109 protein-coding genes, 1 tRNA gene, 1 pseudogene, 4 riboswitches and 1 other annotated feature (1 of these 116 running past the window's edge) are annotated in these 115343 nt (G+C 37.5%); of the genes and pseudogenes, 75 read left to right on the top strand and 36 right to left on the bottom strand.

Translation table 11 applies throughout. The annotated features are described in order from the left end of the window. The 3 genes from EPL02_RS19820 to EPL02_RS19810 form a co-directional block, all read left to right on the top strand. Positions 1-84, top strand: partial view of a GerAB/ArcD/ProY family transporter gene (locus EPL02_RS19820; RefSeq protein ID WP_131888557.1) — the 3' end only. Its footprint begins 1008 nt before the window's first position; only the last 84 of its 1092 coding nucleotides appear in the window; its start codon lies off the left edge, out of view; it ends in the stop codon at positions 82-84. Continuing rightward, positions 81-1193: a Ger(x)C family spore germination protein gene (locus EPL02_RS19815; RefSeq protein ID WP_131888556.1), complete on the top strand. Its 1113-nt coding sequence runs from the start codon at positions 81-83 to the stop codon at positions 1191-1193. The genes EPL02_RS19820 and EPL02_RS19815 overlap by 4 nt, the downstream gene beginning before the upstream one ends. A 355-nt stretch (positions 1194-1548) precedes the next feature. Then, positions 1549-1992 carry a VanZ family protein gene (locus tag EPL02_RS19810; RefSeq protein WP_025908466.1) on the top strand — a complete coding sequence of 148 codons (444 nt, stop codon included), beginning with the start codon at positions 1549-1551 and terminating at the stop codon, positions 1990-1992. A gap of 38 nt (positions 1993-2030) precedes the next feature. Here EPL02_RS19810 and thiC read toward each other — a convergent pair whose 3' ends face one another. Next, positions 2031-3797, bottom strand: a complete 1767-nt coding sequence (gene thiC / locus EPL02_RS19805; protein ID WP_131888555.1) for a phosphomethylpyrimidine synthase ThiC — start codon at positions 3795-3797, stop codon at positions 2031-2033. Between the two features lie 117 nt (positions 3798-3914). Continuing rightward, a riboswitch (TPP riboswitch) is annotated at positions 3915-4027 on the bottom strand. Between the two features lie 54 nt (positions 4028-4081). After that, on the bottom strand, positions 4082-4369 hold the full coding sequence (locus EPL02_RS19800; protein ID WP_025908468.1) for a hypothetical protein: 288 nt from the start codon (positions 4367-4369) through the stop codon (positions 4082-4084). 173 nt (positions 4370-4542) lie between these two features. Then, positions 4543-4785 (top strand) — a binding site (T-box leader). Between the two features lie 105 nt (positions 4786-4890). On the opposite strand from EPL02_RS19800, the gene brnQ reads away from it, so the two are divergent. The 6 genes from brnQ (at position 4891) to EPL02_RS19770 (ending at position 11983) form a co-directional block, all read left to right on the top strand. After that, positions 4891-6231: a branched-chain amino acid transport system II carrier protein gene (gene brnQ, locus EPL02_RS19795; protein ID WP_131888554.1), complete on the top strand. Its 1341-nt coding sequence runs from the start codon at positions 4891-4893 to the stop codon at positions 6229-6231. A 150-nt stretch (positions 6232-6381) separates the two neighbouring features. After that, entirely contained in the window at positions 6382-7206 is an 825-nt protein-coding gene (locus EPL02_RS19790; protein WP_094912638.1) for an undecaprenyl-diphosphate phosphatase, read from the top strand. 333 nt (positions 7207-7539) lie between these two features. After that, a riboswitch (cyclic di-AMP (ydaO/yuaA leader) is annotated at positions 7540-7686 on the top strand. 97 nt (positions 7687-7783) lie between these two features. Next, positions 7784-9064: a glutamate/proton symporter GltT gene (locus EPL02_RS19785; RefSeq protein ID WP_131888553.1), complete on the top strand. Its 1281-nt coding sequence runs from the start codon at positions 7784-7786 to the stop codon at positions 9062-9064. 236 nt (positions 9065-9300) lie between these two features. Further along, positions 9301-10332 carry a sporulation integral membrane protein YtvI gene (ytvI, locus tag EPL02_RS19780; protein ID WP_094912640.1) on the top strand — a complete coding sequence of 344 codons (1032 nt, stop codon included), beginning with the start codon at positions 9301-9303 and terminating at the stop codon, positions 10330-10332. Between the two features lie 188 nt (positions 10333-10520). Beyond that, on the top strand, positions 10521-11120 hold the full coding sequence (locus EPL02_RS19775; protein ID WP_094912641.1) for a DedA family protein: 600 nt from the start codon (positions 10521-10523) through the stop codon (positions 11118-11120). Between the two features lie 62 nt (positions 11121-11182). Further along, entirely contained in the window at positions 11183-11983 is an 801-nt protein-coding gene (locus EPL02_RS19770) for an EcsC family protein (RefSeq protein WP_131888552.1), read from the top strand. An 88-nt stretch (positions 11984-12071) separates the two neighbouring features. Here the strand turns inward: EPL02_RS19770 and EPL02_RS19765 are convergent, their stop codons facing one another. Then, positions 12072-13520, bottom strand: a complete 1449-nt coding sequence (locus EPL02_RS19765) for a GntP family permease (RefSeq protein WP_131888551.1) — start codon at positions 13518-13520, stop codon at positions 12072-12074. A gap of 315 nt (positions 13521-13835) precedes the next feature. On the opposite strand from EPL02_RS19765, the gene EPL02_RS19760 reads away from it, so the two are divergent. The 12 genes and pseudogenes from EPL02_RS19760 (at position 13836) to EPL02_RS21400 (ending at position 27438) form a co-directional block, all read left to right on the top strand. Then, entirely contained in the window at positions 13836-15248 is a 1413-nt protein-coding gene (locus EPL02_RS19760; protein ID WP_131888550.1) for a sigma-54 interaction domain-containing protein, read from the top strand. A gap of 164 nt (positions 15249-15412) precedes the next feature. Then, positions 15413-16963 carry a hypothetical protein gene (locus EPL02_RS19755; protein WP_094912645.1) on the top strand — a complete coding sequence of 517 codons (1551 nt, stop codon included), beginning with the start codon at positions 15413-15415 and terminating at the stop codon, positions 16961-16963. 153 nt (positions 16964-17116) lie between these two features. Then, entirely contained in the window at positions 17117-18115 is a 999-nt protein-coding gene (gene bioB / locus EPL02_RS19750; protein ID WP_094912646.1) for a biotin synthase BioB, read from the top strand. 288 nt (positions 18116-18403) lie between these two features. Continuing rightward, on the top strand, positions 18404-18946 hold the full coding sequence (locus tag EPL02_RS19745; RefSeq protein WP_434223160.1) for a glycerol-3-phosphate responsive antiterminator: 543 nt from the start codon (positions 18404-18406) through the stop codon (positions 18944-18946). 37 nt (positions 18947-18983) lie between these two features. After that, entirely contained in the window at positions 18984-20105 is a 1122-nt protein-coding gene (locus EPL02_RS19740) for an ABC transporter ATP-binding protein (protein WP_094912648.1), read from the top strand. After that, positions 20102-21031, top strand: coding sequence for a carbohydrate ABC transporter permease (locus EPL02_RS19735; protein WP_131888548.1), 930 nt, complete (start codon positions 20102-20104; stop codon positions 21029-21031). The genes EPL02_RS19740 and EPL02_RS19735 overlap by 4 nt, the downstream gene beginning before the upstream one ends. Then, complete coding sequence (locus tag EPL02_RS19730) at positions 21028-21840, top strand: carbohydrate ABC transporter permease (RefSeq protein WP_094912650.1); 813 nt, start codon at positions 21028-21030, stop codon at positions 21838-21840. The genes EPL02_RS19735 and EPL02_RS19730 overlap by 4 nt, the downstream gene beginning before the upstream one ends. A gap of 13 nt (positions 21841-21853) precedes the next feature. Beyond that, positions 21854-23194 carry an ABC transporter substrate-binding protein gene (locus tag EPL02_RS19725; RefSeq protein WP_094912651.1) on the top strand — a complete coding sequence of 447 codons (1341 nt, stop codon included), beginning with the start codon at positions 21854-21856 and terminating at the stop codon, positions 23192-23194. A 68-nt stretch (positions 23195-23262) separates the two neighbouring features. Continuing rightward, complete coding sequence (locus tag EPL02_RS19720; protein WP_094912652.1) at positions 23263-23991, top strand: glycerophosphodiester phosphodiesterase; 729 nt, start codon at positions 23263-23265, stop codon at positions 23989-23991. Positions 23992-24386: 395 nt separating this feature from the next. Beyond that, a complete protein-coding gene (locus EPL02_RS19715; protein ID WP_094912653.1) occupies positions 24387-25262 on the top strand; it encodes a cation diffusion facilitator family transporter in 876 nt (291 codons plus the stop codon). A 154-nt stretch (positions 25263-25416) separates the two neighbouring features. Further along, positions 25417-26475, top strand: a pseudogene (locus EPL02_RS21405) (cache domain-containing protein); the annotation flags it as partial. Beyond that, a complete protein-coding gene (locus EPL02_RS21400) occupies positions 26470-27438 on the top strand; it encodes a methyl-accepting chemotaxis protein (RefSeq protein WP_483295842.1) in 969 nt (322 codons plus the stop codon). The pseudogene EPL02_RS21405 and the gene EPL02_RS21400, both read left to right, overlap by 6 nt. Positions 27439-27483: 45 nt before the next feature. On the opposite strand, the gene EPL02_RS19705 is transcribed toward EPL02_RS21400, so the two are convergent. After that, positions 27484-28674, bottom strand: a complete 1191-nt coding sequence (locus tag EPL02_RS19705) for a dicarboxylate/amino acid:cation symporter (protein ID WP_094912655.1) — start codon at positions 28672-28674, stop codon at positions 27484-27486. A gap of 143 nt (positions 28675-28817) precedes the next feature. Then, a complete protein-coding gene (locus EPL02_RS19700; protein ID WP_131888546.1) occupies positions 28818-29723 on the bottom strand; it encodes an RluA family pseudouridine synthase in 906 nt (301 codons plus the stop codon). A gap of 151 nt (positions 29724-29874) precedes the next feature. Here EPL02_RS19700 and EPL02_RS19695 point away from each other — a divergent pair, with 151 nt between their 5' ends. From EPL02_RS19695 to EPL02_RS19665, 7 genes are all read left to right on the top strand, one after another. Further along, the gene (locus EPL02_RS19695) at positions 29875-30276 is read left to right on the top strand and encodes a DUF5365 family protein (protein ID WP_094912657.1); all 402 of its coding nucleotides are present in this window, start codon (positions 29875-29877) and stop codon (positions 30274-30276) included. Positions 30277-30402: 126 nt separating this feature from the next. Then, positions 30403-31941 (top strand): bifunctional GNAT family N-acetyltransferase/carbon-nitrogen hydrolase family protein, encoded by a 1539-nt coding sequence (locus EPL02_RS19690; protein ID WP_025907832.1) that lies wholly within the window; start codon positions 30403-30405, stop codon positions 31939-31941. 89 nt (positions 31942-32030) lie between these two features. Further along, positions 32031-32585 carry a glycerol-3-phosphate responsive antiterminator gene (locus EPL02_RS19685; RefSeq protein WP_025907831.1) on the top strand — a complete coding sequence of 185 codons (555 nt, stop codon included), beginning with the start codon at positions 32031-32033 and terminating at the stop codon, positions 32583-32585. A gap of 217 nt (positions 32586-32802) precedes the next feature. Continuing rightward, complete coding sequence (locus EPL02_RS19680) at positions 32803-33630, top strand: MIP/aquaporin family protein (protein ID WP_131888545.1); 828 nt, start codon at positions 32803-32805, stop codon at positions 33628-33630. A 65-nt stretch (positions 33631-33695) separates the two neighbouring features. After that, positions 33696-35186, top strand: a complete 1491-nt coding sequence (gene glpK, locus EPL02_RS19675; protein ID WP_131888544.1) for a glycerol kinase GlpK — start codon at positions 33696-33698, stop codon at positions 35184-35186. A gap of 221 nt (positions 35187-35407) precedes the next feature. Further along, the gene (locus tag EPL02_RS19670; protein WP_131888543.1) at positions 35408-37087 is read left to right on the top strand and encodes a glycerol-3-phosphate dehydrogenase/oxidase; all 1680 of its coding nucleotides are present in this window, start codon (positions 35408-35410) and stop codon (positions 37085-37087) included. A 192-nt stretch (positions 37088-37279) separates the two neighbouring features. Beyond that, entirely contained in the window at positions 37280-39031 is a 1752-nt protein-coding gene (locus tag EPL02_RS19665; RefSeq protein ID WP_094912662.1) for a phospho-sugar mutase, read from the top strand. A gap of 31 nt (positions 39032-39062) precedes the next feature. Here EPL02_RS19665 and EPL02_RS19660 read toward each other — a convergent pair whose 3' ends face one another. Next, positions 39063-39626, bottom strand: coding sequence for a biotin transporter BioY (locus tag EPL02_RS19660; RefSeq protein WP_286175494.1), 564 nt, complete (start codon positions 39624-39626; stop codon positions 39063-39065). A 188-nt stretch (positions 39627-39814) separates the two neighbouring features. Further along, positions 39815-40072, bottom strand: coding sequence for a YhdB family protein (locus EPL02_RS19655; protein WP_078990274.1), 258 nt, complete (start codon positions 40070-40072; stop codon positions 39815-39817). 247 nt (positions 40073-40319) lie between these two features. Between EPL02_RS19655 and EPL02_RS19650 the strand changes: the two genes are divergently transcribed. After that, the gene (locus tag EPL02_RS19650; RefSeq protein ID WP_094912664.1) at positions 40320-41729 is read left to right on the top strand and encodes a SpoVR family protein; all 1410 of its coding nucleotides are present in this window, start codon (positions 40320-40322) and stop codon (positions 41727-41729) included. 36 nt (positions 41730-41765) lie between these two features. Here the strand turns inward: EPL02_RS19650 and EPL02_RS19645 are convergent, their stop codons facing one another. The 4 genes from EPL02_RS19645 to EPL02_RS19630 all read right to left on the bottom strand — a co-directional run bounded on the left by EPL02_RS19645 (position 41766) and on the right by EPL02_RS19630 (position 45126). Then, the gene (locus tag EPL02_RS19645; RefSeq protein ID WP_131888541.1) at positions 41766-42755 is read right to left on the bottom strand and encodes an acrylyl-CoA reductase family protein; all 990 of its coding nucleotides are present in this window, start codon (positions 42753-42755) and stop codon (positions 41766-41768) included. A 109-nt stretch (positions 42756-42864) separates the two neighbouring features. Next, positions 42865-43599: an amino acid ABC transporter ATP-binding protein gene (locus EPL02_RS19640; protein ID WP_094912666.1), complete on the bottom strand. Its 735-nt coding sequence runs from the start codon at positions 43597-43599 to the stop codon at positions 42865-42867. Between the two features lie 26 nt (positions 43600-43625). Beyond that, positions 43626-44330 (bottom strand): amino acid ABC transporter permease, encoded by a 705-nt coding sequence (locus tag EPL02_RS19635; RefSeq protein ID WP_094912667.1) that lies wholly within the window; start codon positions 44328-44330, stop codon positions 43626-43628. Further along, positions 44314-45126, bottom strand: coding sequence for an amino acid ABC transporter substrate-binding protein (locus EPL02_RS19630; RefSeq protein WP_131888540.1), 813 nt, complete (start codon positions 45124-45126; stop codon positions 44314-44316). Before EPL02_RS19630 ends, EPL02_RS19635 begins: the two co-directional genes overlap by 17 nt. Positions 45127-45499: 373 nt before the next feature. Here EPL02_RS19630 and EPL02_RS19625 point away from each other — a divergent pair, with 373 nt between their 5' ends. The 7 genes from EPL02_RS19625 (at position 45500) to thiD (ending at position 50515) form a co-directional block, all read left to right on the top strand. Further along, entirely contained in the window at positions 45500-45700 is a 201-nt protein-coding gene (locus EPL02_RS19625; RefSeq protein WP_094912669.1) for a hypothetical protein, read from the top strand. 84 nt (positions 45701-45784) lie between these two features. Further along, a riboswitch (TPP riboswitch) is annotated at positions 45785-45884 on the top strand. Positions 45885-45964: 80 nt separating this feature from the next. Then, entirely contained in the window at positions 45965-46591 is a 627-nt protein-coding gene (tenI, locus tag EPL02_RS19620) for a thiazole tautomerase TenI (protein WP_131888539.1), read from the top strand. Continuing rightward, the gene (gene thiO / locus EPL02_RS19615; protein WP_131888538.1) at positions 46575-47702 is read left to right on the top strand and encodes a glycine oxidase ThiO; all 1128 of its coding nucleotides are present in this window, start codon (positions 46575-46577) and stop codon (positions 47700-47702) included. Before tenI ends, thiO begins: the two co-directional genes overlap by 17 nt. After that, the gene (gene thiS, locus EPL02_RS19610; RefSeq protein ID WP_094912672.1) at positions 47699-47902 is read left to right on the top strand and encodes a sulfur carrier protein ThiS; all 204 of its coding nucleotides are present in this window, start codon (positions 47699-47701) and stop codon (positions 47900-47902) included. Before thiO ends, thiS begins: the two co-directional genes overlap by 4 nt. A 5-nt stretch (positions 47903-47907) precedes the next feature. Next, positions 47908-48675 (top strand): thiazole synthase, encoded by a 768-nt coding sequence (locus EPL02_RS19605; RefSeq protein ID WP_094912734.1) that lies wholly within the window; start codon positions 47908-47910, stop codon positions 48673-48675. Further along, positions 48672-49694 carry a thiazole biosynthesis adenylyltransferase ThiF gene (locus EPL02_RS19600; RefSeq protein ID WP_131888537.1) on the top strand — a complete coding sequence of 341 codons (1023 nt, stop codon included), beginning with the start codon at positions 48672-48674 and terminating at the stop codon, positions 49692-49694. The genes EPL02_RS19605 and EPL02_RS19600 overlap by 4 nt, the downstream gene beginning before the upstream one ends. A gap of 20 nt (positions 49695-49714) precedes the next feature. Next, complete coding sequence (thiD, locus tag EPL02_RS19595; RefSeq protein ID WP_131888536.1) at positions 49715-50515, top strand: bifunctional hydroxymethylpyrimidine kinase/phosphomethylpyrimidine kinase; 801 nt, start codon at positions 49715-49717, stop codon at positions 50513-50515. Between the two features lie 45 nt (positions 50516-50560). Here the strand turns inward: thiD and EPL02_RS19590 are convergent, their stop codons facing one another. After that, complete coding sequence (locus tag EPL02_RS19590) at positions 50561-51181, bottom strand: NAD(P)-dependent oxidoreductase (protein ID WP_131888535.1); 621 nt, start codon at positions 51179-51181, stop codon at positions 50561-50563. A 231-nt stretch (positions 51182-51412) separates the two neighbouring features. Between EPL02_RS19590 and EPL02_RS19585 the strand changes: the two genes are divergently transcribed. Next, the gene (locus EPL02_RS19585; protein WP_131888534.1) at positions 51413-52690 is read left to right on the top strand and encodes a hemolysin family protein; all 1278 of its coding nucleotides are present in this window, start codon (positions 51413-51415) and stop codon (positions 52688-52690) included. An 85-nt stretch (positions 52691-52775) separates the two neighbouring features. On the opposite strand, the gene EPL02_RS19580 is transcribed toward EPL02_RS19585, so the two are convergent. Both EPL02_RS19580 and EPL02_RS19575 read right to left on the bottom strand, forming a co-directional pair. After that, positions 52776-52997, bottom strand: coding sequence for an alpha/beta-type small acid-soluble spore protein (locus tag EPL02_RS19580; RefSeq protein WP_025907811.1), 222 nt, complete (start codon positions 52995-52997; stop codon positions 52776-52778). A 38-nt stretch (positions 52998-53035) separates the two neighbouring features. Next, positions 53036-53111 (bottom strand) — tRNA-OTHER (locus EPL02_RS19575). 172 nt (positions 53112-53283) lie between these two features. Here EPL02_RS19575 and EPL02_RS19570 point away from each other — a divergent pair. Next, positions 53284-53526 (top strand): hypothetical protein, encoded by a 243-nt coding sequence (locus tag EPL02_RS19570; RefSeq protein WP_094912735.1) that lies wholly within the window; start codon positions 53284-53286, stop codon positions 53524-53526. Positions 53527-53561: 35 nt separating this feature from the next. On the opposite strand, the gene EPL02_RS19565 is transcribed toward EPL02_RS19570, so the two are convergent. The 7 genes from EPL02_RS19565 to EPL02_RS19535 form a co-directional block, all read right to left on the bottom strand. Beyond that, positions 53562-54671: an ABC transporter ATP-binding protein gene (locus EPL02_RS19565; protein ID WP_094912677.1), complete on the bottom strand. Its 1110-nt coding sequence runs from the start codon at positions 54669-54671 to the stop codon at positions 53562-53564. A gap of 153 nt (positions 54672-54824) precedes the next feature. Beyond that, on the bottom strand, positions 54825-55721 hold the full coding sequence (locus EPL02_RS19560; RefSeq protein WP_094912678.1) for a PucR family transcriptional regulator: 897 nt from the start codon (positions 55719-55721) through the stop codon (positions 54825-54827). A gap of 31 nt (positions 55722-55752) precedes the next feature. Then, a complete protein-coding gene (locus tag EPL02_RS19555) occupies positions 55753-55965 on the bottom strand; it encodes a DUF5342 family protein (protein WP_131888533.1) in 213 nt (70 codons plus the stop codon). A 74-nt stretch (positions 55966-56039) separates the two neighbouring features. Continuing rightward, complete coding sequence (locus EPL02_RS19550) at positions 56040-57197, bottom strand: YheC/YheD family endospore coat-associated protein (protein ID WP_131888532.1); 1158 nt, start codon at positions 57195-57197, stop codon at positions 56040-56042. Further along, positions 57194-58552 (bottom strand): YheC/YheD family endospore coat-associated protein, encoded by a 1359-nt coding sequence (locus EPL02_RS19545; RefSeq protein WP_131888531.1) that lies wholly within the window; start codon positions 58550-58552, stop codon positions 57194-57196. Before EPL02_RS19545 ends, EPL02_RS19550 begins: the two co-directional genes overlap by 4 nt. A 4-nt stretch (positions 58553-58556) precedes the next feature. Further along, positions 58557-59639 (bottom strand): YheC/YheD family endospore coat-associated protein, encoded by a 1083-nt coding sequence (locus EPL02_RS19540; RefSeq protein ID WP_131888530.1) that lies wholly within the window; start codon positions 59637-59639, stop codon positions 58557-58559. Positions 59640-59657: 18 nt separating this feature from the next. Continuing rightward, complete coding sequence (locus EPL02_RS19535) at positions 59658-60992, bottom strand: YheC/YheD family endospore coat-associated protein (protein WP_131888529.1); 1335 nt, start codon at positions 60990-60992, stop codon at positions 59658-59660. 103 nt (positions 60993-61095) lie between these two features. Here EPL02_RS19535 and EPL02_RS19530 point away from each other — a divergent pair, with 103 nt between their 5' ends. From EPL02_RS19530 to EPL02_RS19485, 10 genes are all read left to right on the top strand, one after another. Then, on the top strand, positions 61096-62229 hold the full coding sequence (locus EPL02_RS19530) for a DUF445 domain-containing protein (RefSeq protein WP_131888528.1): 1134 nt from the start codon (positions 61096-61098) through the stop codon (positions 62227-62229). 162 nt (positions 62230-62391) lie between these two features. Then, the gene (locus EPL02_RS19525; RefSeq protein WP_094912685.1) at positions 62392-62736 is read left to right on the top strand and encodes a YlbF/YmcA family competence regulator; all 345 of its coding nucleotides are present in this window, start codon (positions 62392-62394) and stop codon (positions 62734-62736) included. 364 nt (positions 62737-63100) lie between these two features. Further along, a complete protein-coding gene (locus EPL02_RS19520; RefSeq protein ID WP_094912686.1) occupies positions 63101-63463 on the top strand; it encodes a GntR family transcriptional regulator in 363 nt (120 codons plus the stop codon). A gap of 2 nt (positions 63464-63465) precedes the next feature. After that, positions 63466-64344: an ABC transporter ATP-binding protein gene (locus EPL02_RS19515; protein ID WP_131888527.1), complete on the top strand. Its 879-nt coding sequence runs from the start codon at positions 63466-63468 to the stop codon at positions 64342-64344. After that, complete coding sequence (locus EPL02_RS19510) at positions 64337-65041, top strand: hypothetical protein (protein WP_131888526.1); 705 nt, start codon at positions 64337-64339, stop codon at positions 65039-65041. The genes EPL02_RS19515 and EPL02_RS19510 overlap by 8 nt, the downstream gene beginning before the upstream one ends. Positions 65042-65172: 131 nt before the next feature. Beyond that, positions 65173-66051, top strand: coding sequence for a Cof-type HAD-IIB family hydrolase (locus EPL02_RS19505; protein ID WP_131888525.1), 879 nt, complete (start codon positions 65173-65175; stop codon positions 66049-66051). A 271-nt stretch (positions 66052-66322) separates the two neighbouring features. Then, a complete protein-coding gene (locus tag EPL02_RS19500; RefSeq protein WP_131888524.1) occupies positions 66323-67819 on the top strand; it encodes a coproporphyrinogen III oxidase in 1497 nt (498 codons plus the stop codon). 134 nt (positions 67820-67953) lie between these two features. Beyond that, positions 67954-69573, top strand: a complete 1620-nt coding sequence (locus tag EPL02_RS19495; RefSeq protein WP_131888523.1) for a long-chain fatty acid--CoA ligase — start codon at positions 67954-67956, stop codon at positions 69571-69573. A 6-nt stretch (positions 69574-69579) separates the two neighbouring features. Continuing rightward, entirely contained in the window at positions 69580-70383 is an 804-nt protein-coding gene (locus EPL02_RS19490) for an enoyl-CoA hydratase (RefSeq protein WP_131888522.1), read from the top strand. A 114-nt stretch (positions 70384-70497) separates the two neighbouring features. After that, positions 70498-70770 (top strand): HU family DNA-binding protein, encoded by a 273-nt coding sequence (locus EPL02_RS19485; protein WP_025907794.1) that lies wholly within the window; start codon positions 70498-70500, stop codon positions 70768-70770. 43 nt (positions 70771-70813) lie between these two features. Here the strand turns inward: EPL02_RS19485 and EPL02_RS19480 are convergent, their stop codons facing one another. After that, the gene (locus EPL02_RS19480; RefSeq protein WP_131888521.1) at positions 70814-70999 is read right to left on the bottom strand and encodes a YhzD family protein; all 186 of its coding nucleotides are present in this window, start codon (positions 70997-70999) and stop codon (positions 70814-70816) included. 298 nt (positions 71000-71297) lie between these two features. Here EPL02_RS19480 and EPL02_RS19475 point away from each other — a divergent pair, with 298 nt between their 5' ends. The 4 genes from EPL02_RS19475 (at position 71298) to EPL02_RS19460 (ending at position 74779) form a co-directional block, all read left to right on the top strand. Further along, on the top strand, positions 71298-72197 hold the full coding sequence (locus EPL02_RS19475) for an ABC transporter ATP-binding protein (protein WP_094912694.1): 900 nt from the start codon (positions 71298-71300) through the stop codon (positions 72195-72197). Further along, positions 72190-73437, top strand: coding sequence for an ABC transporter permease (locus tag EPL02_RS19470; protein WP_094912695.1), 1248 nt, complete (start codon positions 72190-72192; stop codon positions 73435-73437). The genes EPL02_RS19475 and EPL02_RS19470 overlap by 8 nt, the downstream gene beginning before the upstream one ends. Before the next feature lie 147 nt (positions 73438-73584). Further along, entirely contained in the window at positions 73585-74526 is a 942-nt protein-coding gene (gene yhaM / locus EPL02_RS19465) for a 3'-5' exoribonuclease YhaM (protein WP_094912696.1), read from the top strand. Positions 74527-74596: 70 nt separating this feature from the next. Then, on the top strand, positions 74597-74779 hold the full coding sequence (locus EPL02_RS19460) for a sporulation YhaL family protein (RefSeq protein ID WP_094912697.1): 183 nt from the start codon (positions 74597-74599) through the stop codon (positions 74777-74779). Positions 74780-74837: 58 nt separating this feature from the next. Here the strand turns inward: EPL02_RS19460 and EPL02_RS19455 are convergent, their stop codons facing one another. Then, on the bottom strand, positions 74838-75731 hold the full coding sequence (locus EPL02_RS19455; RefSeq protein ID WP_094912698.1) for a peptidylprolyl isomerase: 894 nt from the start codon (positions 75729-75731) through the stop codon (positions 74838-74840). A 266-nt stretch (positions 75732-75997) separates the two neighbouring features. Between EPL02_RS19455 and EPL02_RS19450 the strand changes: the two genes are divergently transcribed. Next, positions 75998-76090: a YjcZ family sporulation protein gene (locus tag EPL02_RS19450; RefSeq protein ID WP_094912699.1), complete on the top strand. Its 93-nt coding sequence runs from the start codon at positions 75998-76000 to the stop codon at positions 76088-76090. A gap of 40 nt (positions 76091-76130) precedes the next feature. After that, positions 76131-76220 (top strand): YjcZ family sporulation protein, encoded by a 90-nt coding sequence (locus EPL02_RS19445; RefSeq protein WP_094912700.1) that lies wholly within the window; start codon positions 76131-76133, stop codon positions 76218-76220. A gap of 38 nt (positions 76221-76258) precedes the next feature. Here EPL02_RS19445 and EPL02_RS21245 read toward each other — a convergent pair whose 3' ends face one another. Continuing rightward, positions 76259-76438, bottom strand: a complete 180-nt coding sequence (locus EPL02_RS21245; RefSeq protein ID WP_094912701.1) for a hypothetical protein — start codon at positions 76436-76438, stop codon at positions 76259-76261. A gap of 311 nt (positions 76439-76749) precedes the next feature. Here EPL02_RS21245 and EPL02_RS19435 point away from each other — a divergent pair, with 311 nt between their 5' ends. Next, positions 76750-77094: a DUF1878 family protein gene (locus EPL02_RS19435; RefSeq protein ID WP_094912702.1), complete on the top strand. Its 345-nt coding sequence runs from the start codon at positions 76750-76752 to the stop codon at positions 77092-77094. Between the two features lie 3 nt (positions 77095-77097). Here the strand turns inward: EPL02_RS19435 and EPL02_RS19430 are convergent, their stop codons facing one another. The 4 genes from EPL02_RS19430 to serC form a co-directional block, all read right to left on the bottom strand. Continuing rightward, on the bottom strand, positions 77098-77697 hold the full coding sequence (locus EPL02_RS19430; RefSeq protein WP_131888520.1) for an HTH-type transcriptional regulator Hpr: 600 nt from the start codon (positions 77695-77697) through the stop codon (positions 77098-77100). 131 nt (positions 77698-77828) lie between these two features. Further along, on the bottom strand, positions 77829-78203 hold the full coding sequence (locus EPL02_RS19425; protein WP_131888519.1) for a YtxH domain-containing protein: 375 nt from the start codon (positions 78201-78203) through the stop codon (positions 77829-77831). A 159-nt stretch (positions 78204-78362) separates the two neighbouring features. Further along, on the bottom strand, positions 78363-78887 hold the full coding sequence (locus EPL02_RS19420; RefSeq protein ID WP_094912705.1) for a tryptophan transporter: 525 nt from the start codon (positions 78885-78887) through the stop codon (positions 78363-78365). Positions 78888-79003: 116 nt separating this feature from the next. Beyond that, positions 79004-80095 (bottom strand): 3-phosphoserine/phosphohydroxythreonine transaminase, encoded by a 1092-nt coding sequence (gene serC / locus EPL02_RS19415; RefSeq protein ID WP_179289282.1) that lies wholly within the window; start codon positions 80093-80095, stop codon positions 79004-79006. 221 nt (positions 80096-80316) lie between these two features. On the opposite strand from serC, the gene EPL02_RS19410 reads away from it, so the two are divergent. Next, positions 80317-80769, top strand: coding sequence for a GNAT family N-acetyltransferase (locus EPL02_RS19410; RefSeq protein ID WP_094912707.1), 453 nt, complete (start codon positions 80317-80319; stop codon positions 80767-80769). 284 nt (positions 80770-81053) lie between these two features. Here the strand turns inward: EPL02_RS19410 and EPL02_RS19405 are convergent, their stop codons facing one another. After that, a complete protein-coding gene (locus EPL02_RS19405) occupies positions 81054-81485 on the bottom strand; it encodes an HIT family protein (protein ID WP_094912708.1) in 432 nt (143 codons plus the stop codon). A 748-nt stretch (positions 81486-82233) separates the two neighbouring features. Between EPL02_RS19405 and EPL02_RS19400 the strand changes: the two genes are divergently transcribed. After that, positions 82234-82974, top strand: a complete 741-nt coding sequence (locus EPL02_RS19400) for an ABC transporter ATP-binding protein (protein WP_094912709.1) — start codon at positions 82234-82236, stop codon at positions 82972-82974. Continuing rightward, positions 82967-84175 carry an ABC transporter permease gene (locus EPL02_RS19395; protein ID WP_131888518.1) on the top strand — a complete coding sequence of 403 codons (1209 nt, stop codon included), beginning with the start codon at positions 82967-82969 and terminating at the stop codon, positions 84173-84175. Before EPL02_RS19400 ends, EPL02_RS19395 begins: the two co-directional genes overlap by 8 nt. Before the next feature lie 14 nt (positions 84176-84189). Here the strand turns inward: EPL02_RS19395 and EPL02_RS19390 are convergent, their stop codons facing one another. Next, positions 84190-84912 carry an EcsC family protein gene (locus EPL02_RS19390; protein WP_131888517.1) on the bottom strand — a complete coding sequence of 241 codons (723 nt, stop codon included), beginning with the start codon at positions 84910-84912 and terminating at the stop codon, positions 84190-84192. A gap of 108 nt (positions 84913-85020) precedes the next feature. Then, positions 85021-86223 (bottom strand): M20 family metallopeptidase, encoded by a 1203-nt coding sequence (locus EPL02_RS19385; RefSeq protein WP_131888516.1) that lies wholly within the window; start codon positions 86221-86223, stop codon positions 85021-85023. 192 nt (positions 86224-86415) lie between these two features. On the opposite strand from EPL02_RS19385, the gene EPL02_RS19380 reads away from it, so the two are divergent. Then, positions 86416-87081 carry a phosphatase PAP2 family protein gene (locus tag EPL02_RS19380; protein WP_165932604.1) on the top strand — a complete coding sequence of 222 codons (666 nt, stop codon included), beginning with the start codon at positions 86416-86418 and terminating at the stop codon, positions 87079-87081. A 134-nt stretch (positions 87082-87215) separates the two neighbouring features. On the opposite strand, the gene EPL02_RS19375 is transcribed toward EPL02_RS19380, so the two are convergent. Next, positions 87216-88607 carry a hypothetical protein gene (locus EPL02_RS19375; RefSeq protein ID WP_131888514.1) on the bottom strand — a complete coding sequence of 464 codons (1392 nt, stop codon included), beginning with the start codon at positions 88605-88607 and terminating at the stop codon, positions 87216-87218. 86 nt (positions 88608-88693) lie between these two features. After that, the gene (locus EPL02_RS19370) at positions 88694-89200 is read right to left on the bottom strand and encodes an antibiotic biosynthesis monooxygenase family protein (protein WP_131888513.1); all 507 of its coding nucleotides are present in this window, start codon (positions 89198-89200) and stop codon (positions 88694-88696) included. 196 nt (positions 89201-89396) lie between these two features. Here EPL02_RS19370 and EPL02_RS19365 point away from each other — a divergent pair, with 196 nt between their 5' ends. The 5 genes from EPL02_RS19365 to EPL02_RS19345 all read left to right on the top strand — a co-directional run bounded on the left by EPL02_RS19365 (position 89397) and on the right by EPL02_RS19345 (position 96015). Then, positions 89397-91532, top strand: coding sequence for a transglycosylase domain-containing protein (locus EPL02_RS19365; RefSeq protein ID WP_094912715.1), 2136 nt, complete (start codon positions 89397-89399; stop codon positions 91530-91532). A gap of 192 nt (positions 91533-91724) precedes the next feature. Further along, positions 91725-92768 (top strand): uroporphyrinogen decarboxylase, encoded by a 1044-nt coding sequence (gene hemE / locus EPL02_RS19360; RefSeq protein WP_094912716.1) that lies wholly within the window; start codon positions 91725-91727, stop codon positions 92766-92768. A gap of 95 nt (positions 92769-92863) precedes the next feature. Next, positions 92864-93811, top strand: a complete 948-nt coding sequence (gene hemH / locus EPL02_RS19355; RefSeq protein WP_094912717.1) for a ferrochelatase — start codon at positions 92864-92866, stop codon at positions 93809-93811. 72 nt (positions 93812-93883) lie between these two features. Continuing rightward, positions 93884-95320 (top strand): protoporphyrinogen oxidase, encoded by a 1437-nt coding sequence (gene hemY, locus EPL02_RS19350; RefSeq protein WP_094912718.1) that lies wholly within the window; start codon positions 93884-93886, stop codon positions 95318-95320. A gap of 122 nt (positions 95321-95442) precedes the next feature. Continuing rightward, on the top strand, positions 95443-96015 hold the full coding sequence (locus tag EPL02_RS19345; RefSeq protein ID WP_094912719.1) for a TetR/AcrR family transcriptional regulator: 573 nt from the start codon (positions 95443-95445) through the stop codon (positions 96013-96015). Positions 96016-96051: 36 nt separating this feature from the next. Here EPL02_RS19345 and EPL02_RS19340 read toward each other — a convergent pair whose 3' ends face one another. After that, a complete protein-coding gene (locus EPL02_RS19340) occupies positions 96052-98196 on the bottom strand; it encodes a peptidoglycan D,D-transpeptidase FtsI family protein (protein ID WP_131888512.1) in 2145 nt (714 codons plus the stop codon). A gap of 587 nt (positions 98197-98783) precedes the next feature. On the opposite strand from EPL02_RS19340, the gene EPL02_RS19335 reads away from it, so the two are divergent. The 3 genes from EPL02_RS19335 to EPL02_RS19325 all read left to right on the top strand — a co-directional run bounded on the left by EPL02_RS19335 (position 98784) and on the right by EPL02_RS19325 (position 103617). After that, the gene (locus tag EPL02_RS19335; protein WP_131888511.1) at positions 98784-100073 is read left to right on the top strand and encodes an ABC transporter substrate-binding protein; all 1290 of its coding nucleotides are present in this window, start codon (positions 98784-98786) and stop codon (positions 100071-100073) included. Between the two features lie 153 nt (positions 100074-100226). Next, positions 100227-102050: a sensor histidine kinase gene (locus EPL02_RS19330; RefSeq protein WP_094912722.1), complete on the top strand. Its 1824-nt coding sequence runs from the start codon at positions 100227-100229 to the stop codon at positions 102048-102050. Continuing rightward, positions 102031-103617 carry a response regulator gene (locus tag EPL02_RS19325; RefSeq protein WP_094912723.1) on the top strand — a complete coding sequence of 529 codons (1587 nt, stop codon included), beginning with the start codon at positions 102031-102033 and terminating at the stop codon, positions 103615-103617. The genes EPL02_RS19330 and EPL02_RS19325 overlap by 20 nt, the downstream gene beginning before the upstream one ends. Positions 103618-103679: 62 nt before the next feature. Here the strand turns inward: EPL02_RS19325 and EPL02_RS19320 are convergent, their stop codons facing one another. Beyond that, positions 103680-104870 (bottom strand): NupC/NupG family nucleoside CNT transporter, encoded by a 1191-nt coding sequence (locus EPL02_RS19320; protein WP_094912724.1) that lies wholly within the window; start codon positions 104868-104870, stop codon positions 103680-103682. Between the two features lie 69 nt (positions 104871-104939). Then, positions 104940-105041: riboswitch (purine riboswitch) on the bottom strand. A 244-nt stretch (positions 105042-105285) separates the two neighbouring features. On the opposite strand from EPL02_RS19320, the gene EPL02_RS19315 reads away from it, so the two are divergent. After that, positions 105286-106467, top strand: coding sequence for a M14 family zinc carboxypeptidase (locus tag EPL02_RS19315; RefSeq protein ID WP_094912725.1), 1182 nt, complete (start codon positions 105286-105288; stop codon positions 106465-106467). A 166-nt stretch (positions 106468-106633) separates the two neighbouring features. Beyond that, a complete protein-coding gene (locus EPL02_RS19310; protein WP_131888510.1) occupies positions 106634-106798 on the top strand; it encodes a Spo0E family sporulation regulatory protein-aspartic acid phosphatase in 165 nt (54 codons plus the stop codon). A gap of 178 nt (positions 106799-106976) precedes the next feature. Here the strand turns inward: EPL02_RS19310 and yhfH are convergent, their stop codons facing one another. Next, positions 106977-107108 (bottom strand): protein YhfH, encoded by a 132-nt coding sequence (yhfH, locus tag EPL02_RS19305; RefSeq protein ID WP_064484053.1) that lies wholly within the window; start codon positions 107106-107108, stop codon positions 106977-106979. 222 nt (positions 107109-107330) lie between these two features. On the opposite strand from yhfH, the gene EPL02_RS19300 reads away from it, so the two are divergent. From EPL02_RS19300 to aceA, 6 genes are all read left to right on the top strand, one after another. Then, the gene (locus tag EPL02_RS19300; protein WP_094912726.1) at positions 107331-108065 is read left to right on the top strand and encodes an MBL fold metallo-hydrolase; all 735 of its coding nucleotides are present in this window, start codon (positions 107331-107333) and stop codon (positions 108063-108065) included. Positions 108066-108080: 15 nt separating this feature from the next. Continuing rightward, complete coding sequence (gene lplA / locus EPL02_RS19295) at positions 108081-109070, top strand: lipoate--protein ligase (RefSeq protein WP_094912727.1); 990 nt, start codon at positions 108081-108083, stop codon at positions 109068-109070. Between the two features lie 423 nt (positions 109071-109493). Beyond that, entirely contained in the window at positions 109494-111032 is a 1539-nt protein-coding gene (locus EPL02_RS19290; RefSeq protein WP_094912728.1) for a fatty acid--CoA ligase family protein, read from the top strand. A 39-nt stretch (positions 111033-111071) separates the two neighbouring features. Continuing rightward, entirely contained in the window at positions 111072-111848 is a 777-nt protein-coding gene (locus tag EPL02_RS19285) for an enoyl-CoA hydratase-related protein (RefSeq protein WP_131888509.1), read from the top strand. 183 nt (positions 111849-112031) lie between these two features. Then, on the top strand, positions 112032-113291 hold the full coding sequence (locus tag EPL02_RS19280) for a M48 family metallopeptidase (RefSeq protein ID WP_131888508.1): 1260 nt from the start codon (positions 112032-112034) through the stop codon (positions 113289-113291). 399 nt (positions 113292-113690) lie between these two features. Then, a complete protein-coding gene (gene aceA / locus EPL02_RS19275; RefSeq protein ID WP_222582609.1) occupies positions 113691-114971 on the top strand; it encodes an isocitrate lyase in 1281 nt (426 codons plus the stop codon). Positions 114972-115343: the final 372 nt, after the last annotated feature.

Raw genomic sequence — 115343 nt, 5'->3', positions numbered from 1 at the left:
TACTTGGTGTATATCTTTATTTTTATCATTCCAACTTTGCTTTTTATTCTTTCATTATTTAAAAAGAGGAAGAGGACAACATGAAGAAACAGTGGAAAATGTGGGTGTTACTTAGCAGTACGCTAGCTTTATTAACTGGATGTTGGGATCAAAAGATGCTTAAGGATACGATCTTTATGTCTGCAGCGTCGTATCAGATAGCGCCGGATGGAAGAATTGATGGAGCAATAGCGGTACATTCCTATATTTCAAACCAAGAAGCGCCTGTTAGTAAAATATATCACGCAACGGCTAGTTCGCCTCGAAGCGGTCGAGTTCAGCTAAACGAACAGCTTTCTGGAACGTTAATGACGGCTAAAAATCGTGTGTTTTTAATTGAGGACGATTTAGCAAAAAAAGGGATCATCCAGCTAAGTGATGTATTGTACCGAACACCTGAAAGCCCTCTTATCGCTCGATATGTAATAATCGACGGAAAACCAAACGAAATTATTAATATGAAGCAAGTGGGGGAAGAGCTGATTGGAGAATATTTATCTGGCGTTATTTTAACGGCTGAAAAGCAATCACTCGTACCAGTAGAGACTCTTCAAACGATTTGTACATTGTTATTTGATGAAGGAAAAGGATTAGCTCTACCTTATGCAAAATTTAATAAGGAAAACATGTCTGTAGAAATAAAGGGAATTGCGTTATTTAATGGGGAAAAATTTTCGGGAATAACGTTAAAAGATGAGGAAGCAAAAGCATTATTATTACTATCAAATAAAAAAAACAAATATATGACGATGACAGATAAGGTAAAGATGAATGGAAAAGAATATATTGTTTCTTATGACGTGGCAAAAGCAAAATCAAAACTGAAGATAAAAGTACGTTCTAATCACCAGTTAGAAGTAAAAGTCCCTGTTTCACTAAAAGTTAGTATTACTGAGTTTACGTATGGAGAAGTTGGATCAGATGATCTTATTAAAAAAATTGAAAATACGATTAACAAAAATGTTCAAAATAAAGCTGAGAAAGTTGTCGAAAAGCTTCAAAAAGCAAACTGTGATTTCTTAGAGGTAGGAAGAGAACTAATGGCTTACCACCCCGATGTATGGAAAGAATTAGAATGGAAAAAAGATTATGCTCAAATCGATATTAAACCAGACGTAACTGTTGAAGTGATTCATCGAGGAATCATTAATTAATTAATTACAAGAGGTTGAGACATAAGTGCTTCAAACAATGATATACCCCAACTATCACGAGTTAACTGCTTTTGATAGCTTGGGTATTTTTTTGTTGGTTCAAAAACAAATTCAAAAAACTAGCGTAAGGGAACGAACTTGTGCTTACAATCTAGCTATTATAACAAAGTAATGATTCGCCTTTGAGAAGGAATCATTTCATTGTGTCCCAGTCTCTTTTATTTTTAAAGTTTGGTATCCAGAAAAAGAGGTAACGTGATAGGATAAGGTAAGCTGAATGTTTCATAAATACATAGCATGTACAATATGATAGAAGTAAAAGCAGACGGTAAGGACAGAGAAGGTGTGGAAAAACATGACGGATAATACAAAGAAAAAAGTAAAACAAGGATTGCTTTTCTTGTTTATTATATATGGTGTGACACTTATTTACGTCACGCTCATTAAAGAAAACGAGCAAGTATATGGGCAAGCCATGAACTTAAGCTTATTTAGTACAATTAAGCTCATGTGGGCCAGTGGAAATCTTGAGCTAGCATTCGTGAACGTAATAGGGAATATTGTAATGTTTGCTCCAATTGGAATGTTTATACCGCTTTTTATGAAATCATTTGACGGATTTATTCAAGTGGTTGTCACAGGGTTCTTAATCAGTTTCACTGTTGAGATTTTACAATATGAGTTAACAGAGCGAGTTTTTGATATTGATGATATTCTGCTAAATTCAATTGGAACACTGGTCGGATGGATTTTAGTTAAGCTGCTCTTTTTCTTCAAAAGACTTATTTTAAAACGATAGACACCGAGATAAGTAGTTGCTTACCTCGGTGCTTTTTATTAAGAATAAAGTTTAGATCCTTTTTCAATAAATTCCTGTGATTTTTCTTTCATGCCTTGTTTAGCGAAATCAACGAGCTGTTTTTCATCCGCTAGTTGTCTAATATCATGAGAAATTCTCATTGAACAGAACTTAGGTCCACACATGGAACAAAAGTGAGCGGTTTTAGCACCTTCTGCTGGTAATGTTTCATCATGGTATTCTCGAGCTCGGTCAGGATCTAACGATAAATTAAATTGGTCATGCCATCTAAACTCAAATCGAGCTTTTGAAAGTGCGTTATCACGAATTTGGGCACCTGGGTGACCTTTTGCAAGATCAGCAGCATGAGCAGCAATTTTATAGGTAATTACACCTTCGCGAACATCTTCTTTATTCGGGAGGCCTAAATGTTCTTTTGGGGTTACATAACAAAGCATTGCTGTACCAAACCACCCAATCATTGCAGCTCCAATACCAGACGTAATGTGGTCATAGCCCGGTGCTATATCAGTTGTTAGTGGTCCCAGGGTATAGAATGGTGCTTCGTGGCAAACTTCCATTTGTCGGTCAACGTTCTCTTTAATCAGATGCATTGGCACATGTCCAGGACCCTCAATCATTACTTGAACATCATGCTTCCACGCCACTGTTGTTAATTCACCAAGCGTATCAAGCTCTGCAAACTGTGCTTCATCATTGGCATCAGCAATTGAACCAGGGCGCAGTCCGTCTCCCAATGAGATGGAGATATCGTATTGCTTACAAATTTCGCAAATCTCTTCAAAGTGCGTATACAAAAAGTTTTCTTGGTGATGTGCTAAACACCATTGAGCTAAAATAGATCCGCCGCGTGAGACAATACCTGTTGTTCGCGTAGCAGTAAGTGGAATATAGCGCAATAGTACGCCCGCATGAATCGTAAAGTAATCAACACCTTGTTCGGCTTGTTCGATAAGCGTATCACGATAAACATCCCAAGATAGGTCTTCTGCTATCCCATTAACTTTCTCTAAAGCTTGATAAATAGGGACAGTGCCAACAGGAACGGGTGAATTTCGAATAATCCATTCACGTGTCTTATGAATGTCTTTACCAGTTGAAAGATCCATAATTGTATCTGCTCCCCACCTTGTAGCCCACGTCATCTTTTCAACTTCATCTTCAATTGATGAATGAACAGCAGAGTTTCCGATATTTGCATTAATTTTCACGTGAAACTTTGTTCCAATAATCATTGGTTCAACTTCTGGGTGGTTAATATTGCAGGGAATAATTGCACGCCCTGCTGCAACTTCTTCACGAATCGTTTCTGCACTCATTTGCTCACGAATTGCGATAAATTCCATTTCAGGAGTGATAATTCCTTTTTTTGCATAATGCATTTGGGTGACGTTTCTGTCATCCTTTGCTTTTTGTGGTGAATAATTAATAAGGGGAAAGCTTTTCGTTTCGTTCCGTTGATCGCCTTCTTTATAGCCGTTATCTCTTGCTTGAACGGTACGGCCAGCATAGGAAAAAGTATCGTTTCGTTCTGCAATCCATGGTTTGCGTAAAGGTGGCAGTCCTTTTTCTAAATCTACACTATAGGCTGGATCGGTGTATACGCCGCTTGTATCGTAAACGCGAACGGGGGTGTTTTGCTCTTCACCGCGGTCGTTTATAGTGGGGGAAAGGTGGATTTCGCGCATCGGTACTTGAATATCACTTCGAGTCCCTTGCACGTATACTTTTTTACTGTTTGGAAACGGCTGTTGCATTGAAATGATTACTTGTTCTTTAGACATACTTATTCCTCCATTATGCTAGTAGATTTTGAGAAAATAAGCTATACCGAACAAAAAAATCGGGCTCTATGTAAGAGCCCGATGGAATAGACAAAAAAGAAAACAGCATAAAACACCGTTCTTTCAAGACTACTTCCCTACGTTGGTATAACCCAAATCAGGTTCAAAGGGTTAAAGAGCACAATAACTCTTCTCTCAGTCTGTGTAATCAGACACCCCTAGTAGAAAATCATTTAATTGACGACTTCATTCTACCATCATTAGGAAAAAATGCAAGCGGTTATTTATCTTTTTGCTGCTTCAAATGCAATAACAATAGCGGTAATAATATGCATAACCATTCCCACAACTGGGATTACGCCGACAAATGATGTCACCATACCCAAAATATTTCCGTAAGCTGAACGACCTTCTTTATGAGATAAAAATAGAGCAATTGCATGTAGGAAAAAAGCAAATACTAAAGGTCCCCATGAAAAGCTTATGATGAATGCACCACCAATTAGAGGAATACCTAAAAATGCTTCATACCCAGCCGTTAGCCATTTCATAACACGTACATTTCCGCTCATGTATAAGAGCCTCCTATTAAGTAATGTAGTAGTATATACGAACGAATTAGCTAGAAGTTTCATTTTATAGACTGACTATTAATGGGAAAAAATATAATTGATAAAATATTTAAATTTTTGTATACAAATCTGAAAAGTTTTGTTAGAATATTTTTATTCAATTAAAACACCTTATAAATTCGTTGAAGAGAACGAGTAGGTTATGAAAACTGTTCCCCAGAGAGCTAACGTTTGCTGAAAGTTAGCGTACAGTTCCTAGCTGAAAATCATCTCTGAGAAAATATGCTGAAGCTTTATAGTAAGTATATTCGGGCGTCCACCGTTAGAAGGAACACGTATGAACACGTACGTTGGCGAGTGCTGCTGTTTTTAGCAGAACGAGGGTGGTAACGCGAGAATTATATCTCGTCCCTTTTTAGGGACGGGATTTTTTTGTGTATAAAAAGGAGTGATTCGAGTGGAAAGTGATATTGACATTAGACAGAAAAATCAGCAGTACAAACAATCTAGGAGGAATTCACATGAATGCTTTATCAAGAAAAGATACACTGTTTATTAGTTTAATGCTATTCTCATTATTTTTTGGAGCAGGAAACTTAATTTTCCCTCCATTTTTAGGACAGTCTGCTGGAAGTGAATTGTGGCCAGCTGTTACAGGCTTCATTTTATCGGCTGTGGGGCTACCAATCCTGGGTGTCATTGCTGTAGCAAAATCAAATGGTCTTCAATCATTAGCAAACCGAGTCCACCCAGTTTTTGCGGTTGTATTTACGGTCATGATTTACTTAGCAATTGGCCCTTTTTTAGGAATTCCACGAGCAGGAAGCTTAGCATTTGAAATGGGTGTACAGCCTTTTTTACCTGAAGGAGTAAATGTAAAAGTCGCTCTATTTGGCTATACGTTTTGCTATTTTGCGCTTGGGTATTGGTTAGCCTTAAAGCCTTCAAAGCTTGTTGATCGCTTTGGGAAAGTATTAACACCTGTTTTATTAGTTCTTATTTCACTGATTTTTATTCGTGCCCTTTCTTATCCTTTTGAACCAGCTGGTCACCCTGCAGGTAACTATGCGACAAAAGCATTTGCTACTGGATTTACCAATGGTTATGCGACAATGGATACAATTGCTGCGTTAAACTTTGGAATTGTCATTGCAATGGCTTTGAAGCAAAAAGGAATGACTGATACCAAAAGTATTATGTCGTCATCCATTCGTGCTGGGGTAATTGCAGGAACATTACTAGCTATTATTTATCTGATGTTCGCATATTTAGGATCTGTTAGTCATGCCGATGCAGCAAATGGAGCAGGAACGTTAACGAACATTGTCTTTACGCTGTTTGGTCCGTTTGGAGCTGTTTTATTAGGAATTGTTTTTACGTTAGCTTGTTTAACAACTTCCGTTGGACTTTTAACATCATGTAGTCAATATTTTGAGCAATTAATACCGAAAGTGTCGTATAAGGTTTGGGTTAGTACAATTGCTTTATTTAGTTTACTTGTTGCAAACTTAGGATTAACTATGATTCTAAAGCTTTCAGTTCCAGTTTTAACAGCTATTTATCCTGTTGCTATTATGCTAATTGTCTTATCGTTAACAAATTCTCTATTTAAAGGGAAACAAGGTATTTATGCTTTATCTGTTTTATTTGTTGGAGCGGCAAGCATAACAGACGCTTGTTTACAGTCAGGGTTAAACTTAGGTGCTTGGGGAGAATTTGTAAGAAGTTTTCCGTTTTATAACACAGGCTTTGGTTGGTTAATACCAGCGCTTGTTGGAACAATGGGTGGTTATCTACTTAGCTTCTATAGTCTAAGGAATAAACTAGTTCGTTCGCAGGAAGCTAAATCATATAGTAAATAAAATCATCAATAGAAAAAGCCCAATTGGGGCTTTTTTTTGTTCTTTAAATAAAGATTGTATTTTTATCAGCAAACAATTATGATAAAGAGCGAATATTTACGTTTGCTATGAAGATGAAAAAATTATGTAATCTTGAAAGGTAGAGTAAAAATGTGGGAAATTATTGTTGCAATTATTTTGGGAATTGTAGAGGGGTTAACTGAATTCGCTCCTGTATCATCGACCGGACACATGATTATTGTAGATGACTTATGGTTGAACTCAAAAGAATTGTTTTCACCAGAAGTTGCCAATACGTTTAAAATTGTTATTCAATTAGGTTCAATTTTAGCTGTCGTTGTTTTATTCAGAGAGCGTTTTATTAATTTACTTGGACTAAATCGTAAAAGCGAGCAATATGCACAGATAACAAATCGTTTAAAGCTTTCTCAAGTTATCGTTGGTTTGCTTCCAGCTGCTGTACTAGGTTTTTTATTTGAAGATTTTATTGATGAGTATTTATTTTCATTAAAAACTGTATTAGTAAGCTTAATTGCAGGAGCCATCTTAATGATTATTGCGGACCGCTTTGCTTCAAGAATTCCAAAAACTGAAACAGTAGATCAAATGACTTATCGTCAAGCAATTGGTGTTGGATTATTTCAATGTATCGCTCTATGGCCAGGGTTTTCACGCTCTGGTGCTACGATTTCAGGTGGGGTACTTTTGGGTATGAGCCACCGAGCAGCTTCTGACTTTACTTTTATTATGGCTGTTCCTATTATGGCAGGAGCTAGTGGGTTATCATTAATCAAAAATTGGCAGTATTTCACAATTGATGCATTGCCTTTTTTCATTGCTGGTTTTATTAGTGCTTTCATCGTAGCACTTGTTTCAATTCGCTTTTTCTTAAAATTAATTAATCGAATAAAATTGGTACCTTTTGCTATTTATCGTATTGTATTAGCAGTTGCTATTTATCTTGTATTCTTTTAAGTATCATGAGAAGAGGCTATGATACCAAAGAGTATGACAAATCCGAGGCATTGAGAGTTAACTCTCAATGCCTCGGATTTTTTGTTAATCAGGAAAATAAGTTTAAAAAAGTAGTGGCACCAACATGTCCTTTCAACGTAACTTATTTAGAATAGTCATGATTCTCCCTTGAGAAGGAATTATTTCGTAATGTCCTAGCTCTTGTTTATATTTTGGTATTTATATAGTTAAAAAGTTTTGAGTCATAAAAATAAATTGACAAGCTTTCGAAAAACAGATAAATTATTCTTATTGAATAAAACATTAATTCTGTATAATATTTTAGAAAAATAATTTAATAAGAAGCTTAATCTAAATTAGAGCGGGGGAACCACAAATTTGGTATATCATATGCCTTGGGGTGAATCTTTCCTAAGTGAAAGTAGGGTACTCTCAAACCCGAATCCGACAGTTAACCTCGTCTGCTTATTGAGAGAAAGAACATCGTCTTTTTGTTGACCATTCTTTCTTTAAGAATGGTCTTTTTTTGTAGTTTTCAGAAAAATACAATCGCTTTACAACAGAGAGGAGAGCATATATGAAAAAATTGCGGTTTGGCATGGCAACACAAATTTTTGTTGGTTTAATTTTAGGTATTTTAGTTGGTGTTATTTGGTTTAATGATCCAAGAGTAGCAACGTATTTACAACCTCTGGGCGACTTATTCTTACGCCTGATTAAAATGATTGTTATTCCAATTGTTATCTCAAGCTTAATTGTTGGTATTGCAGGCGCTGGTAACGGCAAGCAAGTAGGTCGATTAGGCGCTAAGACTATCATCTACTTTGAAGTCATCACAACGTTTGCAATCATTATAGGCGTTTTATTGGCTAATGCTTTTCAACCAGGTGTAGGAGTTGATATTGAATCTGCACAAAAGACTGATATTAACCAGTACGTAGAGACAAGTGAAGAACAAAGTGAGAAATCTGTTGCAGAAACGTTCCTTCATATTGTTCCTACGAACTTCTTCCAATCACTAGTAGAAGGTGACATGTTAGCAATTATTTTCTTCTCCGTGCTGTTTGGATTAGGAGTGGCAGCAATAGGAGAACGTGGAAAGCCGGTTTTAAATTTCTTTGATGGTGTTTCACATGCGATGTTCCATGTTGTTAATATGGTGATGAAAGTTGCTCCTATCGGGGTCTTTGCTCTGATTGGTGTAACTGTTTCTAAGTTTGGTTTAGAATCATTAATGTCTCTAGCGAAACTTGTTATTCTAGTTCACGCTGGTTTACTATTCTTCTTAATTGTGGTTTTAGGAGCGGTTGCGAAATGGGCTGGCGTAAATATCTTTACATTAATGCGTTATTTAAAAGATGAATTACTGTTAGCATATAGTACATCAAGTTCAGAAACGGTATTACCTCGTATTATGGGCAAATTAGAAAAAATGGGATGTCCAAAAGCTATTGTATCGTTTGTCATCCCAATTGGTTATACGTTTAACTTAGATGGATCTGTGCTGTATCAAGCAATTGCCGCTATTTTCTTGGCACAGGTTTATGGAATTGACTTAACAATTGTGGAACAGCTAACGCTAATCTTAGTGCTTATGGTTACTTCAAAAGGGATGGCAGCCGTTCCAGGAACATCATTTGTTGTATTATTAGCAACGTTAGGTACGATTGGAATTCCGGCAGAAGGTCTGGCATTCATTGCTGGTGTGGATCGAATTATGGATATGGCTCGTACCGTTGTAAACTTAATGGGTAACACAATTGCAGGAATTGTTATGTCTAAGTCTGAAGGCAAGTACAACCCTATAAAAGCTAATGAAGTGATGAAAGAGGCGAAAGCGGCTAAAGTAGCTAGCTAATGCAGCTTGTAATCTCGTAATAATGCTTAATGCATAAGGCTACTTACTGGTTCTATTTTTATGAACAGGTAAGTAGCTTTTTTGATAATTTTTTGATTAGTTCTTTATTAATAAAGAAATTAAACCTATAATTATAATATGTAACAACAGGTATGTTTTTAAATAAACAAGCTGAGCCTGCTCTAGTATAGGGCATGTGAGTGAATTTAGGAAGAAAGCGTGGGAGGCATTTACATATGTGGAAGAAGCGCATAGCAATTATTGTATCAATTATTGCAGCTTGTTTTTTAATTCCTTATAGCTTACCAATTGTCTTTGCTTTGTTAACGGCAATTGTTCTAGAAGGCCTTATTCAAAAGTTGCAGCACTCTTTGAAGTTTAATCGAATCTATGCTGTATTAGTAGCGTTTTTATTATATGTTGTATCCATAACATTGATTGGTTTCTTTATTATTCGTACAATTGTAACGCAAGTAGTAGCTCTCTCAAAAGTCACGCCTTCTTTTGTAAAAGAGCTTTACGAAACGACAATTTATCCTAATATTATTAAGTGGAAATATTATTCAAATGCTCTTCCTACAGAAGTCATTTCATCTATTGAAAATGCAATTGAAAGCACTATTAATTCGTTGGATACACTATTAAAGGGAACCGTTGAGTTAATTATTAGCTTTGCTGCAACAGTTCCAGGCTTCTTGTTGGAATTTCTAATTTATTTAGTTGCTTTAGTGTTCATTAGTTTAGAGTTACCAAATATTAAAGAGAAAATAAAATCGTTCTTAACAGATGAAACGAAATATAAAACAAAAATTGTTATTACGCAGCTGATGCAAGCTGGTGTTGGATTTATTAAAGCTCAGATTGTATTGAGTCTTTTAACATTTGTGATGGCTTATGTTGGGCTATGGTTATTAAATGTACCATACACAGCTTTATTGAGCCTGTTAATTGTTATTGTTGATATTCTACCAATCTTAGGAACAGGTTCTGTTCTAGTCCCATGGGGAATATTTGCTTTAACTCAAGGTCAAGATTCACTGGCAATCGGCCTATTTATTTTATTTGGAGTCATTACGGTTGTTCGACGAGTTGTAGAGCCGAAAGTATTCTCAACAAATATGGGGATTTCTCCTTTAGCTGCGTTAATCAGCTTATATATAGGATTTAAACTATTAGGGTTTATTGGACTATTCCTAGGTCCAGCTCTTGTCATCTTATATGATGCGCTTCGGAAAGTTGGAGTCATCCAAATTAACTTTAAAATTTAGGCACTAGCTATCTAGTGTCTATTTTTATTGAAACTTTTTAGAGAAGAAATCGTAAATTACTTAGATTGACAGCATTCGTTCTTTTTTTACTTTTCAATTACAGGGGATTAATATACAATTATGACTTGTGAAGCTTTAAAATATCATGTTTTGTCATAGAGTAATCAGTTAACTGAGGAGGAAGTCGTTTGTTAGAAACAGTTGTTTTGTCATTAGTAGAAGCGCTTAAGCAGCTTTCATATTTCGGGGTTATCTTAGCGCTAACGTTTGAGTTTGTCCCAGCAGAGCTTGTTTTGCCACTTGTGGGATATTGGGTATATCAAGGTGATATGAACCTTTATTTAGCTATTTTAGCAGGAACAATTGGAGGAGTGTTTGGACCATTAACGCTTTACGCTCTTGGTCGCTATGGCGGACGTCCTCTTGTTTTAAAATATGGAAAGTACTTTCTAGTGAAAGAGAAGGAAATCGATGCAGCTGATCGGTTCTTTGATAAATATGGAGCAGGAGTAGCTTTCTTTGGACGCTTTATTCCTGGCGTACGTACAGCTATCTCGCTTCCTTGTGGAATGGCAAAAATGAACGTTTGGCAGTTCTCAATTTATACGTTTGTAGCGATGCTGCCAATTACGGCTCTTTATGTGTATCTTGGTTATAAGTTAGGTCCAAAATGGGAAGATGTTGGACCGATTGTTTCTCAATATATGCAACCGATTGGAATTGGTCTGTTAATTATCATCGTTGTGTTTTTTATATTTAAATATGTGAAAAAGAAGCAAAAGGCATAAGAAGAACGAAAGCGTCCAGTACATTATTTGTCTGGGCGCTTTATATAGAAAGGGGAATGTGTGTGGAGACACGGGAACAGCTAGCAAAGGAGCTAAAAAAGATTGAAAAGTGGGAAAAAGGTCAAAAAGGCTTGTTTTTTTGGGAGAAGCTGCTTCGCTTACCCTTTGCGGCTCTTGATAAAGTAACGCCTAAATTTATTCATGCAAAAATAGAAAAGCTCCTTGATGAAGTTGCTAAATACATTGATAATGGTGGACAATATTTAGCAAATACGTCCGCTACGTTAGAAAAGGCATCTAAGCGCTTAGAAGAAAAAGAGTTAACATTAACAGACATTCAGCAGCTATCTATTCAAGAGATGGATGAATTAGCAAATGCTTTTGTAGAAACACGTCAAAAAAATGCTCAAATCCAAGGCGCCACAACAGGCATCGGTGGTATTTTCACTTTGGCTATTGATGTTCCATTTGTCTTAGGTTTAACACTTAAAACTCTGCAAGAGGTTGCTGTTGCTTATGGTTATGATCCAACAAAGCAAGAAGAACGCGTCTTTATGGTAAAGTGTATGCAATTCTCATCTTCTGATATTGTTGGTAAACAAGCAATTTTAGAAGAATTGGCAGAAGGTAAACGCGCACAAAGCTTATCGCAGCTTCAAGGTTGGAGAGAGGTATTTACAACTTATCGAGACAACTGGGGATGGAAAAAGCTTTTTCAAATGATTCCTATAGCAGGTATGATTTTCGGTGCTTATGTGAATAAGCAGGCGATTGGAGACATTGGAGAAATAGGGACTATGCTTTATCGTAAACGCCGCATCTTAGAACGATTAGAGCAAGAAAAGAATTTACAAGAGTCATAATAAGACATTTCCTGCGAAATAACATTATTTCTAGGGAAATATGTCGACAAAGAAGCACCCTTGCTTTATAGAAAGGATGCTTCTTTGTTTATACAATACCGAAGAATGTGTAAAGTGCAATGATTACAAAAACTGCTAACGTCTTAATAATTGTAATAGCGAAAATATCTCGATACGCTTGACGATGCGTTAAGCCAGTTACTGCAAGAAGCGTAATAACAGCACCGTTATGTGGAAGTGTATCCATACCACCTGATGCCATTGAAATAACGCGGTGCATTACTTCAGGTGGTATATTGAATTGATTGATTGCTGCTAAGTATTTTTCAGACATAGCGCTTAAAGCAATGCCCATTCCTCCTGATGCAGATCCTGTTATACCAGCCAATGTTGTTGTTGTTACAGCACCGTTAACAAGTGGGTTTGTAAATGTCTCGGAAATTCCTTTACTAATAACACCGAACCCTGGAAGAGCAGCAATAACGCCTCCAAAACCATATTCAGCACCTGTGTTCATGGAAGCTAACAACGCGCCGCTGATACTTGTATTAAGACCTGCTTGAAAGTTTACTTTTACTTTTTTCCAATCATATAGCAGTGTTGCAATAATTCCTACTACTAGAGCCATTTGAACCGACCAAATAGCAAGTACAGATGAAAGCTCAACTTTTCCAAAGGATTCAAGACCAATGGCAGCAAAATCAAAACCATTTGGATACCAAACAGGCAGAGCCATTGTAAATACTTTATTCATAACTCCTACTAGAATTAGAGGTACAAACGCTAGGATTTGACGAGACATGGTTGGTTTTTCATTTTTCGTACTTGTTTCTTCTTCTCCTATTGTTATATCATTTTCTAACTTCTCAGCCGCAGCCGCGGTTTCGTGGCCAAAGCCATAATAACCTTCACCAGCAGCTTCTGCTTTTTTACGGCGACCTTCTAAATATTTTAGCCCAACAAAAAAAACAAAGATAGCGCCAATGATACCTAGCATTGGTGCAGCATAAATATCTGTTTTAAAGAAAGTAGTTGGAATAACGTTTTGAATTTGTGGAGTACCTGGCAAAGCATCCATTGTAAAAGTGAAAGCACCTAATGCAATCGTTCCTGGAATAAGTCTTTTAGGAATGTTTGCTTCGCGAAATAGATTAGCTGCAAATGGATAAATAGCAAACACAACAACAAATAAGCTAACTCCACTATAGGTTAAAATTGCTCCCATAATGACAATGGCTAAAATTGCTCGTTTTGCACCAACAACTTGTACAATTGTTTTAGCAATGGTTTCAGCCAATCCTGACATTTCAACGACTTTACCAAAAATCGCACCTAATAAGAAAACTGGAAAATACAGCTTAATAAACCCTACCATTTTTTCCATGAAAATATTTGAGAAAAAAGGCAACACGTAACTTGGCTCAGTTAGTACAACAGCAAAAAGTGCACAGATTGGCGCAAATAGAATAACTGAAAATCCACGATATGCGACAAACATTAAAAGACTAAGTGATAAAAGGATAATAACTAGTTCCATTTCAAATCCCCCCTATAGCGTTCTTTACTTTATCGAACCAATATAATCCTCCTTTTTACACAAAAAATGTAAGCGTTTACTTAAATGAATATAATTGCAAGATTCGTGCCAACTTCTAAAAATTAGACAAAGATAAACAAAATCGGGATTCTTGAATAGAAATATGGAGAAATGTAATTGGCATTTCCGTAAAAACGGAATAAAAAAGAGTGTTACTTCCAAAATTCCGGAAAAATCCGTTTTTCCGGAATAAAAGCAATTGCATAAGGAGAGTTTGGTATAATAGGTAATAGAAGTGTGTACATAGGAGGAAAGATGGTGGCTCATAAAAATCGAATTCCTGATAAATGGTTTGAAGAGATTTTAAATGTAGCAACAGAATGGATTGTTGTAGTAAATGTTCAGGGGGAAATCCTTTATATAAATAAAGCTTACTGTGAGTTTTTACATACGACAGTTGAACAAGCAATTGGAAGCTCTGTTCAAGAAGTAATTGAAAACTCGAGAATGCATATTGTTACTCAAACAGGTCAATCAGAAGTAGCTAGCATTCATTTTATTAGAGGGAATGAAATGATTGCAAACAGATATCCTTTATATGTAGACAATGAATTGGTTGGAGCTGTAGGAACGGTAATGTTTCGGAATGCTAAAGATTGGCTAGCTTATTCTGAAAAAGTACAGCCTCTATTAGAAGAACTTAATTATTATAAGAAAAAGCTTGAACACGAGTCAGAGAGTAAATATAGTTTTCAAGATCTTATCGGAGATAATAAACAATTTCTTTTTGCTAAACAATTAGCCGAGCGAGTAGCCAACAGTAAGTCAGTGGTACTACTATTAGGAGAATCTGGGACTGGAAAAGAGTTATTTGCTCACGCGATTCATCAAGCGAGCTCCAGGTGCTTTTTTCCATTTGTTCGAGTAAATTGTGCATCCATTCCAGAGCAGCTCTTAGAATCTGAACTATTTGGATATGAAGAAGGTGCATTTACAGGTGCGCGTAGAGGAGGAAAAAAAGGAAAATTTGAGTTGGCTCATAGAGGTACGCTTTTTTTAGATGAAGTAGGTGATATGCCCCTACAAATGCAAAGTAAGCTGCTGCGTGTTGTGCAAGAAAAAGAGCTTGAAAGAGTTGGCGGACAAAAAACCATTGATATTGATGTACGAATTATTGCCGCTACCCATCGTAACTTAGAAGAAATGGTCGAAAAGGGTGAGTTTCGAGAAGATTTATATTATCGCTTAAATGTTATTAAAGTAGATATCCCACCTCTTCGTGAGCGAAAAGAAGATCTATCTCAAATTGCTTACGTACTGTTAAAAAAGCTAGAACAGCATTTTCATCGCCATAATCTTGAATTATCAAATGAGGTGTTAAAGCAATTACAAAAACATTCGTGGCCTGGCAATATACGCGAGTTAGAAAATGTTTTGGAAAGAGCTGTTAATATCTTAGATGGTCAAACGATTCTCTTATCTCACTTACCTTTATATCTTCAAGATCTAGAAGGACACAACCAAGATATAAAACACGAAATCAATAGCTTGGTGACAGTAGAAAACGCTAATGTGCAACCATTAAAAGATGTGGTGGCGCGAGCGGAAAAAGAAGCAATAGAGAAAGCTTTAAAAAGTACGGATGGAAATAAACAGCAAGCGGCTAAGCTTTTAGAAATTGGTAAAACAAGCTTTTACGATAAATGTAAGCGATATGGAATTGATTAAAAGCATGATGCGCATAAGTATCATGCTTGTTTTGTTTAAAGCAAAAAAGTACTTTTATTTCGTTAGTTATTTACCATTGAGGGAAAGTAATTTTACACATAAAATAAAACTAATAAAAAAGTAATGGAATAGATTGTATACGCTTACAAAAAGGTGGTAAGAAAATGGCTGTAAAACAATATTTGGACTTTCAAGTTATTAAATCACCAACCATGCATGTTCTATTAGATGAAACAAATGAAAACGGTATTCATTTGGTAAAAGTAAAGGTAAAAAATAATCATGCGGCTACAGGGGCAAAATTATCGTTAGAATGGACAAATCCATGTACGGATATTCATGGCTGTTGGTTATTTAATCAGTCTCGTATACGTTTTGATGACCAGAGTATGAGGAAACTACCACACCTTAATAGCTTTTATAATGATCGAGGTGAAAATCGTTATAGTGTAACCTGTTCAGATACATCAAGACATGTTGCTCTTTTTATGACTTTTAATCAAGAGAAAATGGAAATGAACTTCAGCTTTCAGGTGGAAATACCTTTTAATAATGAAGAATATGAGTGCGAAATTCGCATCGACACGCGAGATATTCCATATGAACAGTCTCTAGTAGAGCTAAAAGAATGGCATGAAACTAAAGGAAATGTGTTTGCTCACTTTTTAAAAAAACATGTATCTTCACCCACCTATGTATGTACAGATTCCTTTCCTTCAGAAATCCAAGAAATTGAAGAAAATGTATATATAGCTAGACAGCTTGGTTTTGAACGAATTGTTGCTGAGGTCTCGTATGAACTAGTAAAAGGTCTGTTAGAAGACAGAGAACAAGATACGGCCATTCAAAAGCATATTGCGTACATTCATCAAATGGAGTTAGACTACACATTGTCTGTTTATCTCACCAATGAACAGTTTAGTACGAGGAGACGACATATTTTAGCTCATATGCAACAACTCTTAGATAAGTGGAAGTTTGATCGAATAGAGATTCGAGTACAAGCGAGTTCTGATTGTGACGACACGGAACATATGGTTTATCGTTTACTACAGCATATTACAAGCCTTCAAAAAGGAAGGCAAGTTTTAGAGGTTGGCTGCTTTGTGGTTAATAATCAATCGCCTCATTATAGTTTTCCCTCTTCTTTCATGATGAGTGATCGAGCAACAGAACGACTACATATAAAAAACTTGCGGCATTTGTATCCCAATCAGTCCATTCAATCACCGATTATTCAATGGCATGAAAACGAAAGCGTAGAAAATGCCTCGCTCTATTTTATTAACACATTATTTGCGGTGCCGCATGTTAGTATTAGCTTAAAACATTTAAGCTATGAACACTCACAGCTACTATCCTATTGGATTACATTTTGGAAGGATCACTGCAACCTTCTAAACGTTAAAAAGATAAGAGCTACCTCAGCTCAGATGAATGCGGCCATGAGCGTAGAACATGAGCATGAAAGCTTAGTAGTGCGCTATGACTCTACTGCTATTCAGTTAAAGAAAGATAATCACTTATGTACGATTGTGAACGGGTCGGAAGAAGAGACGATAATTGTAAAGTTAACAGCTGGAACATGGCAAGTAAGGATAGTTAACTGCTTAGGGAAAGTGGTTCATAATGAAAATCAAGCTCTAAGTTCAGGATTTCATACATTCAGATGCCCAAAGTCTGGCGTTATTCAACTAGTTAGAAGGGATTTATAAATAAGGTAGTTTTGCAGGTAACTTTTAAAGGTACCTGCTTTTTTTATAATCACCTAAGTGTAAACTTATTATAATATTTTGTTGACATTTATCTATGGAAAATGTTAACTTTTATTTCATATAGATTAACATATTTAGAGGGAGGGAATTGCCGTGAAAGCAACCTATATAAAAGATTGGGGCAAGCTGGCTACTCAGATTATTGAAGAGGGATATGTATTAACAAAAGAAGAAGCCCAACAAATATTAGCTATTCCAGATGAACAAATTTTAAGCATTATGAATGCTGCTTATCAAATTAGACACCACTACTATGGACGGAAAGTAAAGTTAAATATGATTATTAATACAAAGTCGGGACTTTGTCCGGAAGATTGTGGTTACTGTTCACAGTCTATTATTTCAGAGGCTCCGATTGATAAGTATGCTTGGTTAACGCAAGAAAAAATTGTTGAAGGTGCGTTTGAAGCAAAGCGCCGGAAAGCGGGTACATACTGTATTGTGGCGTCAGGGCGTCGTCCAACCGATAGAGAAGTAGAACACGTTATTGGTGCTGTGAAACAGATTCGTGAAGAAACGAACTTGAAAATTTGTGCCTGTCTAGGCTTTTTGAATGATGATCAGGCTTCCAGACTAGTAGATGCAGGCGTACATCGTTACAACCATAACTTGAATACACATGCTGATCATTATGATGAAATTTGTTCTACACATGGTTATGAAGATCGGGTTGATACGGTGCAAAAGTCAAAACAAGCGGGATTATCTCCTTGTTCCGGTGCTATTTTTGGAATGGGTGAAACGGACGAGCAGCGAGTAGATATAGCTTTTGAGATAAATAGATTAGATGCAGATTCTATTCCTTGTAACTTCTTAGTTGCAGTACCAGGCACACCATTAGAGAACCAAAAATCTCTTACACCGATGCAGTGTTTAAAGATTTTAGCCATGATGCGATTTGTCAATCCGACAAAGGAAATTCGCATTTCGGGTGGACGAGAAATCAACCTTCGTTCATTACAGCCACTAGGATTATTTGCTGCTAATTCTATCTTTGTTGGAGACTATCTAACAACAGAAGGACAAGAACCGACGTCGGATTGGCAGATTATCGAAGACTTAGGGTTTGAAATTGAAGAGTGTGCACTATAACAAGCGGCGATTACATTTTTGTAATCGCTCTTTTTTTGTTTACAAAACATCTACTCCCTCTTTACAAAACTATACACTTTCTTCACAGTTCCTTTATATGGACGAGCTAAGATAATAACTGTGAAAGACAAGTGAATAGATAATTGGTTATGAATAAGAGAAGCCATAAAAAAACAATAGAATGAAAGATCTATCCGTTTTTTTATGGCTTTTTTGTTTACTCTATCTGAGGTGATTGTAAGCGTGAATATAGTAAGTGAATTTCAATTTTATCTAAATCGAGATCGAATGATTGCATCTGTTAAAACACCCAAGAGTCTAGAACTCTTTTTAGAATCAGATGTAAAAGTAGCTTTTCTTCTTACTGGTAACATTAGCGTCATTAAAAAGTACGTGGAGCTACTTAAGAAACATGACCGCTTTGTATTTTTGCACCTTGAGAAAATCAAGGGAATTAGCTATGACAAGGAAGGGCTAAAATTTATTGCGAAATTCGTGAAGCCTACGGGGATTGTAACCACAAAGAGTTCCCTAATCCAACTTGCAAAAAAAGAAGGATTGATTGCTATTCAGCGTTTGTTTTTAGTGGACACAGATGCGGTAGCAAACGGATTGAAAGTAGTTGAAGAAATTCAGCCAGATGCTCTTGAAGTTATGCCAGCTTTAATACCCGAAATGATTGAAAAGTTAAAATTGAAAACATCTTGTCCCCTTATTACAGGGGGATTAATTCAAAACCAACAACATATTGATCAAGCATTACAGAGTGGAGCAGTAGCTGTATCTACAGGTAAAAATTGGTTGTGGAAGGCACAAAATAGTCATGAATAATTATCTTTGTCCGTAAAGTAAAAAAGGGAGTGATGATATGAAAAGAGTACAGTTACAAAATTTCAAAAAATCGTATGATCAAAAAACAAATGTGATCAGCGACATTAACGTCACGATTGAAGCAGGAGAATTCTTTGTATTAGTTGGCCCGTCTGGATGTGGAAAAAGCACGATGCTTCGAATGATTGCTGGACTTGAAGACATTACAGAAGGCAACTTGTTTATTGGAACAGAAAAAGCAAATCGCTTGTTACCGAGCCAGCGAAACTTATCAATGGTATTTCAAAATTATGCATTATATCCGCACTTAACGGTAGAGCAAAACATTACCTTTGGCTTGCACACAAAGAAAATTTCTAAAATAGAGCAAAGAGAGCGCTGTCATGAAGCTGCTGAGCTTTTGGGTCTTGACCAACTTTTGAATCGTAAGCCAAAACAGCTTTCTGGTGGACAGCGTCAGCGTGTTGCTCTAGCACGAGCAATTGTGACGCAGGCACCCATATGTTTAATGGATGAGCCATTATCAAACCTAGATGCGAAGCTTCGTGCCAAAATGAGGTCAGAAATTCGGCAGCTTCAGCGTAAGTTAGGCATCACAATGATTTATGTAACTCATGATCAAACAGAAGCGATGACAATGGCAGATCGCATGATGATTTTAAACGGTGGGCATATCCAACAGGTAGGGAAGCCCTTAGATATTTATAATTCACCTACCAATACGTTCGTTGCTTCATTTATTGGCGGGCCTCCTATGAATTTAGCAACCGTACAAGTGCATTCACATCAGCTTATTTTTGAACAAGGTCAGTCACTTTCATACCCTATGTCTATCGAATTAATGACGGAACATAAGGATTTAATTGTTGGCGTAAGGCCAGAAAAAGTGAAGTTGGCAAAAGGGGAGGAACCGAGCCTTTTAGTAAAGGTTATAAACGTAGAGATCTTAGGAACAGAAACGCTGATCACTTTTACAGTCGGTTCAAGCGAACAATGGATTGCTAAATGGAATGGTCAATGGAATATTGCTGTTGGTGATGAGATTCCGCTTTATATTGATTCAAAAGATATCTTTTTATTTCATTCTGAAACCGGTGAATGCGTGCATCAAGACACAAAGCATATTACGTCACACACGGTTGAGGAGGAGTTAGCATGAGTGCTATCCCGAAGTTATCGAATGCTGAGGCGATAAAACCGAAGCTTGTGTCTAACAAACGTTCATCAATGCTGGAAGGTTTGACTTACTTATTGCCTTCTATCCTTTTATTTAGCGTGTTCCTCTTTTATCCTATGCTTCGCACGCTGTATTTAAGTCTATTTATCACGGATAGTCAAGGTGTGCCCTTACGATTTGTCGGGGTAGATAATTTTGTGAATTTACTATCGAATCCTAATTTCTTGCAAAGTATGAAAGCTACTTTTTTATTTGTTTTATACACGGTACCTATTGGAATTACTCTCGCTTTATTTTTGGCTTTAATTGCTAATGAAAAGTTAAAAGGAATCGGCTTTTTCCGTACGATGTTTTCATCCACAATGGGTATGAGCGTAGCCGCATCATCAGTTATTTGGATGTTTATGTATAATCCTGCTATCGGTATTATAAATAAAGTCCTCAATACGGTAGGGATCCAAGGAGTTCAATGGCTGCTTGATCCAAAGTTTGCGCTCATTGCGGTATCCATTTCAACAGTTTGGATGAACGTTGGTTTTACTTTTTTAATCTTGCTTGGAGGTTTACAAAATATTGATGAAAAGCTTTATGAAAATGCGCAGATTGCAGGTGTGAGCTATTGGTATCAGCTAAGAAAAATAACGATTCCTATGCTATCTCCAACACTATTTTTTATCATTACTGTTTCGTTTATTAACGCATTTCAGACCTTTGGTCAAATCGACATTTTAACAAAAGGTGGTCCGACAGATTCTACAAATGTAATTGTTTACTCTATCTATAAAGATGCGTTTATTAATTACAATGTGGGCTCTGCCAGTGCACAAGCGGTTATCTTATTTTTCTGTATTCTGATTTTAACCATCCTTCAATTCAAACTAGGCGAGAGGAAGGTTCACTATCAATGAGTAAAACAAGAAAGTTTATCACATACACCCTATTGATTACCTCAACTTTTATTATCGTATTTCCTATTTTATACGCCTTTTCCATCAGCTTTATGACGGGAGCACAGGTGTTAGAAGGAAATCTTTTACCAACTTCGTTTACGTTTGAGAACTATCGAGCGGCTTTTGAGCGAGTACCGCTGTTGCATTATTTGCTTAACAGTTTCGTTGTGTCTATTTCCGTTATGCTTGGACAAATAATTGTTTCTAGCCTTGCAGCTTTTGCTTTTGTATTTATCTCATTTAAAGGAAGAGAGGCACTGTTCTTTCTCTTTATCTCTACAATGATGATTCCTTGGGAAGCAACGATGGTTCCAAACTTTTTAACAATTCAAAAGCTTGGTTGGCTGAACAGTCATCTCAGCTTGACTATCCCGTTCTTTGCTTTAGCATTTGGAACATTTTTGTTACGTCAGCAGTTTAAAACGATTCCTCATGAACTTTATGAAGCTTCTCAGGTTGCAGGAATTAGTCGCTTCCGCTTCTTTTGGAATGTTGTACTACCAGTTTCAAAGACAAGCCTGGTTACATTAGGAGTCTATAGTTTTTTAACGACTTGGAACATGTACTTGTGGCCACTTCTTGTTACCAACACTGAAGAGGCACGAACAGTACAAATTGGTTTGAAACAGATGCAAACTCAAGAAATTTCGACGGATTGGGGGGTGGTGATGGCAGCGGTTGTTGTAGTGATTTTACCGACATTATTACTTCTATTCTTAGGACAAAAACGACTTCAAAAAGGTCTCACACAAGGTGCAATTAAATAAGGGAGTGACAATGATGAAAAAATGGTTAGCGATACTGAGTGCTTGTATGTTAATGCTTGTTGCAGCGTGTTCAAATTCGAGTAGTGGTTCTGAAGTGCAGGAGACAAAGAAAACAGAAGATGGTAAAACAGAAGTCGTCTTTTGGCATGCTATGAGCGGTGATTTAGAAAAAGTGTTAAATACAATGGTAGATGATTACAATAAGTCACAGGATGAAGTAGAAGTAAAGCCGATGTTTCAGGGAACATATGAAGAGGCATTAACAAAATTTAATACGGTAGCAGGCACAAAAGATGCGCCTTCTGTTATGCAAACATTTGAAGTAGGAACAAAATATATGATTGATAGTGGAAAGGTTCAACCTGTTCAAAAGTTTATTGATGAAGAAAACTATGATACCTCTCAGTGGGAACAAAATATTTCAAGTTATTATCAAGTAGACGGTGAACAGTACTCAATGCCTTTTAACTCGTCAACTCCCGTCCTTGTTTATAATAAAGACGCATTTAAAGAAGCTGGGTTAGATCCCGAAAAAGCACCAACGACTTACGATGAGCTACAAAAAGCAGCGGAAAAATTAACAAAGAAAAAAGGAAATCAAACAACGCAGTACGGATTCTCTATTTTAAATTATGGTTGGTTTTTTGAAGAGTTGGTAGCTGCTCAAGGTGGGTTATATGTTGATAATGAAAATGGCCGCAGCGGTAATGCTGAAAAAGCAGTCTTCAATGGAAAAGAAGGATTGAACGCGTTCAATCTTATTTCAGATATGTATAATGATGGTACATTCTACAATGTAGGACAAAATTGGGATGATATTCGAGCAGCGTTTCAATCAAAGAAAGTTGCTATGTTTTTAGATTCATCCGCAGGTGTCAAAACGTTGATTGATAATGCTCCATTTGAAGTAGGAGTGGCCTATTTACCAGTTCCAAAAGAAGAAGATCGCCAAGGGGTTATCATTGGAGGTGCTTCACTTTGGATGTCTAACGGGATTAGTGAAGAAACACAAAAGGCAACATGGGATTTCATGAAATATCTTGCAACACCTGAAGCTCAGGCAAAATGGCATGTAGAAACAGGCTATTTTGCTATTAATCCTAAAGCATATGAGCAAGATATTGTAAAGAAAGAATGGGAGAAATATCCTCAATTGAAAGTAACGGTTGACCAATTGAGCCAGACAAAGCCGTCTCCAGCAACACAAGGTGCGCTAATTTCTGTTTTCCCAGAATCTCGTCAGAAAATTGTATCGGGGATGGAAAGTTTATATCAAGGTGTGAAACCACAAGAAGCCTTAAATCGAGCAGCGGAAGAGACTAATCGTTCTCTTGAAGCAGCGAATCAAAAATAAAAAATGATATAAGGCCCGTTTAGGAAAAGGTAAGCGGGCTTTTATTCTACATAATAAGGGGAGTCGGTATGAGTCAAAAAACAAAGGTTTATGCCCATAGAGGGTTTAGTAGCAAATTTCCAGAAAATACGATGAGAGCATTTGAAGAAGCTAGGAAGAGAAATGTAAGTGGTATTGAACTAGACGTACAGCTAACAAAAGATGGAGAAGTCGTTGTTATTCATGATGAAGAAATAAATCGAACTACTAATGGCATCGGCTATGTTCAAGACTTTTTCTTAAAGCAAATTATTTTATTTGATGCCGGAACTTGGTTTCATAAGGCGTTTCATCAGGAGGCTATCCCTACGCTTCGAGATGTGTTTGAATGGATAGTTAGTACAAAGAGTGTGCTAACCCTTAATATTGAGCTGAAAAATGATGTGATAGCGTATGAAGGTCTGGAAGAAAAGGTGCTAGAGCTTATAGAAGAGTATGAGCTTGGAAACCAAGTCATTATCTCATCTTTTAACTACAAAAGCTTGATAAAAGTTAGGGATATACATCCACATATTTCACTAGGATTTCTCTTTGAAGGAATTGATAACAAAGCAGTTGAAAAAGCTTTGACCATTCAGGCAAGTGGCCTTCACTGTGAAGCTGAATATGCGTTTTCAGCAGAAGCAAAAAGAGCGAAGGCAGCTGGATTAGAGCTTCGCGTATATACGGTTAACGACAAGCACTTGTTTCTTCAACTGATGAATGAAGGCGTAGATGTTATTATGACTGATGACTTGGAAATAAATAAAAGAATGTAAGTGAATGAAAAAGGCCGTAAACTAACTATTTCAGTTAATGAGATGTCCGAATTGTTGAGAGGTAAATCCTTTTGGTGGTTCGGATATTTTTGTTGGCTTGAAAAATAAGTTAAGAAATTAGTGGAATAGGGGACAGTGTCTGTAGCGCGATAGAACCAATGGTTTCTTACAAACTAACTATTTTAAAAACATCATGACTCGTCTTGGAGACAGAATCATTTAGTCATAGCCTAGCCTCTTTTCAAGTTGTACAAATACAACTTCTTTTCCATAAAACTAAATAGTTTAATAGGCTCTATTTACGTGTTAAGAGTCAACAATGTTTCTATAGACCCACACGAAACTCGTTTGGTACACTAGTTTTGCTCATTTTGTTGAGAAAGGTTGCGAACAGTGTGGAAAATTATTATGAACAAGCTCAAAAAGGTGCATGGGTTAGCATTGTCTCATATATTACATTATCAATTTGTAAATTAGTTATTGCATTTATTGCAGGTTCATCGGCTTTAAAAGCGGATGGTTTAAATAACGTAACGGATATTATCGCTTCAATTGCTGTATTAGTTGGATTGAAAATCTCTCAGAAGCCTCGAGACCACGATCATCCATATGGCCATTCGCGTGCAGAGCATATCGCTTCTTTAATCGCATCGTTTATTATGATGGTTATTGGTTTGCAAGTTCTTGCTGATGCAGGACAATCTATCTTTTTAAAAGAAGTAGAAGCTCCTAATCTATTAGCTGCATGGGTAGGGTTGGCTGCCGCAGCTATTATGTTTTTGGTTTATCGTTATAACATTAAGCTTGCTAATAAGCTAAACAGTCAGTCGCTTCGAGCCGTAGCAAAAGATAATCTATCAGATGCATTAGTCAGCATTGGCGCTGTTATTGGAATTGTTGGCTCTCAGTTTGGATTACCTTGGATCGACTTGGTTGCAGCTATTATTGTTGGATTAATCATTTGTAAAACTGCTGTAGAAATCTTTAAGGAAGCGACGCATTCCTTGACGGACGGGTTTGACCAAGAGCAGTTATTGCATTATAAAGAAGTTATTTCTGAAGTTAACGGCGTAAACGAAGTTCACGATGTGAAAGCCAGAATGCTAGGCAATCACGTTGTTTTAGATGTAACGGTAAAGGTTGACCCCTATTTAGACGTCATTAACAGCCATCAAATTGCTGATAAAATAGAACATATGATGAGCGATGAGTATCAAATTAAAGATACGCTGGTACATATTGAGCCGGATGTATCAAGAAAGTTAACGTGAAAAGAGTGTTTTTCTTTAGGGAAAACACTCTTTTTTCTTTTATCAGAAGTAGATTGTTAGAAAAAAGTACTTGAAAACTCTTCACATTTTCAGATAAGTATCCGTTATAAAAGAGGACAGTGAATTAATGAATGTAATGTAGAAAGGTGAGAGTATGAAAAAATTAAGCACCAAAATGATTCTATTCTTCACATCGATTATCATCATCTTATTATTGCTTGTTTCAGGAATTGTTTATCAATTTACGAAAAAGCAAATTGAACACGATGTGCAGGTACAATCACAAACGCTCGTGGGAGAGCTCAAAACAAATATCGATACTTATTTGAAAATGTATAGTCGTAAAGTAGCTGAGTATAGTGAAAACGACGTACTGGTTAACTTTCTAAAAGAAGAAAAAGAGCCACAAAAAGACAGCTACTTTAGCTGGCAAACGGTACAAAGGGAATTTCAGCAAGTAAGCGAAAAATATCCAAATATGGCCCTCCAATATATTGGAACTGAAAATAAAGGAATGTACACGGTTCCGACGTTAGAATATGACGCAGAATATGACCCAACTGCTAGACCTTGGTATAAACAAGCAGTTGAAAGTCCTGGAGAAGTTATTTATACAGAACCGTATGAAGATGCATCTACTGGAAAGACGGTAGTAACTATTGCTAAAACAATCGAAGATCCTCAAACAAATCAACGTCTAGGGGTACTAGCAATCGATTTAGAGTTAGATGCTTTAAATTCTATGGTAGCAAAAGCTCAAGTGAATTATGATGGTTACGCTTTTTTATTTGATCAGCAAGGTCTTGTTCTCGTTCATCCAACCGCAACAGGCAATGAGTTGCAAAAAGAAGCGTTTATGGATGACGTTTATGCAAAAGATAAAGACTTTCTTCATTATAAATACAAAGGAGAGGATCGAGTTCTAGCCTTTGAGACAATTGAAGATACAGGGTGGAAAATAGGAAATGCCTTTATTTACGATAATATGCTTAGTAGCGCTAAGGAAATCTTTCGTATCATTATGACTATCGCAGCCGTTGGGATTTTATTATCAATTCTCCTAATCTTCTTTATTTCAAAAAGCATGACAAAGCCAATTGTTCGATTAAAAGAAGAAGTGGCAAAAGTGGCAGAGGGAGATTTAACGGTTCATATCCAAACCAAATCTAAAGATGAAATTGGTCAACTAACCAACTTGTTTAACGTGATGGTAGGGCGCAATCGCCAATTGATTGCAGCTGTTCAAGAATCTGTGGAAACAGTCAAGGTTTCTGTGGAAAATTTAAGTGCAGTATCAGAAGAAGCAACAGCATCTAGTGAAGAGATTGGAAGAGCCATTCATGAAATTGCAAGCGGCGCAACGCAGCAGGCTTCTGATGCTGATTCAACTAATCATAAAACGATGAGTTTATCAGCCCAAATTGAGCAGGTAATTGATAAAAATACCAAAATTAATACGTTAACGAGTGAAGCGATTCAAGCAAATACGCATGGTTTACATCAAGTGCAGTCACTGCGTGAACAAACGAATCAGTCTGCTAAAACGATTGAATCAGTTCAAGTTGTTATTAATGAGTTGACAGATAAGATGCAAGAGATTGAATATGTTATTCATACAATTAATGATATTTCAGATCAAACAAACTTACTTGCGTTAAATGCCAGCATTGAAGCTGCTAGAGCAGGAGAACACGGAAAAGGGTTTGCAGTAGTAGCAGAAGAAGTACGTAAGTTGGCTGAACAGTCATCTACTGCAACAGAGAAGGTTCGTTTAACAATTGCCAGCATTCAAAAAGAAGTTGCCATGGCTCGTCAAGAATTTGACCATACAAGAGAGCTATCAGTAGCGCAAGAAGGAGCCGTAGCGGATACAGAGCAATCATTTCGTGATATCGCCCAAAATATTGAACAGGTCGTTACATCTATTCAAGATGTGATGAACAATATGCAGGAAATTGATACTCATAAAGATGGTGTAGTAGCATCGATTCAAAGCATTGCAGCCATCGCGCAACAGTCGGCTGCAGGAACAGAAGAAATTACTGCATCGACTGAAGAGCAAATCCGAGCTATTTCGACTGTATCTGAATCTGCTGAACACCTGCAAGAGCTAAGTGAAGAGCTAATGAAAATGATTCATCAGTTTAAGATTGAAGAGGACATAAAAGGAGAATAAATAGTTAAGAAGCACAGCCTCAGGCTGTGCTTCTTAGTATTGAATTTAGCTAGCTTTTTGAATGGATTCAGCTTTGGATTTTTTAGAAGTAAAGCGATCAACTAATTGTGAAATTGCTCCGTCTCCTGTTACGTTACACGCCGTTCCAAAGCTGTCTTGAGCCATATATAGCGCAATCATGAGAGAAGTCATCGTTGCATCAAAACCTAGCATCGTTTGCAGTAAGCCTAAAGAAGCCATAACGCCACCCCCGGGTACACCTGGTGCGGCAATCATAGTAATTCCCAACATCAAAATAAAAGGTAAGACCGTTCCAAATGCTACTTCGGTACCGTTGATGTACAGTACAGCCATTGCACATGAAACAATAGTAATAGTGCTTCCTGATAAATGAATAGTAGCCAGTAATGGAATTGAGAAATCAGCTACTTTATCACGTACCCCATTCTTTTTGGCACGTTCCATTGTAACGGGAATTGTTGAAGCAGATGACTGTGTGCCCAGTGCTGTAAAGTAAGCGGGCATCATATTTTTTAATAAAGCAAGCGGATTTTTCTTAACTAACGTGCCGGAAACGCTGTATTGAACAAGTAAAATAACAAAGTGAAGAATCAAAATCATCACAAATACTTTTGCAAAAACGCTCATAATGGTCTGCACTTGACCACCTTGTGTCATGTTGGCAAAAATCCCTAAAATGTGAATTGGTAGTAAAGGGATAATAACCTTACCAATCAGTAGTTCCACAACCGAACGAAAATCAATCATTACTTTTTTTAATGAATCATTTTTAATAGCTGCCATGCCTAGTCCGAGAGTAAAAGCTAATACAAGTGCTGTCATCACTTCCATTGGAGCAGGAATTTGAAGTTCTAAGAAAGGTTTTAGTAATGCTTTCTCAGGATTTTCAAATGCAGAAGATTGAATAGAGTTATTCAACATAACCGGATATAAATTATGCGCAACAAGATAAGCTAATAATCCAGCTATTGCTGTAGATCCATAAGCTAGAGCAGTTGTTAATCCTAAATATTTTCCTGCTCCCTTTCCAATTTCTCCGATTCCTGGAGCAATGAATGCAATAATAATGAGAGGAATTGCAAATTCTAAAAAGTTTCCAAATATTTCATTGAACGTAGCAAATATGCGAACAAACCATCCTGGCATAAAGCTTCCGATTACAACACCGGCAAAAATAGCCAAGATAATCCGTGGTAAAAGCCCAATTTTCTTCATGATGTCCTCCTGTGAAGTACAAATGTTTTCTAAGAATGTATTATACAGAAAGAGGGACGAAATGTTAAGAGGAAATTTTGTTCAGAGTAAATAAAAAACAGCTTCGCTCCAACACTAAGCGTGGAGAAAGAAGCTGTTTGTCTTTAAAAATACTGATTGTATGGAATTAACGAAACCTGGTCGGTTTTTGCTGTTACGCAAATATCTTCGTGTGTAAATGGATGCCAAAAGGCTAATTTAAAGGCATGTAAAGCTTGTTGTTGACCGCTTTGTTTACGTCCGCCATACAAGGTATCGCCGATTAAAGGATGGCCGATATAGCTTAAATGCACACGAATTTGATGGGTGCGTCCACTTTCAAGCATAAGTGAGACGAGCGCCTCATTTTTTGACTTGTTTTGTCTCAACACTTGAAAGTGAGTAACTGCAGCTTGACCGGATTTTGAGACTCTTCTCCTTGTAGAGTGATGGCGGTCTTTCCCAATCGGTTCTGAAATTGTTCCTTGTTTTTTAGCAAATAGGCCGTGTACAAGAGCAACGTATGAACGCTTAATTTGTCTATGTGCCAGCATCTGATCAAATACAGAACTAGCAACATGGTGTTTGGTAAATAAAATAGCTCCTGACGTATCGCGGTCAAGCCGATGAACGTGTCGAGGTTTTGTGTATAAACCTTGTGTAGAGAAATAATAAGCAACAGCATTTAACAGCGTCTTAGTATCTTCAGGAGATGAAGGATGTGTATCCAAGCCCTGTGGTTTATTTATAATTAACACATGAGGGTCTTCATACAAAATTTCAAGCGGTAGTGGATACGGCTTAATTGTATGCTCTTCCGGGCTGTAAAGGTGAAGGTCAGCTTTATCTCCTTCTTGTAGCACATATTTCCATGGTAAGGTTTCTCCATTTATTTTGATGCTTTTATTCATTCGAAATAAATGCAGCGTTTTTTTAGAAAGATGCCATTTTTCTTTTAAATAGTCTTCAATTGTTAATTGACTGTCTTGTTTAGTAATGGGAATTGTTACCCATTCACTTTTTACATTCACGCTTATCTCATCCTTTTCTTTCATGAATTATGGTAGATTTCAACAAGTGCGGAAGTTCCTTTTTTTAGGAGGAAATAACTACCTTATCTTCTTTGTTTTTATTTATGTTATCCTACGTATATAAACTTGTTTTATAAAAGGAGGGGCAACGTTGAAAATTGCATGTGCAGCTCCAGCTGAGATGGAACATTACATAGAAGAATTAACAGAGCAACTTCTATACGATTTATTACCTCAATATGTATCAGATGAACGACTACAGCATATTCATAGCCATTATTTACTTGGTCATCATGATGAGTCTAACCCATTATATAATGGATTACTTGATGAAGCATTGCAAGTCATTAGTAGTTTGCAAACAGTTATCGCTTTAGTTGAATCCATTCAACATCGTCCAATTAAAAAGAGTGATCGTGATCGATTCGGTAAAAATGTGAGAATACTTAGTAAATTTGGGTTTGTTTTTCCTTTATCTATTGAACTTTTTGAACGAGAGAACTTACTTGTATCTTATTCACAACACTCATCTCAAACTGAATATTATCATTAAAAAGGAGCATCCGCTGGGTGTTCCTTTTTTTAGGTTGTTAAATAGTTAGAATTTTTAATTTTGTTTAATATAATGAAAAAAAGGGAAACTAAATTTTCAGTTATGTGCGAAAGAGGGTTGGTAAATATGTCAACAATAGATTTGTCTAAGTTCGAAAAGAAAATGATTATACGAAACATTAAACACTCTGATATAGATGCAATATTAGCACTTCAAAAACTATCATTCCCAGGAATGGAGCCGTGGAAGCGTGAGCAGTTAGAAAGTCATCTTGAAATCTTTCCAGAAGGTCAAATTTGTGCAGAGTTTGATGGAGAGATTATTGGTTCATGTTCAAGTTTGATTGTCAACTTTGATGAGTATGATGACCAGCATACGTGGGATGATATTACAGATGAAGGATATATCACAAATCATAATCCAGAAGGGTATAACCTATATGGAATTGAAGTGATGGTTCATCCAAATTATCGTGGGATGAAAATTGGGCGACGACTCTATGAAGCGCGCCAAGACTTAGCACGTGAACTGAACTTAAAAAGTATTATCATTGGTGGGCGCATTCCTAATTATCATAAACATTCAGGAGAAATGTCTCCTCGTGAATATGTAGAACAGGTAATTCACCATAAAATTTATGATCCTGTTTTATCATTTCAATTAATGAACGGTTTTACTTTGATGCGAATCAATCCTGGCTACCTCCCAGATGATTTAGCTTCTAATAAATATGCAACGCTCATGGAATGGAATAACGTAGACTATGTGCGACGTTCAAAACGCCATTTCAAAACATCATTCCCAGTGCGAATCTGCGTTGTGCAGTATATGATGAAGCAAATCAATTCATTTGAAGAGTTTGCTACTCAAGTGGAATACTATACGGACGTTGCGTACGATGCGAAAGCAGACTTTTGTGTATTCCCAGAGATATTTACGACGCAGCTTATGTCATTTTTAGATGAGCAAATTCCAAGTAAAGCTATTCAACGCCTTACAGAGTACACAGAAGAATACATTGAGCTCTTCACAGGGTTAGCTGTAAAATATAACGTAAACATTATTGGCGGTTCACACTTTGTGGAAGAAGATGACGGCGATATCTTTAACATTGCGTACTTATTCCGCAGAGATGGAACAATTGAAAAGCAGTATAAAGTGCATATTACACCAAATGAACGCAAATGGTGGGGAATTAGTCCAGGAAATGATGTAGAAGTATTTGATACAGATTGTGGGAAAATTGCCATCCAAATTTGTTATGACATCGAATTTCCTGAACTGGCACGAATTGCAACAGATAAAGGGGCTAACATTATCTTTACACCTTTCTGTACAGAAGATCGTCAAGGTTATTTACGCGTTCGCTATTGCTCTCAGGCACGCGCTGTGGAAAACCAAATTTACACCGTAATTGCAGGAACAGTAGGAAATTTACCAGAAACAGAAAATATGGATATTCAATATGCACAGTCAGCCATTTTTGCCCCTTCCGACTTTGAATTCGCAAGGGATGGTATTGTAGGGGAATGTAATCCAAATATTGAGATGGTTGTGATTGGCGATGTTGACCTTGAGATTTTACGCAGGCAGCGCCAATCGGGAACGGTTCGTCAGTTAAAAGATCGTAGACATGACGTCTATAATATTAAATATAAAAAATAAATTATTTTACACCATGCAAATGCATGGTGTTTTTTTACTCATCTTTTGTCATAATATAAAGAAATAAATAAACAGAGTGAGGGGAAAACATGAGTTTTCATGGACAATCCGTTTTGCCTGCTGTACGTGATATGAAGCAGTTGGAACGTTTTTTAGCAAGTGAATATGAGTATGGTGTTTTGTTAGATAACCAAGTAGGTTTACTGCGAGGCATTATGAAAGAAGTTCATCGACACCAAAAGAAAATGATTATTCATCTCGATTTAATACATGGCCTAAAGCAAGATGAATATGCGGTTGACTTTCTATGTCAAGAATTGAAGCCGGCTGGCATTATCTCCACGCGTACCAACGTGATTTTAAAAGCGAAACAGCGAGGTATTTATGCCATTCAGCGCGTCTTTTTGCTAGATAGTACAGCCCTCAAGAAAAGCTATGAGCTCATTAAAAAGGTAGAGCCAGATTTTATTGAGCTATTACCAGGGATTATTCCATCACTTCTTAAAGAGGTAGCGGAAGAAACCGGGATACCAGTTCTCGCGGGTGGTCTTATTCGAACGGAAGAAGAAGTAAAGAATGCAATCGCTGCAGGTGCAGCTGCAGTCACTACTTCGAATAAACAATTGTGGAATACGTTTAAATAAAGAGTTATGAGGTTTGAATTTTTTGTCGAAAATGTGTTGACAACGCTTTCAACAGCTAGTAAACTTGTAAACAAGTTAATACATGTGACGGAGAATAGGAGATCCACGATATAGCTCTTTAAATTTATATGCATGAATTTAGAGGGAAGTATGGTGGATTTTTTTATTCTCTTCTTGGTGTAAACGGTTTCTTATTAGACCGAAGGAGGTTTTTTATATGAGTCCATTTTTAGGTGAAGTAATTGGCACGATGATTTTAATTATATTAGGTGCTGGAGTTTGTGCCGGCGTTAATTTAAAAAAATCATATGCAGCAAATTCAGGTTGGATAGTTATTACGTTTGGTTGGGGACTAGCTGTTGCAATGGCTGTATACGCAGTTGGTAACATTAGTGGTGCTCACTTAAATCCAGCGGTAACAATCGGATTAGCAATTGTCGGAGATTTTTCGTGGAAGGAAGTCCCACTTTATATACTAGCACAAATGATTGGTGCAATTTTAGGAGCAACATTAACATATTTACATTATCTACCGCACTGGAGAGAAACAGCTGATCAAGGAACAAAATTAGGTGTTTTTGCAACAGGGCCAGCTATTCCTAATCCATTTTCAAACTTATTAAGTGAGACGATTGGTACGTTTATTCTAGTGGTTGGTTTATTAACAATTGGAGCAAACGAGTTTACAGAAGGGTTGAATCCATTAATTGTAGGCTTTCTTATTATAAGCATTGGTTTATCTCTTGGTGGTACAACTGGTTATGCTATTAACCCTGCACGTGACTTAGGTCCGCGTATTGCACATGCAATTTTACCGATTGCAGGAAAAGGATCATCAAACTGGGGTTACGCTTGGGTACCTGTGTTAGGACCTGTACTAGGTGGGTCTTTAGGAGCAGTATTTTACCTTGCAGCATTTAAAAACCAAACAGGCAGTGCATTATGGGTTGTATTAACAATTGCAGTAATAGTATTTGCAGGAGTATATGGTTTATCAAAAGCAAAAAATGCACCAGGAATGGTAAAGAAAAGCGCTATTAAATAAATGAATGCGTTTTAATCAGAGTCAGAGTAAAATAAAAGAAATGATACGAAAAGGGGAAATAAACTATGGAAAAATACATTTTATCATTAGACCAGGGAACAACAAGCTCTCGCGCAATGTTATTTAATAAAAAAGGAGAAATTGTTCACGTCGCTCAAAAAGAGTTTACTCAATACTTCCCTAATCCGGGTTGGGTAGAGCATAACGCTAACGAGATTTGGGGCTCTATTTTATCAGTTATCGCTTCTTGCTTATCAGAATCAGGGGTAACACCTGAACAAATTGAAGCAATTGGAATTACAAATCAGCGTGAAACAGCGGTTGTGTGGGAAAAAGCAACAGGTAAGCCGGTTTATAATGCAATTGTATGGCAATCTCGTCAAACAGCAGGCATTTGTGAAGAGCTGAAAGAAAAAGGGTACAACGATACGTTCCGTTCAAAAACAGGTTTATTAATTGATGCATACTTTTCAGGCACAAAAGTAAAATGGATTTTGGATAATGTTGAAGGTGCACGTGATAAAGCTGAAAACGGTGAGCTTTTGTTCGGTACAATTGATACATGGCTGATTTGGAAGTTATCTGGAGGAAAAGCTCATGTAACCGATTACTCAAATGCGTCTCGTACACTAATGTTTAATATTTACGATTTACAATGGGATGATGAACTATTGGATATCTTATCAGTGCCAAAATCAATGTTACCTGAAGTCAAGCCATCATCAGAAGTGTATGGGCATACGGTTGATTACCATTTCTTTGGTCACCACATTCCAATCGCAGGAGCAGCAGGGGATCAGCAAGCAGCTTTGTTTGGACAAGCATGTTATGAAAAAGGAATGGCGAAAAACACGTATGGAACTGGTTGCTTTATGTTAATGAACACGGGTGAAAAAGCCGTTAAGTCTGATCATGGGCTTTTAACAACGCTAGCTTGGGGTGTAGATGGGAAAGTTGAATATGCACTAGAAGGAAGTATCTTTGTCGCTGGTTCTGCTATTCAGTGGCTTCGCGATGGGCTGCGCATGTTTAAGGATGCAAAAGAAACAGAAAAGTATGCTAATCGCGTAGATTCAACAGATGGTGTATACATGGTTCCAGCTTTTGTAGGCCTTGGCACACCGTATTGGGATAGTGATGTTCGCGGTGCCATGTTTGGCTTAACGCGAGGTACAAAAAAAGAGCATTTTATTCGAGCTACGCTAGAAGCATTAGCATATCAAACAAAAGACGTGCTAAGCGCAATGGAAGCTGATTCGGGCATTACATTAAAAACCCTTCGTGTAGACGGTGGAGCAGTTAAAAACAACTTCTTAATGCAGTTCCAAAGCGACTTGTTAAATGTTCCCGTTGAGCGTCCTGAAATTAATGAAACAACGGCGTTAGGAGCAGCTTATCTTGCAGGTCTAGCTGTAGGCTACTGGAAAGACCGCGAAGAGATTGCGCAGCAGTGGAATATGGAAAAGTCGTTCGAACCTGATATGGAAGAAAGCCGTCGTGAAGACTTATATGCAGGCTGGAAAAAAGCAGTTAACGCAACAATGGCGTTTAAATAAAAATGTAAATATTGGTATTTTGAATGTTGGAATTGAAAAATTCCTGCTGATATAGAGGAAAAACCTTTAAAATGAATCATATTTATGCTATACTAAAGACAAGTTAATAATTTGGTTGGAGAATCGGAGAGACCACGAATCCATATGTTATACATATGCGATTTGTGGTCTCTTTTTTTAGATAACTGTAAAAAATTGAAAAAAGAAAAGGGGAATGACAAATGTTTTCAAGCAAAATGCGTGTAAATAAATTAGAAGAAATGACAACTCAAAAATATGATTTACTTGTTATTGGTGGAGGTATTACAGGCTCAGGAATTGCTTTAGATGCAGCAAATCGCGGAATGAAAACAGCATTAGTTGAGATGCAGGACTTTGCATCTGGAACATCAAGTCGTTCGACAAAGCTTGTCCACGGTGGCCTTCGTTATTTAAAGCAGTTTGAAGTGAAAATGGTTGCAGAAGTTGGAAAAGAGCGTGCCATTGTGTATGAAAATGGTCCACACGTAACAACACCAGAGTGGATGTTATTACCATTTCATACAGGAGGTACGTTTGGAAAGTACTCAACATCAGTGGGACTACGCGTATATGATTATCTAGCAGGAGTCAAACGTTCTGAGCGTCGTAAAATGTTCAGTGCTGAAGAAACATTAAAGCGCGAACCCCTTGTAAAATCACAGGATTTAAAAGGCGGTGGCTATTATGTTGAGTATAAAACAGACGACGCTCGCTTAACAATTGAAGTAGCAAAAGAAGCAGCAAATCGCGGTGCTGATTTAGTAAACTACACAAAAGTAGACGAGTTTATTTATGACAATGGAACGGTTATTGGTGCAGTTGTAGTTGACCAAATTACGAAAAAAGCGTACAAAATTTATGCGAAAAAAGTTGTTAATGCAGCAGGACCTTGGGTTGATTCATTACGCGAGAAAGACAATTCAAAAAAAGGAAAACAGCTACAATTAACAAAAGGGATTCACTTAGTTATCGATCAAAAGCGTTTCCCACTACAACAAGCTATCTACTTTGATACGCCAGATGGCCGTATGGTATTTGCTATTCCACGTGATGGTAAAACATACGTTGGAACAACGGATACAGTCTATAAAGAAGATGCAAGGCACCCACAGATGACTGTAAAAGATCGCGAATACGTAATTGACGCAATCAACTACATGTTCCCAACTGTCAATATCACAGTTGATGATGTTGAATCAAGCTGGGCTGGTGTTCGACCATTAATTCATGAAGAAGGAAAAGATCCATCTGAGATTTCACGCAAAGACGAAGTGTGGACATCACATTCAGGATTAATTACGATTGCTGGAGGAAAACTAACTGGCTATCGTAAAATGGCAGAGCTTGTAGTAAATACGGTTGCAGAGCAGTTGAAAGCAGAAGGAAACGCGTTTAAACCTAGTCAAACAAAATATTTACCGATTTCTGGTGGAGATGTGGGTGGCTCTAAGAATTTCCCGAAATTCGTCGAGGAAAAAGTGAAAGTCGGCGTAGAGCTTGGGCTGTCTCCTGAAGCAGCAACAAAACTTGTTAAGCGCTATGGTTCTAATATTGATTTGTTGTATCGCTACATGACCGACTATAAAGATAAAATGAAAGCAAGTAATTTACCGGCAAGCGTATTTTTACAAGTACAGTATGGAATAGAAGAAGAGATGGTTACAAAGCCAATCGATTTATTTATCCGTCGTACAGGCGCTTTATTCTTTGATATTGCTTGGGTCCGTGAGTGGAAAGAAGCCGTTATTAAATACATGGCGCAAGAGTTAAGCTGGACGCCTCAGCAAACGTCTGAGTATAGCCAAGAGCTTAACAAACATTTACATGATGCAGTTGTGCCAGTTGATGAAAAAGGTAGCCAAATCGCTGATATTTCATGATACAATAGTACTACATTTCAAAAATTGTCAATTGCGTAAGGAGTAATAGCAGGAAATTCGATTCTTTCATCGAATTTTTATCATATTACGTTACAATATTGACAAGGTATGACATGTCATTTTAAAGGGAAAGGCGACATTTGTCGTTTTTCTCTTTTCATACATAAAGGTATTGATGAGGAGGCTTTTTTCATGAACTGGAAGCAAGTATACACATCTTGGATTGAAAATGTACATTTAGATGGAGAGTTAAAGGAAGCGTTAGCAAGCATTAAAGCGGATGAGAAACAGCTGGAAGATTGTTTTTACAAAAACTTAGAGTTTGGTACAGGTGGAATGCGTGGCGAAATTGGTCCGGGTACTAACCGTATGAATTTGTATACCATTCGCAAAGCATCCAAAGGGTTTGCAGATTATATTGCTTCTGCAGGGGAAGAAGCAAAGGCACAAGGAGTTGTTATCGCTTACGATTCAAGACATAAATCGCCAGAATTTGCGATGGAAGCTGCTAAAACCCTTGCAACTGAAGGGATTAAAACATACGTATTTGATGAGCTTCGCCCAACCCCCGAGCTATCTTTCGCAGTTCGTCAATTAGGTGCTTTTGGTGGAATTGTTATTACAGCGAGTCATAATCCCCCTGAGTATAACGGTTACAAAGTATATGGCCCAGATGGTGGGCAGCTGCCTCCAAAAGAAGCCGATGAGCTTGTAGGCTACGTAAATGCTGTTGAAAACGAACTTGAACTGTCAGTAAAAGAAGAGCAAGAGTTGAAGTCAGCTGGATTGATTGAAATGGTTGGTGCTTCTATGGATGAGGCATATAATGAAAAGCTCAAAACTATCTTATTAAATCCTAGCTTAGCACAAGAGGTAGGTCCAGAATTAAAAGTAGTCTTTACACCACTTCACGGTACGGCTAATAAACCGGTTCGAAAAGCGTTAGAAACAATCGGTTATACGAACGTAACGGTTATTGCAGAACAAGAACTACCAGATCCTAATTTCTCAACAGTAAAGTCACCTAACCCTGAAGAGAAAGCAGCGTTTGAATATGCTGTTAATAAAGGCAAAGAAATTGATGCAGATTTATTGATTGCTACAGACCCAGATGCCGATCGATTGGGAATTGCTGTGAAGGATCCAAGCGGTGAATATGCATTGCTTACAGGAAACCAAACGGGAGCAATTTTACTTCACTACTTGCTTTCTCAGAAAAAAGAACAAGGTGTGCTTCCTGAAAACGGTGTTGTATTAAAAACAATCGTAACATCAGAAATAGGAGCTGAGATTGCTCGTTCGTTTGGCTTACATGTTGTCGACACGCTAACAGGGTTCAAGTTTATTGGAGAAAAAATCAAGCAATACGAGCAAACAGGGGAATACGAATTCCAATTTGGGTATGAAGAAAGCTATGGTTATTTAATTGGTAGCTTTGCACGTGATAAAGATGCGGTGCAAGCTGCTGTTTTAGCAGTTGAAGTATGCGCGTATTACAAAAAGCAAGGTATGACGCTTTACGAAGCGCTTCATCAAATTTTCGAAACTTATGGCTTCTATCAAGAAGGATTAAAGTCATTAACGTTAAAAGGAAAAGAAGGATCTGAACAAATTCAACATATTCTTGCGACGTTTAGAAATGAGCCACCAAAAGAGATTGCAGGTCTTAAAGTATCCGTTCTTGAAGACTATACGCTAGGAACTCGTCAGTTTGTTGAAAGTGGAAAAGTAGAAGATATTGAGCTTCCAAAATCAAACGTACTTAAATATGTACTAGAAGATGGTTCATGGTTCTGCTTACGTCCATCTGGTACAGAACCAAAAGTTAAGTTTTATTTTGGTGTCGTAACCAAAGATGAACAAGCGAGCGCTAACCAGTTAGCTGATGTTCAAAAAGCCGTTATGAATCAAGTAGAAGAAGTTATTAATCGCGTGAACGCTTAAAAAAAGGCTGAGCTTATTTGCTCAGCCTTTTCTATACAGCTTTATTTGAATGAATTCCTTTGTAATAAGGAGAAGCTGTTAAAGCTTTATAAATTCGAGGCGCAATTAACGCCGCAATAATTGTAAAGATAATGTCTTTTACACCAAACCAAAGCATAACTTTCCAAGCAGTCGCATAGCTCATTGCCGGAGCTTCTAACCAATAGTTAACAGCCATGTACATATATGTTGTTCCAATAATATAGATAATGGCAATACCTGCAAGTGCAGCACTTATAAATACTGAAAAATGAGGTTTCCCTTTCCATTCAATAACTTTTCCTACTACATAAGCAGCAACAATATATGATAATAAAAAGCCGCCCGTACTGCCAAATAAAACGCTAGCTCCTGATTTAAACTGAGCAAATACAGGTGCTCCTGCAAGCCCCACAAGGAAGTATACAATCATGGAAATAGCCCCTAAGCGACTTCCTAATAAAATCCCGGCTAGTATTACGAAAAATGGTTGCATAGACAGTGGAACGCCAGCTACCTGTAAGAATGGTGCCCAAGATGTAATATTTGCACCAATAGCCATGAGAGCTGCGAACATCCCTGCTAATGTTAAATCAAGTGTACGAAAACGAAGTTTTCCACTCAAAGTAATCTTCTCCTTCATATGTAAGATAGTCAATGATACTCAAATTGTACGTGTAAATGATTATTTATGTCAACTTATTTTTTATTCAGGTTCACAAAAAGAAAGAAGAGGAAAACCTCTTCTTTTATCTATAGGTGATGTTACGTTAAGGGATCCACTGCTACAAAATCATTCAGGTTGTGCTCTGAAAGCTCTGAAGCATGGTCAATATAACGCAATAACGAATACAGTTCTTCTTGAATTACTCGATAGTTTCGTTCAAAGTTGTAGGCGTGTAAAAAATGTTCGATTTTCTTTGAAAGAAAATCATCTTCAGTGCGAACCATTAAAATTAACAAGTTATCCCATTGTGATCGATTCGTGTAATATAAAGCACGGTCATAATCAATTGTGTCCATTAACAGTCCTCCTTTTGAGGAGTTGAAATTAGTGTATGATATTTACGAAATTTGTTCCCCTGTAAATGTTGGTCAAAAGACCAATGTATAAATAACGGTTAGGAAGCAAAAATGACATTAGAATGAATTGTTTTGTGTGAAAATAAAGTACTACCTTCCCAATTTCTTATAAAGAACCTGATTCAAAACACATGATTTGCGTCATTAGGACATAGATTGAATTAAGGGATATAAAGGGGGAGTTGTAGTGAAAGAAGCGGACTATAAACAACTACATCGAGCGATTGACGAAATTACTGAAATTGCAACAGGATTTGGTTTAGATTTTTATCCAATGAGATATGAGATTTGTCCAGCTGATATTATTTATACATTTGGCGCATATGGCATGCCTACAAGGTTTTCTCACTGGAGCTTTGGAAAGCAGTTCTATAAAATGAAGCTTCATTATGACCTTGGTTTAAGCAAAATTTATGAACTAGTTATTAACTCAGATCCTTGCTATGCATTTTTACTTGATTCAAATGCACTGATTCAAAACAAGCTTATTGTAGCTCACGTTTTAGCCCATTGTGACTTCTTTAAAAACAACAGCCGCTTTGCGAATTCTAAACGAGATATGGTTGAAAGCATGGCTGCAACTGCAGATCGTATTAAAGAATATGAAGTACAATATGGCAAGCGAGAAGTAGAGAAGTTCTTAGATGCAATTTTATCGATTCAAGAGCATATTGATCCATCTTTAATGAGGGCAAAACTGTCATGGAGCATGGATGATGTAGAAGAAGAGCAGGAAGAAGTTTCATCACCATACGATGATTTATGGAGCTTAGACTCACGTGGGAAAAAGAAAACTCGTCAAGTGGAGAAGTTTAAGAAATTTCCACCTCAGCCAGAGAAGGATATTCTTTTATTTATTGAACAATACAGCCCATACTTAGAAGAGTGGCAGCGCGACATTTTAACGATGATGAGAGAAGAAATGCTGTATTTTTGGCCGCAGCTTGAAACAAAAATTATGAACGAAGGCTGGGCATCTTATTGGCATCAGCGAATCATTCGTGAAATGGATTTAACAAGCGATGAAGCTATTGAATTTGCAAAGCTAAATGCAGGTGTTGTTCAACCGTCTAGAACAAGCATCAATCCATATTATTTGGGCTTGAAGATTTTTGAAGACATTGAAGAACGATATGATAATCCTACTGCCGAAATGCAGCGACGCGGCATTCAAAAAGGTTCAGGACGGGAAAAAATGTTTGAGGTTAGGGAAGTTGAATCGGATATCTCATTTATTCGAAACTACCTAACAAAAGACCTTGTCATGAGAGAGGATATGTACTTATTTCAAAAGCAAGGGAAAGATTATAAGATTGTAGATAAAGACTGGACAGAAGTGCGAGATCAACTTGTTAACATGCGCGTAAACGGTGGTTTTCCGTATATTACAGTCACGAATGGTGATTACTTGAAAAATGGAGAGCTATACTTAAAACATTGGTATGAAGGAATTGAACTAGACGTCAAGTATTTAGAGAAGGTTGTGCCGTATTTGTATCAATTGTGGGGCAGACCTGTGCATCTAGAAACCGTAATGGAAGAAAAGCCAATCGCCTTTACGTATGACGGGAAAACAGTGCACCGAAAGCATTTATAATAAAAGGAGAAGCATTCGCTTCTCCTTTTTGTATATCTACAGTTTAATGAGTATACGACCTTGAGCTTGTCCTTCAAGCAGCATTGGAAGATAGTTAGGTACATCATTAAGAGAGATTTCTTCTTGGATGAAGTCTTCAAGCTGGTTTGGCTTAAAGTTTGTTGCTAGCAGCTCCCATGTCTCGTTTCGAAGGGACATTGGGCAATAGACAGAATCAATACCAAGTAAGTTCACTCCGCGTAAGATGAACGGGAAAACTGTAGTTGGGACGGCTGTTCCAGCCGTTAAGCCACTAGCTGCAACAGAACCACCGTATTGAATTTGGGATAGCACGCTTGCGAGCGTTTCACCGCCTACGCTATCGACTGCAGCAGCCCACTTTCCTTTTGCTAAGGCTTTGACTTTACCGTTGTAAACATCTTCTCTAGTTAAAAGAGTGGTAGCTCCAAGCTTTGTTAAATAGGTGGCACTAGAAGCTTTTCCAGAGCTAGCAGCAACCTCATAACCCATCTTTGATAAAATAGAAACGGCAAAGCTTCCTACACCACCTGTAGCGCCAGTGACTAGGACAGGGCCATTCTTTGGTTTCAAGCCCGAATCAATGAGCTTTTTTACAGATAAAGCAGCTGTAAAGCCAGCTGTTCCAATTACCATAGCTTCTTTTAAGGTTAGTCCATCGGGAAGAGGAACAATCCAGTCTGCAGGGATGCGAGCGTATTCACTATAGCCACCGTAATGAGAGACTCCAATTTCGTAGCTGGTTGCAATGACTTCATCACCGCTTTTAAAGCGAGGATTATTAGAAGAAACAACCGTACCTGCTAAATCAATTCCTGGTACAAAGGGATAGGCTTTGACAATATTTCCGTTTGGAATACTAGCTAGGCTATCCTTATAGTTAATACCTGAGTAGTGAACTTTGATGAGAACATCGCTTTGCGGTAACTCGTCGAGCGTGAGCGTTTGAATAGTAGATTGAACTTGTTCGTTCTCTTTTGTTAAGACAAGAGCTTTAAAATTTTCCATGCCGTTCTGTCTCCCTTCATATCTTCGAGCTTATATTTATTATAAAAGACAAAAATTCAAAAGTATAATACGATGCAGATAATGCAAAAGGCTGCAGTTCAGCAGCCTTTTATTGAATCATATTTAAAAAGCGACGAGTTCGCTCTTCTTTAGGGTTTTTGAAAATTTCTTCTGGCGTTCCACGCTCCATGATTACGCCTTGATCCATAAAGATTACTTCGTCTGCCACTTCTCGAGCAAAGCGCATTTCATGTGTGACCACAACCATGGTCATGCCTTCTCTTGCTAAATCTTTCATTGCTTTTAGAACATCGCCTACAAGCTCAGGATCCAAAGCAGATGTAGGCTCATCAAATAGCATTACTTTAGGGTCCATAGCCATTGCTCGAGCGATACCCACACGCTGCTGTTGTCCTCCTGATAATTGAAATGGATAAAAATTAACCTTGTCTCCTAGTCCAACTTTTTGTAGCAGGGAAACAGCGCGTTCTTTCGCCTGTTGTTTTGAAATACCCTTTACAATAACAGGCCCTTCCATAACATTTTCAAGCGCTGTTTTATGAGGAAATAAATTATAGTTTTGAAATACCATTCCCGTTAAGCTACGAAAAGATGTTATCCTTTGCTTTGGTAACTTTTTCTCAAAGCTTACTTCTTGATTATCGATGATGATTTTGCCATCAGTAGGAAGTTCCAGCAAGTTTAAACAGCGAAGAAACGTTGTTTTTCCGGAACCTGAAGGACCGATTAGAACCACTACTTTACCCTGCTCGATGTTTAAATCAATTCCTCGCAATACGTGTAAATCATCAAATGATTTATGAAGGTTCGTAATGTTAATCACGCTAATAAACTCCTTTTTTAATACAGTTATCTTGAGACATAACGGTCAAGCTTCGCTTCAATTCGTCCTTGAACAATGGAAAGAATGGTACACATAATCCAGTATAAAAGAGCCGCTTCCGTATAAAGTAATAAAAATTCATAGTTTGTGGCCGCAATTTCTTGTGCACGACGAAACATTTCGGTTACCAAAATAAGAGATGCTAGCGACGTATCTTTAATAAGGCTAATGAATGAATTCGATAAAGGCGGAATGGATACGCGAGCAGCTTGGGGTAAAATAATACGCTTTAAAGCTTGAGTATATGTCATCCCAATTGAATAACCAGCTTCCCATTGCCCTTTAGGAATCGATAAAATCGCAGCACGGATGATTTCAGATGCGTACGCACCTACGTTTAATGAAAACCCAATTACTGCGGCAACAAATGGATCAATTGTAATATCTAGCGTTGGCAACCCGTAGAAAATAATAAATAATTGCACTAGTAAAGGTGTCCCTCGAATCAGTGACACGTATACGCGCGCAATTATATTAAATACTTTTATAGAAGATAAGCGTCCAAGCGCTGTAAGAATAGCTAAAATAAGGCCTAGTATAAATGAAATAAGCGTTAGTGGAATAGTATATTGAATAGCTCCCTCTATCATTGGATAGAGGGAGGATTGAGCAATAGAGATTAAGCGCTCTGCACGCTCAGGGTCAGTAAAGATACTATTTAGGAGAAACATCTTCACCAAACCATTTTTCAGAAATTTTAGCGTATGTGCCGTCTTCTTGCATATCTGCTAAAGCTTTATTTACTTCTTCCACTAACTTACCGCTATCTTTGCGAAACATTAATCCACTTGCTGATGCGTCTTCTGCTTCATCTACAATTTTTACAGGTGCATTTGGACGTTGTTTTTTATAGTCTAAGAATGATAATTTATCATTAATTGTACCGTCTACACGTTTTGAAACGATTAACTCAGCTGATTGCGTGAATCCTTCAACACCTACTAGTTCAGCTTCATATTTTTTTGCTAAATCAGCATAGTTACTTGTAAGTGATTGTGCAGACTTTTTACCTTTCATGTCCTCAAATGATTTCACTTCATTATTGTCTTCACGAACAACAAGCACCGCTGCAGACTCAATGTATGGGTCAGAGAAATCATATTTTTCTTCGCGGTCTGGACGAATTCCAACTTGGTTAGCAATCATGTCAAAACGCTTAGCGTCTAAACCAGCAAACATTCCATCCCACTGTGTTTCTTTAAATTCAGCTTTCACACCAAGGCGCTTTGCAACTTCTTGTGCAATTTCAACGTCAAAGCCTGTTAACTTATTAGAGTCGTCATGGAACGTAAATGGAGGGTATGTACCTTCTGTTCCAATTGTTAGAACGCCTTCTTCTTTTACTTTTTCGTATAAATCTTGATCACTTTTACTTGCGTTATTTGTTTCTTTTTCATTTGACCCACAAGCTGCTAACACAACTGTGAACGCTAATAAAAGAGATAAAAATGCAACTAATTTTTTCATTTTTTGTTAAACCCCCAGTAATTTGATAGGAATTATATTTCTTGATAGCGTAATTGATATTAAACAAGAAGAAGTTAAAAGTCAATAAAAAAAACTTCTAATAGATAGTATGGCTGTTCTCAAAGGGTTTATGTACTTTGTAGAGCATCAGGAAAAGGTTGGGATTATCATATTAAAAATCATTAGTTTATGAATAAAAAGGAAAGGGAATAAGTAGATAGCTGATGATATTTTAACAACATTTACGTTCTTCCCTTATTGTTTTTGGGACAATTGTTTTATTTTGATTAGATATTCCTTACTCATACTCGAAACTTGTTATAATAGAGAAAAGAGCATTGAAATTAGGATTTGAAAAGTGGAGATAAGTTTAATGAGAAAACGTGAAGTATGGAAATATATTTTATTGATTGTAACAATTGCAGGACAAGTCATTAGTTTTATCTTTTTAATGGTTAACAGCATAGCTGCCTTGTTATTCTACGGATTTTATATCCTAACTTTTGCTACCTTACTTGGCTCATTTCTATGGGAAGAGCATAGGGAAAAAGAAAAAGAGCTCGAAGATTATTAGCTCGGTACATGAGAAAAATGGTCCAGTAGGTTGTAATCACTCACAAATATGTTATACTTCTAAATGAAAAGTGAAAATATTAGAAAAAATCACTAGGGGAGCCTTTATGGCTGAGACGAAAAAATTCGGACCCTTTGAACCTGATCTGGTTTGTACCAGCGTAGGGAAGTGGATGAGCCATGTTTACATAATGAATGCATGCCAACCACTCTACGTTGTAGAGTGGTTTTTTTGCGTTTATGTCGAAATAAAGGTGAGGATGCTATGATACCCAAACTACACGCTGTGTCAACAGGGAAACAGTCCTTTGAACAGCTTCTGAAAATTAGCAGAGATATTGACCCGTATGTAGGAGCTATCCATATTCGAGAAAAAGAGCGAACGGCACGAGAGTTAGAAATGCTCATTGAAGAACTCAAAAAAGACGTACATCCTTCAAAGCTAATTGTTAACGATCGAGTAGATGTAGCTTTTGCCTCTCATGTAAAGGGTGTGCACTTGGCTTATCACAGTCTAAGTGTTCAAGGGGTAAAAGCACATTTTCAGCCATTGATTGTTGGTAAATCCGTACACAGTATTAAAGAAGCACAGGAAGCTGAACAAACAGGTGTTGATTATGTCATTTATGGTCATGTATATCCATCAAAATCAAAGCTTGGTCAAACACCTCGAGGGCTTGAACGGTTAAATCAAGTGGTTCGTTCAGTGAAAATACCCGTAATTGCCATCGGGGGAATTATGCCTTGCAATGTGAGCGAAGTATTAAGCACAGGTGCACACGGCATCGCTGTTATGTCGGGTGTATTTCAAGATGAAAACCCGCTACAGGCAGCGAAGGAATATGATGAACAACTAAGGAGGTGGAGTGATACATATGCAAATACATTATGATGCACTCGTTATTGGTGGCGGGGTCATTGGAGCCTCAACCGCGTATCACCTTTCTAAAATGGGATATCAAGTAGCAATTTTAGAAAAAAACCAGATTGGTTGTGAAGCATCGGGAGCAGCTGCTGGAATATTAGGAGCACAAGCTGAAATTGATGAAGAAGGGCCGCTTTTAGAGCTAGCCATTCAAAGTAGGTCGCTTTTTCCGAATCTCGTTGCTGAATTAAAAGAAAAAACGAATATTGATGTTGAGCTCATTCAAAAAGGACTATTAAAAGTAGCAGCAACTGAAGCGGAAGCAGGTTTGCTAAAAGCCAAAGCAGAGCGTCACAGGCGGTGGGATTCGGAAGTGAAGTGGTTATCTCCTGACGCAGCAAGGGAAGCTGAACCGCTGTTAACCCCTGATACATACGGGGCTATTAGCATTCCAAAAGATGGCCAGCTGATGCCAGCTAAGTTAACCCAAGCTTTGGTACACGGAGCTTTGTACCATCAGGCAGCTATTTATGAGAACTGTCATGTTCATGAGCTTATATACGATAACAAAAAGGTAGTTGGCGTACGGACATCAGCGGGCAACTTCTACAGTGACCAAGTGATGGTAAGCGCCGGTGCTTGGACGAAAGAGCTGGTGACGGCTATTCAGCCAAAGCATTTGTTTCCTATTAAAGGTGAGTGTATATCCCTCACGACCAATCAACCAAGCATTCAAAAGACCATATTTTTAGATGAAGGATTTTATGTTGTTCCAAAAGCAGGAGGAAGAATAGTGATTGGAGCTACAAAGCGTCCCCATGATTACACGAAGCACGTATCTGCAGAAGCTATTGAATTTTTAATTAGCAAAGCAATCTCTCTTGTTCCATCACTTGCAGAGGCGTCATTTGAAAAAGCATGGGCAGGGCTTCGTCCACAAACTGTAGATGGTTGGCCATATTTAGGACAGCACCCGGAATTAGATAATGTTTATTTAGCATGTGGACACTACCGAAATGGTATTTTACTAAGTGCAATCACAGGTAAAATCATGGCGGAGCAAATGAAAGGTGAGAATCCAAAACATTCCTTTTTTTCAGCTTTTCGCTTACAAAGAGAAATGGAGGGAACGTATTGAACTTAGTGATTAATGGAAAGAGCGTTGAGATAGATTCCTCAATTCAAACGGTTTCTGAGTTATTAGAATCAAGGGATTTACATGAGAAAGTAGTTATTGTCGAGTTAAATAAAGAGATTTTACAAAAGCAAGATCATGAAAAAGCCTCATTGTCAGAAGGCGATTTACTAGAGATTGTTTCATTTGTAGGAGGAGGATGAAAGTTATGTTGAAAATAGGAAAATATGAATTTGCATCTCGTTTACTTTTAGGTACAGGGAAGTTTCCAGATTATACGACGCAGCGTCAAGCAGTAGAAGAATCAGAAACAGAGATTTTAACATTTGCAGTGAGGAGAATGGATATTTTTGATCAGTCTCAGCCTAACTTGCTTGAAGCTCTTGATGTTAAAAGGTTTACGCTTTTACCAAATACAGCTGGAGCTAAAAATGCCGAAGAAGCGGTTCGAATTGCGAAGCTGGCAAAGGCATCTGGGTTGTGTGATATGGTCAAGGTTGAGGTGATTGGCTGTGATAAAACGTTATTGCCAGACCCTGTTGAAACGTTAAAAGCAAGTGAAGAGTTGTTAAAAGAAGGTTTTACAGTATTAACGTATACGTCTGATGATGTTGTACTTGCTAGAAGGCTTGAGGAACTAGGTGTTCATGCTATTATGCCTGGAGCTTCTCCAATTGGGTCGGGACAAGGGATTATTAATCCGTTGAACCTGCAGTTTATTATTGAACAGTCTAAGGTGCCTGTTATTGTAGATGCGGGCATTGGTACAGCTTCTGATGCTGCCAAGGCAATGGAGCTAGGTGCGGATGCTGTTTTACTAAACACCGCTGTATCAGGTGCAAAAGATCCTGTGAAAATGGCTCGCGCGATGAAGCTTGCAATCGAAGCGGGGCGTGATGCTTATTTAGCTGGTCGTATTCCATTTAAAGAATATGCGGTCGCAAGTAGCCCAACAGAAGGGATGAGTATGGGGTGACAGAGCGCTATTCACGTCAAGAGCTCTTTTCCCCGATTGGTAAAGAAGGACAGAAAAAATTATCACAAAAGCATATCTTATTAATTGGAGCAGGTGCTCTAGGGACAGGAAATGCAGAAGCGCTTGTTCGAGCTGGGGTTGGAAAGTTAACAATCATTGACCGAGATTATGTAGAGTGGAGCAATTTGCAGCGTCAGCAGCTTTATAGTGAGAGAGATGCAGCTAATCGTATTCCAAAAGCAGTAGCTGCTTCAGAAAGGCTCGCTGAGATTAATGGAGATGTTGATATTGAAGCACACGTAGCAGACGGTACGCCTCAATTTATTGAACAGCTGCTGGAAAACGTTGATTTAATAATTGATGCTACGGATAACTTTGATACACGTCTTGTAATAAATGACTTATCACAAAAACACCAAATTCCTTGGATTTATGGAGCGTGTGTGGGGAGCTATGGGATTAGCTATACAATCGTTCCCGGAGAAACTCCATGTTTAGCATGTTTGTTAGAATCAGTACCTTTAGGTGGGGTTACGTGTGACACGGTAGGGATTATTAGCCCTGCTGTACAGATGGTTGTTGCACACCAAGTGACAGAGGCACTAAAGATTCTTGTAGAAGATCAAGGAGCGCTGCGTTCACAGCTAGTATCATTTGATGTTTGGAAAAATGAATACCGTACCATGAACGTTCATGCTTTAAAAACAGATGAATGTACATCGTGTGGTCAGCAGCCAGTTTTTCCTGCACTTCAATTTGAAAATCAGTTGAAAACAGCTGTACTATGCGGACGTGACACTGTACAAATTCGCCCTGCAAAGGCAACGCAAGCACCTAACATAGTAGAGTTAGAACAGCATTTAAAAGGTAAAGGGTACCGAGTGGACCGAAATCCATATCTTTTGTCCGTAGCAATTGATGATTATCGTCTTGTTGTGTTTCAGGATGGAAGAATTTTTGTACACGGCACAAAAGATACAGTAGAAGCAAAAAAACTTTATCACCGTTATATTGGGTAAATGACGAAAGGAAGATTTTTATGAGTGTAGCAAAAGCACTGACAATAGCTGGCTCTGATAGCGGAGGAGGAGCCGGAATTCAAGCAGACTTAAAAACATTTCAAGAGCGTAAAGTATTTGGTATGTCCGCTATCACAGCGGTAACGGCTCAAAACACTCTAGGTGTTCAAGGGGTATATCCGCTCACTGAGGAAGCAATTGCCAAGCAAATTGACTCAGTTGTTACCGATTTACGCCCAGATGCCATTAAGACAGGCATGCTTTTTAGCTCAGATATTATCCGTATTGTGGCGGATAAGCTGCATAAGTACGAACTGAAAAACGTAGTAGTCGACCCGGTTATGATCGCAAAAGGCGGACAATCATTACTTCAGCAAGAAGCTATTGCTGCGTTAAATGATGTACTGCTACCATTATCCGAAGTTGTGACGCCTAATATTCCCGAAGCAGAAATTATGACAGGATATGAAATTACAACGATGGAACAGCGAAAAGAAGCAGCCAAAAATCTTCATAGCCTTGGAGTGAAAAATGTAGTCATAAAAGGAGGCCATGATCAATCACAAGAGGAGATGATTGATTTAGTCTACGACGGCCAGTTCTTTTATGAAATTGTTCATAAGCGCGTAGAGACGAAGCATACGCACGGAACAGGTTGTACGTTTGCTGCATGCGTAGCAGCTGAGTTAGCTAAAGGAGCAACTATTCTAGAAGCCGTTCAGCTTGCTTCGGATTTCGTACATGCTGCGATTAAAGATACGCTAGAAATTGGAAATGGGCATGGACCTACAAATCATTGGGCTTATCAGAAGCTTACGTAAAACAGCATCTCAAAAGCAGCATCTCTACTTTTGAGATGCTGTTTTCTATTCACTTATGCCAACTCGGCAATGAGGAAATTGCGGATCTAACAGTTCCTCATAAATAAAATGAGCGGTGTCACCCGTGGATATCTTTTTCCCATCTAAGGGAAGGACGTTTTTTTCAACGCGGTAGTGCGCTGTAATATTTCCATCAGGTAAGTAAGTAGGGCATACAATCGTCCAAAGAAGATTACTTTCTTTCAAGGTCAAAAACCCTTTTAGGTGATCTTCAGCAGCTCTTGTAAGCTTACGCTTTGATTCACTAGACTGAAATCGATATAGTGAAGGTTCTGTTCGAGATTGTAAGATTCCTGCGGTGCCAACAGTAATAATTCGCTCAATACTATGCCTGGTCATTACTTTTATAATTACAGGCATGCTTTCTGAAATGACGTTAGCTCCATCGGTACTAAGTGTACTAATGACAGCATTCTGTCCCTGAAACAAACAATCCAATACTTTTTCTTCACGAGCGTCGCCTTCAATTACCTTCAAGTTAGTATGTGAAATAGGCATGCGGTGCACATTCCGAACTAAAGCTGTTACCTTGTGATTGTTTTCCAATAATAGTTCAATAAGCTGTTGACCAACGCGTCCCGTTGCACCTAATAAAGCAATATCCAAATTGTATCTCTCCTTTATGTAAACATACGAAGGGCATGAATCTTTCTTTCATAGAATATAATAAAGCAGTTTCTAGAAATAGCCAAATAAAATCGGTTTGTCATAGCAGTTGACATTCATTTTCAAATAGAAAGGTTTCTGATATGATATATTTGTACTATTTTGCACTAAAGGGTAAACGCAATGATGTAGTATAAAATTTTATTATTTTTTTAGGAGAGTGAATGACCTTTGGTAGACCTACCCCTGAGTCAAATTATTTTGTTGGCAGTTCTTATCTTATTATCAGCTTTCTTTTCATCTGCTGAAACAGCTTTTTCAAGTGTAAATAAAATACGCCTGAAAAACTATGCTGATGAAAAAAGAAGAGGAAGCAAAAAAGCGCTGTTGATTACTGAAAACTTTGACCAAGCGTTATCCACCATTTTAATTGGAAATAACATTGTAAACATTGCTGCATCTTCTATTTCAGCGAAGGTAGCAATTGATTTATTCGGCGGTAATTCAGCGCTTGTCATTAGTACAGTAGTTATGACCATCTTAATTTTAATTTTTGGTGAAGTATTACCTAAATCATTAGCAAAAGAGCATGCAGAAAGCTTTACATTGATGATATCCGGTATTTTATACTTTTTAATTAAAGTACTAACACCAATCTCTTATCTTTTTGTTTTGCTGAAGTCTGGTGTGTCAAAGCTATTCACAGGTAAAGAATATAGCCCTTCAGTTACTGAAGAAGAAATTAAAGTAATGGTTGACCTGAGTGAAGAGGAAGGCGTTATTGATAATCAAGAAAAAGAGCTTGTTCATCGTTCGTTAGAGTTTAATGAAATTGTTGTTGGACAAATTCTTAAACCAAGAATCGATATGGTAGCGATAGAGGTCAATCAGCCGATTGATGAAATAAAAGAAATCTTTTTAGAAGAACGATATTCGCGAATTCCAGTTTATGAAGATAATATTGACAATATTATTGGAATTTTATCAGAACGTGATTTTTTAACATATTTAGTTCAAGAAAAAGAAGTAAATCTTCGTGAATTAGTACGTGAGCCAATGTTTGTGGTCGAATCAATGAAAATTTCTGTTTTACTACCTGAATTACAGAAGAACAAAGTACATATGGCAATCGTTGTAGATGAATTTGGTGGTACTTCAGGTCTGGTGACTCTTGAAGATATTTTAGAAGAAATTGTAGGAGAAATTTGGGATGAGCACGATGAAGCTGTTCGCTATGTGGATCAAATTAGTGAAACAGAGTTTGAATTTAATACGGAAATCCCCCTTGATGATTTCTTAAAATATGTTGAGGTGCCGGCACCAGAAAGTTCGTATCATACCCTTGGTGGCTGGATTTTTGAACAATTTGAACGGGTTCCTGTTGCAGGAGATTTCTTTAGTTATGAAGGCGTAACGTTTACAATTAAAGAGGTTGAAAATCGTCGTATTCGTAAAGTCAACGTTCAAGTTCAGTCAGCGTCAAATAATGAAGTGGAAATAGCAGACTAGAAATCGTATCTTGTCTATTGTAAAAATAAAAAGCACCTCAACAGTTGTTGAGGTGCTATAGCCATGTTATAAAATTGTGTAAATATTAGTACTTGCCGCCACCTAATTGTTGCTCAGCTAATTGTACTAAGCGCTTAGTGATTTCTCCACCAACAGATCCGTTTGCGCGAGCTGTTGTGTCTGGCCCTAAGTTTACGCCAAATTCACTTGCGATTTCGAATTTCATTTGATCGATAGCAGCTTGAGCTCCAGGTGCTACTAACTTGTTTGATGAATTGCTGTTTGATGCTTTTTGGTAGTTTGCCATGTTTATTCATCTCCTCGTTAGATAAAATAATAGTAGTATGGTTGGGCTAGCTGGAATTGAACCAGCGTCGATAAGTTTAGCAAGAAACTTATCTGCCTACCTCGGCGTAGCCCAGTAGTAAATGCTTGCTTTGTTGTTACTAGTAGTATGACAAAGCACTTAAAAGTTTATACATCAGAAAATATTAGTAATTATTGGTAATTTAAATGGAGATCAGTAGAGTAGAAATAGTGGAGTTGCACATATTATGTATATCTTATCGAAGTAAAGAAGGGGTAAGGAAATGATGCATATATGTGAGCTTTGCAATGGGCTGTCCACTTTATCTGAATATTGTAAGGTATGTGGCTATGAGTTAAGCGATATGGGAAAGATTAGCGACTATTTCGATGATTACAGCGCGTATATGGAAATTGATGAATTAAAGCTTGAAAACGGCATTTCAAATGATTATGTGCAGCATATTTGCACACACTTTTTCTATTGTCAGAGATGTCAGCACGAAGAGATTAAGTTCATTAAAGAATAAAAAAAGAGAAGAGGGAACTCTTCTCTTTTTTATTCTTATTCTTTTTCTGCACGAATGCGGCTTTCTGTTTCTGCATCAAAGAAGTGAGATTTATTTAAGTCTAATGCTAAAGTAAGCTTTTGTTGAGCTTTTACTTCAGAACGAGCGTCTACGCGAGCGACAAAGTCTTGTCCGCCAATTTTAGCATACACCATTGTTTCAGCTCCCATTAGCTCTGAAACATCCACATTAACGGTTACTTTTGTGCCAGCTGAAGCTTCAATGAAGACAGGCTCATCATGAAAATCTTCAGGACGGATACCTAGAATTACTTCTTTATTTACATAGCCTTGGTCACGTAATACTTTCATTTTCCCTTCTGGAACTGCAAGAACAGAATCACCCACCGTAATCTTACCATCAGACAGGTTTCCTTTTAAGAAGTTCATAGCAGGTGAACCAATAAATCCGCCTACGAATACATTTTCTGGCTTTTCGTATACTTCTTTAGGCGTTCCAACTTGTTGAATGATACCGTCTTTCATAACAACTAAGCGGCTAGCCATTGTCATTGCTTCCGTTTGGTCATGCGTAACGTAAATTGTTGTTGTACCTAATCGTTGGTGCAACTTAGCAATTTCGGAGCGCATTTGCACACGAAGCTTTGCATCTAAGTTTGATAGTGGCTCATCCATTAGGAATACTTTTGCGTCACGAACGATTGCACGTCCTAATGCTACACGCTGACGCTGCCCCCCTGATAAAGCTTTTGGTTTGCGGTCTAGATATTGCTCTAACCCAAGAATGCGCGCAGCATCTTTTACACGACGATCAATTTCATCTTTTGGAAGCTTACGAAGCTTTAATCCAAACGCCATGTTGTCATATACAGTCATATGAGGATATAACGCATAGTTTTGGAATACCATCGCAATATCACGGTCTTTTGGCGCAACGTCATTCACGCGCTTATCGTCGATATAGAAATCACCTTGTGAAATTTCTTCTAAGCCTGCTACCATTCGTAGAGTTGTTGATTTACCGCAACCAGATGGTCCAACGAAGACGATAAACTCTTTGTCTTCAATGTGAAGGTTAAAATCTTTTACAGCCGTTACGTTTTTATCATAAATTTTATAAATATGCTCTAATTTTAATTCAGCCATTTTTTATTCTCCCCCTTGAGTATGTACCTTTGTTATTTTGAAACCGCTTTCTGTATAAACAGTGTACGATGAATAAGAAAACCGGTAAATGGCAGATGTGCACAAAAAAATGAAAAGGTTTTCGTGCATGTTTACGAAAACCTTTTCATTTTATTAATTCAGCGACTCGGCTGCTAATATGGCAAGGTAGGCTGAAACAGCTCCTTGAAAGTTTTTAATATCTAGATCGGTTCGGTCAATAAACTTATCGATGCGATACTGCAGACTGTTGCGATGCATATATAGTTTCTTTGCCGCAAGCGATACGTTAAGATTGCATTCTAAATAACATTTAACAGTGTTAAGTAAAGTCTCGTCATCTTTTATTAACGATAAAATAGTATTCATTTGTTCCTTGGCAGCGGGAGACATCTCTTTAATCAACCAATATGGGAGCGTTGTTGAAAGCTTAATCACTTTTTCTTTTTCAAACACTTTTTGAACTTGTTCAAACCAGCTTTTTTCCATGTGAAAAGCATGAGAGGGTGAAAAAGGAAAAGAGTGAAGTTGGCCTTCAAAAAATTGCATATCACTTTCAAAATCATGTGATAAAATCGTTACGCTATCCTGTAAATCTCTTGTTAACTCTGATGAATCCACTACTTTTTCAATAATTACACCGCTTTGTAAGTTGTCCCATAAGATTGTAATGGGAGTCGCATACATGGATGAAAGAGCATCTTCAAACTCTGTGCGCTGTTCAAACAAACGTTTAATTGAAAAATAAGTAAAACGAATCAGCTTGAATTTATCCAATTTATTTATTACTGTAGGCTTATCTTCGAATAGTAGCTGATACCAATACGATTGTTCCGCTGAGAGCGTGGCGGTCATTGGTTCGTAAGGAATAAGAAATGCTGAGAGTAGAGCAAGTTCTTTCTCAGAAAGCGCGTCTTGCTCGATTCCAATAAAATGATATTCATCGCTTCGAAACCATTTGTATCGGTGGAATTGGTAGGGAACATCTGAATATAGTAGTTTATTGCCAAAGATGTTTTTTAGCTGCTCCATCATGAAACTCCTTTCTACTCTTTACTTTTAACTAGTCTTGATAGACGTGAAATAACATTAGTTCATGAATAAGAGAAATGACTTCTTCCCGATTAATGTTTGGAGATAGTGGGTGTTTAAACTGAATTTCACCGGTTTTTAAATAGTCTGCTTCGTAATAAGTACCACTCACATAAAAGGAGATGAACCATCCCGGCATTTCTTTTTGTTGATACAAAGGCTTGATTCGGAAATGTGTAACCATAAAAAATCCCCTTTCTCATTTTCACCGCTTTTTAATAAGCTTATCATGAGAAGAGGAAATGGAAAGCAATTATTTTAAAAATTCGTTAATTTATAAAATAACCTTATTAGATGCTTGATACCAACGGATCGGATGTGAGGTTCATCAAAGACCATTGGCTTGGCGTTGATTTCAAAGATGTAATAATCACCGGCTTTTGTTCTTCCAATATCAAGTGAAAATTCTCCAACAAATTGAAAGTGCTGATGAAGTTGCTGACCACATGCATCTACTAGAGATGTTAAAAAAGAATGGTCTATATCATAAGAGAGCTCTTCAATAGATTTAATAATTCCCCCATTTAATGTGTGAGTGGTTACGGTTTGACGCTCGCTTTGTCTCACTCCAATTCCACTGATAATGTATCGTTTTTTTAAGCGATTAGCCAATATGCGGAGGTCATAGCGCATGTCTTGAAGAGTATCGGTGTCAATCGTTTCTTGAACAAGATAAGAGCGGGTAGGGATAGGCACATGTTCAAGAGAAGGGTAGGTCTTTTTTTGATGAGAACTTTCATATTGAATGCTTCCATCCTGATGAGATGTTAAGGTGAAAATTCCTTTCCCTTTGCTACCGTGAATTGGTTTTAAGTACACTTTTTGATGGTTTTTAAGCATCGTACGTACATCTTCAAGCGATAAAAGTAGTCGAGTATCAGGAAGGTGCTTTTGTATAGTGGGGTTTTTTGATAATAGCTCATATGTCTCCCACTTGGAAAAAAAGCTGGTGTTAAAGAGTGGAATACGAAGCAGCTTGCTTTGAAACATTAACGTTTTAAGTTTTTTATGCTCAGTAAAGCGGTTTGGAAAGCGATTATAGATAAAATCTGGAAGAGGAAACGTAGCGTGGCACCACTGATCGCTTATTTCCTCAAAATAACTTCCATATACGTAATGTTTGTGAAACTGTTCAGGAGAAAATAAAACAAGTATGCCTCCAGTTTGTTGTAAAGCTTGATGAATTTCTTTAAAGAGAAGGTGTTGCTTCTGGTTCAGGGTGTTTAAAACAGCGTTGCTCGTAATAATTCCAATTATAGGACCTGCTTTACTTCCTCTAGTTCGCAAGCGAAAGGAAGCTTTAGTAGGATCAAGCTTAACCGGAAGCTCAACATCTTGTGTACCCCATACATAGGAGGAATGTAATTCTTGGTGGTACCAAGTATCGTCTGTTTCACTATAATAAACGGTAATCATGGAAGTGAAGCCTCAAGAGATAAAATAGCTTGCTTTGACAAGAAAATGGCGTATTCTAACGCAAGCTTTCTTGTATATTGATCTTCTTTTCGTAGAGATGGATGTGAAAAAATAGATCGACCTGGCTTGGAGTTGGCTTCAAACATCCATATGTTTCCTCTCGTATCAACCCCGAAGTCGAATCCAATTTCACCAATAAGTCCGTCCACCTGATGATCTAATGATAAGCTGATGAGCAGAGCCGTACTTTCCAATAGATTTTGTATTTTCTTTCTTGTTTCTGGATTCGTAAAAACGCGCTGTAAGGGTTCGATTTCCCCTCCATTTGTCATGTGTGTCGTGACCGTTTCTCCACCACTTATTTTTGCTGCAACAGCAGATAGTTCCCATTGATTGTTTAAGTTTTTATTCGTATGAACTCGGAAATCGACAATTCGGTTATCTTTTTTTAACAGTGGAATGGCTTGCTGTGCAATATAGTGCTCTCTCTCATTTGTTTTAAATACCTCATCAACTAAGATGGCTAGCGAAGCATGTGTTTTTTTTATTAAGCTTTCTTCTTTAAAGCAAAGCTGATAAACGTTCTGACCAGAACAATAGGAAAGCGTATAAATACCACGGCCTAAACTTCCATTTTTGGGCTTCAAATAGATTGAACCGTAGTTTTCTACCATTCGAGACAACTGATCTAAGCTTGGCGCATCAATGGTGTACGGTAAGAACCCTTTAACTGCTTCATCCTTTTGTAGAAGGGTATGAACCGTCCACTTGTTAAAGAAGTTAGGGTTAAAGAGCGGAATTTGATATTCATCAGCTAATTTTTCTTTAATCATTTTAAAGGCATCAAGGCTTTCTGTTTTTCGATTGGGTAATCGATTATAAATGACATTTGGAAGAGGAACTTCTCGTTGCTCCCAGCCGCTTGATGTATAAAAATAACCTAAGATTGTGCCAGAATCCCACTTAATATGATGAATGCCAAATAAAAAAGGAATGCCTCCAGTCATTGAAGCTGTAGACAAAAGCTTAGCAAACAGTAAAGAGCGTTTTCCAATTGGACGTAGCAAAGAGCCTGTAAACCCTGCGGATAATACGCCGATTAATGGACCGATATAGATGCTATGCTCATCGGTATAGATATGAACATCATGATGAGTCGAAAGATGTAATAAATCCAGCAGGTTTTGTGAAATTTTGATTTCATTCACAGCTTCAGGGGCTTCATAAATCTGACAAGTAGAAGAAAACGTACCGAAATAAATAGTATCTAATTTATGATGATAAAGAGAGGATGGTACATACAGTACATCCTCTTGTTCCGGTAACACCTTTAATTGAAAAAGTAAGTTAGTCATTCTTCTACTCCTTATGCTGAGATGAAGGTAAAGTAGCCAAATATGAGCAATAGGCCATCACATTTTCATACATCTCTTCAGTGGATTCTGGAGTGGTTTCAATAATTGTTTTTCTTCCAGGTTTTGAATTTAAATCAAGCAGCCAAATGCTATAGTCTCTAGAAATACAAATATCTAAGCCAAGTTCAAAAAGAGAGGGAAGCTGAGCTTCTAGTGCAAGCGGTATTCGGTTACATAAGCTGCTTATTTCATCTGCGATAAATGTAGCTTTATGAGGAGGAAGTCGCTTCATCAACTCCTCAAATGGTGAAATAGAAGCACCGTAGCTAATATTTGTAATAAATGAGTCTTCTTTTCCTTTTCGAACGCCTCTTCCAATTTCGTGCCAATTTCCTCTCTTATCTTTTTGTAATAAAACGCGCACATCAAGAGGAGAGTATTGAAGCGATAAGAGCGGAATGAAAGGCTGAGCAAGATACGTTCCATTTTGCATAATGTTAAACAGCCAAGCATGAAAATCTGCTAGCTGTGTGAACTGCTTTGTTTGAAGACCTTTTTTGGAATAAAAGGATGCTTCAATAATTCGAAAGCGTTGAACAAGCTTAACAATTCCTTTTCCTTGTGCACCCGCAATAGGTTTTAGAATAATGGCATCGTGTAAGCGTAACAGCTGCGTTACTTGCTCTTCAGCCGTAATTTTCGTTGTTGAAGGAAGATAAGGAGAAATATTATCATCTTTTATGAGCTCTGTATAAACATCCCATTTATTCGGTAGCCCGTATCCAAGGAACGTAATCGTTGGATTTTGTTTCAGCCAGTTGACAATGGGTATAGCTTTTTTAGAGAGGGAATCTCCGCGATAAAAGCAGCGATCATAAATAAACATAGGAAGAGAGAATGTATCATATTGCCATTCGTTTGTTTCTGAATTATATTTATAGCCCGTAATTTTCTGTGATACCGGCTGAAGTTGAAAGGGCGTAAATCGATAAAAATCAATATTGTACGCAGCCGCATACTTTGCAAGGTTGGTTGCATATTCTACTTCCTGCTCGGGATGAATGGTAATAAAACCTAATGAAATCATAAGAAAGACCTCCTCATCTTAATGAAAACGTGTAATAAAAAGGCAATAATTCATAAGTGCTTTAGTGGATGGACGAATCGTTTGAGAGGCTTCGTCACTTTGTTTAGAAGGCTTTGTATTTACTTCGATAATCCAAGGCTGCCCGTTAGCATCGATAGCTAAGTCAATGCCAAACTCGGCATAAGTTTCATCTTGGAATGGTAAGTTAACACAAATTTCAAGCGCAATCTCTTTTAATAAAGCGATGATATGTTTAGCGGTATGTTCATCATATAATGAAGTGAGTATATGTTTTGGTGAATAAATTTCCCCTCCTCGTGCAACGTTTGAGACAAAGAATCCTTTTTGTGAAACTCGTGTTACAATCGATGTTACGTTCCATTTTGCATGAGACTGTTTGTGACAAAGAATACGAAAGTCAAAGGGGCACCCCTTATACGTTTGAAGGTTAATTCCTTCTTGGATGATAAACCCTTGTTTTTTTAACGTGTGAAAGAGAGTTTCAAATATGTCATGCGGGGAATCGTATTCTTTTTTAAACTCATGGCCAACCGTAGTATAATCAAGTTGATATTGAGCGTCGACTTGTGCGATTTTAAAAATGTGTTTACCTTGGCTACCGTGTATAGGTTTTAGAAAAATGGTTTGGTAGGATGACAGTGCATCTAATAGATCTTGCTTAGACCGCAGTTGATACGTATCCGGTAAATAGGTGTTTAAGTGGACTGTTTGCGACAAGCGTTCAAACACCTTCCACTTGTTTAAGTAATGAGCGTTAAAAAAGGGAATTTCATTGTCCATTGCTTGAATAGTAAGTTCTTGAAACTTAACCGTATTCTCCGTTTTTCGATTGTGGATTCGGTTATGAATGACATTTGGCAGAGGTACATCTTGAAGTATCCAAGAATTACGTTGGAACGTATAACCTTTTTTCGTTCCTTTCAGTAAGTCATCCAGTGTACTCACATAAAAGAAGCAGTTTTCCGAATCGCTAAGAGAGGCAAACTCTTCACAGAAAGTTGTTATACTGCCAAAAAGATCTAGCGAAGACTTAATTTCCGTGACGACACAAATAACTGGACCAATTAATAGTTCATCCTTAGATGGAGAAGAAAATCGCAAAACGATTTCATCTTCAAATAGTCCCCATTCTTGTAAAAGAGTTTTACAACACATAATACAGTAATCAGAGCTTTTAAATGGTATAATACTCACTTCTTTGTGCATACGACCGAATGTGATGGTAATATGAGTATCACAGCTAAGTTTTTGGCAAAGTCCATGACTCATGTAAACCTGATTTTTACCCAGCTTTGACTGAGATGCTTTAATCGTTACGCATGGAGGGTTCATAAATACGTCCTCATTTTTGATTTTATAGGCGAATGCTGATATATCCTATGACTTGCAAAGAGAATATGTGAGAGAATTTGTAACAGAAAGGTCGAAGAAAATAATGGAACAGTTTATTACAATTATTATTATGGCTGTTATTGGGGCAGTCATCGGTGGTGTTACGAACCACTTAGCTATTAAAATGTTGTTTCATCCATACGAAGCCAAGTATATATTTGGGAAAAGGATTCCATTTACTCCTGGACTTATCCCAAAAAGACGAGATGAACTTGCTGTTCAGCTTGGAAAAACGGTGGTTGATCACTTATTAACACCGGAAAGCTTAAAAAGAAAGTTAAAAGATCCAGCCTTTCATCAAATCTTGTTAGGAATGGCAAATGACGGGCTTAAAAAGGTATTTACAACGAAGCAAACGTTAACTGAACTGCTTGATGCTATCGGGATTAAAGACGCTCAAGATAAGACAAATAAGGCTATTCGTAAGCTTGTAGAAAAGAAGTATATTGAATTTATGATGAGCAAATCAGGTCAATCGCTTTCTTCTTTATTAAGTAAGGGTACAAAGCAAAAGGTCGAGCAAGTTATTCCTGTTATCGCCAAACAAATTTGTGAAAAAGCGGTTGATTATTTTGAAAGCGAAGAGGGGAAACAGCGCTTAGAACGTATGATTGATGACTTTTTAATGAAAAAGGGAATGCTTGGAAACATGATTCAAATGTTTCTTGGAAATGCAAAGGTCATTGATAAGGTTCAACCAGAGATTATTAAATTCTTCAAGCATGAAGGAACGAGTGAATTATTTGAAAGTCTAATTGAAAAAGAGTGGAAGAAGCTGCAAGAAAAGACGGTAGATGAGGCAGAAGCGTTTATCGGAAGAGAGACAGTATTAGAGGGTATTCAGAATATTGTTGATCGTACTGTATCGGTAGAAAGCTTATTTGAAAAGCCTGTTTCTGAGCTTGTAGCACCTGCTCATTCGTATGTGCAAAAGGTTGTGCCAGTCGCTGTTGAAAAAGCAGGTGATTTTTTAGTAGGGCGCATTGATTCATTAATGAGCCAGCTCAAGTTAGAAGATATTGTTCGTGAACAGGTAGAGTCGTTTTCAGTCGAGCGCATTGAGGAATTAATTTTAGGGATTTCAAAGCGCGAATTTAAGATGATCACGTATCTAGGAGCTTTACTTGGAGGGATAATTGGAGTGGTTCAAGGCATTATTGCTCTGTTTCTTGTCTAGATATTGACCAAACGAAAGAAAGAATGGGCTTACTCCTTATTTGGGGTTTTACTTTATTTGATGGATTTTGAGAAATAAAGGTCTTAAGCTGAATTTCTCGCCATAATTTGTTATAGTAGTTGGGAAGATGATTATAGTAAAAAAATTTAGGAGGACGTTTATATGTCTGTAAACTTGTACGATGTAGCAAATGAATTAGAAAGAGCCATTCGTCAAAGCGACGATTATACAAACCTAAAAAGCTTGTATGCGGCTGTAAACAATGACGAAGGTTCAAAGCAATTATTTGAGCGCTTTCGTACATTACAAATGGAATTACAGCAAAAGCAAATGACGGGTCAAGAAATCACGGAGGAAGAAGTTCAACGAGCACAGCAAACAGTAGCGATCGTTCAACAAGATGAAAATATCGCGAAGTTAATGGAAGCTGAGCAACGTATGAGCATGGTAATTGGTGAATTAAACAAAATTATCATGAAGCCATTAGAAGAGTTATACGCTGAATAATAGCTTAAGTGATAAAAGCGGTTAGGACTAATTTTAGTTCTAGTCGCTTTTTTTGTACAGAAGGAACACATGCAAAAAGGGCAATTTCTACTCCGGATTGTTTGGTCTCCACGAGACGGGCACTGAATCTTCTTGTCACTACGTTCCCGAGAGACCTTGAGCAGCCTCGCTATTCCTGCAGGAGTCATACATCTTTCATTTTAATTATGGATTTCTGTCATAGGAGAAGTCCTCACTATCTCTATGCCTGATTATGTCCGCGCTTAAATTTCAAAAAAATAACAGTAACTTATTTACAAATAAATACATATGTTATATAGTTAGTTACATAAGTAACTAACCAAAGAACTTAGAAGGTGGTCGTATGGATTTTAAATTAAGAGAGGATCTGCCGATTTTCCAGCAGATTGCAGAGCAGGTTGAAACCAGTATATTGGATGGATCCATTCAAGAAGGTGACCGTGTTCCTTCTACGAATGAGTTTGCCAAGTACTATCAAATTAATCCAGCCACTGCTGCTAAAGGAGTTAATCAGCTTGTTGACCAAGAAATTTTGTTTAAGAAGAGGGGCGTAGGGATGTTTGTAGCAGATGGAGCTAGGAGTATTATTTTAGAAAAAAGAAAAAAGGCATTTTTTGATCAATACATCGTCCCCTTAAAGCAAGAAGCTGAAAAGCTAGGAATCCAGCTTGAGGAACTACAGTCTTTATTAAAGAGGGAGGAATAAGGTTGAATATTGCGGTTGAACACGTTACAAAAACGTTTGGGGAGAAAACGGCTTTAAGTAATTTAAGTTTACAGCTGGAAGCTAATAAAATTTATGGTTTGCTGGGAAGGAACGGAGCAGGAAAAACCACGCTTATGCAGATGCTAGCAGGACACATCACACCAACTGATGGTCAGGTGAAAGTTGAGGGGCTATCACCTTTTGAAAATCGTGAGGTTTTGAAGAATATTTGTTTCATTAGTGAGAATAACAACTTTAAAAAAAAGCTTAAAATTAAAGATGTCTTAAAAGTGGCATCTCTTGTTTATCCAAACTGGTCACAAGATATTGCGAATGATTTATTAACACGTTTTAATCTTGAAGGGAAAATGAGTACTAAAGGCTTATCAAAAGGAATGGAATCTGCTTTAGGCATCACGATTGGTTTAGCTAGTCAAGCACCGCTTACCATCTTTGACGAGCCATATATTGGATTAGATGCGTCAGCACGCTATTTGTTTTACGATTTGATTTTGGAAGCGTACGAGGAGAAACCTCGAACAATTATTTTATCTACACATTTAATTGATGAAGTAAGTAATTTATTTGAAGAAGTAGTGGTTATTCAAAAAGGCAAGAAGCTGCTGCATGAAACAGCGGAAAATATGATGAATAAAGCTCTTCATATTAGCGGGAAAGAAGAAGTAGTTGATGCTTTTATTAAAAACCAGAACGTGATTTATGAATCGACTCTTGTAGGGAAAAAATCTGCTGTGTTATATGGTGAATCCCATAATCCTAGTGAAGTACGTGAGCATGGTTTAACGATTGAATCTATTAACGTTCAACAATTAATGGTTTATCTCACAGAAGAGAAAAGGAGTGGAAAGCTTTATGTTTAAAGATATACAAGCAATGCTATATTATTTATTTCTTGACCACCGCTCGTCGATTTTAATCTTTTGGAGCATCTTTATTGGGAGTATCTTGGCTATTTTAACAATTACGATGGCTGCTGATACTTCTGTTATGGTCGTGTCACCGAGCTTACCGATTCTTATTTTCTGTGGAATTGCAGGATTTGTAATGGTAAAAGAGTCGCTGCCTTTTTGTATTAAAATGGGCATGACTCGAAAAAGCTTTTTAACAAGCGCTTTTTTATTTAACATGTTGTTAGCGATTGGAATATCTATTATTCAGGCTTTTGTAAATGAACTATTTCGTCTGGTCGTTGATATCACATCTACACAAGTTAAAATTTTTAGTACTATTGAAGCTACTACTATGAATCCTACTTGGTACAACCAACTTTTATTTGACTCCATTCTTTGTTTCTTCTTGTTATCAGCGGGGCTTTTATTAGGAAGCATCTTTTACCGCACAGGCTTAATTGGAGGGGCAATTGCTATTGCTTTTTTATTTGGACTGCTTTTATTTTCAACTACAAGAGACTGGCTTGTTGAACTGTTTGTCACAATAAACGATTCGTTTCAAGTCACCCCTAACCTCGGTATAATATTGGTACTGGCTGTTTTAACGGTTATACCGACATGGCTATTGCTCAGAAAAGCATCAACAATCTCGTATAACGTACGATAAAATCACATTTTAATCCCTTCTAATTACTGTCATATGCTCATATAACTAATTATCAAGTTTTTTTAAAATAAATACCAACGTTCTAACGTGGTAATAATCTGAGAGACATCTGAGAAGGAAGGGATTTAACAATGACATATCGATTACTAGCGTTAAATATTGATGGTACCATTTTAAATAGTCAAGGTCGTGTGACAAAAGAAACGAAAGAAGCAATTCAGTTCGTTAAAAATAAAGGCGTCTATGTTACGCTCGTAACGAATCGCCACTTTCCATCTGCTCGAAAAATTGCAAGGGGTTTGAAAATTCATCCAACAATGCTCATTACACACAGTGGTGGATTTATTGCTTCTTCGGTTGATAAACCCGTATTAGACCGAAGATTAAGCGAGGAAAAAACGTTTAATCTTATTCAGCTGTTAGAGAACTTTAACTGTCATATTCGAATTTTACATGAACGCTTTTCAATTGGTAATCGTGTAAAGCTTCCAAATAATATCGTTGCTAAAACGATGTTAAAAACAGGAGAGCCGCTCTTTTATCCTGTTCAGTTTGTAGACTCATTGGGAGATACGTTAAGGGATGAGCCAGTATCGACTCCAAAGATAGAAGTGTATTTTGCAGATAAAAGAGAAAAGGAATATGCAGAACAGACCATTGCATCTGCGGTAAAGGATATTGAATGGTTTTCTTATCCTAACGAAAATCGGTGCTACATTACGCCAAAAGGAGCGAATAAAGCATCGGGTATTCGCTATGTTGCAAGTCGACTAGGAATTCCAATGGAAGATGTCGTTTCAATCGGCAATTGTTATGATGACGTGGAAATGATTGAGCAAGCCGGTATGGGTGTAGCGATGGGACATTCGCCAACCGATCTTAAAATGCTGGCCGATTGGGTTACAAGGTCAAACAATGAAAACGGAGTGGCATATATGATTAAAGAGCTGTTTAGAAAACAGCAGCGATTAGGTTACTTGAATCAACTTGATGGAACTAAACTAAACTAAGGCATAGAGGCTAGGGCAGAAGTATTTCAGTGAATTATCAATCCGAACTATTGAGAGTTAACAACTCTTTTATAGTTCGGATTTTTTATTGGTTGATAAGCTATTTTAGAGAACTAGTGTCTGAAGCATGATGGAACGGACTGGTTATTATAACCTAAACATCTTAGAAAAGGCATAATCTGTTTTTTAATTCAGCAGCAATTGACCCAGTCATTGATGTTCTGTAAACTGATATAAGCTTATCTATGTTTAAAATTGAAAGGTGATTATCGTGAAAATATATGTTAAAGGTTTAGAAGACGAACGGTTTCTTCGACCGCTTCAGCTCATTTCGGATTTATTCTTTGAAGAGAGCGATGTTTCTTTTATTCCAAATCAAGAAGACTTACAAATTACGTTTACACTAACTGTCAATGAGCAGATTTCAGCACATATTTCTTTAGCGGCTCGAGACGATGATAAAGTATATACTGAAGAACTATCAAAACCAAACTTAATAGGTTTAGCTGAAAAAGAACAGTTTAAGCAAGTGAAAAATGTTGTCCTTCGCGCCTTCTTAGCTGTGCTCCAAGAGTATACGAATATCGTACAAAAGTGGGGAGTTCTAACGGGAATTCGTCCAACAAAGCTTCTTCATATGAAGCTTCAAGCTGGAAAAACAAAAGAGGAAGCTCATCAGGAGTTGAAAGAGCAGTATTTAATTACGGACGATAAAATTCAGCTGATGCAGGATATTGTTGATCGCCAACTAGCTGCTGTTCCGGATCTTCATGAGTTAGCTGACGAAGTTAGTATCTATATTGGCATTCCTTTTTGCCCGACAAAATGCGCATACTGCACGTTTCCTGCCTATGCAATTAACGGGCGTCAAGGTTCGGTAAATTCATTTCTAGGCGGCCTTCACTACGAAATGCGAGAAATTGGAAAATGGTTAAAAGAACACAATATTAAAATTACAACCGTTTATTACGGTGGAGGAACACCGACAAGCATTACTGCTGAAGAAATGGACATGCTGTATGAAGAAATGTATGAATCCTTTCCTGATGTAAAAAACATTCGTGAAATTACGGTGGAAGCAGGTCGTCCTGATACCATTACAGCTGATAAGTTAAAAGTGCTGCAAAAATGGAATATTGACCGCATTAGCGTCAACCCGCAGTCGTATACGCAAGAGACGTTAAAAGCGATCGGACGCCATCATACGGTTGAAGAGACGATTGAAAAATTCCATTTATCTCGTGAAATGAACATGAACAATATTAATATGGATTTGATTATTGGGTTACCAAATGAAGGCGTAACGGAGTTTGCACATACGTTAAAAGAATCAAAGAAGCTGTTGCCTGAATCATTGACGGTTCATACGCTTTCTTTTAAGCGTGCATCTGAAATGACGCAAAATAAGCGTAAATATAAAGTGGCTGATCGTTATGAAATCAGCAAGATGATGGATATGGCAACAGAGTGGACAAAAGAAAATGGCTACAAGCCTTACTATTTGTATCGTCAAAAAAATATTTTAGGTAATCTTGAAAATGTCGGCTATGCATTTCCAGGTCAAGAGAGCATCTATAATATTATGATTATGGAAGAGAAACAGACGATTATTGGATTAGGATGCGGAGCTTCTAGTAAGTTTGTTCATCCAAAGACAGGTGTGATTACGCGCTTTGCTAATCCCAAAGATCCTAAGTCATACAATGATGGGTTTGAGCACTATACAGAAGAAAAAATTAAATTGTTAACTGATTTATTCAATGTTTAATAGAAACTGCCATGTATTTATTCCGAAAATACATGGCAGTTTTTAATTTGCATAAAGAGAAGGAAATATGTCGAAGACGATTGAATATATAATCTGTTGCAAGCGTTTTCTAAAAAAGAGTGAGGTGCTGTCCAATGATGAATGTACAATTAACGATTCCTTCAATGATGGAGCGAGCGGAGACGTTTTTTAAGAAAAAGCAGGTTGTTTCAAGATCCACAAAAGGGATGGAGCGTTTTACCTATGAGGAAACGGGAAAAAGAACGCGGAAATTGTCTTCCATGCTAATAGAGCTGGGAGTAGAACGAGGTGACCGTGTTGGAACGTTTGCTTGGAATCATCATCGCCATTTAGAAGCTTATTTTGCAATTCCAGGAATTGGTGCTGTACTGCACACCATTAATATTCGCTTAGATCCTCAGCAAATCATTTATGTCATTAACCATGCAAAAGATAAAGTACTTTTGATTGATGAGTGCTTTTTACCGCTCTTTGAAAAAATCCACCAAGAACTACCTCACGTAGAAGCCTATATTATTATGTCTGACGAACACTCGCTGCCTGAAAGTAGTGTAAAGCCAATTTATCATTATGAAGAGCTGCTGAAGCGAGGAGACGAAACGTTTGCTTTTCTTTCAGATATTCAAGAAGAAGAGCCCGCAGGAATCTGCTACACTTCCGCTACTACAGGCAAGCCAAAAGGAGTTGTTTATTCACATCGAGGCATTTATTTGCACTGCATGGCACTCGGATTAAGAGATGGTGCAGAGCTGTCTGAAGCTGATATTGCTATGCCGGTAGTTCCGATGTTCCACGTTAATGCATGGGGCTTACCGTTTGCTGCTGTGTGGCTTGGCACAACGCTGGTAATGCCAGGAGCTTTTTTTACTCCGGCTATCTTAGCGGAGATGATTCAAAACGAAAAAGTAACGATTGCAGCTGGAGTACCAACAATATGGTTAGGTTTACTGCAAGAGCTTGAAAAAGGCGAATATGATACCAGTCATGTGCGTGCGTTTTTATGTGGAGGATCTGCGGCACCACCGAGCGTTATTCAACGCTTTGAAGAAAAGTTTAATATTCCCTTTATGCATGCGTACGGTATGACAGAAACCAGTCCGCTTGTCACGATATCTAGGTTAAAGAGCTATCAAGAAGAGAAGTCTGCTCCTGAGAGATTAGCATTAAAGGCTAAGCAGGGGTTCCTTGTTCCTGGAGTTGAAATGAAAGTAATCGGCCAGACCGGAGAAGTAGCTTGGGATGGTAATGAAATGGGGGAGCTCTTGCTCAGAGGGCCTTGGATTGCTTCGGAATACTACGAAGATGAACGTACGAGCGAAGCGTTTAGAGATGGCTGGCTATATACAGGAGACGTGGTTACGGTTGATGAAGAAGGTTTTATTAAAATTGTTGACCGTACAAAAGATTTAATTAAAAGTGGTGGAGAATGGATTTCATCAGTGGACATTGAGAATGCACTGATGGGGCATGAAGGGGTCTTTGAAGCATCAGTTATTGCTGTGCCCCATGAAAAATGGCAGGAACGTCCAGTAGCTTGTGTTGTTTTAAAGGAAGGATATGCAGCACAAGTAACTAAAGAAGATATCATCACCTTCCTTGAGCCACAATTTGCGAAGTGGTGGCTTCCGGATGATGTGATTTTTATGGACGAAATTCCGAAAACAACCGTGGGCAAATTTCTAAAACGAGCACTTCGTGAACAAGTACTAGAACGCTATGAATTGAAAGGGTGAAGGAAGATGACTGTAAATTTAAAAGTTGTTGAATTAGAAGTGAAAGAACGTGTAGCTATTTTATCTTTAAATCGACCAGAATCATTAAATGCGCTCAATGTAGAAGTGCTGCAGCAGCTTGTTCAATGCTTAAAAGAAGTGGAAGAGAGTCAAACTGATATTGTCGTCTTACAGGGGAAAGGAAACGTATTTTCAGCAGGTGGCGATATCAAAATGATGCTAGATCCAAACAGAGCGGATTCGTTTAATAAAGTAATGGATTTAATCAATGAAGTGACGGTAAGGTTATATGCCCTTCCGCAGCTTACCATCAGCGCTATCCACGGAGCAGCAGCTGGCTTAGGGCTTAGCATTGCGCTAGCGAGTGATTATGTGATTGCGCAAAGAGATGCGAAGATTGCTATGAATTTTATTGGAATTGGGCTTATTCCAGATGGAGGAGGCCACTTCTTACTAGCAAAACGTCTCGGTAATCACCGCGCAAAACAGCTTATTTGGCAGGGCGAAACGCTATCAGCAGAAAAAGCGTATGAAATTGGGATAATTGATGAAGTAAAAGAAGGAGATTTGGCGAAGCATGTAGAAGATTATGTTTCATACTGGCTCAAAAAGCCAGCGCTTGCTTTAAAAGAGACGAAACGAATTTTCGTTGAAACGTCAATTGAAGAGCTGAAGACTGTATTACAGTTAGAGAAAAGAAGTCAGTTTAGCATGAGCCAAAGTAATGATCATCAAGAGGGGATTGAAGCATTTTTGGCGAAACGTTTGCCGGTGTTTAATCAGCGTTCAAAAGATATTTCCGAAAATTAAGTGAACTAGTTTAAAAGCAAGTGTTTTTGTCTATCATGTAGATAGAGCATGTTTAAAAAATTAGCATCAGTGGTATCAAAAGATAATAATAGAAATTAATGAGGTGATTGAAAGATGAATAAAACAGATTTAGTAAATGCAGTAGCTTCAAAATCGGAATTAACAAAAGCAGACGCATCAAAAGCAGTAGATGCACTATTAGACACAATTTCTACAACATTAGGTCAAGGTGAAAAAATTCAGCTTATCGGTTTCGGTACATTTGAAGTTCGTGAGCGTGCAGCTCGTACAGGACGCAACCCCCAAACTGGTGAAGAAATGCAAATCCCAGCTTCTAAAGTACCAGCATTTAAAGCAGGTAAAGAATTAAAAGAAGCTGTAAAGTAAATAAAAAAGCGTGGTTTCTTATTAGAAACCACGCTTTTTTATTTTAACGATGAAATAATACAAGTTTCCCGTTAGCCTGTACGCATCGGTGCGTTTTTTCATGGTAATTTAACTCCGTTAATTTGTTCATTCCAATTTCTTTCGCATCCTGTTCACTTGCAGCTTCAAACGTTTCATCCAATAATTTTTCTCCGTCTTTTTCAAAGACTGTTAGCGTATACATTGTCATGAAGACCTCTCCTTTAGAAAATGAATATCCGTTCATTTTATTAAAATTCGAATTTTATATTGAAAATTCCTGCTTCGGTTTACAACTACATAAAATTTCCATACAATGAGTAGTAGGTCTAACTGAGTGATTCTTTCAGCATGTAGCCAAAGTTATACCGGTTAGTAAAAAATGAAATCACGCAAATCCAATTTTGTGAAACGTTTTGCTCATTTCTATTAGTTTGTTTCTTTGGTAAATACAAGATTGTTGTTTCACGAGATAGTTAGAGCATGACTTTATTAAAAGGAGGAGAAACATGTCTCTGTTATTGACGGATGTGTCAAAGCAATACGGCTCATTTACAGCCGTAAACAATTTATCGTTACATATTCCAAAAGGTGAGATATTTGGATTTTTAGGAGCTAATGGTGCAGGAAAAACAACAACGTTTCGAATGGTATTAGGCTTGATTGAACAATCAGCGGGAATTATTACGTGGAATGATGCACCAATTACATACGAAACAAGTAATATCGTGGGTTATTTACCCGAAGAGAGAGGGCTATACCCGAAACTAAAAGTACGAGATCAGCTTGTTTATCTTGGTAAACTAAGAGGGATGAACAAGAATGCTATTTTAACAGAAATGGATTATTGGTTGAAGCGTTTTAACGTACCTGACTATGCGAATAAAAAGGTAGAAGAACTATCAAAAGGAAATCAACAAAAAATTCAGTTCATCGCGTCAGTTATTCACCGTCCAGAACTTCTGATTTTAGATGAACCGTTTAGCGGACTGGATCCGGTGAATGTTGAGCTTCTTAAGTCAGCGGTTATTGACTTAAAAGAGAGAGGAACAACAATCGTCTTTTCAAGCCACCGTATGGAACACGTGGAAGAACTTTGTGAGCATTTATGCATCATGCACCATGGTCGACCTGTTGTACACGGTAAGCTAGGAGACATTAAACGTTCTTTTGGTAAGAAGAATGTTATTGTACATGGAGAAGGTCCATTTGAACGCTTAGAAGCTGTGGATGGAGTTGTCAAAATGAAACAAACGGTTGAAGGTGTTAATCTACAAATTGAGAATGAAGGCGTGTCCCAAGCCATTTTCAAAGAGCTGAATGACTTTTCGTTTGTGCGAAAATTTATTGTAGAAGAGCCTTCTCTAAATGATATTTTCATTGAAAAGGTAGGTGCTTCTTATGAATAAATTTTGGATCATCGTAGCGCATACGTACTTAAACAAGCTTAAGACAAAATCGTTTATCATTACGACTGCCATTACAGTCCTGCTTTTATTAGGAATTACGAACTTAGATACAATTATTAAAGCATTTGATAATGACGAGCAAACGACTGTGGGAGTTCTGAGTGAATCCGAAGAGACGTACAGCGCATTCAAGGAAAATATGAAACTCATTGATGAAGATTTAGCGCTAAAAGAAATTAAGTCGGAGTCAGAAGCGAAGAAACAGGTCAAGGACGAAGAGATTGAAGGGTATATTCAGCTATCAATTAATAGTGAAGAGTTACCACAAGGTGTTTACAAGTCCAATTCTTTAGCAGAATCTGCAGTTGTGACTTCATTACAACAAGGTCTTCAACAAATGAAAGTTGCTTATGCTACTCAGAAAGTTGATTTAGATCCTCAGCAGATTGAAGAGATTTATAGTCCCGTTGCATTTGAAAAAGAAGCGTTAGTGGATAATGCGAAAACAGAGGAAGAGCTGAATCAAGCTAGGGGACTTGTGTACGTCTTACTGTTCGTTATTTATTTCTCCGTTATTATGTACGGCAGCATGATTGCGATGGAAGTTGCGACTGAAAAGTCATCAAGAGTGATGGAAATTCTTGTATCCAGCGTTTCACCCGTAAAGCAAATGTTTGCAAAAATTGCAGGGATCGCGCTGCTAAGCTTGACTCAGTTTACAATTATTGCTGCGGTTGGCTATACGTCTTTACAAGGAAGTTCCAGCGAACTCTCTGAATTCCTAGGATTTTCAGATGTACCGATTCAGACGTTTGTGTATGCTTTCATTTTCTTCATCTTAGGCTATCTCTTATTTGCAACGCTAGCTGCGTTTTTAGGCTCTCTGGTTAGCCGTATTGAAGATGTACAGCAAATGATTACGCCAATGACGCTTGTTATTGTAGCGGCATTTATGATTGCTATGTTCGGTTTAGGAAAGCCTGATGCATCATTTATTACCATCACGTCATTTATTCCGTTTTTTGCGCCGATGATCATGTTTTTACGCGTTGGAATGCTAACAGTGCCTGCATGGGAAATTGCGCTTTCCATTGGCTTACTCGTTGCGACAATCGGCTTGTTAGCTGTGTTTGGTGCTCGAGTTTATCGAGGTGGCGTTTTAATGTACGGAAAATCTTCATCGTTTAAAGATATTAAAAAAGCACTTCAGCTAACAAAGAAAGAATCTATAAAGAAATAACAATAGAAAAGGCATGAGCTCATAGCGTAATGGAGTTCATGCCTTTTTTGTTCGAGTCGTGCATTAACGAAGTGATGGTGTTAAAATAAATGTAAAGGAATGACAGGTTACAGCGAGAACAGACGCGTAACGTAAGGAGGAACTGATATGGCAAAAGGAATCGGCCAGCATGAAGTAGGCGAACAAGTGGATTTATACTTTTTAATAAAATCGTCAACAAGAGGAATCGCAAGTAACGGAAAGCCGTTTTTGACAGTGATCTTACAAGATAAAACAGGCGATATTGAAGCGAAGTTATGGGATGTATCTCCTGAAGACGAAGAAACGTATGCTGCAGAAAAAATCGTAAAGGTTGCAGGGGAAGTAATGAACTATCGCGGTAGAAACCAGTTGAAGGTGCGTAATATTCGCCCCGCACAGCCGCAAGATGGAGTTCGAGTTTCTGACTTTCTAGAAGTAGCACCGTTATCTCGTGAAGAGATGGTTGAATATATTACGCAAAGCATCTTTGAAATGAAAAATTCTAATATTCAACGCATGACTCGTCATTTATTAAATAAGTATCAGTCGGAGTTCTTAGAATATCCAGCGGCAACGAAAAATCATCATGAGTTTGTTTCAGGTTTAGCTTATCACGTTGTCTCGATGCTTAAGCTTGCTAAAGCGTTTGCTGACTTATATCCATCGTTAAATCGAGATTTATTATACTCTGGCGTTATTTTACATGATCTAGGGAAAGTATTTGAGCTTTCTGGACCTGTTTCAACAACATATACAGTTCAAGGAAACTTATTGGGGCATATATCAATTATGGTGAATGAAATTGGGAAAACTGCTGAAGAATTAGGCATTGAGGGCGAAGAAGTTATGCTTCTTCAGCATATGGTTTTATCTCATCACGGGAAAGAAGAGTGGGGGAGCCCTAAAAAGCCCCTTATTAAAGAAGCAGAAATGTTACATTTAATTGATAACGTTGATGCTAAAATGAATATGTTAGATCGAGCTTTAGACAAAACAAAGCCAGGTGAGTATACAGAGCGTATCTTTGCATTAGATAATCGATCTTTTTATAAACCAACAGCCGAATAAATTTATCAGTCATATCCGAGACAACTTGTACATATAGTGGTTGTAAATAACGGATGTGGAGGATGAAGAGATGGTAACATTACCGATTTGGATTTATTTAGTTGTAGCAGGTATCTTTTTTAGTGGATTTATGGCCATTCGCTCTGCACAGCAAGAAAAGCAAATTGATGAGTCATTTATTGAAAAGGAAGGTCAGATTTTTATTGACCGGATGAATGTAGAAAAAGAGCGCCGTGAAGGAAATTCAATCTAAGCGCATAAATAAAAAAAGGGCCGTTCCTTCGAACGGTCCTTTTTTTTGAATTAATTTATTAACCCTGAGAATTTGCGTTATCTGCTTTTTCAAACGCAGGCTCAACTTTTTTATCTTTTACATTCACATTTGCATCTTCAAGCTCTTTTAAAAGCTTTTCTTCAAGCTTAGCTTGGTCAACTTTTGAACGTTTGATTTCTTGTTCTAAGTCAGCTTTCATGTCCTCAAAAGAAGCCAATTTCTTTTTATCTTCCAATTTAATAATGTGGTAGCCGTAATCTGATTTAACTGGTTCACTAATTTCGCCTTTTTTAAGCTTATAAGCAGCAGTTTCAAACGCTTCTACCATTTCCCCAGCACCAAAATATCCAAGGTCTCCACCTTTTTCAGCAGAACCTGTATCAGTTGAATATTCCTTCGCTAATTTCGCAAAATCTTCGCCTTTATCAAGCTTGGCTTTTACTTCTTTTGCTGTTTTTTCATCTTCAACTAGAATGTGACTAGCTTTAATTTCAGGTTTTTTTGCTTCATATGCTTCCTTTAATTCCTTTTCTGATACTTTAATATCAGCTGTTGCTACTTTGTCACGTAAAAGATCAACTTTAAGCATGTCCTTTACGGAATCTTCACCGTTTTGCTCAATAGCTTGGTCAATTTGATCTCCGTATTGTTCACGAAGGTTGTCTAACTCTTGATCAAGTTCTTTATCAGTAATTTTATATTTTTCGCTAAGTACTTTTTCATCTACTACATTGCGCACTAAAGTATTGAATTGGTCTTGACCAATTAAATTCTTCATTTCCTCATATAGTTCACCTTGAGTAACGTTTCCTGCATCAGTTTCAACAATTACTTTTGCTGAGTCACCTTTTGATTCTGAAGCATCGCTACTACAAGCTGATAATGCCACGATGCTTGCAGCAGTTGATAGCGCAATTAAGCTTTTTTTCATATGTACACACTCCTACTCTTTGTTTTCACATAAAGTGTAATGATAGTTCACTCATACGTTTTACTATACCATATTTCTCAAATTTAACGAAATGAATATGGAAATAAAGTGAAAACAAGAATAAAAAGTAATTATTTCCCATCATAAAACTCGTTTTGCAAGTAACAAATACAGAAATAATTAACAAAATCGTGATAAACGCCTAGACGCTTTGGAGTGTTCATGCATAACATGCAGTATTAGTAAACGAAGGAGGTGCTCATATTATGAGTAATGGATATGGATATGGAAACGGTTTTGCGTTATTAGTTGTGTTATTTATTTTATTAGTAATTATCGGATGTGCTTGTTACTACTAATAACACCAGAGACTATAGGAGATGAAGGAGGAAGAAACAAATGGGTAAACATGGATATGGAAACGGCTTTGCTTTAATTGTAGTCCTGTTTATTTTACTAGTAATCATCGGCTATGGCTTAGCATACTAAAGAGTAAAGTAAAACGCGGTGACTGAGTTCACCGCGTTTTATGTGAATAATACCTCAACATAGGAGGAGATCAATAAAATTGTAATCAAAATATTAATTGTACGAAATACCTTCGGCTGTCTCTCTTCCGGAATTTCTTTTTGTAGACATAATGTATTTGTTAGTGTATTAATGTAAAATAAAATGAATAAAGCAAACGGTATAAAGAATATGTACATAAAGTAGAACCCCCCTAAAATCGACGTCAATTATTTGGACTATACGTAGTTTATCTAATGATAAAAATAATATCTAGCGAGTAATGTCAATATTAACATTACCAAAAAATAAGGAAAATAGATAGAGATTCGCTAAAACTTCCTTTAAATTGCAGAAGAACTGTCGAAAATAAGGGAGTATCGAAATGTCCTTGCGAAATAAAGAAAAGGGCGTTAAATGCGTTTTGACATAAAGAATTATTTGGAAGAAAGTGTACGAATCATGTACAATATGAAGTAGGGACATGAACGGTGAAGGAGTAGAGTAAAGGATGGAAACTTTAGAATCTAAAGTGTCACGTTTAGAATATTACATAAAACTGCTAGCTGGAACGCCTGAACAAGAAGCAAAGCCATTTATTGAGCTCGTTGTTAAAGAAGAGCTGACGAGAAGAGAAGTAGAAGATGTTTTACTTCTATGCGAAGAAATTAAAGAGGTGTACATTGAGCAAAAAGCGGAAGGCTTAACTGACTTCGTTCCGCTTCTTACACAATTTGTTGGAATGCTTAATTATAAGCTGGACCCGCAAGAAACAATCGAGTCTTTGGTGAATCAAAGCTCGTATCAAGACGTAATGACAGAGCTTTTTAATATCGTGCAATGGATTCGTGACTAGTTCTTAATTAGAAATGCTTTCTTTTTGATCAGTCACGATTTTTTCTTTTTTTTCTAATTTGCCATCGTTATCAACGAACTCTTCTTCAATGTGATGAAATGAGCGTTCGAAAATATCCATGAAGTCTTCTCCGTAAATTTTACGAATTACGGTCATTAGTTCCATAAACTCTGGAAATTTGCCATACAAGTTTCGAAGAGGAAGAGCACCATTAAATACAGAGTTTTCGGATGGCTTGTAGCTTTCCATTAAAGCTAGTAAAATATCTTCGCCTTTTTGCGTTAATTGAATGTAAGTGTTGCGTTTATCGGTTTCTTTTTTTGAAAATTCCAACAATCCTCTTTCTTCTAACTTTTTAGAAAAATTAAACGCTGTTGAAACATGCATTACGCCAAACTTTGCAATCTCTGAAATTGATGCCCCGTTTAAATGATACGAAATCCATAGAATATGATGCTCGTTAATATTTAAGTCATAGGGCTTAATCCACTGCTGCCAATCTTTTTCTACGGTCTTCCACAGTGCTTTGCTTAATTGGGCAATACGTTGGCTAAATAAGAGTGCTTCTTTTAAATCGTATACTTGATCACTTGTCTTTTTCATTTTCTCCCCACCTACTTTAGCGCAATTGCTTTTTTTTATTTATCTTCTATTATGCCAATAAAATAAAAAATTATAAAGATGTAAATTTACGAAATTTTAAAAAATTAAATAAAGGAGGTGAAAAACCTCCTTTATTTTGCTTCAGATTTAGCTGTTTGTATGTGCTTTTCTAGGTGTGAAAGTGAGTCTTCAATTTCGTTTAAGTGTGATTGGATGGACTGCTGGTGTGGACGAATGTCTTTTTGAAATTCGTTAAGCGTTTTTGAAAGGTCTTTTGCGATATTTTTCACTATAGTATTTCCATCTTGAGCAGTCGTTTGAATCTGCGCTTTAAGGTGCTTAATCTTTCCAGAGATGTCTTCTGTTGTTTCTTTTACTTGATGACTTTCTTCTGCAATACGTTGGCGTAATATTTTACCTGAGGTTGGGGCTAATAAAAGTGTTGCAGCGGCTGCGGCAATGCTCCCAGCCGCGATGCCTGTAACAAGTGAAGTAGTACGTTTCATAAAATCACTCCTATATATTATTTCTGTTAATAAACAAGGTGGTTCAATGGCATAGTCTTTGTATAAGTGAAAGAGTTTATATTGTATTATGTTTCCTAACCGTTAAGAAATAAACCTGCTAAATACAAAAAGGGCCTGCATGATACAGGCCCTTTCAAATCATGATACTTTTGCTGAAATACTTGTGCGCTTTAGTACAGAGTTTACGATTGGATACACCACAACCATAACAATGGTATTTACAACCGTTGCAGGTAACACAACGCCTGCAATCAGAGCCATTAAACCACCTGGTAAACCAACAATAAGTGCTGCTGATGTCAAGAAAATAATGCCTGATACAAGTGTGCCAACCGCTGTTAGAACGGCAGCTACAGGTGTCTTCACTGTTGTAATGTTACGAACAAGAAGTAATAAACCAAAAATGATAAAAGCAGTGATTGGTTTATCAATGATATTTGGCACTTGTCCACCAGGAAATCCTGTTGTTAAGGCAGAAATAGCACCCGTTGTTAATCCGAGTAATAAAACGTTTTTGACCCCAGGAAATAGTAAAATACCTAAGAACATCATGGTTAACATCATGTCTGGTTTCATACCAAACAAGACAGGTGGCATAATCGCATGCAGTACGGCACCAATTCCAACTAATAAAGATAGTGATACTAATGTTTTTGTGTTCATTTCTCATCTCTCCTCTTCTAAGCTAAGCTCTAAATATACCAATAATGCGCTTGTGCCTATTGCATATATTTATAGACTAATTATAACATAAATCTGTGAAAATAGAATCAATCAGTTTACGCGTGAACGGATGCAAATTCATCCATAAATGCCGCTAATGCTTGACATGCTTCTAGTGGAACAGCGTTATAAATAGAAGCACGGCAGCCTCCTACAGAACGGTGTCCCGCTAAGCCAACAAAGCCTTTTTCCTTTGACTGTGCTAAGAAAGCAGCTGTTAATTCTTCATTTGGTAAAGTAAACGTCACGTTCATTAGGGAACGGCTATCATTTGTTGCATGCGGTGTGTAAAAGCCATTTGAGTTGTCGATGCTAGAGTAGATTAACTCTGCTTTTTTCTTATTGTTTTCTGCAACTGCTGTGACGCCACCTTGTTCTTTGATCCAGTCTAAAACAAGAGATAGCATGTAAATACCAAACGTCGGAGGCGTGTTATATAATGAGTTGCTTTTAATATGTGTATTATAATCGAGCATAGTTGGTAAGTTTGCTGGGATGCGCTTTAACAAGTCTTTTTTTATAATAACAACGGTTACGCCAGACGGACCTAGATTTTTTTGAGCACCAGCATAGATTAAGGAGAACTTTGATACATCAATTGGACGACATAAAATATCACTGGACATATCCGCAATTAAATCGACATTTTCAAACTCAGGATATTCAGTCCACTGTGTGCCAAAGATTGTATTATTAGATGTGATATGTAGATACGCCGTGTTTGAAGGCAATTCACTGCGATCTAGCACTGGGATTGAACGGTAATTTTCTTCTTTTGTAGACGCGATAACCGTTGTTTCACCCACTTTTTTAGCTTCCTTTAATGCTTTTTCTGACCAAGCACCAGTCAGTACAAATGCTCCTACTTGATCTTTTCCTAAAAAGTTCATTGGAATCATTGAAAACTGCAGGCTAGCTCCGCCTTGTAAAAATAAAATTTCGTGTGTGTCTGGAATTGAAAGCAGTTCTGTTAATGTTTCTTTTGCATGGTTCAAAACATCTTCAAATTCTTTACTACGATGCGATAGCTCCATCACGGACATGCCTGTTCCTTTAAAATCCGTTAGCTCTTGTTGTGCGAGTTGTAAGACAGGTAGGGGAAGTGCAGATGGTCCTGCGTTAAAATTGTAAGCTCGTTTTACTGAAATCACGTTAATTCCTCCTCAATTTTTCACATTCATCACAGACTGTATCTTGCTTCTTTGTCAGAAAGAATATCATTATACTATCATGAAAATAATTTAATGTGTGAAAACTTTTGAAAAATTTTAAGTAATCAGTATAGAAAATTAAAAACGTAGGAATGAGTGACAAAAGGTGGTAAAATCCACAAATACAAAACTATTTAAAGAGAAAGAAGGTTATCATCTTGACGTGGCATATTAAGACATTTGATCAACTATCAGCGCATGAACTATACGACATTTTGCAGGAGCGTACCAGAGTATTTGTTGTTGAACAAGAGTGTGCATATTTAGAGGTGGATGGGAAGGATCAGGCTTCGTATCATTTATTTAAAGTCGAAAATGAACAGATTATTGCATATATTCGTTTAATACCTAAAGGAGTGAGCTATAAAGAAGCATCCTTTGGTCGTGTACTTGTTCATGAAGATTATCGCAAGACGGGGTTAGGCAGGGAGTTAGTTCAAAAAGGGTTAGCGTTCTTAGGAGATGCGATGGGGGAAAACGTAGTAAGGATTCAAGCCCAAAGCCATCTCCAGCGCTTTTACGCATCATTTGGATTTCAAGCAATATCAGATGTGTATGATGACGATGGAATTCCGCATGTGGATATGATTAAAGAAGAGGTTGAGGCATAAGTGTTTCAGTTAATCATCTATCCGAATTATTGAGCATTAGCGACTCTTTTAATAGTTCGGATTTTTTATTAATTGTGAAACAGGACGTAAGACACGTGACTCCTGGAGGAGATAGAGGAAAGGCTGAGACCCCGCAGCATAGCGAGGAGGCTCAGATTTCTTTCCGCAAAAAGCGAGTGTCTGTAGCGCAATGGAACGAACTCGTTATTAACCTCACTACTTTACAAAAGGCATCATTATTTCTGTAGAAAGGCACAGTTTGTTTTGTCCGAGAATCGTTTATCTTATAAACGCTCCGAAATTTCAGCTGCGATGCTCTGTAGCTTTTCAGGCGTGTAGTCGCTTGTATGCTCTTTCCATACTGCACCAAATCCGTCACCTTCACCATAGCGAGGAATGATGTGCATATGATAATGAAACACGGATTGACCGGCTTTTTCACCGTTGTTGTTTAAAATGTTGATTCCAACTGGCTCATATGTTTCTTTGATTGCTGTTGCAATTTGAGGTACAACTTCAAATAAATGACGAGCAATTTCAGGTGTAAGCTCATGAACGTCTTTTTTATGTACTTTAGGAATAACAAGCGTATGGCCTTTTGTGACTTGGCTAATATCTAGAAATGCTAGTACATGTTCATTTTCAAACACTTTGGCACATGGAATTTCTCCGCGAATAATTTTACAGAAGATGCAATTTTCATCAAGATTACTCATATTGTTCACCTTTCCTTCATAAAAATAAAATAGCTTGTACGACTTAATTTTAGCATAAATAGAAGAGGGAAAAGAAGAGAACAGTAAAAAGCGAGATGCAATCGAATGATGCACCTCGCTATGAAGAAGGAAACAAAGCTTCTATTTCACTATATTGCGTTTAAGGAACACCTCATTTACGTAATAATGTGCCTAATTCATGTAAATTGTCTTCGACAAACACCTCATTCGACATTTTAATGACAAGCATTAACGTAGAATAAAACGTTTCTTCTCTTTGACAAACACCTCATTTAAGCAATTTATAGAATGGATAAATAAATTGAACGAAATCGTTCGTGGTCTTTGACAAACACCTCATTTACACAGTGATAAATGAACAATATTGTCTACCTTTTATAAATCAATTCTAACTACGTTCATGACTAACATCCCCTTATCATAACGCTTAACATAGGGCTTCATGATTAATGTCTGGTGTAGACACCTCATTTCAGATATAGAAAGCTAATTGTTGAACATCAACTGCTTTCCTTCTTCCCTAATTAGAATGTCCACGTATTTAAAAACTTACACTGGAAATATAATCCTTATTTTAATGGTTAAAAAAATGTATCCTTGAAGAAGATTTGGTACAATAGATAAAAATGAACGGTTTCCATAATCACTATGCTGTATGGAACGCTTTCATTTAGCACATATGTAACTTAATTTTGTTTACTAATACACGTATTTAAAGGAGAATCCAATGAGTTTATTACAAATTCAACACTTAACTGGAGGATATACAAAAACGCCTGTATTAAAGGACGTATCTTTTGAAGTTAATGCAGGAGAACTAGTTGGGCTTATTGGCCTTAACGGAGCAGGTAAAAGTACAACCATTAAACATATTATTGGGTTGATGGAGCCTAAGAAGGGGTCTATTGCTATTCATAATAAAACGTTTCAACAAGATTCAACTGGTTACCGTACGCAATTTACATTTATTCCTGAAACGCCAATTTTGTATGATGAGCTAACGTTAAAAGAACATTTAGATATGACGGCGATGGCCTATGGGTTGGATTCCAAAACATATGAAGCTCGTTTGCAGCCATTGTTAAAAGAATTTCGTATGGATAAGAAATTAAAGTGGTTTCCAGCACATTTCTCAAAAGGGATGAAGCAAAAAGTAATGATTATGTGTGCCTTTTTAGTTCAGCCTTCACTTTATATTATCGATGAACCATTTCTAGGGCTAGATCCACTTGGTATTCAGTCATTATTAGACTTAATGACAGATATGAAAAAGCAGGGAGCAGGCATTTTAATGTCTACCCATATTTTAGCCACGGCAGAGCGATATTGCGATAAATTTGTTATTTTACATAACGGTCAAGTAAGAGCACAAGGAACGCTAGCGGATTTACGAACTCAGTTTAATAAGCCAAACGCAACGCTAGATGAAATTTACATTGAATTGACGAAGGAAGAGGACTATGAGTAGTATTGAAGCGCTGTGGCAACAGCGATTTCAGCAGCATCTAAAAGATACGCGTCGCTATATGAAGTATATTTTTAACGATCATCTAAAGCTTGTGCTAGTATTTGCCATTGGAGCAGCTGCTTATTATTATCAGCAGTGGTTAGAGACGTTAACACCAGCTTTTCCATCAGCATTTTTAATCGCAATAATTATGAGTGTTGTGTTGACGAGCGGTTCAATTCGGACGTTTTTAAAGAGGCCTGACCTAGTCTTTATGCTTGCATTGGAATCAAAGCTGCAGCCGTATTTTAAAAAGTCATTTTTCTATACGTTTTCTACATATATCTATACGCTGCTTTTACTAACTGCTGCTGTTGCTCCTATGCATGTAAAAGTTACTGATCAGACGTATTCTACAATTTTTATGAACTTGATTCTGCTTCTTATTTTAAAAGGAGTAAACTTAAAAATGGCGTGGTGGAGCGTTTACTTTGAAGAGAAGTACGCTAGGTGGATTGACTATCTCGTGCGCTTTTTCTTAAACGGGGCATTTGTTTATTTTCTATTTGTAGGCTCTTACTTGTTTTTCCCTGCTGTTACAGGAGCCATCATTATCTGTTTAGCATTATATTATCGTTCGCTTGTAAAAGCCAAGCCGTTAAAATGGGAAACATTAATTGAACTTGAAGAGCGGAGAGTAGCGATGTTCTACCGCTTAGCTAACTTATTTACCGATGTTCCTCAGCTAAAAGAACAAGTGAAGCGCCGAGCTTATTTAGATGTCATTTTAAAAGGCATTCCGTTTCAACAACAAGCAACTCATCGCTACTTATATACGCGTACATTTTTACGCGCAGGTGATTATCTAGGGCTATTAGTGCGCTTGACGGTCATTAGTGGACTGATTTTACTCGCTGCTCCTTTTACCTACGGCAACATTGTGATTGTGCTGTTAACGCTTTATGTAACAGGTTTTCAAATGATGCCTCTTTGGAAGCATCATAAACAGGTTTTATGGCTATCATTGTATCCGCTACAAGAGCAGACGCGTCGATCAGCATTTTTAAGCTTGATTCGAAACGCCTTATTTTTACAAGCTGCCGTCTTAAGTATTGTCGCAGCTACTGCTAACTTGTTTGTTGGTTTACTTACTTTTGTGGCTGGTGTGTTATTTGTTCAGTTTTTTGTGACAACTTATATTAAGAGAAAAGCAACCGTATAAAAGAAATCTGCCTTTTAAGGCAGATTTTTTTCGTTTGAGGATAATAAACGCAGTCGATAAACATTCATCGCAACGTGCGTCACATGATCAAGCAGATGATAATTCGCAAAAGCACCTACAACAGCCCCAAATCCAGGCATGAGCTGAAGCATTTTAATCACATCAATATAGTCGCGATACTCTTGCTGGAAGCTCTTCCAATCGAGCTCATGTTGAGCTTCTTTATTCCATTTCTGTAAAAGATCGAAGACTTCTGTTCGCTTTTCTTCGCTACAAAACGCGAGGTGAAAAATATACAAAATAAATAGTCGTTCGTCTTGCTTGCGGACGTCAAAACCGTAAATAGTGGCAATGTCAAATAAACACTTCATCTTAATAGACAAAAAGAGAGGAAAGTCCGCCGCGCCTAACAACAGTCCACCAGCGCCTGTTCCCGCTCCCTCGACGGCAGCTGTTTTACGATATTTAGAAATCGTTGCTTTAACTTCAGCTTCACGCTCTTCAAAGCTTAAATGGGGATTATAGTCCTTCTTGGTAGTAATGGTAGAACCAAAAATGGTGGTTTCCACCATTTTTTTTATGCTTTCCGTAATCATTTTATGAATGCGTTCTGGTACTTTTTTATTCAGTTTGTTTTGTAGCTGCTTCGCATTTCGCTGAAAGGCAGATGGACGTTTTAACAGCGTAATCTCCCAGTGTTCGGCATCAGCCAGCGCTTTTTGTTCATAATCAGTCATTCAGACACCCCTTTTAAAAACCACTTTTCTTATATACGAAGTAAGAGGTAAAAAGTTTCTATCTATGCAAAGAAGCCCCCATATCCAACATATGGGGGGGCAACCTGATTAAGATGTGACAGATGTAGCTTTTTGTTCTTTGGCTAGGTATTCAATTGCAGCTGTGCCCAGTGTTTTTGAAGCAATTAACATTGCTTTTTCATTAAAATCAAATTTGGGATGGTGGTGTGGGTAAGGAGTATCGACGCCGTCAGGCTGCGCTCCTGTAAAAAAGAATGTTCCTTTTACATGTTGAAGGTAATAGGCAAAGTCTTCTCCCCCCATTTGCGGTTCGGTTTCTTCCACTTTTTCCACCTCTGGGATTGTTTCTGCTACTTTTGCTAAGAACGCATTTTCTTCGCTATGATTGACAACAGCGGGGTAGCCACGCTTAAACGAATAATCATAGGAAGCATCAGCAGCTAAGCAAGTTCCCTGAATAACACGCTCAATCTCTCTTTCCATATCATTGCGTACGTCTTCGCTAAACGTGCGAACTGTACCAATAAGTTTTGCGGAGTCAGCAATTACGTTAAAAGCATTTTCCGCTACGAAAGAACCAACAGTAATGACGGCTGATTCTACTGGGTTGACGCGTCTGCTGACGATTTGCTGCAAGTTAACAACAAGTTGAGAAGCGATGACAATTGCATCTTTTGTTTTATGAGGCTGTGCCCCGTGGCCGCCAGCACCTTTAACCGTAATTTCAAATCGGTCAGCTGCTGCCATAAACGGACCGTTTCTGTGCTGAATGACACCGGTAGGAGTAACCGCCCATAAATGTGTGCCGAAGATAGCATCTACCCCATCTAAGCATCCATCTTCAATCATTGGTTTCGCTCCACCAGGCGCATACTCTTCAGCATGCTGATGAATGAATACAATCGCTCCTTCTAACTGGTTTCTTAGCTGTTGAATGGATTTAGCCAGAACTAAAAGGGTAGCCGTGTGTCCATCGTGTCCACAAGCGTGCATTACACCAGGAACAGTTGATTTATAAGGGACGTCTTTTTCATCTTGGATGGCTAAAGCATCAAAGTCGGCACGTAAAGCAACCGTTGGTCCAGGTTTCTCTCCTTTAATCGTTGCAACAATACCATTCCCGCCAACGTTTGCCCGATAAGGAACGCCAATTTTGTCATAAAAAGCACGAATATAAGTAGCTGTTTGGAATTCTTTAAAGGAAGGTTCAGGGTATTGGTGAAGATGGCGTCTAATTTGGATCATTTCGTCATAGCTTTTTTCTAATAAAGAGTGTAGTTCTGAAATCATTAAGTCAGATCCTTTCGTTGATAATAGCTATTTGTAGAGTTTTCTTTAAATAAATAAATAGTTTAGAATTATTTGACATTTTATATTATATCAATAATTGTTGAAAATGAAAACAAATGAAGCGTTCCCAATAAAAAATTGATTGCACATTTGCTTTTGTTCGATGAATAATAGAAGGAGATGAATTTATACATGAGGAAGTGGCGTATGAAATATCGATTTATTCTTTTATTATTACTTGCACTGATGGGAATGTTTATAGGCGTCGTTATAACAATCGATGGTCCGGTGCATGGAATAGATGCATTCTTTCTAACAATTGCTACAGACATACATAATCATCAGTTAGTAATTCAAATTTTAGAAGGTACCTCATTTTTTGCTTCAAAGCCGATGATTATTGTTCTATCCCTTTTACTTGTTGGAATATTAGGCTTCAACAAACGTGATGCTGTAGGGGCTGTGACTGTATTGGCTTTTGTTTTAAGCGGTTATTTACTGAACAATGCTGTCAAAGTATGGATTGAACGCCTCCGTCCGACGGTAGGAGTAGAAGGGTACAGCTTTCCAAGTGGTCATGCGATGCTGGGATTGATGCTGTATGGGTTTTTGTTGTTTTTTATTATTCTTTATGTGAAAAACGAAGCATTGAAAAAGGCTTCAATTGTTGTTTTTAGTTTACTAATTTTATTCATTGGTATTAGTCGTTTCCTATTAGCTGAGCACTATATGACAGATGTTTTGGGTGGCTACTTGTTAGGTGGTTTTTGGTTGACGGTAGGATTGCTATTTTATACGTTGGTAAAGGCGTATTTAGCACCAACTACTCCAATGAGTTCAAAGCAATACATGGGATGAAAAAAACCTGGTCTAGATTACTAGACCAGGTTTTTTTCGTATTCGAAGTTAACTATACTTATCATGCTTGTTCCTTCTTTAACGGTATGGTTATAGATATGGTTTAAACGCTATATTTTATAAAAAAATAAAGTTTAAATAATGAACATCGCTACAATAGTCGTGACAACTAAGCCGATTGCCACTGGCTTTAAGTTTCTGCGAGCTAGCTCAAACGGACTCACACCACAAATAGCTGCAGCCGGAATTAATGCCCAAGGAATGAGCGTACCGCCACCAACCCAAATGCCTGCGATTTGGCCTAAAGCAGTAAGCGTAGCAGCACCGCTGCCAATTGCAGTAGCAAACAGTTGAGAAATTGATCCTACAAGTGAAATGCCTGAGAAGCCAGAGCCATCTAAGCCTGTAATCGCACCGATTGTCATAACGGTAACGGCAGCAATCTGTTCGTTTAATGGAACAACCGAAGAAATGGCTACGCCTAAATCATTTACAATTCCGTGAGAACCCTTTGGTAAAAAGTCTCCCATAATACTCGTAAACCCAGCATCTCCTAAATAGAAGAAAGCAGCAATAGGTATCACCGGACCAAACACTTTAAATCCAAACTGAAATCCTTCAATTAGATAAGACGTTGTTTTTTCTAGTCCTTTGTTTTGATGTCCGATAATGGAGATAACCATTAAAATGAAAAGTGAAGTGCCCCCAATTAACGCCGTTGCATCTCCACCTTGTAAATCAAATGCAAACATTGCCCAGACGTTTAAAGCAAATAATAATGGAATGAAAAGTGCTAGAATTTTTCTCATGTAAAGAGGAATGCGAACCCTTTCGTTGTTTTCAGCTGCTGCAATAAGAGGAGAACCTTGAACTGGTAGTGTACCGTTCTTTAAATCTCTTTTTAAAAAGATAAAAGCCGTAACGGTGGTGACAACGCCCATTGTAATAACTAATGGGATGCTCGCTTGAATAACATCTGAAACGGGTAATCCAGCTGCATCGGCTGTTAGCTTCGGTGCTGCTTGGATGACAAAGTCCCCTGAAAGAGCAATGCCGTGCCCGAATAGATTCATAGCCATTGCAACACCAAGTGCTGGTAATCCAGCTCTTAATGCCACAGGTAATAAGACGGCCCCTAATAGTGCAATGGCTGGAGAAGGCCAGAAAAAGAAGGAAATGACCATCATGACAAGTCCAATAACCCAATAAGCAAGACTAGGTGTCTTAATGAAGCGAGCAAAAGGAGAAATCATCATGTCGTTGACGCCCGTTGTAATAAGTGCTTTACTCATGGAAACGATAATTGAAATGATTAAAATAGTAGGTAGCAGCTCTGTAATAGCATAGATAAAACTTGAAAAGACGCTGCTAATTGAACCTGTTAGAGAAGAAGTAGCAGTGAATGACAGAAGAAAAATACCGATAATACAAATGATTGTAGTATCTCGTCTCATAATCATAAACCCTAAGATAAGTAAAATAAAACAAACGTATATCCAATGAAGAGAAACGAGGTCGATTCCCATAAAAAATCCCCCTATAGTTCAGTGTATAGTATCATATGAATGGGTGTTTTCATATGACACTGACCTAGTAGGGAGAGTAGCTGTCTTTAGTGCATAATATGATAGCTCGTGACGTAGGAAGGTCTCAGAAAAATAGCTGGCTGTTTATCTACTCCTTCTGATGTTCCGCGCTTTTTGTGAGCTTGGTTATATGCTTGAGACGCTTGCCAATCAGTAAAGGATTTTTCTTCTTCCCAAGCAGTTAAAATAATATAGGTATCGTTGCTTAGTGGACGCAAAACGCGAATTGCAGCAAAGCCAGGTTCTTTTTCAATTAAGCGAGCTCGTTGGTTAAATCTACTTTCAAATGAAGGACGTCCTTCATCTGTAACCGCAATGTTGTTCATTACCACATATTTTCCATCTGCAATCGAGCCTACGTGATCTAGCGCTTCATAATTATGTCCTTCTTTAAATATCGTTTCACCAGTTGTTTCATGTAAAAGGCAGCCTTGGTCGCCTTCTTTATGAAGTAAATACAACTTTTCTTCAGGATGTTGCTCTTTTAAGCGTTGTAAAAATTCAATGGTTCCATATGTAATAAAGAAATTCATTTTTGAACACTCCTTCTCAATTGGAAAATGCATACATTTTAAAGAGGTTAATCATACTAAAATTATAAAATGTTAAACAAAAAAATACAAAAATAGATGCTCGTCCTTTAAGATGATAGTGACAGGCTCATGCTTTCTTCATATGACCGCCGTACTACATACGCTATTATGCAATGAAAAGAAGAGAGGTGGTAGCATGTACAAACGAGCACTTTATCTATTCTCTGCCGTAGCGGGCATTTTATTATTTGCTCTGATTGGCTATATTATGATTTTGTTTTTTGGGAGTTATGTAATTGACGAGAAAAAATTTGTCATGAATTCTGCTACAAAGTTGGTTAACGAAAACGGTGATGAGATTACTAAGCTGTATGTGGAAAACCGAGATCCAATTTCAATAGAAGAGGTGCCAAAACATGTGCAAAACGCATTTATTGCAGTTGAAGATGTCCGTTTCTACGAGCATCACGGCATCGATGTAAAAGCAATTGGACGTGCTCTATATAAAGATATTTTAGCAGGTAGTAAAGTGGAAGGTGGAAGCACGCTGACACAACAACTAGCTAAAAATATCTTTTTGACAAATGATAAGTCATGGCTTCGTAAAACAAAAGAAGTAATGGTAGCTATTAACTTAGAGCAGCGCTATAGTAAACAAAAAATCCTAGAAATGTATTTAAATCAAATTTATTTTGGACACGGTGCTTACGGTATTCAAGCTGCAGCTCAGCTGTACTTTAACAAAGATGTAGCAGAGCTTACCGTAGAAGAAGGAGCTCTGCTAGCTGCTCTTCCAAAAGGTCCAAATTCATATTCTCCTATCCTTCATCCAGAGAAGAGTATTGAACGGCGAAACGTGGTATTAAATTCGATGCAAAAAGCTGATTTTTTAAGTGCAGAAGAGGTGGTGCGACTGCAAGGACGCACGCTTAGTTTAGATGTACAGCAAAAAACGAAAAATCCTGCTTATTTAACCTATATTGATATGGTAATTGAAGAAGCAGCGGAAAAGCATCACATTTCAAGCAATGATCTATTGAGAGGTGGATATACGGTAACCGTTCCTATGAACAAAAGTTATCAGGAAACGGCTTATGAATTATTTCAGCAAGCTGCTTATTTTCCGGGAGTGGATGAACAAGCCCAAGGAGCTTTTATATTGATGGACCATCATACGGGGGGCGTTTTATCGGTAATAGGTGGACGAGACTATGTGCAAAAAGGATTAAATCGTGTAAATGTAAAGCGTCAGCCTGGTTCAACGATGAAGCCTTTGGCAGTTTATGGGCCGGCTTTGCAGGAAGCTCTGTATAAGCCATACTCACTTTTAAGTGATGAGAAGCAAAACTTTGGACAATATAAGCCCCAAAATATTAACGGGCAGTATGCAGGAAAAGTCACAATGTACGACGCAATTAAAGACTCTAAGAACATTCCAGCAGTTTGGACCTTGAATAAGCTAGGAATTTCGAGTGCAAAAGACTATTTAACAAAGCTGGACATAGAAACAGAAGACAAGGGTCTATCCATTGCATTAGGAGGACTAACAGAAGGAGTTACGCCTCTTCAACTAGCATCTGCCTATAGTACGTTTGCACAGAATGGTGAAAAAAAAGAACCTTACTTTATTTCAGAGATTCAAGATCATAACGGTGATGTAATTGCTAAGGCAGAGCAGAGTGATAAAAAGGTATTTTCAAAGCAAAACGCATGGTATATGACAAAAATGCTAGAGGCTGTTGTCAAAGACGGAACAGCATCCGTAGGCAAATATGAAGGAGCTCTTGCTGGAAAAACAGGATCCACTTCCTATGCAGGCGTGAAAGGAGCAACACGTGATGCTTGGTTTGTTGGCTATACCCCAAATGTAGTTGGAGCGGTTTGGATGGGGTATGATCGTACGGATAGCCAGCATTATCTTACAAAGGGAAGCTCCTATCCAAGTCAATTGTTCAAAGATATTTTGACAGAGGCAGAGCAAGAAACAGATAAAGCATTCAAAAAACCAAAAGGCATCAACGATTTACCTGAACCAATTAGGCTGCCAATTATTAACTCACTCAAACAAGAACTAACATTTCAACCGTTTGGACTATTAACGGTTAGCTTAACATGGGAAGCTTCCGAAGATAAACGCGTTGTCTACTATGTTTATGAAAAGCGAGGCAGGGAACAAAATGTAATTGGAAAAGTGAAAGGCAAAGGGGCATACGAAGTAGACCGCGTAAACCTATTTAAATCACCAACATACTACATCGTTCCCTATAACTCCCAAACAAAAGAAGAAGGAATGCCTTCTAATGAGGTAACACCAACATTGTTTAGCGATTAAATTGTTATAGTTAGTCGATTTTTTGACATTTTGAGCAGGTGTCTATACAACGGATACAGAAATGAGTATAGTGACAAGTAGAGAAAAGAGATAAACCGCAGTTTTTATCAGGCTGCGGTTAGTATTGAGGACAAGTTTGGTTAGGAAAAACAAATAGTACTTGAGATGAACAGATAGAGAAAGGTGGAAGCCATGAATCAACAACTGATGAATGATACATTTTTAAAAGCATGCCGAGGAGAAAAGACAGATCATGTACCAGTTTGGTATATGCGTCAAGCAGGCCGCTCTCAGCCGGAATATCGTGCTTTAAAGGAAAAGTATTCACTGTTTGAAATTACGCATCAGCCTGAATTAGGGGCTTATGTGACGCGCTTACCAGTTGAGCAGTACGGAGTCGATGCAGCTATTTTATATAAAGATATTATGACACCGCTTCCTGCAATTGGAGTGGATGTTGAGATTAAAACAGGTATTGGTCCCGTGATTTCAAACCCAATTCGTTCGATGCAAGATGTTGAAAACTTAGGGTATATTACACCTGAAGAAGATGTAGCCTATGTATTAGATACAATTAAGCTGTTAACAACGGAGCAGCTGAACGTTCCTTTAATTGGATTTGCTGGTGCACCTTTTACAGTAGCTAGCTACATGATTGAAGGCGGCCCTTCTAAAAATTATAATAAGACAAAAGCATTTATGTATACAGAGCCAAAGGCTTGGTTTGCATTAATGGATAAGTTAGCAGATATGACAATTACATATGTAAAGGCACAGATAGATGCTGGAGCAAGGGCTATTCAAATCTTTGATTCATGGGTCGGCGCGTTAAACGTAGCAGACTATCGCTACTTTATTAAACCAGTAATGAATCGGATTTTTACAGAGCTAAGAGAAAAGAATGTTCCGCTTATCATGTTTGGCGTAGGGGCAAGTCACTTGGCAAAAGAATGGCACGACCTTCCTCTAGACGTAGTAGGTCTTGATTGGCGTATGCAGGTTCAAGAAGCACGAGAGCTTGGTCTAACTAAAACGCTGCAAGGTAATCTAGATCCAGCAATTTTACTAGCTCCTTGGGAAGTAATCGAAGAACGTGCAAAAGCGATCCTTGATCAAGGAATGCAACAAGACGGGTATATCTTTAACTTAGGACACGGTGTATTTCCACAGGTTAATCCTGAGACGTTGAAAAGGCTTACTGCTTTTATTCATGAATATTCAGCAAATAGACAATAAATTGTCAAAAAAAACAGAGCCTTATTTTTTGTTTTTTCATTTTTGTTCATGAGAAAATATAGGAACAGACGGATTTTAACAAAGAGGTGTAAATCATGAGTAAAAAAGTCATGGGGTTACTCGTAATGGCTTACGGTACGCCATATAAAGAAGAAGATATCGAAAGGTATTACACGCATATCAGAAGAGGAAGAAAGCCATCTGAAGAAGCGCTTGAAGATTTAAAACAGCGTTATGAAGCAATAGGAGGCATTTCACCGTTAGCGAAAATCACTGAAGAGCAAATGCGATGTCTTGAGCAGCATTTAAATGAAATTCAAGACGACATTGAGTTTAAGGCTTATCTGGGCCTTAAACATATTGAGCCATTTGTTGAAGAAGCAGTAGAGCAGATGCACAAAGATGGGATTAAAGAAGCAGTTAGCATTGTGCTTGCTCCACATTTTTCAACGTTTAGTGTGAAATCTTACAATGGTCGTGCAAAAGAAACAGCTGAAAAACTAGGCGGCTTGGTTATTCATTCAATTGAAAGCTGGTATAAAGAGCCTAAGTTCATTAATTATTGGGTTAGAAAAGTTAAACAAACGTTTGATTTAATGTCAGACGCTGAAAAACAAAAAGCCGTACTCATTGTATCAGCTCATAGTCTTCCAGAGAAAATTATTGCGGCTGGAGACCCTTACCCACAGCAGCTACAGGAAACAGCGGATCTTATTGCTGAAGGTGCGGGAGTTAGCAATTACGAAGTGGGATGGCAAAGTGAAGGCAATACGCCAGATCCATGGATTGGTCCAGACGTACAGGATTTAACACGTGATTTGTATGAGCATAAAGGCTATCGTTCTTTCGTATATACACCTGTAGGATTTATTGCGGATCATCTTGAAGTGTTGTACGATAATGATTATGAATGCAAGGTTGTAACGGATGAATTAGGTGCAAACTACTATCGTCCAGAAATGCCGAATGCAAAGCCTGAATTTATTGATGCATTAGCAACAGTAGTGTTAAAGAAAGTAAATAACGAATCTCAAAATCAATAAAAAATAGAAGAAGCGAGCTATAACCTTAGCCGCTTCTCTTTCTATTGAATTTAATGAAAAGGCGATGATTACATGACGGAAGCAAACAAAAAGATTGTTATCATCGGTGGTGGAATAACTGGTCTTTCAGCTGCCTATTACCTACAAAAAGCGATTAAAGAGAAAGGCCTGCCGTATGAATTTCAATTAATTGAAGCAACCCATCGATTAGGAGGGAAAATTCAAACTGTAACCCGTGATGGTTTTACAATTGAAAGAGGTCCCGATTCCTTTTTAGCGCGCAAATTACCTGGCTCTAAGCTGGTAAAAGAAGTAGGGTTAGGAGATGAACTTGTTCATAACTCAACCGGACAGTCTTATGTATTGGTAAAAGAGAACCTTCATCCAATGCCAGAAGGTGCCGTAATGGGTGTGCCAACAAAGATTTCTCCGTTTGTAACAACGGGTCTATTTTCTCCCATTGGTAAACTACGCGCTGCTGCCGATTTTGTCATTCCCAAAACAAAGCATGAAGGAGACCAATCACTGGGCATGTTTTTTAGAAGACGCTTAGGCGATGAAGTTGTTGAAAACTTAATTGAGCCTTTGCTTTCTGGAATCTATGCGGGAGACATTGACCGCTTGAGTTTAAAATCAACATTTCCACAGTTTTTACATGCAGAGCAGCGACACCGCAGTTTAATTGTTGGCATGAAGAAGTTTAAAGAACTTCAACCTAAGCAGGCTGAAGATGCTAATGCAAAAAAACAAGGTGCATTTTTAACATTGAAAAAAGGTCTGCAGTCGCTTGTTGATGCAATTGAAGAGCAGCTTGACCCGTTGGCGGTGGTCAAAGGAGTTAAAGTTGAAAAAGTAAATCGTATGGGTGAACAATATGATTTAACATTGAGCAATGGAAAAGAGATGAAAGCTGATGCAGTCATTATCACTTCTCCTCACTTCGCTGCTCAATCAATGTTGTCTCACTACCCAATCTTTGAGCCGCTTCGTGAGATGCCGTCTACTTCTGTTGCTACAGTAGCAATGGCTTTTCCTAAAGAAGCAGTGAAAGAAGATATTAATGGTACTGGATTCGTTGTATCTCGCAACAGTGATTATACAATTACAGCGTGTACATGGACACATAAAAAGTGGCCTCATTCTACTCCAGACGGTAAAGTATTACTGCGTTGTTACGTGGGAAGAGCAGGAGACGAAGCCATTGTTGACCAGTCGGATGAAGAAATTGTCCAAGTGGTATTAGAGGATTTAAATCGCATTATGCAGATTACGGAAAAGCCAGAATTCTATGTGGTGACGAGATGGAAAAAAGCAATGCCTCAGTACACGGTTGGGCATCAAGAGCGCTTAGAAGAAATTACTCAAGCTATTGAAGAACAGCTTAAAGGTTTATATCTAGCAGGAAGCTCTTATGAAGGACTAGGATTACCCGACTGTATCGAACAAGGTGAGGATGCAGCGAAGCAAGTCTTGAAATATTTTCAAGCAGAAAAAGCGGAGCAGAAGTAAATCTGCTCCGCTTTTTCTGTAAGAACTTTCATGAGGTTGCGTAGTATAACAGATTTATGCTATAGTTACAACGTACTAATTGACCATAATATTCATTTGGTCAAAAAAGAGGGGTGTATCAATTGGCGATTGATCGAAAGCAATCGGTGCTAGACGCAGCGTCAAAATCGTTTTCACTGTTTGGGTATAAGGCAACGACAATGGACCAAGTCGCTAAAATGGCCAATGTCGGAAAAGGAACCATCTATACGTTTTTTAAAAATAAAGAAGAGCTTTTTGATGAAATTGTATCTAGAATGATTCGGGATATGCTGCAACAAGCAGAGTCAGCAATCTCTTCTGAACGAACGTTTTTTGAAAATGCTCAAGCTGCTATTTATCGCATGCTCCAATTTCGAACAGAGCATCAGCTTATGCTTAAGCTCGTTCAGGAACAGGAAATGGGTACGTCAGCTGTTAAAGACGTATTGGTGCAAGTTGAAAATGAAATTTTGACGTATATAAAAAAGAGAATTGAAGCAGCGATTGCAAAAGGTGAAATTCAAAGCTGTGACCCAGAAGTGACGGCATTTTTACTTGTGAAAATGTATGTTGCTTTAGTTTATGATTGGGAAAAACAGCATCAGCCGCTATCTGAGCAACAAATTTCAGATCTGATTGAGCTCTATTTTCTAAGAGGATTATTTACTAAATAAACAAAAGCCGGACTTCATTAAAGTCCGGCTTTTTCGTTAATCGTTTGTTTGGTTATGTTCTTCTTGCTGCTTTTCTTTCTCACCTAGCTCTTGTTCGCCTTTTTTCTTTAAGTCAAAGTAAGCGCGTAGAGCCGCTTGACCTAACTGTCTATTTAACGCATGTCCAGGGCCTTTTACGTAAGAAGATGGTACAACAACCGCCATTGCAACCTCTGGATTATCGTAAGGTGCGTAGGCAATTAAGTTAGAGTTACGAACGGCTACCCCTTGGTTGTAAGTCTCAGCTGTTCCTGTTTTGCCGGCAGGCTTATAGGGCTCTGAACTAAACTCATTTTTTGCAGTTCCGTTTGTCATTACGCGGCGGAACCCAGCTTTCACAGCGTTTATTTCTTCTTGGCTCATCGTAATTCGGTTTAATACTTCGGGCTCAACGGATTTTTGTACACTACCTTTAAGCTCCGTATCAAGTTCAGGCTCACGAATCTCTTTCACAAGCTGAGGCTTTAACCGGTAGCCGTTGTTAGCGATAGTAGCCGTGTACTGAACGAGCTGTAGAGGCGTATACGTATCATACTGACCGATTGCCAAATCGAGCGCTTTACCAGGTAAAGAATAGTCATTTCCAATCATCCCTGTAGTTTCGTTGTCTAGCTCAATACCTGTTGAGACGCCTAAACCAAACTGGCTGTAGTACGAACGAAGCTGATCCCACGTTTTTCGAGGAATATTAAGACCACCATGCGGTACATAGTTTTCTCCAGCCATACTTAAAACGGTTTTATACATGTATACGTTAGAAGACTGTTCTAACGCCCGACCGATACCAGCAGATCCGATTGGGTGAGAAGACTGCTTCTTCCCACCGCCTTTGAAGTACATCGGAGCGTCATAAAATACAGTGCCTAAGTTAATAGCTCCCGAATCCAATCCGGCTAAAATGGTTGCCCCTTTAACAGTTGATCCCATTTCATAAGCAGTTGTAATGTTTCCAAGCGCAAAATCTTTTACTTCTCGTTTACCGCTACTTTCATTATAAACAAGCTGCTTCCCGCCCATAGCTAAAATTTCACCAGTGTGTGGATCCATCATAATAATAAATGCACGGTCTAACAGACTTGTTCCAGGTTTGGCTGCTTTTGCCTTTAGCAATCCGTTAGTCAAAATTTCTTCGACTTGTTTTTGAAGCTCCATATCAATGGTTAAGACTAAGTCGCTCCCACGTTGACCTTCCGAGACAACTTTCTCTTCTAGAATGTTTCCAGATCGGTCCGTAACGTGCTGAATGCGAGCTTTTTGTCCCCGCAGTACGTTTTCATACTGCTTTTCTAAATAGCTTTTTCCAACGCGGTCATTTCGGCTGTAGCCGTGTGATAAATAGTATTGTAAATTCTCGCGCGGAAGTCCTTCATCAGCGGACGTAATGTTACCAAGTAGCGTACTTAAGAGACTATCATATGTATACATACGGTCCCAATAGGTTGTCACATCGACGCCAGGTAGAGCAGAGAGCTGTTCGCTAATAACGGCCATTTCTTGGTCGTTTAATCCACTTTTTATAATTTGAGGTGTTAGCTCATAGCCAGCTTCCATTTTACTTTTAATAGCAATGACTTCTAAATCATCTTTTAAGGTATTAAGTTCTTTCTTAGTGATGCGCTTTAGCTGTAGAGGGTAAAGGTCTTCTTCTTTAAGTTTTCCATCTTCTACTTTCTTCAAGTCGCTATCGGTAATCTTTTTCTTTGCTTCTTCTGGATTTGTTGCAATCCAATAATCTTTCAAGTCACGTTCAGTGAGCTTAACGATATTTTTATCATCGCTTTTTTGATTCTCGTCGCCAAACACGTTTGTTGTGACAGGAAGATCAATTATTTTAGCTAATGATTTCGCAATCTTGAGCTTTTCTTCTTGTTTTACGCCTTTTAAGCGGGTATAAGTAACCGCGTTTAAAGGTTTATTGTCCACGATAACACGATCGTATCGGTCAAGCATTTTCCCTCTCGGTACGGGCGTATTAACGGTGACGTCCTCGGTTTTTTCGACTTCACGTTTATAGCTTTCACCATGAACGATTTGGACAATTCCAAGGCGCAAAATGAGAACAGAAAATAGGATAAATACAATAAAGAATAATATATTGACGCGTAAAGAGACATGATTTCTTTTTCTTTTCTTTTGTTTCATATAAACACCTTCACTTATTGAAAATAGAGCTATAAATCTACTATCTTACATCTTAACATAATTATGTCTAAATTTGTTATTAGGTGGAATAGTTATAAGAAATTAATCGCATCCAATTTTTCGCATTATCATAATGTGGGAAAAAAGGTTTGGGTTATTAGTCGTTTAAAATAGAGTGGGAGAGTGAAGAGCGCACACAACAAGTAGTGATTTCCATTCCAGGTTGCTCGCTTTCCGCAGGGCGAGCGCCAAGCCTGCTCGTAAACTGCGGGGTCTCGCCTGCTCGCTAATCCTGCAGGAGTCTCACCCTCTTTCATTTCAATCACTGTTTTTGGAATGAGAGGAAATCAATTATTTCTAGTGTAGTTGGGGTATGAAAGAGGGAGGACATACTCAACGAGTTTTGATTTTTCTTCAAATTATTTGTTTTCCATTGATAGAAGAGTTAGAGAATATGGCCAACAATTCTTGAGACTTGAACAGGTCATCAATATTTTCCACTCTTTTGTTCAATATTGTCTCCTATTCAAATTACCTATAATCAGTACAATGGAATTAAGGTCCTGACAATCAAGGGGGTATATAAAATGAAAATGAAAAGGCTTACATTGTTATCCGGGGTACTAGCTTCATCATTGTTATTTGCAACTGCATGTTCAAATTCTGGTTCAGAGTCAACAGCAAAGTCAAGTGGGGGTTCAGGAGACGAAGTCGTAATTGATATGTTCCAGTTTAAAGTGGAGATTGCTGAACAGTTAAAAGAAGTAACGGATGCATATACAAAAGAAAACCCAAACGTTACGTTTAATATTCAAACAGTTGGCGGAGGCGCAGATTATGGTGCTGCTTTAAAAGCACAGTTTGCTTCTGGTAACGAGCCAGACTTGTTTAATAACGGTGGCTTCCAGGAAGCACAAACATGGTTAGAAAAGCTAGAAGATCTTTCTGATCAACCTTGGGTTGATGATTTGTATGACGTTGCGAAAGAGCCGATGACAGTGGATGGAAAGATTTATGGTCAGCCTTTAAACCTTGAGGGATACGGTTTTATTTACAATAAAGATTTATTTGAAAAAGCTGGTATAAAAGAGTTACCAACTACATTATCAGAGTTAGAAGCAGCGTCTAAGCAGTTAAAAGCAAAAGGAATTACCCCATTTTCAAATGGATATGGTGAGTGGTGGGTATTAGGAAATCACTTGTTTAACATTCCAGTAGCTCAGCAGGATGATCCTGATGCTTTCATTAAAGGATTAAATGACGGTACTGCAAAGTTTGAAGGTAACGAAACGTTTAAGCAATTTATGGATTTATTTGACTTAACGCTAAAATATGGAAATAAAAATCCGTTAACAACGGATTATAATACGCAAGTAACGCAATTTGCTGCTGGAGAAACAGCAATGATGCAGCAAGGAAACTGGACTGTAAATATGATTACAAAAATTAATCCAGATATGAAAATGGGCTTTATCCCAATGCCAATTAGTGATGACAAAGAGAAAAATGATAAGCTAGCAGTTGGTGTACCAAATAACTGGGTAGTTAATAAAAATGCTCCAGAAGCTGATAAAGAAGAAGCAAAAAAATTCTTAAACTGGCTGGTAACGTCTGAAACAGGACAAAAATTCTTAGTAGAAGAATTTAAATTTATTCCGGCATTTAAGAGCATTGATGGAAAAGGAATTGACTCTTTATCAGACGATATCTTAAAATACTCTGACGAAGGTAAAACGTTATCGTGGAACTGGTTTAAGTATCCAGATGGTGCTGTACAAGAAATTGGAGCAGCAATGCAATCTTATGCAGGAGATCAAATTTCAGAAGATGAGTTCTTGAAAAAGTTAGATGAAATCTGGGCGAAAATGAAAAAATAAACGTAAAACGGAAGCCTTCTGTATGATTAGAGTAGACATATAGAAGGCTTTTTGTGATGAAACTGTAAAAAAAAGTAGATTGAAAGCGCTTTTATTGTATAATGATAGCAATGCAATATAATTTATAGAATAGTAAGAAGAAGGAGGGCTGTGATGAAGGGGTGGAGCATTCGCAAGAAGCTTATTTTGTTTCTACTCATTGCGACTGTTGTACCGTTTATTATCTCCAATGCGTTCACTTATCAATATACAAAAGAAACTGTTAAAAACCGCTTTATTTCAACTAACTATCAGGTAGTCAAAAGCGGCAGTGAAGACCTGAGCACATACTTGCAGGAAATTTCCGATATTACACCGCGTTTATACGGCTATTATCCATTTATTAAAGTGTTACAAGAAGGTGTAAATAATGATTTAGGAGCAAGTCAGTTAGAAGTCCGAAGAACATTATCTTATTTATTTAATACGCGACCAGAAATTAGGCAGCTTCATTTATATATTGAAAACGGACAAGATTCTTATACGGTATACAATTCTAAAATTAGCAGTCGAAAAAAATATGAAGATATTTATTCACATTCTTATTATGCTAGGTTAAAAGAAAAACAGCGGTTTCTATTAATTGAACCTACTCATACAGTATACAGCTACAATAACTTATCAACCATTTTAGATTCTGATCCAAAGCAAGTCATTAGCTTTCATCACATGATTAATGAAGTTCCTTCTAACAACTTGTTAGGCTTTCTGTCAATAGACATTGATTTATCTAAAGTTAAATCTACTTCAGACAGCTTGTACAATAAAGAAGAAGAAGATTTTTATTTAATTAACGATGAGGGAATGATTATGTATTCATCAGATCAACAAGCAATTGGGACAACGCAAAAGTATAAGTGGATTCAACAACTGAAAAACAAAGAGTCTCATAGCGTAGAATGGGAAGATTCAAAGTTTTCGGGAGTACTCGTTTATGACAAACTAGCAGCTCCATTTGATGAATGGCATATCGTAAAGCGAATTCCCTATAGTGTTTTATATGAAGATGCAAGAAGAACCGCTCTGATCAGTGTCTTAATCGGAGTACCGTTTTTATTGATGATTATTATTGCTACATTGATTGTATCAGTTCGATTTACAGAGCCCATTCGAATTTTAATTCAAAATATGAAAGAAGTTGAAAAAGGTTCCTTTGTTGTCCGTTTTAAAACACTAGGTAACGATGAGTTTGGTATGCTAGGTCAGCATTTTAAATCTATGGTCGAAACAATTAATGACTTAATTAAGCGAAAATATCGCTTGGAGATTGAAAATAAATCAACGCAACTTAAAGTGCTGCAGTCCCAAGTGAATCCTCACTTTTTATACAATGCATTTCAATCGATTGGCACGCTTGCTTTAAAGCATAAGGCTGTCGAAGTCTATAAGCTACTAACCCTCCTTTCGAATATGATGAGATACAGTATGAATATGAAGGAAGATATTGTGACACTCACTGAGGAAGTGAAGCATGCTGAAGCATTCTTGGCACTACAAAAACAGCGCTTTGGCTCTAAGTTTTCGTATGAATTTCAAATTGACGAAGAGTTAAAACACACATTGGTTCCAAAGATGATCTTACAGCCGCTTGTAGAAAATTCTTTTAAGCACGGATTTGAAACAAGGGTAGGAGATGGAAAGCTAACAATCTCAGCTTCTTTAATAAACGAACACTTTATACAAATTTGCGTAAGAGACAATGGAAAAGGGATGAATGAGAAAGCATTAGCATCCTTACGTGAAAGTTTAGCGCTATCTAATCAGCATATAGGAGAGCATATAGGCTTGCAAAACATTTCAGATCGCTTATTGATCTACTATGAAAACGTAGCAAGGATGGAGATTGAAAGTAAAGAAAACGAACATTTTACAGTGAAAATGACCTTACCACGAGATTTAAATAAAGGAGATGATAATAATGAAAGTTCTGATTGTTGATGATGAAGAACACGTTCGTGAAGGAATTAAGCTCTTAGGCGACTGGGACGCACATCACATTGAAAGTATTATTGAAGCTGAAAACGGTGAGCAAGCGATTGCGCTTATCGAGAAAGAAAAGCCACAAATCGTTTTCACAGATATGAAGATGCCCAATATGGGAGGGATTGCTCTATTGGAATGGATGAAGCACCATGCTCCTAAAACCAAAACCATTGTCGTAACTGGTTATGATGATTACCACTACATGAGAAAAGCAATTCATTTTGGATCGACAGATTACATTTTAAAGCCAGTTGATCCTTCAATCTTAAACGATACGCTAAAAAGAGCCGTAAACGAATGGAATAAAGAAGAGCATGAACGAAAACAGCACAATAATAGCTATCAGTTAATTAATGAGATGAAGCCGATGTATCGTGATCGCAAACTGACCCAAATTATCAATAACTACGTGCTACAAGACACGGTATATGAAGAGCTTGGCTTTCATTCAAACAGTGAGTATGAAGTAGCTATTATTCGGGTTGATGAAGCGACAATCCAAGCATTTGGTGGAGATCGTGACTTAGCCTATTTTTCAATTTTAAACGTGGCTAATGAGCTCTTAGTTGAAAAAGAGAATGGAGTGGCTTTTCGTTATTTATCACAAAAGGGTGAAATCGTAATAATCTTCTGGGACCATTTTTCTGAAATTAAGCAGCTTTTGAACAGGCTACACAAGCAGATTTTCTTAGCTTTCAACGTATGTTGTCCACTTGCCAAGGGACGTCATGTTGAATCTGTTTCAGTATTGCTAGAATCCTATCAAACAGCAAAGGCAGCTTTATTAGCGAGCAATGTGCTAGTTGACAGTTGTGTTGAGTTTTATGAAGAAGCAGATCGTTTAAAGGGAAGTAGCCTATTATTAAACTTGATGGACTACAATACAAAAATCGTAGAAGGAATGCAAGTAGGCAAGATAGATGCTTTCACAGCAATTTTTGATGAAGTGAAGAACGCTGTGAAGCAGGCCAATTACTTATCCTTAAAGGAGTTGCTGCATATTGAAAAAGAGTATCAGCTCCTTAGTGAACACTGGTTAAAGAAATACGAAATTTCATATAATGCGCAAAGTCACTATGAGCAGGCGCTAGCTTCATTTTTTGATGCGAAAGGCAAGTTTGATTTTGAGAAATACATGAACCGAAAACAAAGAGAGATTGTGCGTTTTTTAAATATTGTGAAGCGAGATAAGCAAAAAAGCAATCGTGATACAATTTATGAAATTGAGCAGTTTTTACAAATGAATTATGATCGAGACGTGAAGCTTCAAGAGATTGCAGAACGCTTCTATTTAAGTAGAGAGTATATTTCAAGGAAGTTTAAACAAGAATTTCAGGAAAACATCTCTGACTACATTGTGAAAGTTCGAATGACAAAAGCCAAGTCCCTCTTAAAAAATGAGCAGCTGAAAATTTATGAAGTAGCAAACATGATTGGTTATCAAGATGATAAATATTTTCGCAAAGTGTTTAAGAAACTAGAAGGATTAACACCGAATGAATATCGTCAACTATCGGTCTGAGAAAAGACCCCCTTTGTGATAAAAGGGGGTCTTTTCTCAGACGTCTGTCGTCAGACTTCTATTTACATAAAAACACCGACAAGAATAGCTGTAATGAAGCTAGCTAATGTTCCACCAATAATTGCGCGCAGGCTAAGTTTTGAAACATCTTTTCGTCTAGAAGGGGCTAAAGAGCCTAATCCAATAATTAGCTGTCCAATTGATGAAAAGTTTGCAAAGTTACATAAAGCAATCGAAAGAACTGCTACAGTTTTTGGCGATAGCTGATCCATGACTTCAGTTAAGCTTAAATACGCAATAAATTCGTTAGCTGCAAGCTTTGTTCCAATAATAGAAGCAGCTTGTAAAGCATCTGAGACAGGAATACCAATGATAATAGCAAACGGATAAAATACATAACTAAAAATAGTTGCTAAATCTATGTTGACAAGGCCTAGTGCTCCGTCAACCAATGCAAGAATACTAATGAAAGCAATTAAAAGGCCCCCGATGTTTAAAGCTAGCATAACGCCGCTTGCTGTTCCATCTGCCATCGCTTCAAATACATTTGCATGATTACTTTTTTCCATTGCTACGTTTTCTTTTGTTTGAGACTCTTCGGTTTCTGGTAACATAATTTTTGCAATAATAATTGAAACAAGAGGAACGCTAAAAACCGCAATTAGCAAATACTTCATATCAATTCCCATTAAAGAATATCCAACAAGAATTGCTCCACTAGCAGAAGCGGTTCCTCCTACCATAACCGCAAAAAGCTCAGATCTTGTAAGCTTGTCAAGGTAAGGTTTTACAAGTAAAGGAGCTTCAGCGAGCCCTAAAAATGAGTTTCCAACTGCATTAAATGTTTCAACTTGCGTAGTGCCAAGGGCTTTTCCTAAGATAATTCCAACAATTCGGACAAAAAAAGGAATGATTCGTAAATAATAAAGTGCAGACACTAAAGCTGAAATGAAGATAATAACCGTTAGTACGTTAATGGCAAAGACAGAAGTAATATTGGTGTTTTCAAAAAAACCACCGAATACAAACTGAACACCTTCATTGCTATAATTAATAACTTTTTGAACACCTAATGCCATTTTTTCAAGAAAAGTTTGGCCTAGAGGTACTTTAAGCACAAAGAGTACAAACAAAATTTCAAGTGAAAGACCTACGAGAACCGTACGCCAAGGGAAAATTTTGCGATTTGTACTTAAAAGCCAGCTGACAAATAAAATTGCTACAAGTGATAGTAGACCGATGAGATAAGACATGATGGAATCCTCCTATAAAAAAACTGCTTCCTCCAAGCTATAGGAGAAAGCAGCAGTAAGTCTTACCTCATACGTACCGCTTTCCCTTATAGTCTAACAATTTACGGTTGTTAGGTAGAAACTTGCGATCCATATTATCGCGATTATACAAAGGAAGCGTATAAAAATGTGTTTTCATTCTATCAATATGACTATTGTATGACAACATTAAATTAATAGATATTAAGAAGTTTATATATTGAAAATATTCATTTTTTACAAGGCATTAATAAAAATATAAGTCAGACTTTTAGTTAAAAGGTTGGGATTTTAAAAGTCAAATTTCCTATTTTTCTATTAAAAAAAGGAAACGGAAAATTCGTAAAGAAACTTTAGTATGTAGAGAATAGAGAAGTGGAAGGGGAATGGAGAAGAAATGAAAAAGCATCTTTTATCAGCAGTTGGTGTAATTGTTATGGGAGCAAGCCTTATGGGGCCTACATATGTGGGAGCAAATAATGTAACGAATAACTCAACACAGCAATCCTATTCTGTATCAGGATTTATTAATCATGCAGAGTTGGGAAAACGCCTTCAACAGATTGAACATTCGTCTAAAGGCACTGTAAAAGTAGAAGTAGCAGGGCATTCTAATCGTGGTCTCGAGATTTATAAAGCAACGGTTGGTACTGGAAAAAAGATCGTACTTATTCAAACAGAAATTCACGGTAATGAAAAAACAGGTACGGAAGCTTTGTTAAACATTCTGCAAAACCTTAGTACAAATTCACCCGAAGCAAAAAAGATGCGTGAGGAGATGACGTTAGTTGTCCTTCCAATGATGAATCCGGATGCGTCTGAGCTTAACCGCCGTGGCAACGATTTGTCTTGGCAAGAAGTTACTCAGGCCTTTCCTCAACTAAAAGATGCAAAACCTTCATGGAACTACTACACGTATACCAATCAATATTTTAATTATACAAATCAGCCAGGCTTTGATGTAAACAGAGATTTTAATCCCGACTTAGACTATGTTCCAGCAAGCAAAGATTTTCCTGGTAACTCAGGAAATCCAGGATGGTTCATCACGCCAGAAGCTCAGACTGTAAGGGATGTGTATAAAGGTTTAAAAGAAAAGCACGGAAATGTCGATGTCTTTGTTGATATGCATCATCAAGGTACTTATTATGTAGAGGGAACAGACGATTTAGTGACAATGTCACTTTCAGGAAAATTTGTTGATATTAATAAAAGCCGTTATGAAGAATATCAATCAAACTACAACCTTGAATTTTCTAAACAGCTTAATTTAGCAGCTTATAATGCACTGCAGGCGGTTGGCAATTCACCTTTTACTAATATTACGCTGTATGATCAGAATATCGACTTACCTGGAACAGCTCTTGGTACATTCGCATTAAACGGAAGCGGAACGGTCTTATTTGAAGTGCGAGGTCAAACTCACACATTTGGACAAAAGAAAAAAGGTCAACTTGTAAAAGCGGTTGAAACAGGCTTATATGGAATTTTACATGGTGTAACAGACGAATCTGTTTATAAGCTAAATTCAAATCAGTATGATGACATTCCCAAAACCGCATATCAACCAGGCCTATAAGATAACAATTCATAGAATATACTAAATGGAGAGAGAATAAAAACCTCTCTCTTTTTTTTGATTGGTCTAAATTTATGACATTTATTACAAAAAAACTATGAATTTATACGGGTGTTAATGGTATTATAAAGTAGTTGAAATTAAACCTAGGGGATGAAGTAACTGGATGAAACAATCTCAGTTAGAAAAGGAGATTCGAGCTTTACAAGATATCATCTATCGCTTGGCAAAGGAAACGAATGAGTACTCTTATGGCACGATTTTAAAAGTTAGCCAGGAGTTAGATAAAAAAATTTTTTTGTATCAAAAATTGAAGAATTCATGTGATTAAATGAATGATTTTCTGTCGCTGTAAGCAAACCGAGTATGCACGACTCTACTAAAGTGTTAAAACTCGGAAGAGAACAGTTTTATTTGTTCGATAATTGAAAAGAGTAGCGTAAGTGATGAAGTTAATCACATCAAAAAGGCTCTGTTATAAAACAGAGCCTTTTTGATGTGACCGCTTACTATTTCATAACATCTACACAGTTATCGCATTTATTTCCATAGCATTCATGCTGCTCTTCGATCTCCTGGCCGCATTCTAAGCACTTTTTAGTCGGTAATTTTTTGAAAAAATCAGACATTTTTTCTAACATCTCCATCGCCTCCGTTTAATTTGTTATTAATATTGTATTATAACAGATGTATTTTAGCAACTGTGTTTTAGAACAAAAACAGCCCATTTTTATAAAAAAACGTAATTTGTTATATAACAGTTAGTTATCTGTTAATTCTTGTTCCGTTCTTTTTTGTTTAGATTTTAAATAGGTCTGGGGTATACTAGGGCTAAAGGCATTCAGAAAGGGAGGGCAACTTGAATGAAAGTAACAGTTGTTGGTTTTTGGGGCGGATACCCTGCTGTGTCAGAAGCAACCTCGAGCTATTTATTTGAACATGATGGCTATAAGTTGTTGGTGGATTGTGGAAGTGGAGCACTTGCACAGTTGCAAAATTATGTAGCTCCACAAGATCTTGACGCAGTTATTTTATCTCACTATCATCATGATCATGTTGCGGATATTGGGGTACTTCAATATGCTCGATTAATTCAATCTCACTTAGGTAATGATGTGAAAGAATTACCTATTTATGGACATACATATGATCAAGCAGCGTTTGAGAAGCTGACGCATTCTGGCATTACCAAAGGGATTTCTTATAATCCTAATCAATCGTTAGAAGTTGGACCATTTACCATTACATTTCTACAAACAAAGCATCCTGTAACATGCTTTGCAATGCGAATTTCTGCTGGAGATAAAACTGTCGTGTATACGGCAGATTCTAGCTTCATTGATGAATTCGTGCCTTTTTCACAGCAAGCTGATTTAGTAATCTGTGAATGCAATTTCTATGCTCACCAGAATGGAAGCGGTGCAGGGCATATGACCAGTACCGAAGCAGGGAAGTTAGCACAAGGTGCTAGCGTGAAAGAACTAATGTTAACGCATTTGCCACACTACGGGAATGTAGAACAATTAGTGACAGAAGCACAAAATCAGTTTACAGGGAGCGTTTTTCTAGCAAGTTCAGGATTACAATGGAATAAGTAGGAGGATAAAAGAAAGATGTTATATATTAACAACGGAGATATACATGACCCAAGGATTAACCTAGCAATCGAAGAATATGCGCTGAAGCATTTAGATATTAACGAAACATATTTATTATTTTATGTGAATGAACCATCTATCATTATTGGTAAAAATCAAAATACCATTGAAGAAATCAATACGAAGTATGTAGAAGATCAAGGAATTCATGTTGTTCGCCGTTTATCGGGTGGAGGTGCCGTGTATCATGATTTGGGTAACCTTAACTTTAGCTTTATTACTAAAGATGATGGGGAAAGTTTTCATAATTTCAAGAAATTCACGGAGCCTGTTATTGAAGCGTTAGCAAAACTGGGAGTAAACGCAGAGCTAAGTGGACGTAATGACATTTTAGCCGAAGGACGTAAAATTTCCGGGAATGCACAGTTTTCAACAAAAGGTCGTATGTTTAGTCATGGAACGCTTTTATTTGATTCTGAAATTGAAAATGTAGTATCTGCTTTAAAAGTAAAAAAAGATAAAATTGAGTCAAAAGGTATTAAGTCAATTCGAAGTCGCGTAGCGAATATCAGTGAATTTCTAACGGACAAAATTACAGTAAACGAATTTAAACAGCTTATTTTACGCTATATTTTTAATGGAGAAGAAAATATTAAAGAATATAAGCTTACTGAAAAAGACTGGGAGAAAATCAACGAGATTTCAAACGAACGTTATCAAACATGGGAATGGAATTATGGGAAATCACCAAAATTTAACGTACAGCATGCTCACCGCTTCCCAGTTGGACAAATTGATGTGCGCTTAGAAGTAAGCAAAGGTACCATTACACAATGTAAAATTTACGGAGACTTTTTTGGAGTAGGGGATGTTAGCGAAGTTGAAGAAAAGTTAACAAATATCCGTTATGAAAGAGCGAGCATTTCAGCAGCATTAGACAATATTGATGTGAAGCACTACTTTGGAAATGTTGAAAAAGAAGAGTTTATTGATCTAATTTATTAAGAGCATAAAGCAGGCTGGGTCATAATTAATTTAGCCAATGATAAACCTGAATGATTAAAAGTAAAGAACTTTTAATCATTCAGGTTATTTTGATTGTGAAACGAATTTTGGAAGCAGGGTGGAATGAAGCGAGGCCATTCCAACAACGTAAAGAGGTCAAAAAAGGATTGTTTGTCTTTTTAAAAATCTGTTTTGTTATGTCCCACCCTTTTTCTATGTATATAGTAAGGCGTTATGAAAAGTAAGAGAACTATAATAGCTGCAGTAATCGTTTGTAATGGGGAAAATTTAAAGGCAGTCTTATCTTTATAAGAGTCTTGTCAACGATAGATAAAAAAAAGTATAATATAGTAAGAATGTTTCCAATATTACGCCTAAATAATGAATGGTTGTTCATTCATTATGGCGAGAGGAGGAGAAGAATTGAATTTGTCATTACAGCTTCATACCACTGCGAAGCAGTATCCTGAAAAGGTTGCATACGTGTTTTTAGATAAAGAAGTCACTTATGCCGATCTTGATACCTCTATCACTTTATTTGCAAACGGTTTAAAAAGGTTAGGAGTTCAAAAAGGCGACCATATTGCATTACTACTTGGAAACTCACCGCATTTTATTATTGGATTATATGGTGCTTTAAGAATTGGTGCTACAGTTATCCCAATTAATCCAACCTACACGAAAGGGGAAATTACGTATATTTTACAGAACAGCGACGCAAAGGTGGCCATTACGCTTGATTTCTTAGTCCCTTCATTAGAAGAAGTAAAAGAAGAAATCTCGTCGCTTCAGCATCTGATTGTTTGTGAAAGTAACCTTCAACAAGAGCACAACCTTCTATCTTCAAACGGCATTCATTCGTTTTCATCTCTTGTACAACACCAAGACGTTACATATATTTTCCCAACACTTGATGAAGATGACACAGCTTTAATTTTATATACTTCTGGAACGACAGGTAAACCAAAAGGCGCTATGCTTACTCAGCAAAACGTATATCAAAATGCTAAAGATGTCGCTGATTATTTAAGTATTAACGGAGAAGATCGAGTAGTGGCAGCACTGCCAATGTTTCATGTTTTTTGCTTAACTGTTGCGCTGAATGCCCCACTGATGAATGGTGGCACAGTTTTAGTAATGCCTAAATTTAGTCCCACTACTTTCTTTCAACTTGTAGAAGAGAAACGAGCAACAATTTTTGCTGGTGTACCAACGATGTATAATTTTCTTTTGCAGTCAAACAAAGGTGCAAAAGAAAAAGTAAAGACGCTGCGTTTATGCATATCAGGAGGCGCGTCGATGCCAGTTGCTTTATTAAAAGAATTTGAGAGACAATTTGGGGTTGTTGTTGCTGAAGGGTATGGTTTATCAGAAGCGTCTCCCGTTACGTGCTTTAACCCAATTGATAAAGAACGCAAACCTGGTTCGATTGGAACTTCAATTATGAATGTCGAAAACAAAGTAGTCGATGAAATGGGAAGAGAAGTTCCTATAGGAGAAGTAGGAGAGTTAATTGTAAAAGGTGCAAACGTCATGAAAGGATACTATAAGCTTCCTGAAGATACGGCTCACGCACTTCGAAATGGATGGTTGTATACGGGTGACTTGGCTCGTATGGATCATGAAGGTTATTTCTATATTGTAGATCGTAAAAAAGATATGATTATTGTAGGTGGTTACAACGTGTATCCAAGAGAAGTGGAAGAAGTGTTGTATTCACATCCTGACATTATAGAAGTGGCAGTACTTGGCATTCCCGATCCTGTATTTGGTGAACAGATTAAATGTTACGTTGTAACTAAAGGCGCTAATATTGGTGAACAAGATTTACTTGATTACTGTCAAATTCATTTAGCAAAATATAAAATTCCAAGCAGTATTACATTTTTAGATGAGTTGCCTAAAAATGCTACAGGGAAGATTTTGCGAAAGGCTTTACGGAAAGAGTTGTTAGGAAAGTAAAACGCATAATTGGAAGCGATTTCAATAGGAGGCGGTACTATGGAATCTATTGTATATGATAAGGATAAACAAGTGGCCACAATCATTTTAAATCGACCGGAAGCGATGAACGCATTTAACTACGACATGCTATGTGAACTAGAGCAAGTGGTAGAAAAAGCTCGTATTGATCCAGATGTGCGAGTTGTGAAATTTATCGGTGCAGGTGAAAGAGCATTTAGTGTGGGAGCGGATTTGAAAGAAAGAAAAACGCTTACTGATCAAGAAGTAAAGCGAAATATCTTTAAAATTGGTGAAGTGTTTTCTAAAATTGAGCAACTTCCACAACCTACGCTTGCAATCATTAACGGTTATGCCTTTGGTGGAGGTATGGAACTAGCTTTAGCCTGTGATTTTCGATTTGCTGGGGAAGATGTAGGTCTTGGGTTAACTGAAACAAGCTTGGGAATTATCCCTGGTGCTGGTGGAACTCAACGCTTACCTCGCATTGTTGGGGAAACCAAAGCACTTGAGCTAATTCTAACAGCAGAGCGGTTACTAGCACACGAAGCAGAAAAGATTGGCTTAGTGACAAAGGTTAGCCCGCTCCACGAATTAAACGATGTTGTTGACTGTTTCATTAGCCGTATATTAGCAAATGCACCAATTGCTTTGCAGCAAGCGAAATTTGCTATTAAAGAAGGAATGAAAGTAGATTTGCAGACAGGCTTGCAAATTGAAAGGAAAGCTTATGAGTTAACGATTCCAACAGAAGATCGTATTGAAGCTCTAACAGCCTTTACTGAGAAACGAAAGCCAATTTTTAAAGGAAGATAAATAGAGTGAAAAAGAACTGTCGATAGCGGCAGTTCTTTTTTTATAAGAAGGGATAAAAGGGAACCTTCCCATTTAAAATAGAGAATTCAATAATCTTGTTCTAAATCTCAGGATGAAACCTACAATAATAATAGTTGATAACTGTTTGTACACTTTTGGAAAGTTTTAAAAGGAGGGGTTTATATGAAGAAGATAGTACTTGGTTCGTTTATTCTATTTGTTATATACGCTGTATTAATATGGCTTTACTTATTTCAATGGAGCGACACTTCTATTCCTGATGCGTTAAAAGGGACAAGTGCGGATCCGGCTACTTTTATGAATGAAAGAGAGCTTGTATTAGCGCAAGAATACTCACAAATAAAAGATTTTTTATTCTTTCTCTCTGTGCCGTATGAATGGTTAAGCTTTGTTTTAGTTCTAGTACTAGGATTCTCGCGTAAATTTAGTAAGTGGGCAAAAGACATTACAAAAATGAAGCCTTTGCAAACTGCTATTTATGTATTCTGGCTATCGTTGCTTTTACAAGTATTTACGTTCCCGCTTGATTGGATTAGTTACAAATTATCGATGGCGTATAATATTACAACGCAGCCTTTTACAAGCTGGATGAAGGATGTGACCACTGACTTTTGGGTAAGCCTTGTTATGATGTGGGTAATCGTGTTTGTTCTATATACTTTAATCACCAAGTCCCCCAACAGGTGGTGGTTTTATGCATGGTTATTATCAATTCCTTTTACTTTATTTATCACATTTATTCAGCCGGTTGTCATCGATCCTTTGTATAACGATTTTTATCCGTTAAAAGATAAGCAGCTAGAAGAAAAAATTCTCCGCTTAGCAGATGAAGCGTCCATTCCTACGGATCATGTATATGAAGTGAATATGTCCGAAAAGACAAATTCAATGAACGCGTATGTAACAGGGATAGGTGCAAACTCAAGAATTGTACTTTGGGATACTACTTTAAATAAACTAAGTGATAATGAAATTTTATTTATCATGGCTCATGAAATGGGTCATTACGTGAAAAAGCATATCTATGTTGGAATTGCCAGTGCTCTAGTGCTTTCTTTGGTTGGGTTATGGGTGACAAAGAGGCTGGCGGACATGATAATGCGTAGATGGGGAACTAATATAAAGGTTAAATCGTTGCAGGATGTATCATCATTACCGCTAATTTTGCTATTACTCTCTGTTCTTACGTTTGCGGTTAGCCCAGCTACAAACTTATTGTCCCGGCATCATGAAGTGCAATCAGATACGTATGCTTTAGAATTAACAGAAGACAAGGAAGCTGCGATTAAAACGTTTCAAGAACTTAGTCGTTCGGGTCTATCTCAGGTAAACCCTCCGTTTCTTGTGAAAGTATTTCGTTATAGCCATCCAACCATCTTAGAGAGAATCGAGTTTATGGAAGAGCATAATAAAGAAGAATAACTGTTATAAGGAAAGTAAATATTACTGAAAAACCACTAACAGCAAGGGTTTTAGGCGTAGAACCCTTGCTTATATAGAAAATTTGTAAAAGCAAGGGTTCATCTTTTGAATATACTGTTATATAATAATTTTTGTATAAGGTTATCTGTTTTATAACAAAGTGATAAGGAGGAGTTGTGGTTCTCATAACATTTAAAGTTATAAAAATAGCGGAATATTTCATATTACTTAACAAAGAAGCGGATGCATCCCGCTATACGCTGAATAAGATCCCACTTTCATTCTTGTAACTCTCACACTTATAAAGTTGATGTATTGTTTCTAAACAAATGCATGCAAGCGAATTAGTAGCTAATAGGAAAGCTAAAAAGAAGAGAAAATCGCAAGGGGGATATTAAAGTGAACGATTTAAGAGTAAAGCAATTAGAGAATAGTTGGAAAAATGATGAGCGTTGGAGTGGAATCGAAAGACCTTATTCAGCAGAGAAAGTAATTGGTTTAAGAGGCTCCATAGATATTGAACATACATTGGCTAGAAGGGGTGCCAATAAATTTTGGAATTTGCTTCAAACAGAAGACTACATTCATGCGTTAGGAGCATTAACTGGGAATCAAGCCGTTCAGCAAGTAAAGGCAGGGTTAAAGGCTATTTATTTAAGCGGATGGCAAGTAGCGGCAGATGCCAACTTATCCGGCCATATGTATCCTGACCAAAGTTTGTATCCAGCTAATAGCGTTCCCCATGTTGTAAAAAGAATTAATCAAGCGCTCCAACGTGCCGACCAGATTCAACATCTAGAAGGAGAAGGAGAAGTTGATTACTTTGCTCCAATTATTGCAGATGCTGAAGCTGGGTTTGGCGGACAACTCAACGTATTTGAGTTGATGAAAGGTATGATTGAATCAGGTGCATCTGCGGTTCACTTTGAAGATCAGTTATCTTCAGAGAAGAAATGTGGTCATCTTGGAGGAAAAGTCTTGCTTCCTACCCAAACGGCGGTTAAAAACTTGATTGCTGCTAGGTTAGCGGCAGATGTTATGGGAGTTCCTACTATATTAATTGCACGTACGGATGCAGATGCTGCAGATTTAATCACAAGTGATATTGATCCGGTTGATAAGCAATTTATTAGAGGAGAGAGAACTGCAGAAGGTTTTTATCGTACAAAAGCAGGGCTAGATCAAGCGATTGCTAGAGGATTAGCTTATGCACCGTATGCTGATTTAATTTGGTGTGAGACATCTGAGCCTAATTTAGCACAAGCACAACAATTTGCGGACGCAATTCATGAAAAGTTCCCTGGTAAAATGTTAGCGTATAACTGTTCACCTTCATTTAACTGGAAGAAAAAGCTGGATGCAAAAACGATTGAAAAGTTTCAAAGAGAAATTGCAAAGATGGGTTACAAATTTCAATTTGTTACGTTGGCGGGCTTCCATGCGCTTAATCATAGCATGTTTGAATTAGCTAGAGGCTATAAAGATAGAGGTATGGCGGCTTATTCGGAGCTGCAAGAGAGAGAGTTTAGTAGTGAAATAAATGGCTATACGGCAACAAGACATCAAAGAGAGGTAGGTACGGGTTACTTTGATGAGGTTGCTCAAGTTGTATCAGGTGGTACATCGTCTACAACAGCACTAAAAGGTTCAACGGAAGAAGAGCAGTTTACCAGCAAATAATAGAAAAACCAAAAACACAAGTGAAAGCCACTTGTGTTTTTTTATTGTGAGTAAAAATTACCCCTTTAATATAATTGAAAATTTAAACTTATTATTTAGGGATTGCCAAGTAGTATTTCATTTGTTATATTAATAAATGTTCTTAACGAACAGGTAACAAACAAGTTAAGAATGAAACAAAAAACAAAAAAGTTGTTGACAACAAGTTGATAACTTGGTAAGATAGTAAAGTCGTCTGAGAGCGACGGTTGAACTTTGAAAACTGAACAAAGCGACAAACGTCAACGTTAATTTTTTTAAACTTTTATGAGCAAGTCAAACATTTCTTCGGAGAGTTTGATCCTGGCTCAGGATGAACGCTGGCGGCGTGCC

It is taken from the genome of Bacillus sp. CBEL-1 (genome assembly GCF_004348885.1).
In the GTDB taxonomy this organism is placed as follows: Bacteria; Bacillota; Bacilli; order Bacillales; family Bacillaceae_H; genus Priestia; species Priestia aryabhattai_A.
Note: the sequence above shows the minus strand (reverse complement) of the source record. Positions and strands in the feature narration are given on the sequence as shown.

Coding starts and splice junctions, on each gene's coding strand:
- EPL02_RS19365 (WP_094912715.1), top strand. CDS start 89,397: ATGTACAAACGAGCACTTTATCTATTCTCTGCCGTAGCGGGCATTTTA.
- hemE (WP_094912716.1), top strand. CDS start 91,725: ATGAATCAACAACTGATGAATGATACATTTTTAAAAGCATGCCGAGGA.
- EPL02_RS19550 (WP_131888532.1), bottom strand. CDS start 57,197: ATGATTACCGTTTATTATAGTGAAACAGACGATACTTGGTACCACCAA.
- EPL02_RS19645 (WP_131888541.1), bottom strand. CDS start 42,755: ATGGAAAATTTTAAAGCTCTTGTCTTAACAAAAGAGAACGAACAAGTT.
- EPL02_RS19395 (WP_131888518.1), top strand. CDS start 82,967: ATGAGTAGTATTGAAGCGCTGTGGCAACAGCGATTTCAGCAGCATCTA.
- EPL02_RS19705 (WP_094912655.1), bottom strand. CDS start 28,674: ATGAAGAAAATTGGGCTTTTACCACGGATTATCTTGGCTATTTTTGCC.
- EPL02_RS19370 (WP_131888513.1), bottom strand. CDS start 89,200: ATGAATTTCTTTATTACATATGGAACCATTGAATTTTTACAACGCTTA.
- EPL02_RS19320 (WP_094912724.1), bottom strand. CDS start 104,870: ATGTCTTATCTCATCGGTCTACTATCACTTGTAGCAATTTTATTTGTC.
- EPL02_RS19660 (WP_286175494.1), bottom strand. CDS start 39,626: ATGTTCGCAGCTCTCATGGCTATTGGTGCAAATATTACATCTTGGGCA.
- EPL02_RS19735 (WP_131888548.1), top strand. CDS start 20,102: ATGAGTGCTATCCCGAAGTTATCGAATGCTGAGGCGATAAAACCGAAG.
- EPL02_RS19495 (WP_131888523.1), top strand. CDS start 67,954: ATGATGAATGTACAATTAACGATTCCTTCAATGATGGAGCGAGCGGAG.
- EPL02_RS19310 (WP_131888510.1), top strand. CDS start 106,634: ATGAAACAATCTCAGTTAGAAAAGGAGATTCGAGCTTTACAAGATATC.
- EPL02_RS19385 (WP_131888516.1), bottom strand. CDS start 86,223: ATGATTTCAGAACTACACTCTTTATTAGAAAAAAGCTATGACGAAATG.
- EPL02_RS19665 (WP_094912662.1), top strand. CDS start 37,280: ATGAACTGGAAGCAAGTATACACATCTTGGATTGAAAATGTACATTTA.
- EPL02_RS19725 (WP_094912651.1), top strand. CDS start 21,854: ATGAAAAAATGGTTAGCGATACTGAGTGCTTGTATGTTAATGCTTGTT.
- EPL02_RS19570 (WP_094912735.1), top strand. CDS start 53,284: ATGCATATATGTGAGCTTTGCAATGGGCTGTCCACTTTATCTGAATAT.
- EPL02_RS19800 (WP_025908468.1), bottom strand. CDS start 4,369: ATGAGCGGAAATGTACGTGTTATGAAATGGCTAACGGCTGGGTATGAA.
- hemH (WP_094912717.1), top strand. CDS start 92,864: ATGAGTAAAAAAGTCATGGGGTTACTCGTAATGGCTTACGGTACGCCA.
- EPL02_RS19630 (WP_131888540.1), bottom strand. CDS start 45,126: ATGAAAAAATTAGTTGCATTTTTATCTCTTTTATTAGCGTTCACAGTT.
- EPL02_RS19325 (WP_094912723.1), top strand. CDS start 102,031: ATGAAAGTTCTGATTGTTGATGATGAAGAACACGTTCGTGAAGGAATT.
- EPL02_RS19475 (WP_094912694.1), top strand. CDS start 71,298: ATGTCTCTGTTATTGACGGATGTGTCAAAGCAATACGGCTCATTTACA.
- EPL02_RS19680 (WP_131888545.1), top strand. CDS start 32,803: ATGAGTCCATTTTTAGGTGAAGTAATTGGCACGATGATTTTAATTATA.
- thiC (WP_131888555.1), bottom strand. CDS start 3,797: ATGTCTAAAGAACAAGTAATCATTTCAATGCAACAGCCGTTTCCAAAC.
- EPL02_RS19435 (WP_094912702.1), top strand. CDS start 76,750: ATGGAAACTTTAGAATCTAAAGTGTCACGTTTAGAATATTACATAAAA.
- EPL02_RS19765 (WP_131888551.1), bottom strand. CDS start 13,520: ATGGAACTAGTTATTATCCTTTTATCACTTAGTCTTTTAATGTTTGTC.
- EPL02_RS19535 (WP_131888529.1), bottom strand. CDS start 60,992: ATGAACCCTCCATGCGTAACGATTAAAGCATCTCAGTCAAAGCTGGGT.
- yhaM (WP_094912696.1), top strand. CDS start 73,585: ATGGCAAAAGGAATCGGCCAGCATGAAGTAGGCGAACAAGTGGATTTA.
- EPL02_RS19755 (WP_094912645.1), top strand. CDS start 15,413: ATGGCTGTAAAACAATATTTGGACTTTCAAGTTATTAAATCACCAACC.
- EPL02_RS19815 (WP_131888556.1), top strand. CDS start 81: ATGAAGAAACAGTGGAAAATGTGGGTGTTACTTAGCAGTACGCTAGCT.
- thiO (WP_131888538.1), top strand. CDS start 46,575: ATGCAAATACATTATGATGCACTCGTTATTGGTGGCGGGGTCATTGGA.
- EPL02_RS19540 (WP_131888530.1), bottom strand. CDS start 59,639: ATGATTTCATTAGGTTTTATTACCATTCATCCCGAGCAGGAAGTAGAA.
- EPL02_RS19740 (WP_094912648.1), top strand. CDS start 18,984: ATGAAAAGAGTACAGTTACAAAATTTCAAAAAATCGTATGATCAAAAA.
- EPL02_RS19530 (WP_131888528.1), top strand. CDS start 61,096: ATGGAACAGTTTATTACAATTATTATTATGGCTGTTATTGGGGCAGTC.
- EPL02_RS19545 (WP_131888531.1), bottom strand. CDS start 58,552: ATGACTAACTTACTTTTTCAATTAAAGGTGTTACCGGAACAAGAGGAT.
- EPL02_RS19485 (WP_025907794.1), top strand. CDS start 70,498: ATGAATAAAACAGATTTAGTAAATGCAGTAGCTTCAAAATCGGAATTA.
- EPL02_RS19605 (WP_094912734.1), top strand. CDS start 47,908: ATGTTGAAAATAGGAAAATATGAATTTGCATCTCGTTTACTTTTAGGT.
- glpK (WP_131888544.1), top strand. CDS start 33,696: ATGGAAAAATACATTTTATCATTAGACCAGGGAACAACAAGCTCTCGC.
- EPL02_RS21400 (WP_483295842.1), top strand. CDS start 26,470: ATGGTAGGGCGCAATCGCCAATTGATTGCAGCTGTTCAAGAATCTGTG.
- EPL02_RS19300 (WP_094912726.1), top strand. CDS start 107,331: ATGAAAGTAACAGTTGTTGGTTTTTGGGGCGGATACCCTGCTGTGTCA.
- EPL02_RS19390 (WP_131888517.1), bottom strand. CDS start 84,912: ATGACTGATTATGAACAAAAAGCGCTGGCTGATGCCGAACACTGGGAG.
- hemY (WP_094912718.1), top strand. CDS start 93,884: ATGACGGAAGCAAACAAAAAGATTGTTATCATCGGTGGTGGAATAACT.
- EPL02_RS19720 (WP_094912652.1), top strand. CDS start 23,263: ATGAGTCAAAAAACAAAGGTTTATGCCCATAGAGGGTTTAGTAGCAAA.
- ytvI (WP_094912640.1), top strand. CDS start 9,301: ATGTGGAAGAAGCGCATAGCAATTATTGTATCAATTATTGCAGCTTGT.
- EPL02_RS19470 (WP_094912695.1), top strand. CDS start 72,190: ATGAATAAATTTTGGATCATCGTAGCGCATACGTACTTAAACAAGCTT.
- EPL02_RS19285 (WP_131888509.1), top strand. CDS start 111,072: ATGGAATCTATTGTATATGATAAGGATAAACAAGTGGCCACAATCATT.
- EPL02_RS19745 (WP_434223160.1), top strand. CDS start 18,404: ATGATTGCATCTGTTAAAACACCCAAGAGTCTAGAACTCTTTTTAGAA.
- EPL02_RS19380 (WP_165932604.1), top strand. CDS start 86,416: ATGAGGAAGTGGCGTATGAAATATCGATTTATTCTTTTATTATTACTT.
- EPL02_RS19690 (WP_025907832.1), top strand. CDS start 30,403: ATGTCAACAATAGATTTGTCTAAGTTCGAAAAGAAAATGATTATACGA.
- tenI (WP_131888539.1), top strand. CDS start 45,965: ATGATACCCAAACTACACGCTGTGTCAACAGGGAAACAGTCCTTTGAA.
- EPL02_RS19785 (WP_131888553.1), top strand. CDS start 7,784: ATGAAAAAATTGCGGTTTGGCATGGCAACACAAATTTTTGTTGGTTTA.
- thiD (WP_131888536.1), top strand. CDS start 49,715: ATGAGTGTAGCAAAAGCACTGACAATAGCTGGCTCTGATAGCGGAGGA.
- EPL02_RS19520 (WP_094912686.1), top strand. CDS start 63,101: ATGGATTTTAAATTAAGAGAGGATCTGCCGATTTTCCAGCAGATTGCA.
- EPL02_RS19405 (WP_094912708.1), bottom strand. CDS start 81,485: ATGAGTAATCTTGATGAAAATTGCATCTTCTGTAAAATTATTCGCGGA.
- EPL02_RS19450 (WP_094912699.1), top strand. CDS start 75,998: ATGAGTAATGGATATGGATATGGAAACGGTTTTGCGTTATTAGTTGTG.
- EPL02_RS19525 (WP_094912685.1), top strand. CDS start 62,392: ATGTCTGTAAACTTGTACGATGTAGCAAATGAATTAGAAAGAGCCATT.
- EPL02_RS19280 (WP_131888508.1), top strand. CDS start 112,032: ATGAAGAAGATAGTACTTGGTTCGTTTATTCTATTTGTTATATACGCT.
- EPL02_RS19455 (WP_094912698.1), bottom strand. CDS start 75,731: ATGAAAAAAAGCTTAATTGCGCTATCAACTGCTGCAAGCATCGTGGCA.
- EPL02_RS19685 (WP_025907831.1), top strand. CDS start 32,031: ATGAGTTTTCATGGACAATCCGTTTTGCCTGCTGTACGTGATATGAAG.
- EPL02_RS19315 (WP_094912725.1), top strand. CDS start 105,286: ATGAAAAAGCATCTTTTATCAGCAGTTGGTGTAATTGTTATGGGAGCA.
- EPL02_RS19425 (WP_131888519.1), bottom strand. CDS start 78,203: ATGAAACGTACTACTTCACTTGTTACAGGCATCGCGGCTGGGAGCATT.
- EPL02_RS19790 (WP_094912638.1), top strand. CDS start 6,382: ATGTGGGAAATTATTGTTGCAATTATTTTGGGAATTGTAGAGGGGTTA.
- EPL02_RS19730 (WP_094912650.1), top strand. CDS start 21,028: ATGAGTAAAACAAGAAAGTTTATCACATACACCCTATTGATTACCTCA.
- EPL02_RS19655 (WP_078990274.1), bottom strand. CDS start 40,072: ATGGACACAATTGATTATGACCGTGCTTTATATTACACGAATCGATCA.
- EPL02_RS19560 (WP_094912678.1), bottom strand. CDS start 55,721: ATGGAGCAGCTAAAAAACATCTTTGGCAATAAACTACTATATTCAGAT.
- EPL02_RS19330 (WP_094912722.1), top strand. CDS start 100,227: ATGAAGGGGTGGAGCATTCGCAAGAAGCTTATTTTGTTTCTACTCATT.
- EPL02_RS19635 (WP_094912667.1), bottom strand. CDS start 44,330: ATGTTTCTCCTAAATAGTATCTTTACTGACCCTGAGCGTGCAGAGCGC.
- brnQ (WP_131888554.1), top strand. CDS start 4,891: ATGAATGCTTTATCAAGAAAAGATACACTGTTTATTAGTTTAATGCTA.
- EPL02_RS19340 (WP_131888512.1), bottom strand. CDS start 98,196: ATGAAACAAAAGAAAAGAAAAAGAAATCATGTCTCTTTACGCGTCAAT.
- EPL02_RS21245 (WP_094912701.1), bottom strand. CDS start 76,438: ATGTACATATTCTTTATACCGTTTGCTTTATTCATTTTATTTTACATT.
- EPL02_RS19480 (WP_131888521.1), bottom strand. CDS start 70,999: ATGACAATGTATACGCTAACAGTCTTTGAAAAAGACGGAGAAAAATTA.
- EPL02_RS19445 (WP_094912700.1), top strand. CDS start 76,131: ATGGGTAAACATGGATATGGAAACGGCTTTGCTTTAATTGTAGTCCTG.
- EPL02_RS19460 (WP_094912697.1), top strand. CDS start 74,597: ATGGTAACATTACCGATTTGGATTTATTTAGTTGTAGCAGGTATCTTT.
- EPL02_RS19510 (WP_131888526.1), top strand. CDS start 64,337: ATGTTTAAAGATATACAAGCAATGCTATATTATTTATTTCTTGACCAC.
- EPL02_RS19335 (WP_131888511.1), top strand. CDS start 98,784: ATGAAAATGAAAAGGCTTACATTGTTATCCGGGGTACTAGCTTCATCA.
- EPL02_RS19810 (WP_025908466.1), top strand. CDS start 1,549: ATGACGGATAATACAAAGAAAAAAGTAAAACAAGGATTGCTTTTCTTG.
- EPL02_RS19565 (WP_094912677.1), bottom strand. CDS start 54,671: ATGGCTGAATTAAAATTAGAGCATATTTATAAAATTTATGATAAAAAC.
- EPL02_RS19555 (WP_131888533.1), bottom strand. CDS start 55,965: ATGGTTACACATTTCCGAATCAAGCCTTTGTATCAACAAAAAGAAATG.
- EPL02_RS19625 (WP_094912669.1), top strand. CDS start 45,500: ATGAGAAAACGTGAAGTATGGAAATATATTTTATTGATTGTAACAATT.
- EPL02_RS19760 (WP_131888550.1), top strand. CDS start 13,836: ATGGTGGCTCATAAAAATCGAATTCCTGATAAATGGTTTGAAGAGATT.
- EPL02_RS19580 (WP_025907811.1), bottom strand. CDS start 52,997: ATGGCAAACTACCAAAAAGCATCAAACAGCAATTCATCAAACAAGTTA.
- EPL02_RS19375 (WP_131888514.1), bottom strand. CDS start 88,607: ATGGGAATCGACCTCGTTTCTCTTCATTGGATATACGTTTGTTTTATT.
- lplA (WP_094912727.1), top strand. CDS start 108,081: ATGTTATATATTAACAACGGAGATATACATGACCCAAGGATTAACCTA.
- EPL02_RS19430 (WP_131888520.1), bottom strand. CDS start 77,697: ATGAAAAAGACAAGTGATCAAGTATACGATTTAAAAGAAGCACTCTTA.
- yhfH (WP_064484053.1), bottom strand. CDS start 107,108: ATGTTAGAAAAAATGTCTGATTTTTTCAAAAAATTACCGACTAAAAAG.
- EPL02_RS19505 (WP_131888525.1), top strand. CDS start 65,173: ATGACATATCGATTACTAGCGTTAAATATTGATGGTACCATTTTAAAT.
- EPL02_RS19670 (WP_131888543.1), top strand. CDS start 35,408: ATGTTTTCAAGCAAAATGCGTGTAAATAAATTAGAAGAAATGACAACT.
- EPL02_RS19420 (WP_094912705.1), bottom strand. CDS start 78,887: ATGAACACAAAAACATTAGTATCACTATCTTTATTAGTTGGAATTGGT.
- EPL02_RS19400 (WP_094912709.1), top strand. CDS start 82,234: ATGAGTTTATTACAAATTCAACACTTAACTGGAGGATATACAAAAACG.
- EPL02_RS19490 (WP_131888522.1), top strand. CDS start 69,580: ATGACTGTAAATTTAAAAGTTGTTGAATTAGAAGTGAAAGAACGTGTA.